Here is a 114316-nt window from a genome sequence, read left to right on the forward strand (position 1 = left end):
TGTTCGGGATTGGCGGTGTGCTGGTCGGCACCGGCACCGGCCCGGACGACTTCGGCCTCAAAGGCATCGCGCTGTGCGCGGTGGTGGCGATTGCGCTGAACCTGTTGCTGCCGGGAAATGACGGCTGGAAGCACAAGAAGGCGGATGAGCCGCTGTTGTAAGCCATAGATCTTTATCGCGGCTTATGGCGCTATCGCCGGCAAGCCGGCTCCTACACAGGTCGCGTGATCACCTGTAGGAGCCGGCTTGCCGGCGATGCTTTCAGAGCGCCAACGGCGCCCGTTCGCACAAGGTGGCCAACGCTCTGGCCCACTGCGGATCATCGTTGAGGCACGGCACCAGCACCAACTCCTCGCCCCCCGCTTCGCGGAACTGCTCTTTCCCGCGATCACCGATCTCTTCCAGCGTCTCGATGCAATCGGCAACGAACGCCGGGCACATCACCAACACCTTGCGCACACCCATCCCCGCCAGCTCGTCGAGACGCGCTTCGGTGTAGGGTTCGATCCATTTCGCCCGTCCCAGGCGCGACTGGAACGACACTGACCACTTGCCGTCCTCCAGCCCCATGCGTTTGGCAAACTCCGATGCAGTGCGAAGGCACTGTGCTCGATAGCAGGTGGCCAACACCTCCGGCGAAGCCTTCTTGCAGCAATCTTCATTTTTGAAGCAGTGCTGGCCGGTCGGATCGAGCTTCGTCAGGTGCCGCTCCGGCAAGCCATGGAAGCTCAACAACAGGTGGTCGTAATCCTGCTCCAGATGCGGCTTGGCGCTGGCCACCAAGGCATCGAGGTATTCCGGTTGATCGTAGAACGGTTCGAGAATCGAGAACTGCACATCGAGTTTGTGCTCGCGCACCACCCGCTTGGCTTCCTCGATCACCGTGGTCACGGTGCTGTCGGCGAACTGTGGATAAAGCGGCGCGAGGGTGATGCGCTTGTGGCCCTGGGCAACCAGTTGCAGCAATTTCGTTTCAATCGATGGCTCGCCATAACGCATCGCCAGCTCCACCGGCCCGTGCGGCCATTGTGTGGTCATCGCTTGCTGCAAACGACGGCTGAGCACCACCAATGGCGAGCCCTCCTCCCACCAGATAGAAGCGTAGGCATGGGCCGACTGCTCCGGACGCTTGATCAGAATCAGCGAGACCAGCAAACGCCGCACCGGCCATGGCAGGTCGATCACGTACGGGTCCATCAGAAATTGATTGAGGTAGCTGCGCACATCCGCCACCGAAGTGGAGGCCGGAGAGCCCAGGTTGACCAGAAGCAACGCGTGATCGGTCATGCAACGTCCTATTTCAAAGGCGGCTGGACAAGTCGTCCAGGGCCGCGCGCAGATCAGTGAACTGGAAGGTGAACCCCGCTTCCAGCAAGCGGGCCGGCAAGGCCTTCTGGCCACCCAGCAACAGCAACGACAACTCGCCCAGGCCCACTTTCAAGGCCAGAGCCGGCATGGGCATGAACGCCGGGCGGTGCAGCACGCTGCCCAGCGTCTTGGCAAACTCGCGATTGCGCACCGGTTTGGGCGCGCAAGCATTATAAGGACCGCTGGCGTTTTTCTGATGCAGAAGAAAATCAATCAGGGCAATTTGATCCTTGATATGGATCCACGGCATCCACTGCCGACCACTGCCCAGAGGCCCGCCCAGCCCCAGTTTGAACGGCAGCAACAGCCGCGACAAAAAGCCGCCCTCGGCGGACAGCACCAGCCCGGTGCGCACGAAGATCACGCGAATGCCCATGGCCTCGGCGCGCTGCGCGGTTTCTTCCCAGGCAATGCACAACTGACTGGCGAAATCGTCGATGACGGGCGGGGATTGCTCAGTCAGCTCCCGCTCACCGCCATCGCCGTACCAGCCCACCGCAGAACCCGAAATCAACACCTGCGGTTTCTGCTCGCGAGTTTCCAGCCACGCCAGCATCGTTTCGGTCAGGGTGATACGGCTGCTCCAGAGCAAGGCTTTGCGCCGGGACGTCCAGGGCCGGTCGGCAATCGGTGCACCGGCAAGGTTGATGATCGCATCCAGCGGTTCCTGCCCGAGATCTGCAAACAACGCGATGCCACGCACGTCGGCACCGCAGATTTTCGCGACTTTTTCAGGCGTGCGGCTTACGACCGTCAGACGATGTCCCTGGCTTAGCCAGTGTCGGCAGAGTTGACGTCCTATCAAACCAGTACCGCCGGTCAGCAATATGTGCATGACTTCTTCCTCGCGTGGCGTTTTACCCTGATCACTAGTCTATTTTTATAAGCAGGGATCTTTGGTATCGGGCAGGCTCTGTGATTAACAATAGGCCAAGCTGTCAGAACGAGAACGCTGAAAGTTATACCAAAAAACAATATTGTACAGGTTTCAACCCCAGCGTAGTCTGTACAGAAAGGTAAACGAGGCCCCTATGACTGTACCTATCGCAATCATCGGCACCGGCATCGCCGGACTCTCAGCCGCCCAGGCCCTTACGGACGCCGGGCACGTGGTGCAACTTTTCGATAAAAGCCGCGGCAGTGGCGGACGCATGTCGAGCAAGCGCAGCGACGCGGGTGCTCTGGACATGGGCGCGCAATATTTCACCGCCCGAGATCGCCGCTTCGTCACGGAAGTCCAGCGCTGGCAAGCCAACGGCTGGGTCGCCGAGTGGACGCCGCAGCTTTACACCTTCCACGGCGGCCAGCTGAACCTGTCGCCGGACGAACAGACGCGCTGGGTCGGCACGCCGCGCATGAGCGCGATCACCCGTGGCCTGATCGGCGACCTCGAAGTGCATTTCGCTTGCCGCATCACCGAGGTCTATCGCGGTGAGCAGCACTGGCATCTGCAGGATGCGGAAGGCTTCACCCATGGTCCTTTCAGTCACGTGGTGATCGCCACGCCGGCGCCTCAGGCGACCGCCCTGCTGGCCTCCGCGCCGAAGCTCGCCGGTGCCGCTGCAGGGGTGAAAATGGACCCGACCTGGGCCGTCGCACTGGCCTTCGATACGCCGCTGGATACTCCCATGGAAGGCTGCTTCGTGCAGGACAGCCCGCTCGACTGGCTGGCCCGCAACCGCAGCAAACCCGGGCGTGACAACACGCTGGACACCTGGGTGCTGCACGCCACGAGCGCCTGGAGCCGGCAACACATCGACCTGCCCAAGGAAGCCGTGATCGAGCAACTGCACGGCGCCTTCGCCGAACTGCTGCACAGCGCCATGCCCGCGCCGACCTTCAGCCTCGCCCACCGCTGGCTCTACGCCCGCCCGGCCAGCAGTCACGAATGGGGCACGCTGGCCGACGCCGACCTGGGGCTTTACGCGTGTGGCGACTGGTGCTTGTCCGGCCGCGTCGAAGGGGCATGGCTCAGCGGCCAGGAAGCCGCCCGCCGCCTGCACGAACACCTGCAGTGAACCGCATCAACCCGAGCAAATTGCTGCTGTCGAAATGGACAGCAGCCCATCCGCAAAACCGCGAAAAGCATTTTCTGGTGACCGAGCTGTTCCGCGATGAGGAAGGCACGGTGCTGGATGTCGAATTACAGGCGGTGCTGACCAAACGCAGCGAACGCCTGACCTGGCAAACCCTTAAAGACAGCGACACTTGGCAAGCAGGCTGGAAATAAATTCTTGTAGGAGCCAGCTTGCTGGCGATAAACCCGAGACCGCCGCGGGGTGCCAGGTTCCCAGCGTTATCGTTGACGCCCATCGCGAGCAAGCTCGCTCCTACAGGCCCCTAAAACTTATACAAACAATTTGACTTGTACACCTTTGAATCTATGATGAAGTTATGTTGTACAGACCCTCACGTCTGTACACCTTCCGATTCGAGGTGCTCCGATGCCCCACGCCAGCGTGAAACCGAAAATCGCCATCAGCGCCTGCCTGATGGGCGCCGAGGTGCGTTTCAACGGCGGGCACAAGGAGTCGCGACTGTGCAGTCGCACCCTCACTGAGTATTTCGATTTCGTCCCGGTGTGCCCGGAAGTCGCGATCGGGCTCGGCATTCCCCGGCAACCGATCCGGCTGGTCGGCGATGCCGAACATCCCCAGGCCGTGGGCACCGTCCACTCCGAGCTGAATGTCACCGCGCCGTTGACTGAGTACGGTGAAAAAATGGCCACCGAGTTGAGCGACATCTGTGGCTACATCTTCATGCAGAAATCGCCGTCCTGCGGCCTTGATCGGGTGAAGGTCTACCACGCCAACGGTGCACCGGTGGACGGCGGTGGCCGTGGCATCTATGCCCAGGCCTTTTGCGCGCGACACCCGGACTTGCCGGTGGAAGAAGACGGCCGGCTCAACGACCCGGTGCTGCGGGAAAACTTCCTCACCCGCGTGTTTGCCTACAGCGCCTGGCAACAGTTGCTGGAGCAAGGCCTGACACGTCGCGGGCTCACTGAATTCCACTCGCGCTACAAATACCTGCTGATGGCGCACAACCCGGTGCAGTACAAAACCCTGGGCAATCTGTTGGGCAACATGGGCCAGACCGATCCCGCCGAACTCGGCCCGCGCTATTTCAGCGAGCTGATGGCCGCGTTGAAAAAATGCGCCACCCGCCGCACCCACACCAATGTCCTGCAACACCTCAGTGGTTACCTGAAACAGGTCATCAGCGCTGAGGACAAACAGGAGGTGCAGCACGTCATCGGCCAGTATCGCCACGGCATCGTGCCGCTGGTGGTGCCGCTGACGCTGCTCAAACACTACTTTCGCCAACACCCCGATCCGTACATCGCGCAACAGGTTTACCTGCAACCGCACCCGGAAAACCTCAGCCTGCGAAACGCAATCTAATGAAAACCCCGATTGATACCAGCGCCGGCGAAGACCTCGGCGCCGACTTCAAGAAAGCCCTCGACGAAGGCTGGCTGCCGATTCGTGAGGTGGCCCGGCAAACCGGCGTCAACGCCGTGACCCTGCGTGCCTGGGAACGGCGTTACGGTTTGATCGTGCCGCAGCGTACGCCCAAGGGCCATCGGCTGTTCAGCGCCGAACACGTGCAACGCATCCTGACGATCCTCACCTGGCTCAATCGCGGCGTGGCCGTCAGCCAGGTCAAGCAGTTGCTGGACACGCCGCAGGCCTTCAGCGAAGCCGTCGAGAACGATTGGCAGATTCTGCGCAAGACGTTGCTGCTGGCGGTCACCCAACTCAGCGAACGCACCCTCGATGACACCGTCAATCAAGCCATCGCGCTCTACCCGCCGCGCACCTTGTGCGAACAACTGCTGATGCCGTTGCTGGCCGAGCTTGAGCAGCGCTGGCAGGGCCAGTTTGGCGCACAGATGGAGCGGGTGTTTTTCTACTCATGGCTGCGCAGCAAATTCGGCGCGCGCATCTACCATAACAACCGTCAGTTGCGCACCGCGCCGCTGCTGTTAATCAACCATTCGGACCTGCCGCTGGAGCCTCATCTGTGGCTGACCGCGTGGCTGATCAGTAGCGCCGATTGCCCGGTGGAAGTGTTCGACTGGCCGTTGCCGGCGGGGGAACTCGCGCTGGCGGTCGATCACCTGCAAGCCCGCGGCGTACTGCTGTATTCCAGCAAAGCCATGAACCTCTCGCAGCTGCCGAAACTTTTGAATGGCGTCAGTTGCCCAAAAATGATTGCCGGACCAACGGTATGCATCCACCACGCCGAGCTGTCCGTAAAAACCACAGAGATCGCTGATTTGTTCCTGGCCGAAGACCCGTTACTGGCTCATCAGGACCTGGCTCAGCGCGGGCTAATTTAATGAATCGTTCGGACACCACCATGCAATTGATCTGGCTGCGCAGCGACTTGCGCCTACACGACAACACCGCCCTCTCGGCCGCCACCGCGCGAGGACCGAGCGTGGCGGTGTATCTGCTGAGCCCGGAGCAATGGCGCGAGCACGACGACGCGCCGTGCAAAGTGGATTTCTGGCTACGCAACCTGACCGAATTGAGCCAGGCCCTGAATGAACTGAACATCCCGCTGCTGATCCGCAATGCCCCGCGCTGGGATGACGCACCGAAGGTTCTGCTCGACCTTTGCCAGCAACTGAACATCGACGCAGTTCACGTCAACGAGGAGTACGGCATTCATGAAAGCCGTCGTGACGAAGCGGTGGCCGAGGCGCTGAAGGCCAAGGGCATCGACTTCCACAGCTACCTCGATCAGTTGCTGTTCAAGCCCGGTAGCGTACTGACCAAGACCGGCACCTATTTCCAGGTCTTCAGCCAGTTCCGCAAGGTCTGCTACGAGCGCCTGCACCGTTCTTTGCCGAGTTTGGTCAGCACGCCGATGGCGCAAGCGAAGCTGAACATCGACAGCGACAAAATTCCCGCAGACGTTGAGGGCTTCGACACACCCGGCGAAACCTTGCGCGCCCTCTGGCCTGCCGGTGAAGCCGAAGCCCGCCGTCGACTCGACACCTTTGCCGATGCGCAGATCGACTACTACAAAAGCGAGCGTGACTTCCCGGCCAAGCCCGGCACCAGCCAGCTGTCGGCCTACCTCGCGGCCGGTGTCATTTCCCCGCGCCAGTGCCTGCACGCCGCCCTGCAAAGCAATCAAGGCGAATTCGAAAGCGGCAAGGTCGGCGCGGTGACCTGGATCAACGAGCTGCTGTGGCGCGAATTCTACAAACACATTCTGGTGGGCTATCCACGGGTCTCGCGTCATCGCGCCTTTCGCCCGGAAACCGAAGCCCTGGCCTGGCGCGACGCCCCGGAAGAACTGGCGGCCTGGCAGGAAGCGCGCACCGGACTGCCGATCATCGACGCCGCCATGCGGCAACTGCTCGAAACCGGCTGGATGCACAACCGCTTGCGTATGGTTGTGGCGATGTTCCTGACCAAGAACCTGTTGATCGACTGGCGCGAAGGCGAGCGGTTTTTCATGCGCCACCTGATCGATGGCGACCTCGCTGCAAACAACGGTGGCTGGCAGTGGAGTTCGTCCACCGGCACCGACTCGGCGCCCTACTTCCGGATTTTCAACCCGCTCAGCCAGTCGGAAAAATTCGACAGCGAAGGCCTGTTCATCAAGCACTGGCTGCCGGAACTGGCCGGGCTGAACAAGAAAGACGTGCACAACCCGGCGAACCTCGGGGGCTTGTTCGGGGTGGCCGATTACCCGTCGCCCATCGTCAATCTGAGCACATCACGGGCACGCGCCCTGGCCGCGTTCAAGAACCTGCCTTCGCGGCAAAACGCCGGAGCCGGGTATGAGTGATTTCCTGCGGCGCTTTGCCCAGCAGTTCTCGGCGCTGAACAAAGACAACCTTCAGCGCCTGAATGAGCTGTACACCGCCGACGTGCACTTCACCGATCCGCTGCACGACGTGCAAGGCATCGGTCATTTGCAAACGTATTTCGGCGAGCTGTACGCCAACGTCAGCGAGCTGCGGTTCGATTTTCACGGCTTCGACCAGATCGCTGAAGGCGAAGGTTATCTGCGCTGGGTCATGAGCTACCGCCATCCGCGCCTGGCCAGTGGCCGGTTGATTCGGGTCGACGGCTGCTCGCACCTGCGCTGGAACGACAAGGTTTATCGCCATCGGGATTACTTCGATGCCGGAGCGCTGCTTTACGAACATTTACCCGTATTGGGTCGGGCGATTGCCTGGTTGAAAAGGAGAATGGGATGAGCCTTACACCTCCACGACGATATTGGCTGACCGGTGCCAGCAGTGGCATCGGTGCCGCGCTGGCCGAAGAAATCCTGAAAACCGGCGCTCACCTGGCCGTCAGCGCACGCTCGCTGGCGCCCCTGAAAGTCTTGTCGCAACGTTATCCAGGGCAAGTGCTGGTGGTGGCCGGCGACCTGACCAACAGTCAGACCGTGCGCGAAATCGGCGAGCAGATCGCTGAAGACTGGGGCTCGCTGGACACGGTGATCCTCAACGCTGGCACCTGCGAATACGTCGACGCGCAGCAGTTCGATTCATCGATCGTCGAGCACGTCGTGCGCACCAATCTGCTGGCCAGCAGTTATTGCATCGAGGCCGCGCTGCCGCTGTTGCGCAAGGGCACGGCACCGCATCTGGTGGGTGTCGCCAGTTCGGTGACTTACCTGCCGTTGCCCCGGGCCGAAGCCTATGGCGCGTCCAAGGCCGGGCTGCGTTACCTGTTCGAATCGTTGCGCATTGACCTTGCTCCCGAAGGGATCGAAATCACCGTGGTCAGCCCGGGTTTTGTCGACACGCCGCTGACCGCCAAAAACGATTTCCCGATGCCGCTCAGCTGGCCGGTGGGCAAAGCCGCACGGCACATCTTCGCCAAACTGAAAAACCGTCCACTGGAAATCGCCTTCCCGGCGCTGTTCATGGCGGCGCTCTGGCCACTGTCGAAAATGCCCAACCGGGTCAAGCTGGCCATCGGCAAACGCATGGTGCGCAGCAGTCCGCCCATCAGGGACGTGCCGTGAACATCGCCATCATTGGCAGCGGCATCTCGGGACTGACCAGCGCTTACCTGCTGAATCGCAACCACGAGATCACGCTGTTCGAGGCCGGCGACCGGGTCGGCGGCCATACCCACACGGTGGACGTGAATGTCGATGGCCGGCGTTATGCCGTGGACACCGGTTTCATCGTGTTCAACGACTGGACGTACCCGAACTTCATTCGTCTGCTGGGCCAGATTGGCGTGGGTTTCAAACCCACTGAAATGAGTTTCTCGGTCACCGATCCGGACAGCGGTCTCGAGTACAACGGCAACAACCTCAACAGCCTGTTCGCCCAGCGCCGCAACCTGCTGTCGCCGGGGTTCTGGGGCATGCTGCGGGACATCCTGCATTTCAACAAACACGCGCAGCTGGACCTGGCCGAGGGCCGCATCGCCGCCGACACCACGCTGGATCATTACTTGACCGCGGGCGGCTACGGCGAACGGTTCATCCTGCATTACATCGTGCCCATGGGTGCAGCGATCTGGTCGATGTCCATGGCGCAGATGCTCAGTTTCCCGCTGCAGTTCTTCGTGCGGTTCTTCAAGAACCACGGATTGCTCTCGGTCAACAATCGTCCGCAATGGTGCGTCATCGAGGGTGGTTCCAGCGCTTATATCGCGCCGCTGACCGCGACCTTCAAAGACAAGATCCGCCTCAATTGCCCCGTGACGCGGGTCGAGCGCGATGCCGACGGCGTGGTTGTCCACAGCACCGCCGGCAGCGAACGCTTCGACAAAGTGGTGTTCGCCTGCCACAGCGACCAGGCCCTGAAACTGCTGGCCAGGCCGAGTGCCGCCGAGCAGTCGATCCTCGGTGACCTGCCCTATGCCGACAACGACGTGGTGCTGCACACCGACACGCGCCTGCTGCCGTCGCGACCACTGGCCTGGGCCAGCTGGAATTATCGCCTCGGTGCCGCCGGCCATTCGCTGGCGGCGGTCACCTACGACATGAACATCCTGCAAGGCATCCAGAGCGACACCACCTTCTGCGTCAGCCTCAATCAAAGCGCCGGCATCAGCCCCGCGCACGTGCTCGGTCGATTCACCTACGCCCACCCGCAATACAGCCTGGCGGCGGTGGCCGCGCAAGAGCGCTGGGAAGAATTGAACGGCGCGCAACATACCTATTATTGCGGCGCCTACTGGGCCAGCGGTTTCCATGAAGATGGTGTGGTCAGCGCGTTGCGCGTGGCCCGCTCGTTCGGAGAACTCCTGTGAACAGCGCCCTCTACAGCGGCTGGATCGCCCATCGGCGACTGGCGCCAAGGCGTCATGAGTTTCGCTATCGGATCGGTCTGATGTACCTCGATCTCGACGAACAGGAAGCGGTATTCGGGCTATCGCCCCTGGCGGGCGTCAGCCGGTTTTCGCCCTTTTCGTTTCGCGAAAGCGACTACCTCAAGACATTCACCGGCAACGGCATGCGCCTGATCGACGCGGTGCGCGAACAGGTTCGCCTGGCGACGGGTCATGCGCCGCAAGGTTCGATCTGCCTGCTGACCCAGCCGCGCAGTTGGGGGCTGGCCTTCAACCCGGTGAGTTTTTTCTACTGCTACGAAGCCGACGGGCAGCTCGCGGCGATTCTCGCCGAAGTCACCAACACCCCGTGGCGCGAGCGTTATCACTATGTGCTGCCAGCCCGGACACCGGAAAACCTGCGCGATTTCCACCAGCATTTCGCCGTGGCCAAGGCCTTCCATGTCTCGCCATTCCTACCACGGGATCTCGAACATCGAATGAGCTTCAGCCCCGTCGCGAAAAGGCTCGGCGTGCACATGGCCGACTGGCAGGGCGAACTGAAGCTGTTCGACGCGACGCTCAACCTGAAACGCGAAGCCCTGAATCGCACCAGCCTGCACCGTTATTTGCGGCGTTTCCCATGGATGACCGCGAAAACCGGCCTGGCGATTTATTGGCAAGCCCTGCGCCTGCTGCTCAAGCGCGTACCGATATTTGCTCATCAGGCTGCCGATGGCAGCTTTCAAACCGCCACCGTTCCACCCAAGGATCGCCGCCATGAAATCCTCTAGTGTCACGGCAAAAGCCAACCGACTCAGCACCAACGGTCTGACCGGATCGCTGTTGCGCCGCGGCGTGCTGCGGCAATTGGCGCACCTCAAGCACGGGCAACTGGTGATTGTCGAAGACGGCGAGCGACACGTCTTCGGCAGCACCGGCGACCATTTGCGGGGGGAAATTCACATTGTCGACGAGGCGGCCTGGGGCATGGTGGCGAGCAATGGCTCGATCGGCGCAGGCGAGGCGTTCATCCAGGGTTACTGGAGTTCGCCGGACCTGACCGCGGTGGTCCGGGTGTTCGTCAGCAATCTAGAGGTGCTGGACGCGCTGGAAGGTGGCCTGGCAAAACTCGGCCGGCCGTTCGTGCAAGCGCTGCATTGGCTCAACCGCAACACGCGCAAGGGCTCGCAGAAAAACATCGCGGCTCACTACGACCTGGGCAATGACCTGTTCGAGCAGTTTCTCGACCCGACGATGATGTATTCGGCGGCGCAATTTCTCAGCCCCGACGACACACTGGAACAGGCACAGTTGAACAAACTGGCGCGGATCTGTCAGAAGCTCGACCTGAAACCGAGCGATCACCTGCTGGAAATCGGCACCGGCTGGGGGAGCATGGCGCTGTACGCGGCGCAAAATTATGGCTGCAAAGTCACCACCACCACACTCTCCAGGGAACAGTACGCGTTTACCGCGCAACGGATCGAAGCCCTCGGCCTGCAAGACCAGGTCACGCTGCTGCTCAAGGATTACCGCGACCTCACCGGGCAGTATGACAAACTGGTGTCGATCGAGATGATCGAAGCGGTGGGTCACCGTTTTCTGCCGACCTACTTCAAGCAGTGCGCGCATTTGCTCAAGAGCAACGGTCTGATGCTGTTGCAGGCGATCACCATCCGCGAGCAACGCTACGAGCAAGCCAAGGGCAGTGTTGATTTCATCCAGCGTTACATTTTCCCCGGTGGCGCCCTGCCCTGTGTGCAAAAGATGTTGGAGATCGTCAGCCGCGACACCGACATGAATCTGCTGCACATGGAAGATTTCGGCCTGCACTACGCGCGAACCTTGCGTCTGTGGCATGAGAATTTTCGCCGTGCTCACGGGCGTTTGAGTGAATTGGGCTACGACGATTATTTCCTGCGGCTGTGGGAGTTTTACCTGTGCTACTGCGAAGGCGGCTTCCTCGAGCGCACCATCGGCACGGCGCAATTGCTGTTGGCCAAACCGTCGGCGATGACCGCCCCCCTACTCGGCCGTTTCGATGCTTGAGCGTCTGGCCAACGCCGCATTGTTTCAGCTCGGCTGGTTTGCCTGTGTGCTGGGCGGAAACAGTTTGTGGTTGCTGGTGGCGTTGGCGGCGCTGGTAATTCATCTGCTGTGGATAAGTCGATGGGCAGATGAAGGCCGGCTGATCCTCAGCGTTGTATTGCTGGGCACGACGGTCGACAGTTCGTTGCGCTGGCTGGGGGTGTTCGACTTCAACGATGTCGCGCCGCTGATTCCGTTGTGGTTGATGTTGTTGTGGGCGCTGTTGGCAACGACGTTGCGGCATTGTCTGCAATGGACCGCCCATCCCTGGTGGCTCGGTAGCGCATTGGGCGCGGTGTGTGGGCCTTTGTCGTACTACGCGGGCGGGCAACTGGCCGGGGTGCAGTTTCCCTACGGGCAATTACCGACGCTGATTGGCATCGGATTACTCTGGGCCCTGCTGTTTCCCATGCTGCATTTCATGGCCCAGCGTCTGGCGACGTCGGACGCTCACGGTTGAGCGTCCGTCCGGCCTTTCACACAGCACCGATCGACTGACTTACACTGCGCGCCATGAAAACCATCCCCCACACGCAAATCGCCGAACCGGCGGTCACCTGCTCGACCTGCGCGGCCTGCTGCTGCCAACTCGAAGTCATGCTGATCACCGATACGGGCGTGCCCGAGCGTTTTATCGACACCGATGATTGGGGCGGAGAAGTCATGCTGCGTCTGGACGACGGCTGGTGCGCCGCGCTGGATCGCAACAGCATGATGTGCACGATCTACGAAAAGCGCCCGCTGATCTGCCGGGAGTTCGAGATGGGCGCGCCGGAGTGCATCGATGAGCGCCAGGGGATAACCACGGCGTATCGGTGACTTCGAAGACACCTCGTTCCCTGTAGGAGCTGGCTTGCCGGCGATGGAGTGTCAGTCAACATCACCGTAGCTGACACACCATCGCCGGCAAGCCAGCTCCTACAAGGGATCGCGTTTTGTCTTACAACGGCATCGTGTAATGCAACGCGTAACTTTCTACGCCGTTGTTCGGGCTGCTGAGCCCGGCATTGGAATAGTGCGTCGCACGGATTCCGACTTCATGCCCGCCCGCAAACCGCAGACCAAACCCGAGGCGGTCTTCGAACTGAAAGGCGCTGCCCAGTTTGTTGCCTTCGTATTCAGTGTTGGAAAACAACGCGACCCCAACACCCAACTCGACATACGGTTTGACGTTCTGCCCGGCGAATTCGTAAACCAGTACCGGCGAGAACGAGACGCTATTGTTGCTGGAAGACTCGTCACCTTCCCAATAGGTGTAGGCGCCGCTCCAGTAACCGGTCAAACGACCAACGTCACTTTGCAACCAGCTCTTGTCCCAATCGAATTGCATGCCCAATCGGTAGGTCATGGTCGAATCACTGGTCTGGCCGACCGCGAACTCCACACCTGCCGCCTGTGCGGTAAAACTTTGCCCCATCAAAGCGGCCGCAATCGCGGCCAAGCAGAATAGTCGCTTCATTAGAAACATCCTTTCCCGAACGATTTCGTATGGTTTTTTTGTTGCTCAGCAGAACTAAAACTATAGAAGTCGACGCTTAATCAGAAGTTCACCCCAATTACCCGTTTTCCCCAACAATTCCCTTACCTGTCGAAGCTTCTCACAACACCCGAGGTATTCCACAGGACCGGCAAGATATTTCTGAAATGTTCCGGATCGGCACTCGACCAGAATTGCGTGGCGCGAGCAGGTCCGTCAGCGAGTAATTCGCGCTCGGCCAACAGGCGTTGAAGCTGGCGGGCCACGGCGGCACCGGTGTCGATCAGGCTGATGTCACCAGGGATCATCTGCTTGAGCAACGGCTTGAGGAAGGGATAGTGCGTGCAGCCGAGGATGATCGTGTCGCAGCCTGCAGCGAGCAGCGGCCCGACATACCGCGCCAGCAGCTCGCGCAGTGTGGCGCTGTGCAAGTCGCCGTTTTCAATCAGCTCGACGAGGCCCGGACACGGTTGCGTGATTACTTGCACATCGGTGGCGAAGCGGTCGAGCAGCGCGGCGAACTTGGCACTCTGCAGGGTGCCGGTGGTAGCGAGCACGCCGACCACGCCGCTGCGGGTCGCGGCGGCCGCCGGTTTGACCGCAGGTTCCATGCCGACAATGGGCCATTCGGGATAGTCGCGACGCAAGTCGGCAACACCGGCGACCGTCGCCGTATTGCAGGCCAGCACCAAAGCCTTGGCGCCCTGCTCCTGGAAAAACTCAGCCATCACGCTGCAACGATGACGAATGAATTCCGGGGTTTTCTCGCCGTAGGGGATATTCCCGCAGTCGGCGACGTACAGCAGCGTTTCGTTGGGCAGCGCTCGCTGGATTTCAGCCAGCACCGACAGCCCACCGACGCCGGAGTCGAACACGCCTATCGGCGCTTCACGCATGTTTCGACCCACAGACGCTGCAACCCGGATCGCGCTTGACCCGCAACTCGCGGAAACGCGAGCCCAGGGCATCGATCAACAAAAGGCGTCCCACCAGCGGCTCGCCGAACCCCACCAGCACCTTCATCGCTTCCAGCGCCTGGAGGCTGCCGACCAGCCCGACCAATGGCCCGACAACACCGGCTTCACTGCACGTCAGTTCGGCTTCGCTGCCGTGCCCATATAAACAGTGGTAACACGGACTTTCCGGACGACGCGGGTCGAACACCGACAATTGCCCTTCGAGACGAATCGCCGCGCCGCTGACCAGCGGCTTAGCGGCGGCCACACAGGCGGCGTTGACCGCTTCGCGGGTGGAAAAATTGTCGGAGCAGTCGAGGATCAGGTCCACCGCCGCCACCGCAGCGGCCAGGGAATCTTCATCCAGCGCCGCGCGATGGGCGATCAACTGGATCTCGGGATTGATCGCGCTCAGCCGGCGAATCGCCGAGTCGACCTTGGTCAGGCCAACGCTGTCGGTGTCGTGAACGATCTGGCGTTGCAGGTTGGTCAGGTCGACGGTGTCGAAGTCCGCCAGGTGCAGTTCGCCGACACCGGCGGCGGCGAGGTACAGCGCAACCGGCGAACCGAGACCGCCGAGACCGACGATCAACACGCGGCTTTGTTTCAGTCGCAACTGACCGTCGATGTCGACGTGCTGCAACAGAATCTGCCGGCTGTAGCGCAACAATTCCTGATCATTCAGCACGGCAGGCGCCCCAGGCTGATCCGTTGGTGACCGCCCAGATCGGTGCGGCTGTGGACTTCTTCAAAGCCGCGGGCCTGCAACAAATCGCGCACGGCTTCGGCTTGATCATAGCCGTGTTCGAGCATCAGCCAACCGCCCGCTTCCAGATGATCCGGCGCCTGGGCGACGATCAGACGCAAGTCGTCGAGCCCGTCGGCACCAGCCACCAGCGCGCTGGCCGGCTCAAAACGCACATCGCCTTCGACCAGATGTGGATCGGTCGCTGCGATGTAAGGCGGATTGCTGATGATCAACTGAAAACGCTGACCTTCCAAAGCGCTGAACCAGTGGCTGCTCAACACGGTGGCATTGTTCAGGTGCAGACGCTGGCGGTTGCGCTCGGCCAAGGCCACGGCTTCGATCACGCGATCCACAGCGGTCACTTTCCAGACCGGGCGTTCGCTGGCCAGCGCCAGGGCGATTGCGCCACTGCCGGTGCCAAGATCGAGCACTTTCGCAGGCGTGGCCGGCAACAATTCCAGCGCGGCTTCCACCAGCAGTTCGGTGTCCGGGCGCGGGATCAGGGTGTGCGGCGCGACTTCCAGATCAAGTTTCCAGAAACCCTGCTGGCCGAGAATGTAGGCCACCGGCTCGCCGCCGCGACGGCGTTGCAGGTACTCGGCAAACTTCAGTGCCGCGTCGCTCGGCACGATGCGCTCCGGCCAGGTGTGCAGAAAACTGCGGGACTTGCCCAACGCTGCGGCCAGCAGCAATTCGGCATCCAGGCGCGCCGTCGGCGAGTCGGGCAGATCAGCGGCGCGCAACAGGCTGGCAATGATCGTCATTCGATGGCCGCCAACTGGTCCGCTTGATACTCGGCCAGCAACGGCTCGATCACCGCATCGACGCCACCCGCGAGGATTTCGTCGAGAGAGTACAGCGTCAGGTTGACCCGGTGATCGGTGACCCGGCCCTGAGCAAAGTTGTAGGTGCGGATCCGCTCCGAGCGATCACCCGAACCCACCAGCAACTTACGCTCGCTGGCGATGGCATTCGCTGCGGCGCTGGTCTGCTGGTCGTTGAGCTTGGCCGACAGCCAGGACATCGCCCGGGCGCGGTTCTTGTGCTGGGAACGTTCTTCCTGGCACTCGACGACGATACCGGACGGCAAGTGCGTGATGCGGATCGCCGAGTCGGTCTTGTTGACGTGCTGACCGCCGGCACCGGAGGAGCGGTAGGTATCGATCCGCAGGTCCGCCGGGTTGATCTCGATCGCTTCCTGCTCGTCCGGCTCGGGCAATACCGCCACGGTGCAGGCCGAGGTGTGGATGCGGCCCTGGGATTCAGTGGCCGGAACCCGTTGCACGCGGTGCGCGCCGGATTCGAATTTCAGCTTGCCGTAGACGTTGTCGCCTTCGACGCGGGCAATGACTTCTTTATAACCGCCATGTTCGCCCTCGTTTTCCGAGAGGATCTCCACCCGCCAGCCGCGACGCTCGGCGTAACGCGAATACATGCGGAACAGGTCGCCGGAGAAAATCGCCGCCTCGTCACCGCCGGTGCCGGCGCGGATTTCGAGGAACACGTTGCGTCCGTCGTTCGGGTCCTTGGGCAGCAGCAGGCGTTGCAGTCGGGCTTCGATCTCGATCAGTTGTTCCTTGGCTTCGCGGACTTCTTCCACGGCCATTTCGCGCATGTCCGGGTCGTTGTCCTTGAGCAGGGCCTGGGCACCTTCGAGGTCGCTTTGCACCTTGAGCAACTGTTTATAGGTGTCGACGATCGGCTCGACTTCCGCGTATTCCTTGGAATAGGCGCGGAACTTGGTCTGATCGGAAATGACCTCGCCGTCGCCAAGCAAGGCGGTCAATTCCTCGAAACGGTCCTGGAGGATGTCCAGCTTATTGAGCAGTGACGCTTTCATTGCGGTTTTTTATCCGAAAAGCTATCCGATGAGCCCTCACCGAGGGCAAAGAGTTCCTGGGCCATGGCCAGTGCGTCGAGGCGACCTTCGGCAGAGAGCTTTTTCAACTGCACGCTCGGGGCGTGCAGGAGTTTGTTGGTCAAGCCACGCGCCAGCTGCACCAGCACGTCTTCGGCGCTGCTGCCGTTGGCCAGCATCCGCTGGGCTTTCTGCAATTCTTCGTCGCGCAGGCGTTCGCTTTGCTGACGATAGGCCTTGAGCACGTCCACCGCCGCCAGTTCGCGCAGGCGGATCATGAAATCCTCGGCGCCCACCGAGACCATTTCCTCTGCCGCTTGCGCAGCGCCTTGACGGCTCTTGAGGTTTTCGGCGACCACTTCGTGGAGATCGTCGACGCTATACAGGTAAACGTCGTCCAACTCGCCGACTTCAGGCTCGATATCGCGCGGTACGGCGATGTCCACCATGAAGATCGGTTTGTGCTTGCGCAGTTTCAAGGCACTTTCCACCGCGCCTTTACCGAGGATCGGCAACTGGCTGGCGGTGGAACTGATGACGATGTCGCTGCGCACCAGTTCAGCCGGGATGTCCGAAAGCAATACGGCATGGGCGCCAAACTGCTCAGCCAGGATGCTCGCACGTTCGAGGGTGCGGTTGGCGACGACGATACGTTTTACGCCGAGCTCATGCAGATGGCGGGCGACCAGGGTGATGGTCTCGCCGGCGCCGATCAACAAGGCCTGGCTGCGTTGCAGGTCGCTGAAAATCTGTTTCGCCAGGCTGACCGCGGCAAACGCCACGGACACCGGGTTTTCACCGATGGCGGTGTCGGTGCGCACTTGCTTGGCGGCGTTGAACGTCGCCTGGAACAGGCGACCGAGCAGCGGGCCGATGGTGCCGGCCTCGCGGGCCACGGCGTAGCAGGATTTCATCTGGCCGAGAATCTGCGGCTCGCCCAGCACCAGCGAATCGAGCCCGGAAGCGACCCGCATCATGTGACGAACTGCCGCATCCTCTTCGTGCACATAACTGCTCGCGCGCAGCTCTTCGAGGCTCAAATGGTGATAATCGGCCAGCCAGCGCAGGATGATGTCAGCCGAAAGGTGATCCTGTTCTATATAGAGTTCACTGCGATTGCAGGTGGAGAGGATCGCAGCTTCGCGGCTGTCGGTGAGTCGGCAGAGCTGCTGCAAGGCCTCAACCAGCTGCTCAGGGGTAAAGGCCACGCGCTCGCGGACGTCTACTGAAGCAGTCTTGTGGTTAATACCGAGTGCAAGGAAGGCCATTCAAGGTCGCTGATGGTGACGTGAAGCCGGCAATTGTCCTACTTCGCCACAACGAGGACAACTACTCGATCTCTATTGGTCCGGTAGGTGGTGTCCGGGTTTGCGAGCGGTTCTCGTTTACACCATCCCCCTGTAGGAGCGAGCTCGCTCGCGATGGACGTTAACGATGACGCGGGCTGCCTGAATGTACGCCGCGCCTATAGGTTTTTCGCGAGCAAGCTCGCTCCTACAAGGGATAGTGCAAATCGAAGTGGTCGGCCGGTTATGTTTGGCCGAAGGCTTGTGTCATGATGATCCGACCGCAGGTTAGTCGTCCTCTTCCTATATGAATAGATCTTCCGCGTTGCTCCTCGCTTTTGTCTTCCTCAGCGGCTGCCAGTCCATGGCACCCGTTTCGTCGGACGGTACGCCGCCGGTCGAAGACAGCACTCCGGCCCCTGAAAAGCCCAAGGTCTACAGCTCATTCAGTGAAGAAACCGTCTTCAGTCTGTTGAGCGCCGAACTGGCTGGCCAGCGCAATCGTTTCGACATTGCGCTGGACAACTACGTGACCCAGGCCATCAACACCCAGGATCCGGGCATCTCCGAGCGGGCGTTCCGCATCGCCGAGTACCTGGGCGCCGATCAGGCCGCCCTGGACACCGCGCTGATCTGGGCGAAAAACGCCCCGGACGACCTCGAGGCGCAACGGGCCGCCGCCGTGCAACTGGCGCGAGCCGGGCGTTACGACGACTCCATGGCCTATATGGAGAAAGTCCTGCAAGGCAAGGGCGACACGCATTTCGACTTCCTTGCGCTGTCCGCCGCGGACACCGACCAGGAAACCCGCAACGGTCTGATGAAAAGTTTTGACCGTTTATTGCAGCGTCATCCGAACAACAGCCAGCTGATTTTCGGCAAGGCCCTGCTGATGCAGCAGGACGGCGACAGCAAAGGCGCCTTGACCCTGCTGGAAGACAATCCGCCGGACGACGGCGAAATCGCCCCGATTCTGCTGCGCGCGCGTCTGCTGCAAACCCTCGATCGCGGCGATGAAGCCTTGCCGCTGCTGCAGAAAAGCATCAAGAAGTACCCGGACGACAAGCGTCTGCGCCTGACTTACGCGCGCATGCTAGTCGAGCAGGACCGCATGGACGACGCCAAGGCCGAGTTCTCGAGCCTGGTTCAGCAGTATCCGGAAGACGACGAACTGCGTTATTCCCTGGCACTGGTCTGCCTGGAAGCCAAGGCCTGGGACGAGGCCAAGGGTTACCTGGAAGACCTGATCGCACGGGAAAGCCATGTCGATTCAGCGCATTTGAACCTCGGACGTATCGCTGAAGAGCGCAACGATCCCCAGGGCGCCCTGATCGAATACGCCCAGGTCGGCCCCGGCAACGATTACCTGCCGGCGCAATTGCGTCAGGCCGATATCCTCATGAACAACGGCAAGACCGCCGAAGCGCAAAGCCGTCTGGCGGCAGAACGCGATGAGCAACCCGATTACGCGATCCAGCTGTATCTGATCGAAGCCGAAACCCTGTCCGCCAACAATCAGGGGGACAAGGCCTGGAGTGTCCTGCACAAAGCCTTGCAGCAATACCCGGACGATTTGAATCTGCTGTACACCCGCGCCATGCAGGCGGAAAAACGCAATGACCTGGCGCAGATGGAAAAAGACCTGCGCCTGATCATCAAGCGCGACCCGGACAACGCGATGGCCCTCAACGCCCTCGGCTACACCCTGTCCGATCGCACGACGCGTTACGCCGAAGCCAAGGCGTTGATCGAACAGGCGCACAAGATCAATCCGGAAGACCCGGCGGTCCTCGACAGCCTCGGCTGGGTGAATTTCCGCATGGGCAACCTCGACGAAGCCGAACAATTGTTGCGCAAGGCGCTGGATCGTTTCCCCGATCAGGAAGTGGCCGCTCACCTCGGCGAAGTCCTGTGGGCCAACGGCAAGCAAAAAGAAGCCAGGCAAATCTGGGGCAAATTCCTCAAGGAACAACCCGACAGCCCCGTCCTGCGCGGCACCATCAAACGCCTGACCGGATCAGAGACTCTTTAAGATTATGTTTTTGCGCCACTTCATCGTGTTCAGTTTCATCGCCCTGCTCGCCGGTTGCGCGGGCTTCGGTGCCCGCGAATCCGTTCAGGGCCAGGGCGACCCGACCCAATGGCGCGAGCACAAACAGCAACTGACCAGCCTTGATGGCTGGCAGATCAACGGCAAGATCGGCATTCGCGCACCGAAAGACTCCGGTAGCGGCACGCTGTTCTGGCTGCAGCGACAGGATTACTACGACATTCGCCTCTCCGGCCCGCTGGGTCGCGGTGCAGCGCGGTTGACCGGGCGCCCGGGCAAGGTCTCGCTGGAAGTGGCCAATCAGGGACGCTATGACGCGCCGAATCCGGAGGTGCTGCTCGAAGAACAGCTCGGCTGGAAACTGCCGGTGTCGCATCTGGCCTGGTGGGTTCGCGGACTCCCGGCGCCGGACAGCAAGAGTCGTCTGACCCTCGACGGCAACAGCCGCCTGGCCAATCTGGATCAGGATGGCTGGCAAGTCGAATACCTGAGCTATGCCGAGCAAAACGGCTTCTGGCTGCCCGAGCGGATCAAACTGCACGGTGCCGACCTTGACGTCACGCTGGTGATCAAGGAATGGCAACCACGCAAGCTGGGGCAATGAACATGAGCGCCCCACGCCTGACCTTGCCCTCCCCGGCCAAACTCAACCTGATGCTGCACATCCTCGGCCGCCGTGAAGACGGTTACCACGAGTTGCAGACAATTTTTCAGTTCCTCGACTACGGCGATGAGATCACCTTCGCCGTGCGCGACGACGGGGTGATTCAACTGCACACCGAATTCGAAGGTGTGCCCCACGACAGCAATCTGATTGTCCGCGCCGCGAAAAAACTTCAGGAGCAATCCGGTTGTTCGCTCGGCATCGACATCTGGATCGAAAAAATTCTGCCCATGGGCGGCGGAATCGGTGGCGGCAGTTCGAATGCCGCGACGACTTTGCTCGGTCTGAATCACCTCTGGCAACTGGGTTGGGATGAGGATCGACTCGCCGCGCTGGGCTTGACGCTGGGCGCCGATGTCCCGGTTTTCGTGCGTGGCCACGCGGCTTTCGCGGAGGGCGTTGGCGAGAAACTTACCCCTGTAGACCCCGAAGAACCGTGGTATCTCGTGCTTGTGCCGCAAGTCTCTGTAAGTACAGCAGAAATTTTTTCAGATCCGTTGTTGACACGTAACTCTTCTCCCATTAAAGTGCGCCCCGTTCCCAAGGGAAACAGTCGAAATGACTGCTTACCGGTGGTAGCAAGGCGTTATCCAGATGTTCGTAACGCATTGAATTTGTTAGGTAATTTTACCGAAGCAAAACTCACCGGAACTGGAAGTTGTGTGTTTGGGGGCTTCCCAAGCAAAGCTGAAGCTGATAAAGTCTCGGCCCTTCTTACAGAGACCCTTACAGGGTTTGTAGCAAAAGGAAGCAACGTTTCGATGTTGCATCGCAAGCTGCAAAGTCTGCTCTAAAGGAACCGAGTACTGGGTACTCGTTGCAACAGATACAGGGGCGTCGCCAAGCGGTAAGGCAGCAGGTTTTGATCCTGCCATGCGTTGGTTCGAATCCAGCCGCCCCTGCCATTTTCTATACTCATCCAGGTTACCCTCAGCCTCTAGGTACTGCGCGTGTCCAAGATGATGGTCTTTACGGGGAATGCTAACCCCGATCTGGCTCGGCGTGTCGTACGTCAGCTGCATATCCCTCTCGGTGACATCTCTGTCGGTAAGTTTTCCGACGGCGAAATCACAGCCGAGATCAATGAAAACGTCCGCGGTAAAGATGTCTTCATTATTCAGCCGACTTGCGCTCCGACCAACGATAACCTGATGGAACTGGTAGTGATGGCTGATGCCTTCCGCCGCTCCTCGGCTACTCGTATCACTGCTGTTATTCCTTACTTTGGTTATGCCCGTCAGGATCGCCGTCCGCGTTCCGCACGTGTGGCTATCAGCGCGAAAGTCGTCGCTGACATGCTTACCGTAGTCGGCATCGATCGTGTTCTCACGGTTGATCTGCATGCTGACCAGATTCAGGGCTTCTTCGATATTCCGGTAGATAACATCTACGGCTCCCCGGTTCTGGTGGATGACATTGAAGATCAGCGCTTCGAAAACCTGATGATCGTGTCCCCGGACATTGGTGGCGTCGTGCGTGCACGGGCCGTTGCCAAATCCCTGGGCGTTGATCTCGGGATCATCGACAAACGCCGTGAGAAAGCCAATCACTCTGAAGTGATGCATATCATCGGTGATGTCGAAGGGCGTACCTGTATTCTGGTCGATGACATGGTCGATACCGCCGGCACTCTGTGCCACGCGGCAAAGGCCTTGAAAGAGCATGGCGCTGCCAAGGTTTTCGCCTACTGCACACACCCTGTGCTGTCCGGTCGGGCGATCGAAAACATTGAAAATTCCATGCTGGACGAACTGGTGGTGACTAACACCATCCCGTTGTCCGCTGCTGCTCAAGCCTGCTCGCGTATCCGTCAACTGGATATCGCGCCGGTTGTTGCCGAAGCGGTCCGCCGCATCAGCAATGAAGAATCGATCAGCGCGATGTTCCGTTAAGGGCCCTGCCCTTCTCGATCATCCCGTTGACGAAAAGCGCCCCGCCCCGGCATTCCTGTCGGGGCGGGGCTTTTTTGCCCATATCGCCTTTAGCGCTGGTCGCAAACGCTGGGGCGAATGTGGTTATTTTGGAGATACAACATGAACGATTTTACTCTGAATGCTGAAGTGCGTTCCGACCTGGGGAAAGGTGCGAGCCGCCGCCTGCGTCGTCTCGCAAGCCTGGTACCAGCTGTAGTTTACGGTGGCGACAAAGCCCCTGAATCCATCAGCATGCTGGCTAAAGAAGTTGCCAAACTGCTCGAAAACGAAGCGGCTTACAGCCACATCATCGAGCTGAACGTTGGCGGCACCAAGCAAAACGTCGTGATCAAAGCTCTGCAACGTCACCCGTCCAAAGGCCACGTACTGCACGCTGACTTCGTACGCGTAGTAGCTGGTCAGAAACTGACCGCTATCGTTCCAGTGCACTTCATCAACGAAGAAGCACCGATCAAGAAAGGCGGCGAAATCTCGCACGTGACTTCGGAAATCGAAGTTTCCTGCCTGCCGAAAGACCTGCCTGAGTTCATCGAAGTCGACCTGGCTAACGCCGAAATCGGTTCGATCATTCACCTGTCCGACCTCAAAGCCCCTAAAGGCGTTGAGTTTGTTGCTCTGGCACACGGCGATGACAAGGCTGTTGCCAACGTCCACGCTCCACGTGTTGCTCCAGAAGCTACTGAAGGCGCTGCAGAGTAATTCACTCTGTGATGCCGGAGTGACCAGGTAACATCGCGGACTGGAACGTAGCGAGAAAGCGGGCGAGAACGCGGAGTTTACATAATGGTAAATGAGCACTTGTCGTCCACTTTCGCCGCACACCCAGATTGCGGCGATGTTATCCACCACTCCAAGGAAGGGCCCCTATCGTGACTGCCATCAAACTGATCGTTGGCCTGGGAAATCCAGGCGCTGAATACGAACAGACCCGGCATAACGCAGGGGCCCTTTTTGTTGAGCGCATCGCGAACGCGCAAGGTGTGAACCTTGTGGCGGATCGCAAATATTTCGGCCTGACCGGGCGCTATTCGCATCAGGGTCAGGATGTTCGTCTGCTGATACCCACCACGTACATGAACCGCAGCGGCCAGGCCGTCGCGGCACTCGCAGGATTCTTCCGCATCAAGCCTGAAGAAATCCTGGTGGCGCATGACGAACTCGACCTGCCTCCGGGCGTTGCCAAGCTCAAACAGGGCGGCGGCCATGGCGGTCACAACGGGTTGCGCGACATCATCGCGCAACTGGGCAATCAGAATACCTTCTACCGCTTGCGGCTTGGCATCGGCCATCCGGGCGTAGCCAGTATGGTTTCAAATTTCGTCCTGGGTCGTGCGCCACGCGCCGAACAGGAAAAACTCGATGCCAGCATCGACTTTGCCCTCGGCGTGCTGCCGGATATCCTCGCCGGGGAATGGAACCGCGCGATGAAAAACCTGCACAGCCAGAAGGCCTGACTCTTATCCGAGGGGAAACACCATGGGATTCAATTGCGGCATCGTCGGCCTGCCTAACGTCGGCAAGTCCACCCTGTTCAACGCCCTGACCAAATCCGGGATCGCGGCCGAGAACTTCCCCTTCTGCACCATCGAGCCGAACAGCGGTATCGTGCCGATGCCGGATCCGCGTCTGGAAGCCCTGGCTGCCATCGTCAATCCAAAGCGCATCTTGCCGACCACCATGGAATTCGTCGACATCGCAGGCCTTGTTGCCGGCGCGTCGAAAGGTGAAGGCCTGGGCAACAAGTTCCTGGCCAACATCCGTGAAACCGATGCCATCGCCCACGTGGTCCGCTGCTTCGAAGACGAGAACGTGATCCACGTCTCCAACAGCGTCGACCCGAAACGCGACATCGAAATCATCGACCTGGAACTGATCTTCGCCGACCTCGACAGCTGCGAGAAGCAACTGCAGAAAGTCGCGCGTAACGCCAAGGGCGGTGACAAGGACGCAGTGGTCCAGAAAGGCCTGCTGGAGCAACTGATCGCTCACTTCACCGAAGGCAAGCCGGCGCGCAGCCTGATGAAGAGCATGGGCACTGACGAAAAAGCGGTGATCAAGGGCTTCCACCTGCTGACCACCAAACCGGTCATGTACATCGCCAACGTCGCTGAAGACGGTTTCGAGAACAACCCGCACCTGGACGTGGTCCGGGCCATCGCCGAAGATGAAGGCGCCGTGGTTGTTCCGGTTTGCAACAAGATCGAAGCGGAAATCGCCGAGCTGGATGACGGCGAAGAGAAAGACATGTTCCTCGAAGCCCTGGGCCTCGAAGAGCCTGGCCTGAACCGCGTGATCCGCGCCGGCTACGAAATGCTGCACCTGCAGACCTACTTCACCGCCGGTGTCGAAGAAGTCCGCGCCTGGACCGTCCGCGTCGGTGCCACCGCACCGCAAGCCGCTGGCGTGATCCACACCGACTTCGAAAAAGGCTTCATCCGCGCCGAAGTCATCGCCTACGACGACTTCATCCAGTACAAGGGCGAAGCTGGTACCAAGGAAGCCGGTAAATGGCGTCTGGAAGGCAAGGACTACATCGTGAAAGACGGTGACGTGATGCACTTCCGTTTCAACGTCTAAGTTTCAGGAAGCAGCAGCCGCCCAAGAAAAAGCCGCGTTTGATACGCGGCTTTTTTGTGCCTGAAATCCGGGCAACACCCCGTCTTGCAGGGGCGGTGTTCAGGCCTTTCTGGTTCTCGGCAGGAAGATCGCCAACACCCCGAACAACGGCAGGAACGAGCACAGGTAGTACACGTATTCGATGCCGTGAATGTCCGCCAGATGCCCCAGCAACGCCGCGCCAATCCCGCCGAAACCGAACATCAGCCCGAAGAATACGCCGGCAATCATTCCTACATTGCCCGGCACCAGTTCCTGCGCATACACCACGATGGCCGAGAACGCCGAGGCCAGGATGAAGCCGATCACCACGCTCAGGATGCTGGTCCAGAACAGATCAACGTGCGGCAGGATCAGGGTGAACGGCGCAACGCCGAGGATCGAAAACCAGATCACCGCCTTACGCCCAATCTTGTCGCCAATCGGTCCGCCGAAGAACGTCCCCGCCGCCACCGCCCCGAGAAACAGGAACAGGTGCAGCTGCGAACTGGCCACCGAGAGGTCGAATTTCTCGATCAGGTAGAAGGTGAAGTAACTGGTCAGACTGGCCATGTAGAAATACTTGGAGAACACCAGCAGCCCAAGCACCACCAGCGCACTGATGACCCGGCCCTTCGACAAGCCATGGGTGGCGGCCTGACCTTGCTTGAGCTTGAACAGGTTCAGGTGATGGGCGTACCAGCGGCTGATCCGGTAGAGCACGAATAGCGCAAACACCGCGAACAGCCCGAACCACGCGACATGGCCCTGGCCGAACGGAATGACGATTGCCGCCGCCAGCAACGGACCGAAGGCCGAGCCCGCGTTACCGCCGACCTGGAAGGTCGATTGCGCCAGACCGAAGCGCCCGCCCGAAGCCAGTCGGGCGATGCGCGAAGCTTCCGGGTGAAAGGTCGACGAGCCAATGCCGATCAACCCCGCCGCCAGCAGAATCAACGGGAAGGTGCCGACCACCGACATCATCATGATGCCGATCAAGGTGCACACCGTCCCGGCCGGCAGCAGCCACGGCTTGGGATGACGGTCTGTGTGGTAACCGACCCACGGCTGCAACAGCGAAGCGGTCAATTGGAAGGTCAACGTGATCAGGCCGACCTGGGTGAAGGTCAGGCCATAGTTGGCCTTGAGCATCGGGTAAATCGACGGCAGCACCGACTGAATCAGGTCGTTGATCAAATGCGCCAGCGCAACGGCGCCGATGATGCGCATGACCAGCGGGCTGCTTTGTGAAGTCGCGGACGCCGGCGTTGTGCCGGTCTGGGCATTGCTGATAGCCATGGGAATTTCCGTACAGCAGATGGGTGCACACGGGCAGGTGCGTCAATGTGCCATTTTTCAGTGCAACAGCGCCATCCCCTTAGCCAGCTAACGAACTAATTCCCTCTTCCTCCCCCTGTAGGAGCGAGCCTGCTCGCGATGGTCGTTAACGGTGACGTGTATTTTCTGAATTAACGCAGTGCCTGTACGCGCATCGCGAGCAGGCTCGCTCCTACAGGTATACGCCGGTAATAGCCCATCGCCATGGTCTGAATCTTGCCTTGTTTATCACCTTCAACGCGGCGCCCTTACAAAGGGCACCGAGAATGGGAAGTTTCGCTACAGAGTCGGCCTACAGAGCTGGCGAGGGTGAACTTTCGAGGCCTTTAAAAAGGGCACGAGTCGCGGTCGCAACGACTTCGACGCACGCCATTGGTGCGTGGTGTCCACAGGAGTCATGGGGCATGCAGGCTTTTTTATCTCCGGGGATCGGGCTGCTGGGGCGTTTCGGCTTCGCACGCAAATTTCAGCTGTTGTTTCTACTGTTTATCCTGCCGCTCGCGGGCAGCCTGCTGATGATCGGCCAGGACTATCGCGCCAAACTCAACCTGATCTCCGGCGAGCGTGCCGGGGTCCGGCAACTGCTCGCACTGGATGCGCTCGATAACCTGCTTGCCGCCCAGCGTGACCGCGCCGCGCGCTGGCGCGCCACCGAAACCACTCGCCAACCGACACCGGCCACTCTCGCCGCGATGGCCGCGTTCGATGCCGTGCAGCCGGCCGTTGCCCAGGCCACCACGGACCTTGGCAACGCCTTGCAGACCGAAGGTGCCGAGGGCGAAACCCTCACGCGCTATCAGGCGCTGCAAACCGCGTTGAATGGCCTCGACTCGAAAAGCCTGAGCGGCGTCGGCTGGTGGCCGGATGGTTACGACCGTTTCACCAACGCCTTGAGCGCCCTGCAAGCCCTGCGTGAACAGATCGCCATGGACAATCGCCTGACGCTCGCGCCGTGGCTGGAAACCTACCTGCTGACGCAGATCTCGACGCAGCACGCGCCGGACCTGATCGAGCGCGTCGGCCGTCTGGCCAGCGTTGGCCAGGCGTCGGTGGTGTCGGGGCAATTCACCCTGCAAAGCCGCCTGCAACTGCGCGACCTGCGCAGCCGCATTGGCGATGCCCGCGAACAGCTGGTCAAAACCGCGACCCTGCTGGAAGCCCGCCTGCCGAGCGCCTTGCAGGCCTGGGCCGGGCAATACCACGACAGCCTCAAGCACCTCGACGCCGAGCTGAAAGTGCTCGATGACGGCGTGTTTGGCGGCAGCATCAAGCTCAAGCCCGAGGAGTTCGAACACAACCTGGACGCCCTGCTCACCGATCTCGCTTCGTTGCGCCAGCAGTCGCTGGTCTCGCTGGATCTGCGTCTGGATTACTACCACGGTTCGGCAATTCGTCAGTTCATTCTGGTGGCCGTGATTTTTGGTTGCCTGTTGCTGGCCGCGTTGTACCTGTTCATCTGCTTGCAGGCTTCGATCCGTCGTAGTGCCAGCGGCATCACCTTGTTGGCCGAAGCCTTGCGCGATGGAAACCTGAGCCTGCAAGTGCCGGTCGAGGGTCGTGACGAACTGGCGGCGATCAGCACCGCACTCAACGTGGCCGTGGTGCAACTGCGCAACAGCCTGTTGGGGGTCGATCACGAAACCTTGCAGCTGAGTAACGCGGTGCGCACGCTCAACCATCATTCCAGCGGTGCGTTGGGTGAGGTCGAAGCGCAGCAATTGCAGATCAGTCAGATCGCGGCGGCGGCCACGCAGTTGGCCGCCACGTCCCAAGGCGTCGCCCAAAGTTGCGAACAGGCCTCCGGCAGCGCCCAGCACACCCACCGCATCGCGGCCGACAGCAGCCGCGACAGCCAGCGCACCACCGCGAGCATTCAGCAGCTCAATCAGCGCTTGAATGACACGGCGGCGGCACTCGGGCGAGTCAGTGAACAAGGGCAGCAGATTCAGTTGGTGGTCGACACCATTCGCGGTGTCGCCGAGCAGACCAACCTGCTGGCGCTCAACGCCGCCATCGAGGCCGCGCGTGCCGGTGAACAGGGCCGTGGCTTTGCGGTGGTGGCCGATGAGGTGCGCAGCCTGTCGCAACGCACCCAATCGTCCACCGCGCAGATCGCCGGCACTGTCGATAGTTTGCGCAACACGGTGAATGAAGCCGTGAGCCTGATGGAAGCTGCCTGCGGCCAGGCGCAATCCGATGCGGAGGCGGTCACTGGTCTTGGCGAGCGCCTGGGGGAAATTGCCAGCGCTGTGCAGAGTGTCACCGATACGCTGGCGCAGATCGCCACGGCGGTCGACGAGCAAGCGACGACGGCGGACGAAGTCAGCGGCAACATCCAGCAGGTTGATCAGGCGGCGGTCCGTTTGCTGGAAGGGGCGCGGGCGGTGAATCAGGCGGCGGATACGTTGAGTCAGGGTAGCAAGGCGTTGAGTGATAACACGGGGCGGTTTCGGTTGGGCTGAGGGCTTTGGGGGCATATCCGTTTCTTCGGTAACGGCCGCTATTGGTTTCGCCCTTACGGCGAGTTACTTGGAGAAACGGAACGCCGCCCGGCGCCAAGTAACCAAGCGCTTTTGCCCCTTTCGTTCGGTGCCTCGCCTAGGCTCGGCATGCCCTCGCTCCGGTCCTGCTCCGTGGGCCCGCCGCCATCGGCCATCCATGGCCGGGGGCGTGTACCGCAAGATCAAAAGCCAAGGCGAGCTAACGCTCGGCCTGATGAGTGGTGAAAGTCAAAAGCGCATGCGATCCCCTGTAGGAGCCAGCTTGCTGGCGAAAAACGCCCAAACAACGCGTTCATTCAGACAGCCCGCGTCATCGTTGACGTCCATCGCCAGCAAGCTGGCTCCTACAATTTCGACGGTGTGAACCCCATCATCTGTAGGAGCGAGCCTGCTGGCGAAAAACGCCCAAACAACGCGTTCATTCAGACAGCCCGCGTCACCGTTAACGTCCATCGCCAGCAAGCTGGCTCCTACAGTTTTGACCGTGTGAACCCAATCCCGTGTAGGAGCCGGCTTGCCGGCGAAAAACGCCCAGACGCTGCATTCACCCAGACAGCCCGCGTCATCGTTGACGTCCATCGCCAGCAAGCCGGCTCCTACAGGGGAATGGTGTACATATCCGGAATGAGGTCGCAGCCAAAAGAACAACGCGGTCGACCAAAGAGCCAGGTCGGCTTTAAGGCCGCCTCGGCGGCTGTGGCGGTGGTCGCCCCCTCGAGAGGCCGAGCGCAGGTTCTGCGCAGTGGGCAACCCGGCATGGATGCCGGGTTAGCCGCCCCCGGCCATGGATGGCCGATGGCGGCGGGCCCACGGAGCAGGACCGGAGCGAGGGAATGCCGAGCCTAGGCGAGGCACCGAACGAAAGGGGCAAAAGCGCTTGGTTACTTGGCGCCGGGCGGCGTTCCGTTTCTCCAAGTGACTCGCCGTAAGGGCGAAACCAATAGCCGCCATCACCGCAGCAACGGATATGTACTCCACCCAAAGCAAAAAGCAAAAAGCTGAAAATTTCATCGCCAGCAACTAGACAGGCAAAATCACCGCCTCCGGAAAGTCCCGCTCCAGCTCAATCTTCAACCACTGAATAAACCACGAAACATCCGCCGAAAGCTCAGCAGACGGCGTCAACACCCGATAACTCTCCAGCTTGACCTCCGCATCCAGCGCCCGCACCAGCGCGCCGCTTTTGAGCTCCTCCCGAACCAGCACTTCATTGGCCAGCGCAATACCCTGCCCGCTCTCGGCCACCGACAGCGCATGGTCATTGTTGACGTAGAGCATGTCCGAAGTGAGGTGCACATCCAGCTCATGGGCGGCAAACCACAGGTTCCACCATTCACCGTCATCCACATGAATCAGGTTGTGCTTCACCAGATCAGCGGGACTCTCGATCGGCGCTACGCTGGCGAGATAATCGGGAGTACAGATCGGAAACACCCGCGGGCGAATCAGGCTCTCGCGGGAATGCGCATATTGCCCGTCCACGCCGTAGACAATTCCCAGGTCAGCACTCTTGCCATCGACATCGGTGAAGGTGGAGTTGGGCTCGATGGCGAATTTCAAGCCCGGGCGCAAATGCCGCATGGTTTCAATACGCGGCATCAGCCAGCGCTTGGCAAAGCCCGGCACCACCATGATCCGCAGCCAGCGCTCGGCGTCCCTGGGGCGCGCCTCCTTCCCGGCCTCGATCATCAGCTGCAGGGCGGCCGCGATCTTGCGGTGATATTTCTCGCCCGCCAGCGTCAAGGTCACCCCGCGCGAGGTGCGCTCGAACAGTTGGATGCCCAACCATTCCTCCAGCAACTTCACATGCCGACCAATCGCAGGCTGGGTCACGTGCAGCGCCTTCGAGGCCTCGACGTAACTGCCCAGACGGGCCGCCGCATCGAAGGCACGCACCGCATTCAGTGGCGGTAAACGGTGGTCAGGCATGGTTCCGGACACCTTTTGCTATTAAATTATTTAACAGGTCGTATGTTAAAATTGAAGTTTCGCCCCTGCAACCCCTCACTGATAATCGAAGCACAGCAAAACAAAAAACAGCTGGCTCACAACACCCGAACACATCTCGATCCTGCCCAAAAAAATAATATCCATGGCCCGACGGCGCAGCTGACATCAGCGCATCCGCAGGCGATGGGGGAATCGGAGGTAACGCATGAATGCTGTGCATTCGCTGCAAACACTGGCGGTGTCCATCCGCTCGGTACGCAAAGTCTACGGAGATCCACAGTCCGGTCCGGTGGCGCTGAAAAGCATCGACCTGGACATTCGCGACAACGAATTCTTCACCCTCCTCGGCCCTTCCGGCTGCGGCAAAACCACACTCTTGCGGATGATCGCCGGGTTCGAGTTTCCCACCGAGGGCGAGATTCTGCTCTACGGCGAAAACATCGCCGACCGCCCGCCGTTCGAGCGTCCGGTCAACACGGTGTTTCAGCATTACGCGCTGTTCCCGCACATGACCATCGCCGAGAACCTGGCCTTCGGCCTCGAATCGCACCCGATGGGCAAGGTGATGAGCAAGACCCAGGTCGCCGAGCGCGTGCGGGAAATGCTCGCGCTGGTGCAGATGGAACGCTTCGCCGCACGCAGGCCGGCGCAACTGTCCGGCGGCCAGCAACAACGCGTCGCCCTCGCCCGGGCACTGGCACCGCATCCCAAAGTGTTGTTGCTCGACGAGCCGCTGTCGGCCCTCGACCTCAAGCTGCGTCAGGCCATGCGTGAAGAGCTGAAAACCATCCAGGCCAAGACCGGCATCACCTTCATCTTCGTCACCCACGACCAGGAAGAAGCGCTGACCATGTCCGACCGCATCGCCGTGCTGTCCGAAGGCGAAGTGCAACAGGTCGGACGCCCGGAGGACATCTACGAACGCCCGCGCAATCGCTTCGTTGCGGACTTCATCGGCGAAACCAACTTCATCGAAGGCACGGTCACTCGTGTGGAAAACGGCCAGGCCTGGTTCGCCGGACCCGCCGGGCATCCGCTGCCGGCACAGCCTTGCAGCGATGTTCAGGTCGGCGCCAACGTCGCACTCTCCGTGCGCCCCGAGCGTCTGCACCTGGTGCCAAGCAACACCAACGGCGCATTGCCGTGCCGGATCGAGGCACAGATCTACCTCGGCACCGACCTGCAATATCAAGTCAGCCTCAGCGACGGTTCGCGCCTCACCGTGCGCACGCCAAACAGCGTCGACCGCAGCCTGCGTTTCGCTGTCGGCACACAGGCCGGCCTGTTGTTCGACAGCGGCAGCGCCAGCGTCCTGCACGATTGAGCCCGAGGATTTGCCATGCACGCCTTACCGATCGCCAACACCCTGGAGCGCCGCAAGGCCTTCCAGAGCTTTCTCGGGGTCAGCCCGGCGCTGATCGCCATCGGCCTGTTTCTGATCGTGCCGATCCTGATTGTCATCGGCTATTCGCTGATGGAAGCCAACCCCTACGGCGGGGTCAATAAAGTCTTCAGCAGCGACGCCTACACCTCGTTGCTGTTCGAACGGCAACTGGACGACAGTCTGGCGTTCGCCGACTCCTACCTGATGATCGCCTTGCGCTCCATCGGCATCGCCGGACTGACGACGATCATCACGCTGCTGATCGGTTTTCCGGTGGCGGTGTGGCTGGCGATGCAGCCGGCCAACCGCCGCGGCTTGCTGATTTTCCTGATTACCGTGCCGTTCTGGGCCAACCTGCTGATCCGCACCTACGCCTGGATTCTGCTGCTGCGCAACACCGGGGTGATCAACAACAGCCTGATGGGCCTCGGGGTCATCGACCAGCCGTTGCAACTGCTCTACACCGACGGCGCGGTGCTGCTGGGGCTGGTTTACACCTACGCGCCCTTCGTGGTGCTGCCGATCTACGCGACGCTGGAGAAGATGGATATCCGCCTGCTGGAGGCCGCTCAGGACCTCTACGCCGGACGTCTACGCACCTTGCGCAAAGTGGTGCTGCCGATCGCCAAGCCGGGGATTCTTGCCGGCGCCATCCTCACGTTCGTACCTTGCCTGGGCGCGATGATCGCTCCGGAATTGCTGGGCGGCGGTACACGGATGATGCTCGGCAACCTGATCTTCCGTCAGTTCAGCGATGCGCGTAACTGGCCCTTCGGTGCCGCGCTGTCCCTGGTGTTGATGGCGGCAGTGATGCTGGTGCTGACGGTGTATGCCTTGCGCGCCGAGCGCCAGCGCATCGCGAAAGGAGGTGCATGATGTTGCGTCTATTCAAGCGAAACGGCCTGGGTGTGCAGGATTTCCCTGGCTTCGGCGGCTTCAGTTTCCTGTTCTACCTGTACCTCTACGCGCCGATCGTGGTGCTGGTGGTCTTCTCGTTCAACGCCAACCAGTCCGCAACGGTGTGGACCGGCTTCAGCCTCGACTGGTACCGCGCGGCATTCGCCAACCAGGCTCTGCGCCAGGCGGCCGGCAACAGCCTGCTGATCGCCGTGTGCGCCAGCATGATCGCCACGGCGATTGCCACCCTCGCCGCCCTCGGCACGTCGCGGGGCGCCAAGTTCAAGGGCCTGCAGCTGTCGATGGGCGCGATCATGTTGCCCCTGGTGCTGCCGGAAATCGTGGTCGGCGTCGCCACGCTGGCGCTGTTCTCCACCCTCGGCGTGTCCCTGGGCTACGGCAACCTGATCATCGCGCACACGGTGTTCTGCATTCCGTTTGCCTACCTGCCGATCCGCGCGCGCCTCAATGACATGGACCTGTCCCTGGAACAGGCGTCGGCCGACCTCTACGCCGGGCCGTGGCGGACGTTTCGCAAAGTCACCCTGCCGCTGCTGATGCCGGGGATTTTCTCCGGGCTGATGCTGGCCTTCATCGTCTCGCTGGATAACTTCGTGATCTCGATGATGGTCTCCCAGGCCGGCACCACGACCCTACCGATCTTCATTTTCGGCCTGTTGCGCATGGGCGTGACACCCGACGTCAACGCCGTCTCGACCCTGATCCTGGGCGTCTCGGTGCTGTTCGTCAGCCTCTCCTACCTGCTGGGCAAAAAGAACACCTGAACCTTCTACGTACTGTGGGGAAATAGCATGAGCAAGTTGATTGCAAGCATCGGGACCTCGTTGTTACTGACTTTGGCCGGCAGTGTTCAGGCCGCGGAAAAACTCAACGTGGTCAGCTGGAGTGGCTACTTTTCGCCGGAGATCCTCGCCAAGTTCCAAAAGCAGACCGGCATTGAAGTCACCGTGGATTCCTACGATTCCAACGAAACCTTGCTGGCCAAACTTAAACAGGGCGGCGCGGGTTACGACGTAGCGATTCCGTCGCACCAGTTCATTCCGATCCTGATCAAGGAAAACCTGCTGGAACGCTTCGACCCGGTCAACGAGCCCTACTACGCCGGTGTTGTGGATAACTTGAAAAAACCGACCTGGGATCCGGAAGGGGCGTATTCCGTTCCGTTCATTTGGGGCACTACCAGCGTGGTGCTGGACACCGCACGCTACAAAGGCCCGGCCGACAGCTACAAAGTGCTGTACGAGCCGCCGGCGGAATTGCAGGGGCGGATCAACATGTTCGACTCGGCCAGCGAAGTGATCGATGTCGCCAGCCTGTACCTGAATATCCCGCTGTGCAGTGAAGACCCCAAGCAGATGCAGCAGGTGCTGACACTGCTCAAGGCACAGAAGCCGTTCGTCAAAACCTACAGCTCCAAGGCCGGCTCGATTCGCGAGAACCTGGCCGCGGGTGAAGTCGACATGTCGATGTTCTGGGGCGGTTCGTCGATGCGCGCCCGGGAAATGAAACCGAGCCTGAAATACCTCTACCCGAAAGAAGGCGTGCTGGCGTGGGTCGACAACATGGTGATCCCGACCGGCAGCAAGAACCCGGCGAACGCCAAGGCGTTTATCGCGTTCCTCAGCCAGCCTGAAAACGCCGCGATGACCCAGAACTTCCTCAAGCACCAAAGCCCGATCAAAGGGGTGGAACCGTTCCTCGACGCCAGCCTCAAGGACGCCCCGGAGCTGCACATTCCCGAAGGCACCCAGGTGGTGTTCAGCAAGACCTGCGGCGAAGGCGCGATCCGCCTGGCCGACCGTCTCTGGACCAGCCTGATGCGTTGATTTCTGCCGCCCCGTCGCGGTGACGGGGCGTTTCTCCAGCCGTCCGAAAGGCAGCGTTGCAATGACTTCTAATAACATCAGCGAACTGGTCCTGCTGCAGGCCCATGAACTCGCCGAACGCATCCGCCTGCGCCAGGTTTCCTGCCGGGAAGTGATGCAGACTTACCTTGCCCACATCGATCGCTTCAACCCGAAGGTCAACGCACTGATCAGCCTGCAGTCACCGGAAGACCTGCTGGCCCAGGCCGATGCTCGCGACGCGGAATTGGCTCGGGGCGAATACCGTGGCTGGATGCACGGCCTGCCCCATGCGGTCAAAGACCTGTCGCTGACCCGTGGCATCCGCACGACGCTGGGTTCGCCGCTGTACAAGGATTTCATTCCCGACCGCGACGGCATCATGGTGGAGCGGCTCAAGGCCGCCGGCGCGATCATCATCGGCAAGAGCAACACCCCGGAATTCGGCCTCGGCTCGCAAAGCTACAATCCGCTGTTCGGCGCCACCGGTTGCGCTTACGACCCGAGCAAAACGGCGGGCGGCAGCAGCGGCGGCGCAGCGGCGGCACTGGCGATGCATCTGGTGCCGGTGGCCGATGGCAGCGACATGATGGGTTCGCTGCGCAACCCGGCGGCGTTCAACAACATCTTCGGTTTCCGTCCGTCCCAGGGCCGCGTGCCCTTCGATGACAGCGCCGACCTGTTCATCGATCAGCTGGGCTACGAAGGGCCGATGGCCCGCAGCGTGCGCGATGCCGCGTTGCTGCTGTCGGTGCAGGCGGGTGCCGATGCTCGGGCGCCCTTGTCCATCGCCGAATCCGGCAACACCTTCGCCGCGCCGCTGGAGCGCGACTTCAAGGGCACTCGCCTGGGCTGGCTCGGGGATTTCAACGGCTATCTGCCGATGGAAAAAGGCATTCTCGAGCTCTGCGAAAAAACCTTCGCCGACTTCGAAAGTATCGGTTGTCACGTTGAAGCGGTGCAGCCGGAATTCGCCCCGCAACAGCTGTGGAGCAGCTGGCGAACCTTGCGTCACTGGATGGTCGCCGGCTCGCTCGGCGCGACCTACGCCGACCCGCAGAAACGCGCACTGTTGAAACCGGAAGCCTGCTGGGAAATCGAACACGGTCTCAAGCTGTCCGCCAGCGACGTGTTCAAGGCCTCGGTGGATCGCAGCAACTGGTACCGGGCGATCTCACGGTTGTTCGAGAAGTTCGATTACTTGCTGCTGCCCAGCGCCCAGGTGTTCCCGTTCGATAAAACCCAGCCATGGCCGACATCGATTGAAGGCGTGAGCATGGACACTTATCACCGCTGGATGGAGGTGGTGATCCCGGGCACCTTGTCCGGTTGCCCGGTGGCGAACGTGCAAGCGGGGTTCAATTCGAACGGTTTGCCGATGGGCCTGCAAATCATCGGCAGGCACCAGGCCGACTTCGCCGTCCTGCAACTGGCCCACGCTTACGAACAGGCCACTCGCTGGTTCCAGCGCTGCCCTTCACCGCTGTTGACGGAGGGATTTTGATAAACGGTTGATAGCGTAGATAAATTTTTTAAAAAAGCGCTTGACGCATATTCGTTTCCCGCGAATAATGCGCGCCACTTGGCTACATAGCTCAGTTGGTTAGAGCATAGCATTCATAATGCTGGGGTCCGGGGTTCAAGTCCCTGTGTAGCCACCAAGTACTAAAAACGGCTTACCGAAAGGTAGGCCGTTTTTTTATGCCCACAGAAAAGTACACGGCTGCTTTGCCCAACGCAGAACCTGTAGGAGCCGGCTTGCCGGCGATGAGGACCTCAAGCCTTGCATCGAATGAAAGACCGTCATCGCTGGCAAGCCAGCTCCCACAAAGTCATGTGTCGTACGTAAATTCTTCGGCAAACACAAAACCTGTAGGAGCCGGCTTGCTGGCGATAGCGGCCTGACAAACACCGCAAAATCCCCACCCGGCCACGCCCCCCGTCAGAAACGCATCGACGCCAACGCCGACAATCCCCGCTCCCAGATCTGCCACGTGCGCAACCAGACCATCGCCTGCCAGTCACTGTCGGCAGGATAGAACTGCTCCAGCAGATTCAGTTTGATCTCGCGCCCCACCGCATCACTTGGATTGCCATGCAAATGCAGCCAATGGTCGTCACGCAGATGGCGATGCACCTCGGCGCCCGGATAAGTCCCGCATTCGATCACGAAAGGCATCAGTCGCACCCGCGGCAGCGCATCGATCAGCGCTTGCGAGGTATAGCCAGTGGCAGTCGCTGCCACGCCGGTTTCACTCAGCGTATCGGCACCGGTCAGCAGCGTGTAGAGCCACGGCCCGTAGATGGCCTGCGCCTCCGGCAGCGCCGGATAGGCCGACTCGGTGATGGTCAGTAACATCGGATGACCGTATTCCCCGGCACCGGTGTGCAAGTCGAAACACATCGCCGCCTCGGCATGGGCAACGTGCTTCTGCAGGATCTGGTGCAACGTTCGGTTCGACCAGCTCGGTGCCCGCCCGCCGTAGAACAGGCCGTCGGGATGACGGTGCTGACCGCCCTCGACAATCGACATCACCGCCGGCCAGCCGTGTTCGCGGATCTGCGCGTCGAGCAGCGCATCGGCGCGATCCCGCCCGGGGCCTCGCAATTCGGTACAGGCATAGATTTCATGCAGCCCGTCGTAGGCACGGTTGTCCGGCAACGCACGGTCGAAATTCAGGTGATTGCGGTTCAGATCGATGTTGTCTTCGTTGACCCGACGCAGCCACGCCGTGCCCCAGGGATTGATCAGGTGGACGAACACCACCGCGACATCGGCCGGCAGCGAGCGCTTGCCCAACTCCTGCATCCATTTGACCTGGCATCCCGAGCCATAGAAGCCCTCGACCCCGTGAGTGCCGCTCAGCGCGATCAGCAGGCGTTTGGCGCGTGGATCACCGAGCACCGCCACATCGGTGCTCAATGCTTCGCCAAACGGCCCTTTGAGCGGGTGCGGGTACTCGGTCAATGTGGCGCCGACGGCATTCGCGGCGGCCAGAAACTGTTCGCGCAGGGAGCCATAGCCGGGCTGCGCGGGAAAGTCGGTCTGCATGTCTGCCTCTTGTTGATGTTCAGGCCTGTCTGTTCCTCACGACCCTACAGAAAATCCCTCACTGGATGAAGGACAAAAACGCCCGACGGTTTGCGTCACTTGCTGTCCGCCGATAAAGTCCCTTGATCCTTTCCCACGGACGGAGTGCCCCGCGTGTTCTCAGCCCTTCGCTTGAATCGCTATCGCCTGTCAGCTCTTTCGCTGATTGCCGGCGCCTTGACCCTCGCGGCGTGTAACGCTCCGCCCACGTCCAAATTGCCGTTCGCGCCGGAAGCCGCCTCGGGTTATCGCACCGACCTGCAAACCCGGCACGCCGCAAAACATATGGCCGCCGCCGCGAATCCACTCGCGGCCGAAGCCGGACGGGCAATGTTGCGTCAGGGCGGTTCGGCGATCGATGCCGCCATTGCCATGCAAGCGGTGCTGACGCTGGTCGAGCCGCAATCATCGGGCATCGGTGGTGGTGCGCTGATCGTGTTGTGGGACGGCAAGGCCGTGCGCACTTACGACGGTCGCGAAACGGCGCCGGCCGGCGCCACCGAGAAACTGTTCCTGCAAGCCGACGGCACGCCAATGGGGTTTACCCAGGCGCAGATCGGCGGTCGTTCGGTGGGCACGCCCGGCGTGTTGCGGGCACTGGAACTGGCTCATCAGCAACACGGCCGGTTGCCATGGGCGCAGCTGTTTGAACCGGCGATCAGCCTCGCGGAAGAAGGTTTCCCCATCTCGCCACGCCTGCACAAGTTGATCGCTGCGGATTCGTCCATACGACGTTCGCCAGACATGATGGCGTACTTCATGAACGCCGACGGCAGCCCGAAAGCCGCAGGTACTCTGCTGAAAAATCCGGCACTGGCCGCGGTGTTCAAACGCATCGCCAAGGAAGGTCCCGACGCGCTGTACACCGGCGCCATCGCCCAGGAAATCGTCGCCAAGGTTCAGGGCCACGCCAACCCCGGCAGCCTGTCGCTGAGCGACCTCAACGGCTACACCGCCAAAGAGCGCGCGCCGCTGTGCACCGATTACAAACGCTGGCAGGTATGCGGCATGCCGCCGCCGTCATCGGGCGGCATCGCGGTGGCGCAGATCCTCGGCACTTTGCAGGCGCTGGAAACCCGCGACCCGCGTTACGCCCTGGCGCCACTGAAACCGGTCAAGAGTGCAAAACCCGCCGGCATTGAGCCGCTCCCGCAGGCCGTGCACCTGATCAGCGAAGCCGAGCGCCTCGCCTACGCCGACCGCGCGCAATACGTCGCCGACAGCGACTTCGTGCCCGTGCCGGTCAAAGGCCTCGTCGACCCGACCTACCTGGCCAGTCGCGCCGCCCTGATCGGCGATCGCAGCATGGGCACGGCGAAACCCGGTACACCGCCGGGCATCCAGGTTGCCTATGCGCCGGACCGCTCGCCGCTGCGCATTTCCACCTCGCAAGTGGTGGCGGTCGATGACCTCGGCGGCGCGGTATCGATGACCACCACGGTCGAGTCGGCCTTCGGCTCGCACTTGATGGTCCAGGGCTTTCTGCTCAACAACCAGCTGACCGACTTCTCATTCATCCCGGAAGAAAACGGACAGAAAGTCGCCAACCGCGTCGAACCGGGCAAACGCCCGCGCTCATCCATGGCGCCCACCCTGATCTTCGATCGCGAGAGCGGCGATTTCCTCGCCACCGTCGGTTCTCCCGGCGGCTCGCAAATCATCGAATACGTGGCCAAAGCCACCATCGGCCTGCTCGACTGGAACCTCGACCCGCAAACCGCCATCAACCTCCCCAACTTCGGCAGCCGCAACGGCCCGACCGAGCTGGAACAGGGGCAGTTCAGCGCCGAATTGATCCAGGCGTTGAAGGACAAAGGGCACAGCGTGAACGAGATCGACATGACCAGCGGGACCCAGGCGATTGTTCGAGTCAAGGATGCGCAGGGAAAGGCTTCGCTGGCGGGAGGGGCGGATCCGCGGCGTGAGGGGGAAGCGCTGGGGGATTGAGTCCTACAAGACACGGAAAAGGCTTACCGAGAGGTGAGCCTTTTTTATTGAAAAGCCGCCTAGATCTTTCAGCATCCATAGCTTTTTCCTACCCGCAAAAAACTGCTTTTTGGATAGAGTTTGAAGCCCGGCTTTCCCGACATCTGTCAGGCTTGCTCCACCAAAAACGCTGTCAGCGAGAGCTGATTGAAGAAATTGAACTCGCGCCCCCACAATCTCCTCAGACTTGCATAAGTCCCAACACGGGACTAGGATCGTGCTATGAGAATCATCGCTATTAGCCAGCTAAAAAGGTTTTGGGAGAAACACCCGGGCTCGGAACAAGCGTTCCTGGCCTGGATTGACGAGGCAAGAATCGCAGAATGGAAAACGTCAGCAGACATAAAGGCTCACTTTGCGACCGCCAGCATTCTCAAAAGCCGCAGAGTCGTTTTCAACATCAAGGGCAATGACTTTCGGCTGGTAGTTGCTGTGGCTTATCGCTTCGGGGCTGTGTACATAAAATTTGTCGGCACCCACAAACAGTACGACGTAATCGACGCAGATACGGTCGAAATGGAGTAACCCATGGATATTCGTCCAATTCACACCGACGAGGACTATCGTGCAGCCCTGAAGAGCGTTTCAGCGCTGTTCGACAACGAACCCGAGCCTGGTACCCCGGAGGGCGATTACTTCGATATCATGATTACGCTGATTGAAGCGTACGAATCGAAGCAGTTTCCTGTCGACCTACCCAACCCCATCGATGCAATAAAATTTCGCATGGAGCAATCTGGTCTATCCGCCGCAGACCTTGCGCCTGCTATAGGCCGGACAAACCGAGTCTATGAAGTACTCAATGGCAAGCGTGCATTGACGCTTCCCATGATCTGGAAACTTCATGATCTATTCGGCATCCCTGCCGAAAGCCTGATCAAACCTGTGAAGCAGAGTTGATCGTCAACTAGTGTTGCGCAACTACACGCTCACATGCACCCACGCTTCAATCCCGGATTTCAGCACCACTCTGAAGCATTTGTAGTTCGCCACCTCATAGCGGTCGTCAATTGAAACCTAACGAGAAATCTTCAGCGCCTGCCGCGCTTGGTGCTTCTCCAGCGCCAGTTCGATCAGTCGGCTGACCAGCTCGCTGTAGGTCATGCCGGCTGCCTGCCATAACTTGGGGTACATGCTGATGCGGGTGAAACCGGGCAGCGAGTTGATCTCGTTGATCAACACTTCGCCGCTCTCGGTCAGGAACACGTCGACCCGCGCCAGCCCGGAGCAACCCAGTACCTGAAACGCCTCGACGGCCAGGGCACGAATGCGCTCGCTGGCTTCAGTGCTGATATCCGCCGGCACCACCACCTCAGCGGCCTGTGCGTCGATGTACTTGCTGTCGTAGGAATAGAACCCGCTGCGTACCACGATTTCGCCACAACCACTGGCGATGGCGTCTTCGTTGCCGAGCACCGCGCATTCGATTTCACGGCCGCTGACGGCGGACTCGACCAGCACCTTTTCATCGAAACCCAGGGCCAGCTCAACAGCTGCCCGGTATTCAGCCTCGTCGCTGGCCTTGCTCACGCCCACTGAGGAGCCCTGGTTCGCCGGTTTGACGAACAATGGCAGGCCAAGCTTGCCCTGTACTTCGGCGAACCCGGTACGCGCCGCCGTGGCGCGGGTCAGGGTCACGAACGGCGTCACCGCAATCCCGGCATCACGCAGCAAGCGCTTGCTGATGTCCTTGTCCATGCACACGGCGGAGCCGAGCACATCGGAGCCGACAAACGGCAGATCGGCCATGCGCAACAACCCTTGCAGGCACCCGTCTTCACCGAGGGTGCCGTGGACGATCGGGAAGATCACATCGACGTGGCCGAGCAGTTCCTGCCCCGATGTTTCCACCAGTTGCTGACTGGCCTTGCCCGGCACCACCGCCAGCTCGCGGTTGGACTGGTTGAGGGCGATCAACGCCGGGTTTTCCTGATTCAACAGAAAATTCGACGGATCGTTGAGGTGCCAGTGACCTTGCTTGTCGATACCGACCAGCACCGGGTCGAAGCGCGACCGATCCAGCGCATCGACGATGTTTTTCGCCGATTGCAGCGACACTTCGTGTTCAGCCGAACGGCCGCCAAAAATAATGCCTACCCGCAGTTTGCTCATTCAGAATTCCTCAACGATTGGCCACCAGATGCGCACCGAACAGCAGGTAGCAACTGCCGGCAAAGCGATCCAGCCATTTACGCGAACGCTCGTAAGCCCGTGCCATTCGACGACTGGAAAACAGCAGCGCGACGCCGCTATACCAACTGAAGGACAGGCTGGCCATGGTCAACACGGCCAGCGCCAGCAACGTCGGTGGCACCGACGCGGGCATCGCCGTGGCGAAGATGGTGGCGACGAACAGTGCGGATTTCGGGTTGGTCATGTTGCCGAGAAAGCCCTGGCCGTACACCGACAACAGCGTGCGCCCTGCCCCGTCAACCGGGCCGCTCTCGCCTGCCACAACCGGCGTTTTTCGCTTGAACTGTTTCAAGCCCAGATAGATCAGGTAGCAGCCACCGGCAATCTTGAAACTCAGGTAAAGCGTCGGCGCCGCGCTGAACAGCGACTTGATGCCCAACCCGCCCGCCAGCCCCCACAGGATCGTACCGGTCGCCACGCCCAACGCGGCCACTACGCCATGGCGTTTGGACTGACTGGCGGCCAACTGCGCAATGTTGAAAAAATTCGGGCCCGGCGTCACCACCGCGACCGTCCACAACAACGCCAGCGACAGCAAGGGTGCGGCGTAGCTCAGGTGGTAGGTTTCCATGATCAGGGTCGCCTTCTTGGCTACAGAGAATGTGCAACACAGTGCAACATTTGCCCTCGATTTTCTACTCGCCCGAGGCCTTTCATCGGCTTGCAGACAGACGATCAAGCACTGGGTTAACGTGTCCGGCATCGAGATCAAGACGACAATCACCATGACCCGGTATCCGCCTCGCAACGACTGGTTCCATCGCGCACCCGATGTCGGCGGGCTGCAGCGCTTCGAGGCGTTTTTTGCCGGTCATGGCTACGACCTGCACCGTCACGACACCTATGCCATCGGGCATACCCTGGCCGGCGTGCAGAGCTTCCAGTACCGCGGCACTCAGCGCCACAGTCTGCCCGGCGGAACGATCGTGCTGCACCCGGACGAGGTCCACGATGGCGAGGCCGGCACAGAGAGCGGTTTCCAGTACCGGATGATGTACATCGAGCCGGCGCTGATTCAGCAGATGCTCGGCGGCCAGCCGCTGCCGTTCATCAGGAACGGGTTGTCGACCGACCCACGCCTGTTCGCCGCCACCGAAGTGCTGCTGCGCAGTCTTGATTGCCCGCTCGAACTGCTGGAGGAACAGGACGCTCTGTTCGATCTGGCGCACGCCCTGAACAGCGTGAGCGGAGCGACCGCCAAACGTCACGCCTTTGACTACGTGGCCGCCGAGCGCGCGCGGGAATATATGCACAGCGCCCTGGATCGCACCGTGACCCTGGAAGAACTGGCGCACCACAGTGGTCGGGATCGCTGGAGCCTGTCGCGGGATTTTCGACTGTTGTTCGGCACCAGCCCTTATCGCTACCTGACCATGCGACGCCTGGACCTGGTCCGCTCGCTGCTGATTCAGGGCCAGTCGCTGGTCAGCGCCGCACTGATCGCCGGCTTCACCGACCAGAGCCACATGACCCGCCAGTTCAGCAAAACCTACGGCCTGTCGCCAGCGCGCTGGATGAAAATGCACCGCCGCTGAGCCACGCACAATCGTACAAGAAGCACACCGCAGTGCTGGTTATCGTGGTTTCACGATCAACCATGAGAGCTGCTTCATGAACGCTTACGAAAGCCTGAACTTCGCCGAAAAAATAGCCCGCATCGACCCGCACTGGTCACCTCGGGTCATCGCTGAAATGAACGACTACCAGTTCAAGGTGGTGAAGTTGCTGGGGGATTTCATCTGGCACGACCACCTCGATACCGACGAAGCCTTCATCGTCCTGGAAGGCCAGTTGCGCATCGATTTTCGCGACGGTCACGTGCTGGTGAACGCCGGCGAAATGTATGTGGTGCCCAAGGGCATCGAGCACAAACCGTTCGCCGCGCAGGAGGTGAAACTCCTGCTGATCGAACCCCGGGGCGTGTTGAACACCGGGGACAAGGGCGGCGAGCGTACGGCCGAGAATGACATTTGGGTGTGAGCCTTACGGCTGCAAGGTTTTGCCGTCCACCGGATCACCGATGGTCAGGAAATGCCCACCCGCCACGTGGTGCAAGGTGCGCAATGCATCGTGCCCCTCGAAGTGCCAGCGACCGTCGCTGAACACGCGTTCGTCCGCCTGGGCCGCAATCACTTCGGCCAGGAACAGGTCGTACTGTTGATGGTTGTTCGGCTCCGGCAGCAACCGGCATTCCAGCCAGGCCACGCAACCTTCGAGCATCGGCGCGTCGATCAGCTCGCCGCTGAAGGTCTGCAAGTCATAGGTCTGGAACTTGTCCCGGCCCTGGCTTTGGGTCAGTTCCAGGCCCGAGGTCGAACCAACGGTTTGTGCGATATCGGCCTGGGCGGCGCAGGGTACGTTCAACACGAACGTGCCCGACGCTTCCAGCAGTTGCCGGGTCCAGGTGGACTTGTCGAGCACCACGGCGATTTTCGGCGGTTCGAAATCCAGCGGCATGGCCCAGGCCGCCGCCATGATGTTGCGCTGCCCGTCATGGGCGGCGCTGACCAGCACGGTCGGCCCATGATTGAGCAGGCGATAGGCCTTGGACAAAGGAACCGGGCGGCGATGGGAAGCGCTCATGGGCATCTGCTCCAGGGAAAAGAGGCCGATTGTAGCGATATCCGCCCGGTCGTCAGTGATCAAGTCGACAATTGATTGGCGAACTGTCCGACCGCATTCACCACCTTCTGCGCGCCATCTTGAATCTCGACGATCACCGTGCCCGCCTCGGCCGCCAGCGCCAGCCCTTGTTCGGCCTGGAGTTTGCCGTCCGTCATCAGGGACACCGCGTTACGCGCCATGTCCTGGTTCTGCCGCACCACCAGGACAATTTCATCGGTGGCCTGGCTGGTTCGTGACGCCAGCTGCCGGACCTCGTCCGCCACTACCGCAAAACCGCGCCCCTGCTCCCCGGCTCGAGCCGCTTCGATGGCCGCGTTGAGCGCCAGCAGGTTGGTCTGTTCGGCGATGCCGCTGATGGTTTTGACGATGGTGCCGATCACCAGCGATTGTTCGTTCAACGCCTCGATGCCGTCGCCCGCGGTTTGCATGTGCTTGGCCAGGTCGCGCATCACGTTCACCGCCTGAGTCACCACAGCCGTACCGCGCTGGGCGCTCTGATCGGTCTGCTGCGAGGTGCCATAGGCGATGTTCGCCGCTTCGGCAACGGCCTGCTCCTGATTGACCTGATCGGTGATCACCGTGGCGAATTTCACCACTTTGTAGAGCTTGTTGTTGGCATCGACCACCGGGTTGTAGGACGCCTCCAGCCAGACGGTACGGCCGTGGCTGTCGACGCGCTTGAAGCGCCCGGCCACGAACTCACCGGCATTCAGGCGGCGCCAGAAATCCTGATACTCGGAGCTGGTGTGTTCCTGCGCTTCACAGAACTGACGGTGATGCTTGCCCTTGATCTGCGCGAGGCTGTAACCCATGCCGTTGAGAAAGCGGTCGTTGGCTGACAACACGTTGCCATTGAGGTCGAACTCGATCACCGCCGTCGAGCGCACCAGTGCACCGATCAGGTTCTCGTGCTCACGGGACGCTTCGATGGTGCGTGTCAGATCGCTGGAGTAAATCGAAAAATGCCTGATCCGCCCGTCCGCGGAGCGCACCGGCTGCACAATCGAACGCAACCAAGCTTCCTGGCCATCACCACGCAGCAGGCGCACCGCACCGGCAAAGTGCTCGCCACGGGAAAGCGAGTTCTTGAAACGCTGATGGAATTCATCGGACTTCACGTGCGGCGGCACGAGGTCTTCGATAGGACGATCGATCAGGTCGTGGCTCTTGTAGAGCATCTCGCTGATGAAGTTCTGATTGGCCGATTGAATCCGCCCATCGGGAAAAAGGGTCAGGACCAGCATCTCGCTTTCCAGACTTTCCTTCACTTGCTGAAGGCTGGAGAGTTCTTCGCGAAGAGCCGACAACTCTTGCTTCAAGCGTTTGTTGAACATGGGAAAGCACCGATGAGCAGAGATAGAAAGCGGCATACAGCCTAGCCATCGGCCTTCGGGGTGTTTTCTGAAGAGCATTTCAAAGTTGTCCTACAAAAATAGTTGGCCGACTTGAACGACCCCTCTGCCAGTGAGCTCCTGCACCCTATTCATACATTGCGTTTTTCCGTCGAGCCCAGTCGCTGCACATCAGCAAATATCTCGGTTATAGGCCGTCGTGGCTGACGTTTATGCAAGGCACGAACCTGTGCACTCATGCGCACCAGCTGTTCGCTCGGTTTGGCCCAGTGTTCTTTCGGCAACGGCTCGGACCATTCGCGCATGACGGAGGGCATGGCTTGCGGGCCGGTTTTCTGCAGGCGGCGGATTTCCCATTCGACCAGATGGTTGGGAATCGTCCACAAGGTCATGACGTGGAACAGGTACCAGAAAAACCCCGAAAGCCAATTGCGCTGGCCGTCGCGGATTTCCCGGTGCAGCCGCGCGCGAGCGTTGCGGAAGGTGTGCAAGCCTTCGTGGGGCGGGTCGTCGGGGCCTTGCAGGTCTTGCAGGTCCTGGATGGATTTGAGGTCGTGGATTTCATACTCCATGTAGCCGCGGATCGCTTCCCAGTGGCTGATGGCAATGGACAGGCCGAAGCAGGGGAATTCGAGGCTGGTCAGGGTTTCGCCGTGCTGGAAACCGATGCCCATGCCGTACTGGCGGTGGATGCCGTATTGGGTGGCGCCCTGGGCTTCGATGACCCAGGCGGAGAGGGATTCCCAGGGGACGAAGACGGGTTCGGTGGCGTTCTCGGGCATGAAGCAGACTTCGCGACGTTGGCGGTTGAAGCGGGTGGGGATGATGCTGAGGCGTTTTTTGTGGTTGTGGTGCCAGACGGCTAGGCCGATGAGCAACATTAAAACGCCCCCTTGAGCGGCAGGTCCATAAGCCACATTGAAAACCCCGTGTATTGCATGAGCAACATCGTCCCAGCTCATCCCGAAAACGAAGAACATAAAACCGATAAATAGGGGGGTTAAGAATGCAACCGAAAAGGCAACACTGAATGGTCCACCTAGAATGGCTTGCCATGAAAATACTTCCGGTGACCCCAATCCGAAGTCCATGTACACATCATTCATCTCCCCGATCTGAGGACCATGCGGCGGCATGGCGGTCGGCAAGGGCAACGGCGCGAGATAAGTAATCTTGCCGCTCGGGAACGGCTCGATATCACCGGCATTGCGGGATTGCACTGGAGCCATGTCAGTCATTGGGGCATCACTCTTGGTGGGCATGGTCGGCCATCTCCAGGAAATGGGTTTCAACCAGAAAAAGCGGCGGATACTCGCTGACGGATTGAGGCGGCAGTACCGGGAAACGCCCTGTACTGCGAGGGTTGATCCGAATGACTTGAGTCCGTGGCTCCCAGATCCCCTTTGCGGTCAGGGTCTCAATGCAGACTGCCAGCTCCAGCGTTTCAGATGCAGGGGTAAACTCGGCGTCCGGATTCAGTGGGTAGCGCAGGCACAGCACCAGCCGATCCGGGGCTGCTTGCACGAGACGCAGACTCGCCACTACCTCATCGCTGATCACTTCCTTGCGTTCTTGTGGCACACCTCGGCTGTGAAGGGGCACGGAAAGGCGCCGGGCACCGACACCCAATCGGTGAGAGGGTTTACCGCCGAGAGGCGGTTGGAAGTCACTGAGATTGAACTTGGGCAGGACCAGATGAATGTCGCTGGGCTTGGCTTTCAGCAGCAGATTTTTCAGCCATGAGTCATGTTCGTTCGGGCCCAGTTGCGCATACGGCGCGTTGATCAGGTAGTCCAGATAACGCCGATATTCATCCAGGGTGTGGTTACCGCGATGATCGTCATCCAGGCTCCAGGGTGTGGTGTTCAACCATTTGTCGTGGGCACTGAGGTTGTAGCGGTTATAGAGCCAGGTCCCCCCTAACTCCAGTACGGTGAATAAGGCGCCGGCCAGATTAAAGCGGAAGAACACGGTGGATAGTCTTGTTCCCGCTGCGGCCCAGGCAGCCGTTCTGGCGGTGGCACCTCGTGCCGTCAATACTTTGAAGGTGGCGTGAGCCGTATGCTTTAAACCATAGGCATTAACGGCCGTCATACCACCCGCGCCCAGTGTCGCCAACGTGGCGCTACTCTGTTCGGCGCGATCTCCGGTCCGCGTCGCCTGCTGCCATTTCTGCTGTTGGGAGTTGAGGCTGGACATTGAAGCAACCAGACCAAAACCGTAAGTAAAAAGACCTAGGCCAACATGTATCTTCCCTATCCCCACGTGCACATTCTGCAACGCACGGTGTTGAAGTCCGGCCACGAGTTCCGCGCTACGCGCCTTTAAAGCCGTATCCGCCAGACTTTGCGCAGCAGTAAATCCTGCGGCCCCAGTAGCCATCGCTGCATTGAAAACTGGCATCCAGATTCGTTTGTTTTTAGATTGCCCGGTGAGCTCTTTGATAACCGCCACCAAATTCACCCCCTGCACCAAAAACACCAACAACCCCATCCCCTCGCTCCTGATCAACTGCCCATTCGGCACCGAACTCACACCAATCCGGATGTCCTTCAGCAAACTCCGCACCTCCAGCTGCTGCGCTGGCGGAAACACCGCCGTCACGCCCGCCCGGGCCGGCGTGGCGCCGTACAGCCGCACCGACTGATCCGGCAGTTCGGCAATCGGGCTCAGCGCCCCGGCCAGGCGTCCTTCAAGCTGGGTCAATTGCCCGCGCACCCGCACGATCTCGCCCTGCAACTCCACCGCCCGCGGCGTCTTGTGGCCCTGGCGGTTTTTGTTGTGGGTCAGCTGGTTGCGTTCGCGGGTCAGGGTGTTCAGGTAGTCGCGTTCGCGCAGCAGTTCCTTGAGGGTGGTTTGCAGCGCCGCGTGTTCCGCCGGGCTGGCGACGGTGAAGGTCACGCCGGTGGTTTTTGCGGCGTCGAGGAGGCGTCCCGACAGCGCCTTGGGCAGTTGCCGGAACAGTTCGTCGAGGTCGGGGATTTTCTCGCCGGTCAGGTCGAAGCCTTCCAGCGCCCGGCTCAGGCCGAGGTTCAGCGCGGGGCTCAGGCTGTGCTGGACGGCGTCGGCCACGGCGCGGGTGGGGTCGGGCAAGTCATCCAGCGCCGGCAGCCCCGGCTGTTCGATATTCTTCAGCTCGGCCAGCCAGTGCGGCAGGTTGTTGAACACGCCCAGGCCGGCGTTGAACAGCGTGGCGTATTGCGCGGTTTTCTCCGGTTGCAGGCGCAGGGGCAAGGTGTAGAACAGCGGCCGGGTCAGTTCCGGGTGTTTTTCCAGATAGCCGAGCAGAATCTCGCTGGCGTGGTCGCTGCGACAGATGTCCTTGAGGCAGGCGTATTCCGCGGCGAAGGCCTGGTGCAGTTGCTGTTGATCCTGCGCGTCGTAATACCAGGCCGAGCGGTGGAAGCGACCGGTCGCCACCAGCATCGTGCGGTCGGCGGTGAGGTGATCGAGCATGCGGTTCCAGCGGCTGAGGTCGTCACGATGCCGATCCAGCGCCGCGTCCATGGCCGGGCGGTCGATCAGGTCATTGACCCCGCGCTTGCCACTGAAACTGGAGCCTTCGAGCACCGCGATGATGCGTTGGTTGTGCTCGTGGCCGAGTTTGATCACGGTCTCCAGGTGACGTTCGACGAACGCGTCAGGCGTCCCCTCAAAATGCTCGCGAGTGTAATAACGCCGGTCCGCCTCATCACTGGCGCGGCGGTGCGCGGTGAAGTCGGGGGTGGCGCCTTGGTAGCGGGCGAATTCGAACGCTTCGGCATGGGCGGCCTTGCGCAGTTGCTCGAGCTCTGGAGGCGCCGGCACGCCCGAAGGCTCGACCTTGCCGCCCTTGTTCAGGTAATCCAGCAAGGCCTGGCGGGTGTATTCGCGATCCGGCTCGGGCAGTTGCTCCAGATCGGCGAACAACGCCTGCACCGCCGGCGTGTGGTCCGCCTTGGCCAACTGGCCGATGTCTGCGGCGCTGAGCCGGCTCAGGGACTCGATGTAACAGGCCAGCAGGTAGTCCCGTTCGTGGGTGCCGGTGTTGATCCATTCATCGACCCAGCCGACCACGGTGTCCTGATATTCGGCCAGATCACGCAGCACGCCGAGGTCATCCTGTACCACCAGAAACAGCGTGTCGTCCTGATAAGGCCCGCGCACCCGCCCCAGCAACTCGCCGATGTGCGCCTCGCGAAAGCGCCGCGGTTGTTCCCACACATAGGGTTCACGTTCATGCTCGGGGGCGTCGCTGACCTGCACGGTCGGCAACGAAACGGCATCAGGCTGAGACTGTCCCGCCGCACCGCTGGCCACCTCCGCCAGCCACTGCTGGCCCTGCGCGACCGTGAGCAAATGCGCGCCCCCGTTTTCACAATCCACCGGTCCCAGCTCGACGACCTGCATGAAGTGCTCGCGCTCCTCGCGACGGTCAAGCACTTGGGCGCATTTGGCCGCCGTCCATTGCACTTCCGCGAAATTCACATACAGCGTGCTGCGCCGTGAAAACACCAGCGCCGGCCGCTCCTCGATGGGCGTGCGCTGATCGGTGTCGACGGTTTTGCCCTTGTGCAGCAGGGCACTGACCAGGCCGTCGCGTACCTGGTACTCATGCAGTTCGCCGCTGGCGCTGTCGATGACGTACAACCAGCCCTCGCGCAGCAAACGGATGCCCAGCGGGCGGGCAGTCAGGGCGTAGGGCAGTGTCAGGGAGGCGCTCGGGTCGAGAGGTTTTTCCACCAGGCCGTAGCGCAACGGCAATAACTGCACGTGGGATTTGCGTAAGGGACAGGCACCCGGGGAGCCGATGGCGGTTTTGGAAGCGGCGGCGGCCGCGAGGTTGGCGGGATGGGTCATGGGCGACCCGCCGAAATGACTGACGTGAAAGGGCTGAACATCCACATATCCTTGTGTCTATTTCAAGACAGGGGACATTGCGTGGATCGAAGCAACAGCGAAGTCAGTCGAATCGACTTTTAGCGTAGGACGCTTCCGTTAAGCAGGCTTAAAGCCTAGTGCAATATGCGCAAGGTCGGATCATTCAGGCTTGAGCAACGCCTCATAGTCCGGACTGATTTCCGCCAGAATCATCAACGCAGCGGCACCCAGCGCCACCGCATCCTGGCCCGCCGTGCCCATCTGAATACGCGGGTATTGGCGATCGGCGCGGCTGCTGATGGAGCGGCTCAGTGGTTCGAGGCGGGCGATCAGGCGCGCGAGAATCGGCTCCGGCAAAAAGCCGCTGATGAGGATGGTCTGCGGATCGAGCACCGACTCCAGGATGTTGATCGCCTGACGCAACGCCGGGACCGCTTCTTCAAGCCATGCGTCCACAGCGTCGAGCAGCGATGGGTCGTTCAGATCCCAGCTCGTCAGGTCCTGGTCGTCGGGTTGCCCCAGGTGTTCGAGCAACGCGGCGATGGAAATGTAACGCTCCAGGCAGCCTTCGTTTCCGCAGTAACACGGCTTGCCGCCAGGAATCACTGTCATGTGACCGATTTCCCCGGCGTTGTGCCAATGCCCGGAATACAGCCGGTTACCCAGGTACAGCCCTGCGCCGAGTCCGCTGCCGATGAACAGGTGCACGAAGTTGTGCAGGTCGCTGGCAATGCCATACAAGCGCTCGCCCATGCTCGCGGCGGTGGCATCGTTTTCGATCAGCACCGGCAAGCCCAACGCCTGTTGCAAGCGCTCAGGGATGCTCGGTTCCTCCCAGCCGGACATCGCAGTCGGCCCGACGGCGGTCATGCCTTCGACGCTGAACGGCCCCGGCAACGCAATGCCCACCCCGAGAAAACGCCCCGTCGGCCGCTGCTGCCGAAAGGTGTCGACGGTCTGCAGAATCAGCGGCAAGGCCTGCTCGAAGGTCGGGTAACTGACCGTCAGCGTGACCTGCGCCTGGGTCACGCCCAGCAAGTCGAGCAACACGCCGATGACCCGGTGTTGCTCGACGTGGAAGCCAATCGAATAACCGCCCTCCGGGTTGATCGACAACGGCACCGGCGGCTGGCCACGTCCGCCCTTCTCCGCCGCATGCACCAGCAACACACCTTCGTCCGACAGCTCGCCGACGATGTTCGACACCGTCTGCGCTGTCAGTGAGGTCAGCCGCGTGAGGTCGGCACGCGTCAGGCGACCGGCCTGGCGAATGGCTTCCAGAATGACCCGGCGATTGTGCAGGCGGGCGTGTTCGGCGTTGGTGCCGGTGGTGACCGTGCGTTGGTTCTGAGGATTTTTCATGCCTGGATGATCGGTGCTGACGATTAATTAAATCAAGTTGAATTAATACAAAGCTTATGGTTTTCTACGCACCTGGACGCCGCTCGACAGCCGTCCTGTTACGCACCCCATAACAACAAAAACCGAATCGATAGAAGCCGTTCGCTGGCATCTTTGCCATCTGCCCTCTCTCTTCTGTGATTCGAACAAGAGGTCGTTCTCCATGAGTAAATCGCTACCCACCGGGCAGGGCACGTCCGGCATCCGCCGCAAAATCGGTCTGTTTCCCGCCACCACCCTGAACATGAGTCAGATGTGCGGCGTCGGTCCGTTCATCACCATTCCCACCATGATCGTCATCATGGGCGGCCCGCAGGCTTACCTCGGCTGGATTCTCGGCGCGTTGCTGGCGTTGTGCGACGGCCTGGTCTGGGCCGAGCTCGGTGCTTCGCTGCCGGGCGCTGGCGGGACCTACGTTTACCTGCGTGAAGCGTTCGGCAAACGCACCGGCAAGCTGTTGCCGTTTCTGTTCGTATGGACGGCGATGCTGTTTATCCCGCTGATCATGTCCACCGGCATCATCGGTTTCGTGCAGTACCTGACCTGGTTCTGGCCGGACATGAGCCAGACCACCGGCAACCTGATCGGCGTGGCGTTGATCTGGATGATCGTCGGCCTGCTGTGGCGCAAGATCGAGTCCATCGCCAAATTGAGCATTGTGTTGTGGGTGATCATGCTGGTGAGCATCGGTGCGTTGATCGCAGCCGCCTTCAGCCACTTCCACGCCGACCTCGCGTTCACCTTCCCCGAAGGCGCGTTCGACCTCGGCAGCAGCGGTTTCTGGTTCGGCCTGGCCGGCGGTTTGACCATCGGCATCTACGACTACCTGGGCTACAACACCTCGGCGTACCTGGCCGGCGAAGTCGAGCAACCGGGCAAGGTGATTCCGAAATCGATCATCCTGTCGATCGTCGGCATCCTCGCCATCTACCTGTTGATGCAGGTGGGCGTGCTGGGCGTGGTCGACTGGCATCGCATGCTCGACCCGAATTCCGCGGCCTACAAGTCCGTGGCTTCGGTGGTCCTCAGCGAAACCTGGGGCAACACCGCGGCGGGCATCGTCACCGTGCTGATCCTGATCACCGCTGTGGCCTCGGTGTTCGCCGGCCTGCTGGGCGGTTCGCGAGTGCCGTTCGAAGCGGCGAACGACAAGGTGTTCTTCAGCGCCTTCAGCAAGACTCACCCCAAGCATCAGTTCCCGACCTACGGCATCTTGAGCATGGGCGTGCTGACCTCGGTGGGTTTCATGATCGGCCGTTTGACCGACCTGACCACGCTGATTCAACTGCTGACCACGGTGATGATCCTCGTGCAGTCGGTGGCGCAGATCATCTCGCTGTTCGTGCTGCGCAAAACCAAACCGCACATCGCGCGGCCTTACAAAATGTGGCTCTACCCGGTGCCGGCGGTGATCGCCCTGCTCGGCTGGATCTACATTTACATGGCCTCCAACCACAACGCGCCGGGCGCCTATCCGATTCAGTGGTCGCTGGTCTGGGTCGCAGCCGGTGGTGTTGCGTTCCTGATCTGGGCCCGCGTCCAGAAGCTCTGGCCTTTTAATAAGTGATCGATGCGATGCACACGTTGTTCGAATCAAACCTTCCCCGTCACGGCTTGTTGCTGGCGATCGATGTCGGCGGTACCAAGACGCAGATCGCTTGCTACGACACCGCCAGCGCTCGGCTGACCACGCAGAAGCTGGCCACCCACGCGCCGGGGTTGCTTGGCGTGTCGGCGCTGGAGCGGATCATGGCGGCGGCCGGGGAATTGATGGCCACCTCCAGCGATCTGCCGTTGTTGGCCGTGGCGGCGGTGTTTCCCGGCGTGGTGCGCGGCTCGACACTGTTGATGGCGCCCAATACGCCGGGGTTCGAGGGCCTCGATCTGCGCGGTTTGCTGGCCGAGGGGCTGGGCACCGAGGCGGTGATGCTCGACAACGATGTCAAGGCCGGCGCCCTGGCCGAGGCGCGTTGGGGGTCGCTGGTCGGGATCGATAACGCGATCTACCTGAACCTCGGCACGGGCCTGGCCGCCGCTGCGATTGCCAACGGCAAATTGATGCGCGGGCATAACGGCGCCGCGATGGAAATCGGGTACCTGCTGTCACCGTTTCTCGACCCGACGCGACCGGAACAATGGCGCACTTACGCGGACGGTGGGGCACCGCTGGAGGAGTTGTTTTCCGGCAACGCCTTGAGCCAGCTGGCGGTGGAAATGCTTGGCGTGGGGCATCAGGCGCTGGATCTGTTTTCCAGCGCCGACTGCGCGGTGCGCGAGGCCCTGGAATTGCGGATTGCCGCCTGCGCCGTGCAAGTCGCCAACCTGGCGGTGGCGCTGGACGTCGGACGCATCGCCATCGGCGGCGGGATGTTTCGTCAGGCCTCGACCCTCGCGCCCGTCATCGAACACCTGATTAAACGGGTGGTGCCGTTCCCGCCTCCGATCATCGCCGCCCGCTTCACCCACGACGCGCCGTTGTGGGGGGCACTGAGCATGGCCATGGAAGCCGCCGGGCTGAGTGTCATTGCCGAACAACTGATCGCCGCTGGCGATGCTCTTTCTGCTTCCGACAGCCCTCGCGGCTGACGACTTTCAGGTGCTTCGTATGTCCTTGATGTTGAGTGAAACCCTGTCCATCCCCAGCATCGTGCAGCGCATGCTCGACGACGATTCGGCGATCCGCGCGCTGGTGCGCACGCTCGCCGAGGAGGTGCCCGAATTGATAATGACCGTGGCTCGCGGCAGTTCAGATCATGCGGCGGCGTATTTCAGCTACGCCATGATGAGCCGGATTGGTGTGCCGAGCCTGTCGATTCCCTTGTCCCTGGTCAGCCTGCAACAACCGCCGCTGCGCCTGAAAAACTGCTGGGTGACGGCGTTTTCGCAATCGGGCAAAAGCCCGGACCTGATCGACAGCGTGCGCTACCTCAAACAGCGCGGCGCCCGCAGCGTCGCGCTGGTCAACACGGCCGATTCGCCGCTGGCAGACGTGACTGATGCGCAAATCCTGCTGCCCGCTGGCCTCGAACAAAGTGTCGCCGCCACCAAAAGCTATGTGGCGATGTTGATGGCCAGTGCGCAAATCGTGGCGCGGCTCTCGGAGGCGATGGGGCTGGGCAACGATCTGGCGGCGGCGCTTCAGCAGTTGCCGGGGCAGATGGAAGCGGCCGTGCATGAAGACTGGTCGGCGGCCCTGAAGGTGCTGGTCGATGCCGACAAGATGATCGTCATCGGTCGCGGCGCTGCCCTGCCGATCGCGCAGGAAGCGGCACTCAAACTCAAGGAGACCTCCGGCATTCAGGCCGAAGCGTTTTCCAGCGCCGAAGTGCGCCATGGTCCGATGGAGATCATCGAAAAGGACTACCCGGTGCTGGTCTTCGCGCCGTCGGGGCCGGAACAGGCGGGCTCATTGGCATTTGCAGCGGACATGCGCGCACGGGGCGCCAAGGTATTGGTGGTCGCGCCGCGCGGCACACCTTGCGCAGACCTGCTGCCCAGCGTGCCGACGGCCGACGCGCTGCTGGAGCCGTTGACCATGATCCAGGGGTTCTACCTGATCGCCGCGCAACTGGCGGTGCTGCGCGGGCGCAATCCCGATCAACCGCGCTTCCTGAAAAAAGTCACCGAGACTCGCTGACTGTCACTGCGCACAGGGCGCCACCCGGTGGCTGCCGACGTGGGGCATGCGCGCGCCGAAATACAGCGCGCTGCTCACCCCCACCGCGCCCATCACCGCGCAGAAAATCACACAGATCCAAGGGCTCCACGGCATCAGGCCGATCAGCAACAGCGGTGTGATACTCGCCCACGCGGCGTAGGCAATGTTGTACGTGAAGGAAATCCCCGAGACCCGAATCCGCGCCGGAAACAGACTGACCATCACCGACGGCACAGCACCCACCACGCCACAACTCAGGCCGGCAAGCGCGTACGCCACACCGATCCATTGACCGCCGTTGATCAGGCTGGTGTAGAGCACGCCGATGCCCAGCGGCAGCAGCAGGCTGTACAACATCACCGTGCGCCAGGCACCAATGCGGTCGACCAGCAAACCGGCCAGCACGCAGCCGATGTTCAGGAACACGATGCCCAACGCGCTCAGGGCGAAGGTGTGGCTGGCGGTCATGCCGAAGGTTTTCTGCATCATGGTCGGGGTGATGACCACGAACACCACCACGGCGGAAGTCAGCACGCAGGTGAGGATCATCGCCGGCAGTATGGCCAGGCGATGTTCACGCAGGACCGTGCGCAGCGGCAGTTCGACGGCGGCATCACGCTTGGCTTGCATGGCCATGAACACCGGGGTTTCGCTGAGCCAGCGGCGCAACCAGACGCCAATCACGCCAAACACACCGCCCAGCAGGAACGGGTAACGCCAGGCGAAATCGAGGATTTCCGAAGGGGTGAACGCCTGCGCCAGGAAGGTCGCGGTCAACGCGCCGATCAGATAGCCGAACGTCAGTCCCGCCTGCAGGAAACCCAGTGCGTAACCGCGATGCCCGATTGGTGCGTGCTCGGCGACGAACACCCAGGCGCTCGGCACTTCACCGCCCACCGCCGCGCCTTGCAGGATCCGCAGGGCCAACAACAGCAGCGGTGCGAAATAACCGATCTGGGCATAGGTCGGCATGATGCCGATCAACAGACACGGCAGCGCCATCATCAGAATGCTCAGGCTGAAGACTTTCTTGCGCCCCAGCCGGTCGGCGAAATGCGCCATCAGGATCCCGCCCAGCGGCCGCGCCAGATAACCGGTGACGAAAATCCCGAAGCTTTGCAGCAGGCGCAGCCATTCAGGCATTTCCGGCGGAAAGAACAGCTGGCTGAGGGTCAGGGCGAAAAACACGAAGATGATGAAATCGTAGATTTCCAGCGCGCCACCGAGAGCCGCGAGGCCGAGGGTCTTGTAGTCCGAACGGCTGAACGGTGCCGGGCGCGAATCGTTTTGGGCAGTCATCAAAAGAACTCTGGCATGGGCAAAAAGCCAAGGCGCACATGGTCTACGCAAATGCGCCAGCGGACAACCCGTTAGACCATAGTCCCGTATGGGTAAAACTTCGTCACAAAACGTGACCGATTGATTTACTGTTGGCGCCTGTCCAGACGGGCCTCCTTGGCCGATGCCAATTGAAAAACTGTAGGAGCGAGCCTGCTCGCGATGAACTCGAGAACGCCGCGTTTAACCAGTAAACACGCGTCACCGTTTACGACCATCGCGAGCAGGCCCGCTCCTACAATAAAAACGGCGTCAGGCCTGTGCAGCCCTGAAGACCACAACAATCATAAAAATTCGAGGTACTCCCGTGGCCGCTGATATCGAAGATACCCGCTCCGCCCGCTTTGCCCTGCGTTGCTCAAGCTTTGCCGAACGCTGGTTTCCCGATTCCTGGGTGTTTGCTGCACTGGCGGTGATTATCGTCGCCGTGGCCACCCTGTTCATGGGCGCCAAACCCACCGATGCCGCGATGGCCTTTGGTGACGGGTTCTGGAGCCTGATTCCGTTCACCATGCAGATGGCGTTCGTGGTGATCGGCGGTTATGTGGTGGCCAGTTCGCCGCCCGCCGTGAAGCTGATCGACCGCCTGGCGCGAATCCCCAAGAACGGCCGTTCCGCCGTGGCGTGGGTGGCGCTGATTTCCATGGTCGCGTCGTTGTTGAACTGGGGCCTGTCGCTGGTGTTTGGCGGCTTGCTGGTGCGCGCTCTCGCCCGCCGTACCGACCTGAAAATGGATTACCGCGCCGCCGGTGCCGCCGCCTACCTGGGTCTTGGCGCCGTGTGGGCCCTGGGCCTGTCGTCGTCCGCCGCGCAATTGCAGGCCAACCCGGCCAGCCTGCCGCCGTCGATTCTGTCGATCACCGGGGTGATTCCGTTCACCCAAACCATCTTTCTCTGGCAGTCCGGCGTGATGCTGCTGGCGCTGATCGTCATCTCGCTGATCATTGCCTACGCCACCGCACCCGGCCCGAATTCGGCCCGTGATGCCAAAGCCTGCGGCATCGATCCGAGCTTCAACCTGCCGCCGCTGCAACCGCGCACTCGCCCCGGCGAATGGCTGGAACACAGTCCGCTGCTGATCATTTTGCTGGTCTTGCTGGCCGCCGGCTGGCTGTTCCACGAGTTCTCGACCAAACCGGCGATCAGTGCGATTTCCGGGCTGAACACCTACAACTTCCTGTTCATCATGCTCGGAGCCCTGCTGCACTGGCGTCCGCGCAGTTTCCTCGATGCGGTGTCCCGCGCGGTGCCGACCACCACCGGCGTGCTGATCCAGTTCCCGCTGTACGGCTCGATCGCCGCGCTGATGACCACGGTCAAAGGCACTGACGCGCAGACCCTGGCCCACCACATCTCGACCTTTTTCGTACAGATCGCGTCCCACGACACCTACGCGCTGCTCATGGGCGTGTACTCGGCGATCCTCGGGTTCTTCATCCCGTCGGGCGGCGGCAAGTGGATCATCGAAGCGCCATACGTGATGCAAGTGGCCACCGACCTCAACTACCACCTGGGCTGGGCGGTACAGATCTACAACGCCGCCGAAGCCCTGCCGAACCTGATCAACCCGTTCTATATGCTGCCGCTGCTGGGCGTGCTGGGGTTGAAGGCACGGGACTTGATCGGCTTCTCGTTCGTGCAACTGCTGGTGCACACGCCGCTGGTGCTGTTCCTGCTGTGGGCGTTGGGGACGACGCTGACGTATACGGCGCCGGTGATGCCTTAAGCGGAGTTGATTGCGCCTGCTGTGAAGCAGGTGCAATCCACTCATACCAGACAAAATCGAAGACTTGCCATTTAAGCTGATCGTCACTCCGCCCCTGATTTGTCCTACGAACAGGCTCGACTACGCCTGACATGAATCCCCGTTGGTTCCTATCTCCACTCCCTGACTCACTGCGTAGACTCTAAAAGCGCACACACTTTTAAAGCCAAAACAGCACTGACCAAGGATGAATACGCCAATGTCTTTAATTTCGAAAACGCTGGAAAACATGATTAACGAAACCTACCAGGACGGAAGGGTTTCAGTCGTTGAATATACAAATCTGCGTGATGAGGCAGACCGTCGCATGGATGCTGTCATTCGTGAGTTTGGCCCACACAACAATATGACCGCCCTTCAAAAAGCGGTGGATGTCGTGATGCAACTGACCCAGACGTCCATCATCGATGCAAAAAAAGCCAAGTTGACCGATACAGGAGAAGCCATCGTGAAGGACGCGATCAGTGCGCAAATAGAGTACGTGCGCGCTGGCGCCCATCTGGCGCTGAAGCTTTTGTAATCCGCAGTACCAGTCCGGCTCGCAGACAAACAGTCGAGGGCCGGCATTATTTCCAGAAACTCGTGAAAAGCTACAAACAGGGTCTATGAAAAAAGTGCGGGCATCCACTTTCCTGTGTATCGCCTCTGATCCACTATGACGTGTACTCCCCTTGATCGGGACCACGCTGAAAAGGATCTGAGCATGTTCAAACTCGCAACACTCACCCTTGCCGCCCTGACCCTGAGCACCGCTGTCCATGCGGATGCCGATCTGAAGCTGGGCAGCACGGAGCGCGTCACCCGACTGTTCGCCTACCCCAACAACTGCAACGTGATCTGTTTTCGCAACTGGACACTCGAACAGACCGTCGAGCATTACCTGACGCAAAGCGTGCAGCGCGATGGTTACGCCGACGCGAAGGTGCAGGTCAAAACCGATAACGGTCAGCTTTATGCCGCGTTCACAGGGGTGCCCAGAGGCTATGACAAGCCGTTGGCCGCGCTGCTCGATGCTGGTGACCTGGCGTACAACGGCGCCAGCAAGCTGAATGCGGATGGGAAGTGGGCGTACAGCTGGTATCTGTTCCTGCCACTGGGCATGGCACTGGAGAACCGCCGAAGCGTCGAGTTGCTGCACTTCCCGCCGGATTACTCGCTGACCCAGGCCCAGGACTACCTGAAGTCGGCCACCACCGATCGTTGGGCCACGCTGCTGACGCTCAACGGGATCACAGCCGAGCAGACCCCGGCGTTCCAGACCATCATCGACATCGCGCCGATTGCCGCGCCGTCCAACGCGGGCAAGGATCTGGAAGGCGTCTACGACTACTTCAAGGAATATCAGACCACCATGGTCAAGGACGTCAGCCAGAACGCCAGTGGTGACGCGCTGCCAATGGTCGCATTCGGTTCGCCAGTGCGTAACTGGATAAAGCAGCAATACGGACCGACCGTAAACGTGCTGGGCCTGGCGACCATCAGTCCGAAAGAGGGAGTGAAAGTACCGGTGCTGGGTGCCAACCATCCGAGCTACATCTGGTACGCCGCCGACCCGGCCAGCTACACCGGCAAAGATGCCCAGGCCCAGGCTGATGCGGCGGGCCTGAAAGTCATGGGGCAGGATTTGAGCGCCGCGTGCTGGCAGGCCGCCATGGGCCGCGACCTGGACAGCAATGCAGACATTGAACTGAGAAGCTGCACCCAGACCTGGCAAGTGGCCCAGGCCGACAAAACCTGCGCGCTGTTCTACACCTCGATCCGCAACCTGACGCCCGGGGCAGCCTCGGCCAAATGCGCGACGACGCCGATCAAGGCGCAACTCAAACTGCTCAAGGTCCCGTCGCCGGCGACGGCGGTGCCCGCACCGCATCTGTAAAAGACCGGAGAACGTTCCTGCGTGAGCCTTGGCTGACGCGGGAATAGGCGCTTTTCCCCTGTCAGTTATGACAGTAGACCGACGATTTCTTTTGCGAGAGGCTTGAAACGTACTCATGTGTTGCAGGGCTGACAGGATGTCAGCTGACGGAGGTCGCAGCACACTGCCCGACAAGGAAGATCATGACAGCCCACGTCGATCAAAGAATCACACCGCCATTATCCGATGGCATCTATCCCTTTGCGGAGTTACCCCTGCGCCTTGGATTTCCCTCCAAAGCCGACTTCGAAATCATCTGCAACGCCCGGCAATCGGCAATCGCTGTCGAGGCCCTGCGCGAATTTCCGCGCCTCACCCGGATCTGCCGGGTTTCGGGGCATTTGTTGCCCTATCGCAGTCGACATACCCGACAACTGGCACCGGGTATCCATGTCTACGATCCGCTTTTCTGCGCCCTGCTCAACCACAGCTGCGACCCCAATGTTTTTCTCGACATGAGTGAACTGTGGTTATGGGCGCTGAAGGACATCAGAAAAGGCGATCGACTGACCATGGATTTCGCCGCCACGGAAGACAAGCTGCAGCGGCAGTTTGCCTGCCGCTGTAATTGCGCTTGCTGTCGCGGCTGGATCACTGGCTACGACGAAAGGCCGAATGCCAATGGCCAGCTGTTTTTCCAGAATTGGCGTCGATGAAGCCTGCCGGAATTTCTTACAGCGGCTCGAACGGACGCAGGCGATACTGCGGCGGCAACTGCTCGAAACCACTGATGGTGGCGTTCAGGCTCTTCCAGCGACCGTCCTTGATGCCGTAGATGCAACCGTGAATCGACAGTTTCTGCCCACGGTGCCAGGCGTTTTGCACAATGCTGGTGTGCCCGACGTTGGCCACTTGCTGGATCACGTTAAGTTCGCAGAGGCGATCCACCTGTTCCTCTTCTGTAGGCAGCTTGGAAAGCTCTTCGCGCTTTTCGTAGTACAGGTCGCGAATCGACCGCAGCCAGCCGTCGATCAAGCCAAACTGGCGGTCCTGCATCGAGGCTCGCACGCCACCGCAGCCATAATGGCCGGTGACCAGGATGTGTTTGACCTTGAGCACGTCAACCGCGTACTGGATGACCGACAGGCAATTGAGGTCAGTGTGCAGCACCACGTTGGCCACGTTGCGGTGTACGAACAGGTCGCCGGGCAGCATGCCAACAATCTCGTTCGCCGGAACGCGGGCGTCGGAGCAGCCGATCCAGAGGAATTCCGGCGTTTGCTGACGGGCCAGTTTGGCGAAGAAATCAGGATCTTCCTTGGTGATCGCGTCAGCCCAGCGCTCGTTGTTATCAATCAGATCTTGTAATTCGTTCATGCAATGAAGCCTCGAGAATGATGCGCAGGTTTGACTGACAACCGTCCGTCGGGGTCACGCGCACAATGCAGATTGCCGATGATGCAGTTTACCGGTGTTCAATGCCGTTGGAATTCCGGGCAGCCCAATGGGTCCACCCTAGTAAGGCCCACAGTATGAGGAATTGCCATGACTGATTCACGACGTCCGTTCGACGCGGTGCAGCCCGAGCCCATCGACGACAACGAAGACCGCATGGGTTCGATGCACGAGCTGGATTTTGACGAGGACGAACCCAGTGCAAAAATCGGCGACGAACTGTCGGAAAACGAACGCGAACAGCTGATGCCCGAAGAACGTGTGCGTGAAGCGGGCATGACGGGGGCGTCTACCGCCGATCATGAACCTACCGACGACGATATGAGCCCGGAAACATTGATCCACGAAGACGGCGCGAGGGATGCCCATGAGGCGGGCGAAGATCGCCGGGCTGATTGGGATTTGAGCATTGTCGATGAAGATGACATCGGCGGGGGCAATGGGCTGGATGAAGAGGAGCTGGCGCGGCGGGATCCGATGGATGGTAATCGGTGATATTCGGTCACCGGGGAATCGCCATCGCGAGCAGGCTCGCTCCTACAGTGGATATATGTCGTACACACAACCTGTAGGAGCGAGCCTGCTCGCGAAGCTTTAAGGTTCAGTCAACAAGGGTGCAGGCCATGACCACGGCATCTTCGCGCCCGCCCACCGCCGGATAGTAATCCCGACGCCGGCCAATCTCGTTGAAGCCGTACCGCTCATACAACCGAAACGCCGACCGGTTGCTGTCGCGCACTTCCAGAAAGCACTCCCGCGCCTCGGCCTTGTAGGCGATAGACATCAGGTGTTCAAGCAACGTCAAACCCAGGCCACGGCCCTGATTTTCCGGTTTGACGGTGATGTTCAGCAGATGCGCTTCATCCAGAATGATCTGCACCACGCCGTGCCCGACTTGCTGCGAACCTTCGAACATCAGCCAGATCTGGTACTTGCCCAGCCCATCGAGAAAAATCCCGCGGGTCCAGGGATGGCTGTAGGCCGCGAATTCAATTTTCAGTACAGCGTCCAGATCCGCCTCGGTCATCGGGCGAAACGATACAGCGTCACTCATTCGATTCTTTCCAGCGCGCCATCAGCCGGCGCATGGCTTGCCAGACATCAGCCTTACGCTGTGGCTCTTCCATTAACAATTCCAGACCCGGCAGGGCCCAGACCGAGCCCAGGCCTTCGACCTGGAGTTCACGGTTGAAGGATTCGGCGTTGGCCTCACCGGCAAAACGCACCGCCGGCAGGCCGATGAGCCACACGCAGACGCATGGCGCATCTTCGAGTCGGGCCGACAGAAAGCCTTGCACGAAGTCGCGGGCGGCTTCCGGCCCCTGATCCATCGTGCCCCGAGTCAACAGCGGCCAGCGTACCGGCTCGCCGATGATCTGCGGGCTGTCCGGCAGACCGGCGGCGCGCAGCATGTCCTTGAGCAACAGATACGCAGGATCGCGGGTCTGGAAGCTTTCGCCTGTGGGTAACTCCACCAGCAGCAGGCAGCGACCGGCACGCAGCAATTGCAGGGCGAATCGAGGTGGCGGCACGACCGGCGCCTTGACCGCGACGGGTGCCTCTTCTTCTTCAACCTTGGCATTCGTGCGCGTACTGGCCAACGAAGGCCGCGGCACCTCGATCTTCATCCGCTCCGCTGGCTTGACCACGGGCTCCACGGGCGTTTCAGCCACAGACGCCCGCACAACCGGCTCGACGACCAATGGCTCGGGCATCTCCAGCAGCTCGGGCCGCGAGGGCGCGGCGAAGGGCAATTCGGTGCGCGGCAGCCAGTTGACCACCTGCATGGCAGTCAAATAAGCGCGACGACGGGACTCGATAAGCAAAGGTCGGCCACTTGTGGATAACTAAAGTGCGCTGATTCTACCGCCCTTCGCTCAAGATCGCCCGCGCTTGATCGATACTCTTTCCCTTAGAAACAGCTACTGCCCGTCCCGAGAGTGAATCGCATCGGTCCCGATGCAGTACAATCGCGGCTTTTAATCGCCAACCAGCCGGCCATTCCGATGATCGAACCCAAGCGCGTCTTGCGCGCCCTCGCTGAACACTGGGCACTTCTGGAGCCACTGTGCGAGCACTTCGACCAAGGCACACTGAGCCTCAACGAACTGCGCACGCAACTGGCCGCCCAGCAACTCGACAGTACGCCGCAGGACATCACCAGCCTGCTGGACGTGTGGATCCGCCTCGACATTCTGGTACCCGTGGCGAAAAGCCCGAACCGTTTCGAGCTCAACGCGCAGATCCACGACTTCCTCGCTTACCTGCGCCGTGAGCACCGTCTGGGCCTGTGCCTGGAAATCGAAGCGTACCTGCGCCACCTCGAACGCCTGGCCGGTTACATCCAGGACGCCTTCGACATTCGCGACGGCAACGACCTTGCCCGCCAGTTGCGCCTGCTCGACATGCGCGTACGCGACGTACTGAAGAAGCTCGCCAACGACGAACAGGCGCTGGTGGCCGTCGCCGAACGAGCGAAAACCAGTGACCGGCAGATTCCGCTGCGTCAGCGTTACGCCGAAGTGCTGGCAACCTGGGACGAATACGTCGAGCCGATGATTCAGTTGGTGAACGCCGACGGCGCCTTCGAACAAGGCGTACGCAAGGTCGAAAACGTCCTGCTGAAAATGCTCACCGAGCAGCAACGCCTTGGCCATCTGGTCGATGACGACATGCTGTTGCGCACCCACGCGCGCATCCTCGAAATGCAGACCAGCGCCCAACTGACGCTGCGTCATGCCCGGGAACTGCTGTTGCCGCTGCGTGAAGAAGCGCGCCGGCACAACGCCGTGACCCGGGGCGCCGCGCTGGCATTGGCCGCGATTCGTCGCAAAGGTCTCGACGCGGTGCCGCAAGCGGCGATGCCGATGTTCACCCGACCGCAAAGCACCTTCCTCGGCAGCGCCAGTCAGGTCGAAGCCTACGTCTACGCCCTGGCGAGATTCGAACCGAAACCGGCGCGTTTCCCCAAGGCGCACAAGGCCCAGAAAGGCGAAGCCCCACGCGCGCCACGCACCGTTCGCGAAATGCTCGAACGCTGCGAAGACGCCCTGCCGATGCCGGACTTGATGACCTGGTTGCTTGAACAGGAACCGAACGGCGCCACCGACGAATTGCTCTATTGGTTCTCACGCCTGTCCCGTGAGAAGCGCTTCAAACGCGAGCGCCTGGAACGCCGCGATTACCACACTCATGAGCACCAGGTCAGCCTGCGCTCCTTCGCCCTGCTCTCGGCCGGCCCAGAGGCCATCGAGAATTCTGCGAGCACTCCACATGCATCTTGATCTATCCGAACTGTCCCAACTCGCGCCGATCTTTCGCGAGCTGTTCAAGGGTTACCACGTCAGCCGCCGCGATCCGGAGCTGTACGCGCAACTGTCGAACTTTCAGGACCAGTACCGCACGCTGTTCAAGGCGCTGGGCTTTGAACTGGTCTGCGACACCCGGGGTTTCTACTACTTCGTGCCGGACCTCGCCGCTGCGGCGGTGAACAAGACCGCGCAACGTCTGGCGCTGTTCACCTTCATCCTCGTCGAGCACCTGGCGGATCAGGGCCGTGACCCGATTGCCGTGCTCGACGGCGGCAGCCTCGGCCGCGACGAACTGCCGTCGCTGCTGGAAAAGTACCGCGACCTGTTCATCCAGGCCGAAGTGCAGACCCAGGAAGAACTCGAAGAAAAAATCATGCGCCGCATGACCCAGCTCGGTTTCGCCAGCGAAGAGACCGGCATCTACCGCTTCCTGCCGCCGATGCACCGTTTCCTCGATGTCTGCCTGTCGGTTCAGCAGGACCGCGATCTGGCCGCCAGCCTGCACAGCGTGCTGCCGCTGCCGGTTCCGGTGCTGATCGATGAAGACAGCGACGAAAAACTGCTGCAAACCGATGACCCGCTGGACCTCAGTGATTTCGCTGAAGAAAGCGAAGAAGACGCCCTGGCCCGCGCCATAGCCGAAGAACAGGAGACCGACGCATGAGCAAGGAACGCTACGGCATCCGCCGCTTTGCCCTTTTGAACACGGCCGGCTATAGCCTCGGCCTGTTTCCGCTGGAAGAACCGTTATCGGTCTACGGCGCGAACAACCTCGGTAAATCCGCCTCGATCAACGCCTTGCAGTTCCCGATCCTGGCACGCATGTCGGACATGAGTTTCGGCAAGTACAGCCTCGAACAATCCCGGCGTTTCTACTTCGCCTCGGACACCAGCTACATCCTGGTCGAAGTCTCGCTACCACACGGCCCGCACGTGATCGGCGTGGTCGGTCGCGGCCCGGGTGGCGGTTTCGGTCACCAGTTCTTTGCCTACGCCGGCAAGCTCGACCTGGCCCATTACCAGAAAAACGACACCTGTCTGCGCCAGAAAGAACTGTTCACCAACCTTGAGCGCGAGGGCCTGAAAGCCTACGAACTCAAGCCAGATGAACTGCGTCGCTTGCTGGTCGGTGGTCACACGTCCATCCCGCTGGACCTGACCCTGATTCCGCTGCGCTCCACCAGCGAGCAGAGCCTGAAGACCTTCCGTGCGCTGTTCATCAACCTGCTGCACATGCGCGAAATCACCGCGGCCAAGCTCAAGCAGCTGTTCCTCGATGCCTTCGAACACAGCCTGCGTTCCGGCAGCGTCGATTACATCGCCGCGTGCGAAGAAGCCTTCCGCGATGTACGACGCATGGAGCAGGACTACAACTCGCTGGTCACCGCCGGCCCGTTGGTTGAAGCCCTCGCGGCAGGCGTGACCCAGCGCAATATTCTGCGCGGCAAACTGCACCGGATCTCGCCGCTGCTCGATTCCTTGCTCGGCACCTGGTCGGACTACGCCAGTGCACGCAAGGAAGAGCTGACGATTCAGGCCGAGCATTACCGCAACGAACAAGACGCGCTGCAAAACGATCAGCGTGGCGGCACTCAGGAACTGATGCGCCTGGAGCGGGAAATCACTGGCATCCAGCGCTGGCTCGGCGAACTGTCGGCATTGAAGAATCGCTTCGCACTGGTCGATGACGTCAAGGTACTTGAGCAGCAACTGCTCGCGGCCAAGGACGCGCACGATGAACTGGCCGGCGCGCTGGCACAGTCGCGGCAGTTCTCTGCCGAAGACCTCGAAGAACGTCTACGGGACCTGGAAAAACGCCTGAAGTCGGTCAAGCAACAACTCGATCACGCCGACAACAACAGCTACGCCCGTCTGCGCGAAGAGTTTTCGCAGCAGGACGTCGAGCGCCTGATGCGCCTGTTCAACAGCGCGCTGTTCAGCCTGCCGCTCGGCGAACATGGCATCACGCTGGACGAGGACGGCCAGTGGGTCAAATCCATGGAGCTGATCCTCGATGGCTTCAAAGGCGAGCGCTTCGAAGTGCCGGGCCTGTCCATCGACATCTCGCACATCGAGCCTCCGGCGCTGCAAGCCCTGGCTGACCGCGCCGCGTTGCGCGATCAGAAAGAGCGGCTGGAAAAAGAACTCAAGCAGCTGAAAACCCAGCAAGCCGTGGCGGCTGACCGCGCGGCGAGCAAGACCCAGACCGAAGCGCTGTACCAGCAAGTGCTGGATGCGCAGAAAGCCCTGGAAGACTTCCGTCGCTCGCAAACCCTGAGTGCCGAGGAAGGCGACAAACTTGAACAGCTGGCGCAGATGGAAGCGGCACAGGACGAGTTGAAGCGTTCCAGCGACGCCTTTACCGAACGCGTCCAGCAACTGTCGGCCAAGCTGCAACTGGTCGGCCGGCAGATCGGCGACATGGAAGCCAAGCAGCGCACCCTCGACGACGCCCTGCGCCGTCGTCAGCTGTTGCCGGCAGACCTGCCGTTTGGCACGCCGTTCATGGACCCCATCGACGATTCCATGGACAACCTGCTGCCGCTGCTCAACGACTATCAGGACAGCTGGCAGGGTTTGCTGCGCAGCGACGGTCAGATCGACGCGCTGTACGCTCAGGTGCGCCTCAAGGGCGTGGCCAAGTTCGACAGCGAAGACGATATGGAGCGTCGCCTGCAACTGCTGATCAATGCCTACGCACACCGTACCGATGAAGCACTGACGCTCGGCAAGGCGCGTCGTGCGGCGGTCACCGACATCGCCCGGACCCTGCGCAACATTCGCAGCGACTACGACAGCCTCGAGCACCAACTGGCGCTGTTCAACCGCGAGATCAACAAACGTCAGGTCTCCAACCTGCAGAGCTTCCGCATCGTGCTCGCGCCGAACAAGGAAGCGCTCAAGCACATCGACCAGATCATCCACAGCGCCGGCCAGTACGAAGAAGGCGAAACCCTCTCCGTGTTCGACCTGAGCCAAAGCGCCGATCAGGACAACAAGAACGAAGAAGCCAAGGAGTACCTGGCACGGCTGGTGGCGGCTAACCACAACCAGCTCGGTCTCAAGGACTTGTTCGAGCTGGCGTTCGAGATCACCAAGGTCAACGGTCAGCCGGTGATCCACACCGACATCGACGGCGCTGCGTCCAACGGCACGACGATGACCATCAAGGCGCTGACCAACATGTACTTGTTGCTGCACTTGATGGACCGCGACCAGGCCGGCCGCGTGCGCCTGCCGTACTACCTCGACGAGGCAGCGGACATCGACGAGAAGAACCAGGCCGCGTTGCTGGAAACCAGCCTGCAACTGGGCTTCGTGCCGATTCTGGCGAGTGTGAAACCGCAAGTTTGCGCCAGTGTGGCGATTGACCTGGAAGGCGGCAGCGGGCCGAACGGGATCTACATCGATGAGGCGGACTGGAAGTACATCCGCCGTCATTATGAGGTGAAGGCTGTGGTGAATGCTGAAGCCGATGAGCCGGAGCTGGATGCGGTCTGATCCGGGTTAAATCCGAGGCAATAAAAAAGGCCGCGATCCAATGGATCGCGGCCTTTTTTGTGGGCTTTCGTCAGTAGCTTCGGTGGTCTTGAGGGCCCCACCGCGAGCAGGCTCACTCCTACAGTGGAGTTGTGTCAAACACAAAACCTGTAGGAGCGAGCCTGCTCGCGATAGCGGCAGCGCGGCCGCTAATTCACTACTTACCGAGCGATATCTTCGGCGCCCAGGTCAGCCATTCATCTTCGAACTTGTCGAACAGCGGGAACGTCTGCTCCGGTCGCGCCGGATTACCCATGCGATCCCCGTCAGGCGTGGCGAACGCGATGCCGCCCTGAATCAGCGTCTCCAGCGATTCAGTGCGCACTGTCGCCCCCTTGAACAAGCCGTAGTCGAAACCAAAACCACTGGTGTTCCAGAACCGGGTACCACTGCGCACCAGTGGCGCGTACTTCGGCTCGATCAGGATGTGCACCAACACACGGTCAGCGGTCTGCCCCAGTTCATAACCCGTCACTTTGCCTACAGTGACTTCGCGGTACGTCACCGGCACACCGGTTTTCAACGAACCGCGGCGAGCGGCGCTGAGAACCAGACTTAACCCGGCTTCCTGTTTGGCGGTTTCAGGAGGATTGGCCAGGGCCACGAAGTCTTTCTGCGGCCCAAGGTTTTTCGCTGCCGGCTGCACTTCGATGTATTGACCGGTTACCAGGGTTTCCAGGTTCGAGGTCTTGATCAGCCCCAACTCGGGCTTGACCACCCAGAACTGACTGCCAACCCGGGCAATGCGCTCCGGCACTTCGGTAATCCGCGCGGTGAGCAACACCGATTGCAGATCATCGCTGAGGTCGACGTCTTCGATCTTGCCGACATCCAGACCTTTGAATCGCACCGGGGTGCCACTGCGCAAGCCATCGGCCCGATCAACCTTGATCGTGACTACGGCGCCTTTCTGGTTCGCCTCATCATGACTGGCAAACAGGCGGAAACGCGGGATCTTCTTTTGCAGCGGTGCTTTGGCAAGCGGTGTTTCGAAGGCGATACCACCGGCCATCAAACTTTGCAGCGATTCGCTTTTGACCTGGATCCCTCCGGTCAGCCCACCCGTGAGCGTAATGCCACTGGCGTTCCAGAAACGGGTCGAGGCGTTCACCAGTCCCTCGTATTCCTTCTCAATGTGCACGCCGATCACCAACTGTTTCTTGGTCCGCGAGAACTGATAGCTCTGCACCGAACCAACCTTGACCTGCTTGTAGAGAATCGGGCTGCCGACTTCCAGCGAACCGAGGTTCTCGGTGAACAACACCAGGTGCAAGCCAGGCGAACGGAGGTCCAGCGGCGGAGCCTTGGGCCGGGCGACAAATTCGCGCTGCGGCGCTGCGCCTTTGTCGCCAGGACGTACAGCTATGTAGTTGCCTTTGACCAGGGCTTCCAGGCCGGTAATGCCCGCAAGGGAAATCGACGGTTTGACCACCCAGAACTGAGTGCCGTCGACCAGGTAGTCTTCGGCCAATGGGTCGAGAGTCAATTCGGCAGTGGCACCGGACAGATCAGGATCGATCTTCAGCGCCTTCAGATTGCCGACCTGGATGCCTTTGTACATCACCGGTGTACGACCGGCCTGCAGCCCTTCGAAGTCGCTGAGTTTGACCTTGACCCGAATACCGGCCGCTGCCGCATCAAAGTCTTCGTAAAGACGGAACGGCAGGCTCGGATCAGTGGGCGGGCTGTCCTTACGGTTTTCCGGCGTGGCGAACGCAATACCACCGGCGACGATGCTGGCCAGGGATTCACTGCGCACTTTCACACCGGACAGGTTGGCGTCGATGCTGATGCCGCTGGCGTTCCAGAAACGCGTGTGTTTGCGCACCAGTTTGGCGTAGGTCGGCTCGATGAAGACCTTCAGCTCAACCGTGCTCTGGTCTTCTGACAACACGTAACTTTTGATCTGGCCGACGCGAATCTGCTTGTAGAACACCGGGCTGCCGCGGTTCAGCGAACCGAGTCGATCAGCCTTGATGGTCAGGTGCAGACCGGGCTGGGCGTCGGACAGCGGTGGTTCTTCAGCCAGCGCCTTGAATTTGCGCGTGGGTTCGCCTTCGCCCGGGCTGATCGCGACATAGTTACCGGAAACCAGGGTTTCCAGACCGGTGATACCGGCCAGCGTTACGCTCGGCTTCACCAGCCAGAAGCGCGTGCTGGTTCGCAGGTATTGCTCCACGTCCTTGTTCATCTCGACGGTGGCGATCACCCCTTTCGAAGCGCCTTCATCGTCGAGGGTGAGGGTTTTGACCTTGCCGACCGACATGCCTTTGTAGACGACTTCAGTCTTGTTGGCCTGAATGCCTTCGCCGCTTTCAAAACGCACCTGAACCTCGATGCCGGTTTCGGTATAAGCACGCCAGCCGAGCCAGCCGCCAATGATCAAGGCGATCAGGGGCAACACCCAAATGGCGGACCAGTTTGAGGCCGGTCGGGTTTTCGCTGTAGGCAAATCAGTCATGGTCGTCGTCCGACTCCGTGTTATCCCAAATCAGTCGGGGATCAAAAGTTACTGCGGCGAGCATCGTCAAAATCACCACACTGGCGAAAGCGATGGCGCCAAGATCGGCTTCGACGCTGGCAAGCCGTCCAAAATTAACGACCGCCACCAGGATGGCGATCACAAAGATGTCGAGCATCGACCAACGACCAATGAACTCGATAAAGCGGTACATCCAGATGCGCTGACGAGCCGAAAGCGGCTGGCGGCGCTGCACCGAAAACAGCAGCAAGGCGATGCCCACCAGTTTGAACGTCGGTACCAGAATACTGGCGATGAAAACCACGGCGGCGATAGGAATCATGCCGTGCTGAACCAGCTGGATCACACCGGACATGATGGTGCTGGGATCGCCCTGCCCGAGGGAACTGACCGTCATGATCGGCAGTACGTTGGCCGGGATGTAGAGAATCGCTGCCGTGATCAGCAGCGCCCAGGTACGCGCGAGGCTGTTCGGACGCCGAGCATGAACCAGGGCACCGCAACGGGTGCAGACCTGCTCGTCGGTGTCAGCCTCCTGCTTGTTCAATTCATGGCATTCGGTGCAAATCAGAATGCCTGCATCAATCGCCCGCATGGGCATCCTCTCCTGATAAAGCCTGCCAGATCTGATGAGGTGACATCACAACTTCCAACCAGACCTGGACCAACAACAAACCGATAAAGCAGGCCAGACCGAAGCCGACGGTGATCGCTGCCATATCTGCCAGCTTGACGATCGCCACCAATACGCCCATGAGGTAGACCTCAAGCATCCCCCAATCACGTAAATGGTGATAAATCCGATAGAGCAGCAAGCCGTAACTACGGCCGACATCAAAACGAATACTCAGCAGCACGGCCAGCTGGCAGAGCAGCTTGAGTAGCGGGATACCCATGCTGCACAGAAAAACGATGACTGAAACACCTTGCATCCCGGTATCGAACAGCCCAACAACGCCGGTCCAGACCGTGTCTTGCGACGACTGCCCGAGTAGATTGAGCTGCATGATGGGTAAAAAGTTCGCCGGGATGTACAACAACAGTGCGGCGATCACCAAGGCGAGACTGCGGTGCACAACATTGTGCCGATGAGCATAGAGCTCGTAGCCGCAGCGTGGACACAGGGCTTTCTCGCCATGGGCAAGCTTGGGCTTGCGCATCAGCAAGTCGCACTCATGACACGCCACCAAGTCGTCCAGCGGTAATTCTGACAGCCCGGAGGCGTCAACCGGATCTGGCATAAAGGCTCTGGCTCCGAAAAAGTTGGACCTATTCTAGTGTCATGAGTCGAAAATAACTGTGCAAATTTGTGCGGTGCCGAATCCGGCTTTTATTCCGGGCAAAACAAAACCCCAACTGCTTTCGCAATTGGGGTTTCGGAATTTAATCTTGACGATGACCTACTCTCACATGGGGAAACCCCACACTACCATCGGCGATGCATCGTTTCACTGCTGAGTTCGGGATGGGATCAGGTGGTTCCAATGCTCTATGGTCGTCAAGAAATTCTTGAGCTGACGCGTCTTTCGACGTTCCAGCGAATTGGGTATGCGATAGTTTGTGTGTTTGTTCTCGAACTTTCGGTTCGTTTCGTCTTCACACACCGCAATCTGATGCTCTCTCGAGTAGTCAAATTGCTTGGGTGTTATATGGTCAAGCCTCACGGGCAATTAGTATTGGTTAGCTCAACGCCTCACAGCGCTTACACACCCAACCTATCAACGTCGTAGTCTTCGACGGCCCTTCAGGGGACTCAAGGTCCCAGTGAGATCTCATCTTGAGGCTAGTTTCCCGCTTAGATGCTTTCAGCGGTTATCTATTCCGAACATAGCTACCCGGCAATGCCACTGGCGTGACAACCGGAACACCAGAGGTTCGTCCACTCCGGTCCTCTCGTACTAGGAGCAGCCCCTCTCAAATCTCAAACGTCCACGGCAGATAGGGACCGAACTGTCTCACGACGTTCTAAACCCAGCTCGCGTACCACTTTAAATGGCGAACAGCCATACCCTTGGGACCGGCTTCAGCCCCAGGATGTGATGAGCCGACATCGAGGTGCCAAACACCGCCGTCGATATGAACTCTTGGGCGGTATCAGCCTGTTATCCCCGGAGTACCTTTTATCCGTTGAGCGATGGCCCTTCCATACAGAACCACCGGATCACTAAGACCTACTTTCGTACCTGCTCGACGTGTCTGTCTCGCAGTCAAGCGCGCTTTTGCCTTTATACTCTACGACCGATTTCCGACCGGTCTGAGCGCACCTTCGTACTCCTCCGTTACTCTTTAGGAGGAGACCGCCCCAGTCAAACTACCCACCATACACTGTCCTCGATCCGGATAACGGACCTGAGTTAGAACCTCAAAGTTGCCAGGGTGGTATTTCAAGGATGGCTCCACGCGAACTGGCGTCCACGCTTCAAAGCCTCCCACCTATCCTACACAAGCAAATTCAAAGTCCAGTGCAAAGCTATAGTAAAGGTTCACGGGGTCTTTCCGTCTAGCCGCGGATACACTGCATCTTCACAGCGATTTCAATTTCACTGAGTCTCGGGTGGAGACAGCGCCGCCATCGTTACGCCATTCGTGCAGGTCGGAACTTACCCGACAAGGAATTTCGCTACCTTAGGACCGTTATAGTTACGGCCGCCGTTTACCGGGGCTTCGATCAAGAGCTTCGCGTTAGCTAACCCCATCAATTAACCTTCCGGCACCGGGCAGGCGTCACACCCTATACGTCCACTTTCGTGTTTGCAGAGTGCTGTGTTTTTAATAAACAGTCGCAGCGGCCTGGTATCTTCGACCGGCATGAGCTTACGGAGCAAGTCCTTCACCCTCACCGGCGCACCTTCTCCCGAAGTTACGGTGCCATTTTGCCTAGTTCCTTCACCCGAGTTCTCTCAAGCGCCTTGGTATTCTCTACCCAACCACCTGTGTCGGTTTGGGGTACGGTTCCTGGTTACCTGAAGCTTAGAAGCTTTTCTTGGAAGCATGGCATCAACCACTTCGTGTTCTAAAAGAACACTCGTCATCAGCTCTCGGCCTTAGAATCCCGGATTTACCTAAGATTCCAGCCTACCACCTTAAACTTGGACAACCAACGCCAAGCTGGCCTAGCCTTCTCCGTCCCTCCATCGCAATAACCAGAAGTACAGGAATATTAACCTGTTTTCCATCGACTACGCTTTTCAGCCTCGCCTTAGGGACCGACTAACCCTGCGTCGATTAACGTTGCGCAGGAAACCTTGGTCTTTCGGCGTGGGTGTTTTTCACACCCATTGTCGTTACTCATGTCAGCATTCGCACTTCTGATACCTCCAGCAAGCTTCTCAACTCACCTTCACAGGCTTACAGAACGCTCCTCTACCGCATCACCTAAGTGATACCCGTAGCTTCGGTGTATGGTTTGAGCCCCGTTACATCTTCCGCGCAGGCCGACTCGACTAGTGAGCTATTACGCTTTCTTTAAAGGGTGGCTGCTTCTAAGCCAACCTCCTAGCTGTCTAAGCCTTCCCACATCGTTTCCCACTTAACCATAACTTTGGGACCTTAGCTGACGGTCTGGGTTGTTTCCCTTTTCACGACGGACGTTAGCACCCGCCGTGTGTCTCCCATGCTCGGCACTTGTAGGTATTCGGAGTTTGCATCGGTTTGGTAAGTCGGGATGACCCCCTAGCCGAAACAGTGCTCTACCCCCTACAGTGATACATGAGGCGCTACCTAAATAGCTTTCGAGGAGAACCAGCTATCTCCGAGCTTGATTAGCCTTTCACTCCGATCCACAGGTCATCCGCTAACTTTTCAACGGTAGTCGGTTCGGTCCTCCAGTTAGTGTTACCCAACCTTCAACCTGCCCATGGATAGATCGCCCGGTTTCGGGTCTATTCCCAGCGACTAGACGCCCTATTAAGACTCGCTTTCGCTACGCCTCCCCTATTCGGTTAAGCTCGCCACTGAAAATAAGTCGCTGACCCATTATACAAAAGGTACGCAGTCACCCAACAAAGTGGGCTCCCACTGCTTGTACGCATACGGTTTCAGGATCTATTTCACTCCCCTCTCCGGGGTTCTTTTCGCCTTTCCCTCACGGTACTAGTTCACTATCGGTCAGTCAGTAGTATTTAGCCTTGGAGGATGGTCCCCCCATATTCAGACAAAGTTTCTCGTGCTCCGTCCTACTCGATTTCATGACTAAGAGATTTTCGCGTACAGGGCTATCACCCACTATGGCCGCACTTTCCAGAGCGTTCCGCTAATCTCAAAGCCACTTAAGGGCTAGTCCCCGTTCGCTCGCCACTACTAAGGGAATCTCGGTTGATTTCTTTTCCTCAGGGTACTTAGATGTTTCAGTTCCCCTGGTTCGCTTCTTAAGCCTATGTATTCAGCTTAAGATACCTAACTTATGTTAGGTGGGTTCCCCCATTCAGACATCTCCGGATCAAAGTCTGTTTGCCGACTCCCCGAAGCTTTTCGCAGGCTACCACGTCTTTCATCGCCTCTGACTGCCAAGGCATCCACCGTATGCGCTTCTTCACTTGACCATATAACCCCAAGCAATCTGGTTATACTGTGAAGACGACATTCGCCGAAAATTCGCGATTAAACTCACAAATTTTACCTTAGCCTGATCCGTTACCAGTGAAAGTAACGTTCAGTCTATCTTTCTATCACATACCCAAATTTTTAAAGAACGATCTAGCCAAAGACTAGAAATCAACATTCACCATGTCACCATGGAATGCTCATTTCTAAGCTTTCAACAAACAGAAGCAGTAGTGGTGGAGCCAAACGGGATCGAACCGTTGACCTCCTGCGTGCAAGGCAGGCGCTCTCCCAGCTGAGCTATGGCCCCGTATTGCTACAGGATCCCACACAAAAATTGGTGGGTCTGGGCAGATTCGAACTGCCGACCTCACCCTTATCAGGGGTGCGCTCTAACCAACTGAGCTACAGACCCAATTTCGGGCTGCTTCTTATCGTCTTCTTCAATGAATCAAGCAATTCGTGTGGGAACTTATGGAGCAGCTGATGTCGTCGATTAAGGAGGTGATCCAGCCGCAGGTTCCCCTACGGCTACCTTGTTACGACTTCACCCCAGTCATGAATCACACCGTGGTAACCGTCCTCCCGAAGGTTAGACTAGCTACTTCTGGTGCAACCCACTCCCATGGTGTGACGGGCGGTGTGTACAAGGCCCGGGAACGTATTCACCGCGACATTCTGATTCGCGATTACTAGCGATTCCGACTTCACGCAGTCGAGTTGCAGACTGCGATCCGGACTACGATCGGTTTTATGGGATTAGCTCCACCTCGCGGCTTGGCAACCCTCTGTACCGACCATTGTAGCACGTGTGTAGCCCAGGCCGTAAGGGCCATGATGACTTGACGTCATCCCCACCTTCCTCCGGTTTGTCACCGGCAGTCTCCTTAGAGTGCCCACCATTACGTGCTGGTAACTAAGGACAAGGGTTGCGCTCGTTACGGGACTTAACCCAACATCTCACGACACGAGCTGACGACAGCCATGCAGCACCTGTCTCAATGTTCCCGAAGGCACCAATCCATCTCTGGAAAGTTCATTGGATGTCAAGGCCTGGTAAGGTTCTTCGCGTTGCTTCGAATTAAACCACATGCTCCACCGCTTGTGCGGGCCCCCGTCAATTCATTTGAGTTTTAACCTTGCGGCCGTACTCCCCAGGCGGTCAACTTAATGCGTTAGCTGCGCCACTAAGAGCTCAAGGCTCCCAACGGCTAGTTGACATCGTTTACGGCGTGGACTACCAGGGTATCTAATCCTGTTTGCTCCCCACGCTTTCGCACCTCAGTGTCAGTATCAGTCCAGGTGGTCGCCTTCGCCACTGGTGTTCCTTCCTATATCTACGCATTTCACCGCTACACAGGAAATTCCACCACCCTCTACCATACTCTAGCTTGTCAGTTTTGAATGCAGTTCCCAGGTTGAGCCCGGGGCTTTCACATCCAACTTAACAAACCACCTACGCGCGCTTTACGCCCAGTAATTCCGATTAACGCTTGCACCCTCTGTATTACCGCGGCTGCTGGCACAGAGTTAGCCGGTGCTTATTCTGTCGGTAACGTCAAAACAGCAAAGTATTAATTTACTGCCCTTCCTCCCAACTTAAAGTGCTTTACAATCCGAAGACCTTCTTCACACACGCGGCATGGCTGGATCAGGCTTTCGCCCATTGTCCAATATTCCCCACTGCTGCCTCCCGTAGGAGTCTGGACCGTGTCTCAGTTCCAGTGTGACTGATCATCCTCTCAGACCAGTTACGGATCGTCGCCTTGGTGAGCCATTACCTCACCAACTAGCTAATCCGACCTAGGCTCATCTGATAGCGCAAGGCCCGAAGGTCCCCTGCTTTCTCCCGTAGGACGTATGCGGTATTAGCGTCCGTTTCCGAACGTTATCCCCCACTACCAGGCAGATTCCTAGGCATTACTCACCCGTCCGCCGCTCTCAAGAGAAGCAAGCTTCTCTCTACCGCTCGACTTGCATGTGTTAGGCCTGCCGCCAGCGTTCAATCTGAGCCATGATCAAACTCTTCAGTTCAAACATCTTTGGGTTTTTAAGAAACCCTAAACTTGGCTCAGCAATCGTTGGTTACATCTTTGATTTCTCGCGGAGTAACTTGTGATGCTGATAATCTTGTTGACTATCAGTCTGACTCCACAAGCACCCACACGAATTGCTTGATTCAGTTGTTAAAGAGCGGTTGGTTAAGATCTTTCGTCTCAACCGAGGCGCGCATTCTACAGCAGCCTCTGTTGCTGTCAAGCGGTTATTTTCAGAAGTTTTCAAAGTTTCCTTTGCAACTTCAACCACTTGCGCTTCCGATCTCTCGTTAGCGGGAGGCGAATTCTACAGCGTTACTCGCTGCTGTCAACACCTCTTTTTCTCCGCTTTCGACCGAGAAGATCGAACCGTCCATCAAGCCTTACAACACCGCTTGACCGACTCCTTCTGGGCTTCGATGACCTGAAGCAACTCGCTGCCGAAAACTGCGTAACTCGTTGTTTACCAAGGAGTTTTCCGTTTCGACTGCGCCGGAAGTGGGGCGAATTATAGACTTCCAGAATCTGCCGTCAACCCTTAATTATGCTTTTCTCGAAGAAGATGATTTTTTGCCGGTTAAACGTGGAATTCGGCGGGTTACAGGTGGCAAGCGCAGCACTAATAGAAAGACTCCTATAAAGGCATAGATCGCCCACTCCTTCAGATCAGCCCGCACAATCCACAACATATGCAGCAATCCAAGACCGAGGACCACGTAGGCCAGTCGATGCAACTTCTTCCAGCGAGATCCCAAGCGCCGCTGACTGTAGCGATTGGACGTCAACGCCAACGCCAGCAAACAAAGGAATCCCAACGCTCCGACAATAATGTACGGCCGCTTGCGTAACTCAACGCCCAGCTGCGACCAATCAAAACCCAGAATGAACGCGGTGTAACCGCTCATATGCAGCACCACGTAAGCGAAGCACCACAACCCCAGTTGCCGCCGGACAGCAATCCACCCTGCCCAACCGGTGAGTTTCTGCAACGGCGTCATACTCAACGTAACAAGCAGCAGCACCAGCGTACCCAGCCCCAACCGATCAACCAGTACCTTGCCCGGGTCCGGCCCCAGCACATCCGCCCACGCCTGATACAGCCAGAGCAACGGCCACACCGCTGCAGCAATAAAGACACCGACTCGCCACAACGGATATCGCATCAGTAATTTTTCCGCAGATCGAGCCCTGCATATAAGGAGGCGACTTCATCCGAGTAGCCGTTGAACATTTGCGTGTCACGCACATTGGGCTTGAACAGACCACTCGGCAAACGTCGCTCCCGAGCCTGGGTCCAGCGCGGATGATCGACCGTTGGATTCACGTTGGCATAGAAACCGTACTCGTCTGCAGCAATGCTTTGCCAGGTCGTTTTCGGCTGCTCGCTGACCAGGCTGATCCGCACGATGGATTTGATGCTCTTGAAGCCGTACTTCCAAGGCACCACCAAACGCAGAGGCGCGCCGTTCTGGTTCGGCAACTCGCGCCCATACATGCCCACGGCAAGAATCGCCAAAGGGTTCATTGCCTCATCCAGTCGCAGCCCTTCGACATAGGGCCAGTCGATCAGGGCAAAACCGGAACGCTGCCCCGGCATGGTCTTGGGATCCTGCAAGGTTTCGAAACGGATGAACTTGGCTTTGGAAGTTGGCTCGACTTGCTTGAGCAGCGCCGAAATAGGGAAACCGATCCACGGAATCACCATCGACCAGGCCTCCACACAGCGAAGGCGATAAATACGCTCCTCCAACTGGTAAGGCCTCATGAAGTCTTCCAGTGCGTATCGCCCCGGCTTGCCCACCTCCCCGTCCACCACCACACTCCAGGGCTCAGTCTTCAGCGCGCCCGCATTGGCCGCCGGGTCACCTTTGTCGGTGCCGAACTCATAGAAGTTGTTGTAGTGGGTCGCGTCCTTGAACGGCGTGATGGCCTCATCCTTGACGTTGACCGCCCCCCACTGGGTAGAAGGAAGCTTTTCAGCAAACCAGGAAGGCGCCTTGCCAGGTTCAACATCCGGATAACGCGCGGCATCGTCAGCACTCACCCAACGCGGCAAGCTACCAACAGCCAAACCGGCAACAGCCGCACCCAGCACATTGCGACGAGAAAGATAGAGGGATTCTGGCGTGACATCCGACTCATGGCAGTCAGACGCTTTGGGGATTTTGATCAGCATGGCAACTCCGCAGCATTGGAGAACAGATGCACCAATAGACTGCGGAGTATGAGGGAAATTACGTGTTTTTGTTCCGGCGAAGACGTAACAGGTATTGAACCGGACCAGATGCCGCGTAGGCGAGGAAAACCAGCAACAGGATGCGCGGCGGATCGCTAAACACCACGGCAAACACCAGCACCACAGCCAGGATCGCCACGAAAGGAACGCGTCCCTTCAGGTCCAGCTCCTTGAAGCTGTTGTACTTGATGTTGCTGACCATCAGCATGCCGGCAGCCGCCACCATCAGCGCGACCAGGAAAGACATCTTGGAACCCTGGATACCGTAATCGCTGAATGCCCAGACAATCCCCGCCACCACACCCGCGGCAGCCGGACTGGCCAGGCCGATGAAGTAGCGTTTATCCGCGGTGCCAACCTGAGTATTGAAGCGCGCCAGACGCAGGGCCGCGCCCGCGACATAAATGAAGGCAACCATCCAGCCAACCTTGCCCATGTCGCCCAAAGCCCAACCGAATGCCAGCAATGCCGGCGCGACACCGAAGGCGACCATGTCCGACAGCGAGTCGTACTCGGCACCGAAGGCGCTTTGGGTGTTGGTCATCCGGGCAACGCGACCGTCAAGGCCGTCGAGCACCATGGCGACGAAAATCGCTATCGCGGCGAAAGCGAAATACTTGCTCGCGCCAATGGCATCACCGGCACTCAATGCGCTCTGGGCACTCATCGAGTTGATGATGGAGTAGAACCCTGCGAACAGGTTCGCAGTGGTGAAAAGATTCGGCAGAAGATAGATACCACGATGCCGGACTTTACGACCTTCAGCGTCATGCCCTTCCTCGACGTGTTCATCGATGGGCAGCAGGCTTTCGGCGTCAGAAGCCTGGTTTGGCTCTTCGGGACGTTCGCTCATGGACATTACCTTGCAACGGGGTGGAAAGTTTCGACAGGTGTCTGGGACGACGGTTCGGCCGCAAACGATGCAGCTTTATACCAGAACCGGCCTTCCAAACGAAAAAACGCGGCCTAGGCCGCGTTTTCCATACAAGTGCGCGACTTAGTTTTTGGCTTTGTCGACGATCTTGTTGGCACCGATCCACGGCATCATGGAGCGCAGTTGCTCGCCGATGATTTCGATACCGTGAGCGGCGTTGTTACGACGCTTGGCGGTCATCGAAGGATAGCCGGTTGCGCCTTCGCTGATGAACATCTTGGCGTATTCGCCGTCCTGAATACGTTTCAGGGCGTTGCGCATGGCCTGACGGGATTCGGCGTTGATAACTTCAGGGCCGGTCACGTACTCGCCGTATTCGGCGTTGTTGGAGATCGAGTAGTTCATGTTGGCGATACCGCCTTCGTACATGAGGTCAACGATCAGTTTCAGTTCATGCAGGCATTCGAAGTAGGCCATTTCCGGAGCGTAGCCAGCTTCAACCAGGGTTTCGAAACCGGCTTTGACCAGTTCAACGGTACCGCCGCACAGAACGGCTTGTTCGCCGAACAGGTCGGTTTCAGTCTCGTCCTTGAAGGTGGTTTCGATGATACCGGTACGACCACCGCCAACGCCGGCAGCGTAGGACAGTGCAACGTTTTTGGCGTTGCCGGAAGCATCCTGATAGATAGCGATCAGGTCAGGAATACCGCCGCCCTTGACGAACTCGGAACGCACGGTGTGGCCCGGTGCTTTCGGCGCGATCATGATCACGTCGAGGTCAGCGCGCGGAACAACCTGGTTGTAGTGGATCGCGAAACCGTGGGAGAAGGCCAGGGTGGCGCCTTTCTTGATGTTCGGCTCGATTTCGTTCTTGTACAGGGCAGACTGGAACTCGTCCGGGGTCAGGATCATGACCAGGTCCGCAGCAGCAACAGCAGAAGCAACGTCAGTCACTTTCAGGCCGTGAGCTTCAGCCTTGGCAACAGTCGCCGAACCTTTACGCAGGCCAACAGTGACATCAACGCCGGAGTCTTTCAGGTTGCACGCTTGAGCGTGGCCCTGGGAACCGTAACCGATGATGGCAACTTTCTTGCCCTGGATGATCGACAGGTCGCAGTCTTTATCGTAGAAAACTTTCATGAATTTCCCCTATATATCCAGGCCGTTCAGGCCATTCGCTAATTTGGTTTAGATGCTGAGTACTTTGTCGCCGCGGGCGATACCGGTTACGCCGCTACGGACGGTCTCCAGGATCGAGGCGGTGCCAATGGACTGAATGAAGCTGTCGAGCTTGTCGCTGGTACCGGTCAGTTGAACGGTATACACGCTAGCGCTGACATCGACGATCTGCCCACGGTAAATATCGGTAGTGCGCTTGATCTCGGCGCGCTGTGCGCCGGTGGCCTTGACCTTGACCAGCATCAGTTCGCGCTCGATGTGAGCACTTTCCGACAGGTCGACCAGCTTGACCACTTCGATCAGCTTGTTCAGGTTCTTGGTGATCTGCTCGATGATCTCATCGTGACCCACCGTGGTCAGCGTCAGACGCGACAGGGTCGGGTCTTCCGTTGGCGCCACGGTCAGGCTTTCAATGTTGTAGTTGCGCTGCGAGAACAGGCCGACTACACGAGACAGAGCGCCAGGTTCGTTTTCCAGAAGCAAGGAAATAATGTGCCGCATGATTAAGTACGCTCCGTCTTGCTCAGCCACATATCGCGCATGGAGCCGTCTTTGATCTGCATCGGGTAGACGTGCTCGCTGGTGTCGACCGAAATATCGATAACCACCAGGCGATCCTTCATGGCGAACGCTTCTTCCATCTTCGACTTCAAGTCTTTCGAGTCGGTGATGCGCACGCCGACGTGACCATAGGCCTCCGCCAGCTTGACGAAGTCAGGCAACGATTCCATGTAGGAGTGCGAGTGACGGCTGCCGTAGCTCATGTCCTGCCACTGGCGAACCATACCCAGAACACCGTTGTTCAGGATGACGATTTTTACCGGCAGGCCATATTGCAGACAGGTGGACAGCTCCTGAATGTTCATCTGGATACTGCCCTCGCCCGTCACGCAGGCAACGTCGGCATCCGGGAAGCTCAACTTGATCCCCATGGCCGCCGGGAAACCGAAGCCCATGGTGCCCAGACCTCCGGAGTTGATCCAGCGGTTCGGCTTGTTGAACTTGTAGTACTGCGCCGCGAACATTTGGTGCTGACCCACGTCGGAGGCAACAAAGGCATCGCCCTTGGTCACTTCGCACAGGGTTTCGATCACGGTCTGCGGCTTGATGACGCTGCCGTCGCCCTTGTCATAAGGGAACAGGCCGCGATCACCGCGCCACTCATCAACCTGCTTCCACCAGCTGGCAACGGACTCCTTGTTCGGGGTCTCGCCGATTTCCTTGAGGATCGCGACCATTTCGGTCAGGACGCTTTCGACCGGGCCAACAATAGGAACGTCTGCCTTGATGGTCTTGGAAATCGAAGCCGGGTCGATGTCGATGTGGATGATCTTGGCGTTCGGGCAAAACTTCGAAGCGCCATTGATCACGCGATCGTCGAAACGCGCACCCACAGCAAGGATCACATCGGCATGGTGCATCGCCAGGTTGGCGGTGTAGCTGCCGTGCATGCCGAGCATGCCGATGAACTGACGGTCGGTGCCAGGGTAGGCACCCAGACCCATCAGGGTATTGGTCACTGGCAGGTTGAGCATCTTCGCCAATTCGGTCAACGGCGCGGAGCCACCACCGAGGATCACGCCGCCGCCTGCGTACATCACAGGACGCTTAGCCGCCAGGAGCATTTCGGCTGCCTTGCGGATTTGCCCGGAGTGACCGCGAACGGCCGGGCTGTAGGAACGCAGCTTGGCTTTCTTCGGGAAGACGTATTCGAACTTCTCGGCCGGGTTGGTCATGTCTTTCGGGATATCGACAACGACTGGACCAGGACGACCGGATTGCGCCAGGTAGAACGCTTTCTTCATGACTTCCGGGATTTCCGAAGCGTGCTTGATCATGAAGCTGTGCTTCACGATCGGCCGGGAGATACCGATCATGTCGGTTTCCTGGAACGCATCGGTGCCAACCATGGTGCTAGGCACCTGGCCGGAGATGACCACCATCGGAATGGAGTCCATGTAGGCAGTGGCAATACCGGTGATGGCGTTGGTCGCGCCCGGGCCGGAAGTGACCAGCACCACGCCGGCTTTACCGGTGGCACGGGCATAACCGTCAGCCATATGGGTAGCAGCCTGCTCGTGACGAACCAGGATGTGGGTCACTTCCGGTTCTTTGAACAGGGCATCGTAGACATGAAGAAGAGCACCACCCGGGTACCCGTAGATATATTTGACGCCTTCGTCACGCAAAAAGCGGACGAGCATCTCACCGCCAGATAAAAGCTCCACGTTGTTCACCTCTAAAACGCCAGAATACCGCCCACATACAAGAGGACGGGTCTTAATAGGTTTACTTCTCAGCAGAGCATGAGCGACGGTGGTCGCCGACTACGTCAGCACTGACTGAGCAAGTATTGGGATCGTCCCAAGTGTTGCGGGCCTTTCCCACCCAGCGCGAGGTAACGCGTTGCGGGTGTAACAGGTCGGCGCGGATGTGCGCCTCATGATCTGCCGAGTGGGTCTGCTTCTGGCAGTCCCTCTACAGCGGACTTTGGATTCTTCTGTTTCGTCCCCTGCAAGTCAAGTCGTCAATGTGCTTTATTGAAGTAAGCACATGAGAAAGCAAGAAAAAACCGCGAAACAGCAACTGTGTTAGCTTCAATTGCGCAACCCAATACAAGGAAATGGCATGCGAACGTTTTTCCTGGCCGCCAGCCTGCTGATCGGCATCAGCCCTTTGTGCATGGCCGCGCAGATTTACACTTGGGTCGATGAACAGGGCGTTACCCACTTTGATGCACAGCCGCCTCAAGGTCGGGAAGCAGCAACTGTGGTCACCCCTTCCCGCCCTGCGGACAAGCCGTCGGCACTGCCACGCAGCAACACGATCGGCGATCAAAAGGCCATCGATCAATCGGTGAAGAAACAGGTCGCCGAGCAGCAAGCCCAGCTAAAGGCATTCTGCGAGCAGGCCCGGACGAACCTGGCTCAACTGCAGAACAATCCGCGGTTACGCGAAGAGGTTGATGGCGAGATGCGTCGCCTGACTGACGAGCAACGTCAGGAGCGGACTGCTGAAGCGCAGCGACAGATCACAGAGAACTGCCTGTAGGAGCGAGCTTGCTCGCGATGGACGTGAACGATTTCGCGTTCAAACCCATAACACGCGTCGCCTTTACGCTTTTCGCGAGCAAGCTCGCTCCTACAGTTGATCAGGGTTAGCGGGAAGCGGTGATCAGCAGGTCGAACTCTTTGAGTAACACCTGCAACTGCCGATCCTTGCCCTGGAGATTACGGGAGGCGAAGACCATTTCCGCCATCTCTTGAATACCCGAGGCATTGGGCAACGGCAAATCCTGCTCCAGGATCACTTTCATGCGCGGCAGGAAGATCCATTGCAGCCACTGTTCGAAGTCCAGCGTATCGACCGAGAACGGCTCGACGCTGGAAAGCGCTTCAACCGATGGCGAGACATCGTCCCACCACCCCTGAACACGCAATTCACGCTCGATCAGCAACAACTGCTCGGCAATCTTCGGAAATCGAACATCCATCACGACGAGACCTTGGCCTTCTGACGGGCCAGTGCAGCACCTGCGGAATCACCCTGCTTCTCACGGGCTTGAGCGATCAATTCCCACAAGCTGGCCTGAAGCGCCGGACGCCCATTGGCCATCGTCAGACCACGACGGGCAAATTGCTCGGCCTGGGCCGCATCACCTTGCGCCATACGCACTTGGGCCAGACGATAAAGCACTTGCGGCTCACGAGGCGCAACACGCTGGGCGCGCTCGAGACTCGAAGAGGCTCCGTTGAGGTCTCCGCCAGCCTGTTGTTGCTGAGCGGTGGTCAGCAATGCCAACACCGGACCGTCCAGCTGTTCATCGGCGGACAGACCACCCGCGCTCGACGACGGAATCCCGCTCGGTGTCGACGGCATGCTGTAGCTGCCCTGATTGATCGGTGCCGACTGCACCGGCGACGTGTCGATCGGTCCCGGAGTGATAGGGCCAGGCGTGATCGGCGAAGTACTGATCGGCGCCGAGGCCACTGCACCGCCACCCGGCACCATTACCACGACACCGGTATCACCCTGTGGAATTTCCTGGGCCTGGGCTTGCACTGGACGCTTGACCGTCGTCTGACGGTAACCGCCATTCGCCGACACCCGTTCGCTGTTGGACACGGCACTGCCAGAATCCACAACCGGAATCGAACCACGTTGTACGGTGGAGCAACCGCTGAGCAAAGCTACGGCGGCAACCGCTGGAATCAACCACTTGTTCACTTGAAACCCTCTTTGCTTAGTTCATCCAGCCCTTGACCCAATCCATCACCGTCTCGCCGGAAGCAGGGCTTTCGCCACCGCAAGCGGCGCCGGGAGGCGGTTCGCTGCCGCGAATATACGGCATCTGCACGGCGCCCGGGCAGTTGGCATCGGAGCCTTGACCGGTACGGGAATCGACCCAGGCCTGAACCACATTATCCGGCTGTGGCATGTCCAGCGGCAACGGATCGGCCTTGCGCATGAAACTGGTCCAGACCTGCAACGCGCCAGTGGCACCGGTGAACGGTGTCTTGCCGTTATCGTCGCGGCCCAGCCAGACCACGGCCAGCAAGTCCTGGCTGAAACCGGCGAACCAGCTGTCTCGCGAATCGTTACTGGTACCGGTCTTGCCCGCCAGCGTCAGGGTTTTCGGCAACACGTTGTAAACCGAGCTGCCGGTACCTTCACGCATCACCCGCTGCATCGCACTCTGGATCAGGTAAATGGAAGCCGGATCGAAACGTTGCTGAATCTGGAACGGATAGCGTTTGAGCGGCTCGCCTTCGGCAGTCAACACGCTACGAATCCCGCGCATCGGCGTATTGAAACCACCGTTGGCGAGTGTCTGATACATGGTTGCCACTTCGATCGGGGTCATGCCACCGGCGCCCAGCAACATCGACGGAAATGCCGGGAACTCGCGACTCACACCGAGGCGAGCCAGGGTTTTCAAGACATTCGGCACGCCCACCGCCAACCCGAGACGCGCGGTCGACAGGTTGTAGGAATGCGCCAGGCCCTGATAAAGGAAAACCGTGCCATGGGAGCGACGATCATAGTTCTGCGGCTTCCAGACCTGACCGTCAGCGCCTTTCACCGAGAAGGATTCGTCCGACAGCCAACTGGTCAAGGTGTACTGGCTCGGTTTCTCAAGGGCTGTCAGATAAACCGCCGGCTTGATCAACGAGCCGATCGGCCGCACCGCATCCAGCGCCCGGTTGAAACCGGCAAAGCTCGCCTGGCGACTGCCGATCATGGCCTGGACTTCACCGGTTTCCGGGTTGGTCACGACCATTGCCGCTTCGACGTCATCGGAACCCTTGCGCCCGGACAGGCGTTTGAAGGTGTCGTTGACCGAGGCTTCGGCTTTCATCTGCAGGATCGGATCGAAACTGGTGAAGATGCGCAGGCCTTCTTCGGTCAAGTCTTCGTCACGATAGTCTTCGCGCAGTTGACGCTTAACCAGGTCGATAAAGCCAGGGAACGAGCTGTCGGCCAGCTTGCCGCGCGTGGTCACGCCCAACGGCATTTTCTTCGCGGCAGCGACTTGTTCGGCAGTGGCGACACCTTGCTGCTCAAGCACATCGAGCACCAGGTTGCGGCGCTCAAGCGCCCGCTCCGGATTACGACGCGGGTTGTAATAGGAAGGCCCCTTGACCATGCCCACCAGCATCGCGACTTGATGCAGTTTCAGTTCGGACAACGGCTGGCCGAAGAAGAACTGGCTGGCCAGGCCGAAACCGTGCACCGCGCGCTGACCATCCTGACCGACGAACACTTCATTGAGGTAGGCCTCAAGAATTTCTCGCTTGTCGTAATGCAGCTCCAACAGCATCGCCATCATGGCTTCGGTGAGTTTGCGCGTCAGGCTGCGTTCGCTGGTCAGGTAGAAGTTCTTCACCAACTGCTGCGTCAGCGTACTGCCGCCCTGAGTCATCTTGCCGCCCGAGGTATTGACATAGATCGCGCGGGCAATCGACTTGGGCGACACGCCCCAGTGGCTATAGAAGTCGCGGTCTTCCACGGCCACCAGGGTTTCGAGCAGATACGGCGGCACCTGATCGATCTTGATCAGAATGCGGTCTTCGAGATTCTTCGGGTAAATACCGCCGATCAACAGCGGCTCCAGACGCACCACCGACAACTTCGAACCGTTGGTCGCCGAGAGCTCGGCCACGTAGTCGCCGGAGAACCGCACGCGCACGGGCTGAGCTTTCTCCAGGCCTTCATAGAACTGGAAACCACGGGTATTCAAATCGACGGTGTTGCCATTGACCGCCGCCGCGCCGGGACCGTTGCTCACGCTTTCGCGGCGATAGCCCAGGGCATCGAGCTCGGTGAGGAAATCCTCCTTGCTCAGTTTCTGCCCGGTGAACAGTTCGAGCGGGCGCGCATACACCTTGGCCGGGATGGTCCAGCGCTTGCCGGAAAACTTCTCCTGGACGATGGCATCGAGGTAAACCGCGAATCCGGCGAGCACCACGAGGCCGACCAGACTGAGTTTAAGGGCCCAGCCCAGCCAAGGGTTCAAGCCCCGGGAAGGTGGTTTTTTGGGGGTGCGGGGGGATCGAGTACGAGTCATGGCGCCGGATTATACGCACTTTATTCATACTCAACAGGAGCCCGCCGAGGTTTGCGTCGGGCGGACTTGCGGCCATAATGGCGACCGTTAATTTTCCCAGACTCTGAAGGAACGCCTGTGAGCCAGTCCCTGATCGCCGCCCTGCAAAACCCGGCCCTTTACCCGCATCCGGTAGACGGGTTCCAGGTCATCGAAACCCACATCTCCTGGGTCATTCTCACTGGTCCCTTCGCTTATAAAGTGAAGAAGCCGGTCAATTTCGGCTTCCTCGACTTCACCAGCCTGGATGCCCGCGGACATTTCTGTGGCGAAGAACTGCGCCTGAACCAGCGTTTGACCGATGATTTGTATCTCGAAGTGTTGCCAATCACCGGCAGTGCCGAAGCCCCGCAACTCGGCGGCGATGGTCCGGTCGTCGATTACGCACTGAAAATGCGTCAATTCCCACAAAGCCAGTTGCTCAGCACCCTGCAGGCCAATGGCGAATTGACCACCGCGCACATCGACGAGATGGCCGCACAAATTGCTCAATTCCACCTCAGCGCACCGAAAGTGCCCGCAGAACACGACGCAGGTACGCCGGACAGCGTGATGGCTCCGGTGCGGCAGAACTTCGATCAGATCCGCCCGTTCCTGAGCGACAAGGCTGATCTGTTGCAACTCGACGCGCTGCAAGCCTGGGCCGAAAGCAGCTTCGAACGTCTCAAGCCACTGCTTGCCCAACGTAAGGCCGAGGGCTTCACCCGTGAGTGTCACGGCGACATCCACTTGGGCAACGCGACCCTGATCGACGGCAAGGTCGTGATCTTCGACTGCATCGAATTCAACGAACCGTTCCGCTTCACCGACGTCTATGCCGATACCGGCTTCCTGGCGATGGACCTTGAAGACCGCGGACTGAAGAGCCTGGCCCGTCGCTTCATCAGCCAATACCTGGAGCTGACCGGTGATTACCAGGGTCTGGAAGTGCTGAACTTCTATAAAGCCTACCGTGCGTTGGTTCGCGCCAAGGTCAGCCTGTTCAGCATGCCGGCCGAGGCCGACCCGGTGCAGCGCGCCACGACCCTGCGTCAATACCGCAACTACGCCAACCTGGCGGAGAGCTACAGCACCATCCCTTCGCGCTTCATGGCCATCACCCACGGTGTTTCTGCCGTCGGCAAAAGTCATGTGGCCATGCGTCTGGTGGAAGCGCTGGGCGCCATTCGCCTGCGTTCCGATGTCGAACGCAAGCGTCTGTTCGGCGAACAAACCGTTGAGAACGACCCACAGGCCGGCATTTATAGCGCCGACGCCAGCGCCGCGACCTACGCCCGCCTGCATGAAATCGCCAGCGTGATTCTGCGTGCGGGTTTCCCGGTGGTGGTCGATGCCACTTACCTCAAGCACGACCAGCGTGACGGTGCGGCGAAAATCGCCGAGGCCACCGGTGCGCCTTTCCTGATTATCGATTGCAACGCCCCGCAAGCGGTGATCGAAAGCTGGCTGGCACTGCGTCAGGCAGACAAAAAGGATCCGTCCGACGCCAACCTGGACGTTATCGCCGCTCAGCAAGCCAGTCGTGAGGCCCTGACGCCTGCCGAGATTCTGTGCAGCAAGCGTGTTCAAACCAATGAAAGCGGGACCCTCGATACCGTCGTTGCGCAAATTCGCCAACGCCTGCCCGGCCTCTGAGAAAGTATTTCAGCCGTGAAGCCTTTGCCGGCTTCACGGCTGTCAAATAGTGGCACTATACTGGCGCCATAAAACCATCAGGTGATGTGACATGAGCCAGCCCAAACTTCTCGACACCCCGCTATATGCCTTGCTGCACAAAGACGACATCACAGGTTTCAACAACGAACGTCCAAAAGACGGACCTATCGACATGGTCGGTGGTGATTTCCGGGGCCTGGACCTGCGTGAGCTGAATGCTGATGGCGTCGACTTCAAGGATGCCTATTTCCGTTCCGCCGACTTGCGCGGCATCGACTTCAGCCACTCCAACCTGGAAGGGGCCAGCCTGGCCCATGCGCAGATCTCCGGCGCCTACTTTCCGCCAGAGCTGAGTGCCGACGAAATCCTGATGTCGATGAATTTCGGTACGCGCCTGCGTTATCGCACCCGTTAAAAACGACTGATTGCTGAAAAAGTCCGGCGCCCCCGCCTTGCGCTGGACTACGGGCAGTTTTCGCCCGAAAACCTGATACCCTCCCGCCTGCTCTTACCGCCCTCGCGTACTTTTACGCGGCTCATCGGTACTTTCTCTTAGAAGCATTTGCTCCGAAACCGACCAAACAATCACGCTTTTCCTACTGATGGCTACACTCCTCAGAAGCTTGCCCACGCACCGTTCGGCCGTCGCAAGGAGGCTTGATGAATGATGAACTGCAGCACCTGAAGAATCTTGGCAAGACGTCGGCGCAATGGCTGCATGCCGTGGGCATCCACAGCGCCTCGGACTTGCGTCGCCTGGGGGCGGTAGATGCTTACCGGGCCGTTCGCACACGCGGGTTTCGCGCATCCAAGGTGTTGTTGTATGCGATCGAAGGCGCCCTGATGGATGTGCACTGGAATGACATTCCCGCCGAGCGCAAGGAAGCCTTGAATAAACAGCTGGAAGCTATTTCGTCCCGCCACAAGAACTGAACGGGCTTTGTTGCCATGTATTTGCTTGGGGAACAACCGGCTTACGCCGACGCACTGATCAACCGACTGCAAAACATTCCCGCCCGCCTGCTCCAGGGTTTGACGCCCAGTGGGCCGGCGCTGGAGTTCGCAGCCGTCGACGACCTGGCCGCCGTATTGCCAGGCAATCAATTGTTTGTGCTGGACAATGGCCTGCTGCATGGGTGCATCGACGAGCGCCCACTGTTTTATTTGCATGAAGGCGACCTGGTCGGCTTACGCCAGGATGCCGACTTGCCGCGCTGCCGCCTGTGCACGGACAGCCCGCTGGCACTGACGCCTTATTTGCGATCGGAAGTGTTCAAGCACATCTACGCCGACCCTGAGCGCTCGGAGCTGTTCCTGCAATACATGGCCGGTCAGACCGCACTGCTCTCGGACGCCGTCGCACGCCTTAAACAACCCGAGTTCCGCAGCACCAACGGCTTTCAACGTGTGGCGCGCGGCGAAGTGCTGATCCATCAGGGCGATGAGGCGGACCATGTGTTCGTCATTATTGAAGGTCATGCCGAAGCCTTCGTCGACGGACATAAAGTCGGCGATGTGCCGAGGGACGAGATTTTCGGCGCCATGGCGGTGTTCACTGGCGAAAAGCGCAACGCCAGTGTGATTACCAGCGAACCGAGTACCGTCATGCTGATTCCGAAAGACCAGTTTCTCAACCTGACCCAGAGCAACCCAAAGATCGCCCGCAGCCTAATCGAGAGCATGGCCCGGCGAATTGGCCTGCTGAATACCCAGATCACGCAGCTGAGCGCGTTCAAGAACACACCCTGAACCCAATGATTACGGGGCTTTCCGGCGATCGAGCGAGGTTTCTCGATTAAATGCAGAATCAGCGGTTGACTTGGTAATGAGAATCGCTATGATTATCACAACTGGTCGCGAGACTGGTCGATATTTGAAAAGCCCTTGGTTCGGACTCTCAGATATCTCCTCATCAGGCTAATCACGGTTATTTGACCCGGCTCTTGCCGGGTCTTTTTTTGCCCGTAAAAAACTCCTGGCATCACACCGACCTGTAGGAGCCAGCTTGCTGGCGATAGCGGTGTGTCAGTCAACATATTCATCGACTGACACACCGCTATCGCCAGCAAGCCGGCTCCTACAAGGGATCGGTGTTACGGTTTTGACTGGCTCTTGCGCATCTGCGCACAGTAATCCGGTGCCGGCATAGCAGGTGTGTACCAGACATAGTCGGCCATCGCAGCTGTCACCTCACTCCCCCGCTGAGCCAGCAACAACACGGTTGGTGATTCCGGTACTCCCAGATCAAGCGCATGGATCGGCACCCCCACGTCCTTGCGCGCGTGATACGCGCCAGCAAACAGCATCGCCGGTGCAGGCGCCGTCAGCAGCCGTTCGGCCATGCGTCGGTCACGCTGTTGTTGCACGGCGAGCATCGCCGGCATTTGCGAAGCAGGCAGCAGACCGCAATGGGACTCACTGATCTGCTCCAGCAACTCCGCCTTGACCGGCTCGGCATTGGAGCGGGTGCCGCTCAGCGTCGGCGGCTGGGTATAGAAAGCACGCACCTCGACGGTGTCGAGGTTGGCGGACAACACTGGATAAGGTTGAGTCAGGGCGAAACGAATGATCGGACCGTACAGACTCCAGTCCCAACCCGGTTGCCAGGCCAGTGCGGCGGGCAAATCGGCGGGTCGTGTCGAGGCAAGGCGCACGTCATCGACCCGCAGCTGTTGATCTGGCGTGAGCATTTCCAGCAGCAGACTGCCTTGCGGGCGTCGCTCTCCGAGCGCCTGCAGCAACCAGCGCTGCAGTTGATGATGATCGCGATTGTCATGCTGCTCACCCACGATCACCCGTGAAGGCCGGGCCAGGCGCATGACCAACTCTTGCGCTGTCAGCACCTGACCGCTGCGCAGGTCGCGAATCTCGCCGACAACCGGCGGCGGTACTGAAACATGCTGGCAGGCACTCAGCATCAACACCGCCAGAATCACCATCACACGCATGCGCTCACCCCTATCGAAGACTCAGCGGGCGATGATCAGCGGATGCCCGCGCTCCGGGTGCTTCTGCACCAATACGTCCAACCCGAATACCGCCTTGAGCGGTTCTGGGCGCAACACCTGTTCAGGTGTATCGAGCGCAACCGGGCGCCCGCCTTCGAGTAGTAACAGGCGATCACAATAGCGCGCCGCCAAATTCAGATCATGCAGGATCACCAGGACCGACGCACCGCGATCGGCGAACTCGCGCACTGCTTGCAAGGTGGTGTGTTGATGCAGCGGGTCCAGCATCGAAGTCGGCTCGTCGAGCAACAGCGTTTGCCCCGCCTCGCCCGGCCAGAGTTGCGCCAGCACTCGCGCCAGGTGCACACGCTGACGTTCACCACCGGACAACGCCAGATAGCTGCGACCACTCAAATGCCCGGCATCGGCAGCCTGCAACGCGGCGGCGACAATTTCGTCATCACGGGTACGGCCTGTCTGATGGGGCAAACGTCCCATACCGACGACTTCCTCGACGCGAAAGGCGAAGTTCAGCGTCGAAACCTGCGGCAATACCGCCAGTCGTTGCGCTCGCTGTGCGCCGGTCCAGTCACGCAACTCACGCTCGTCGAGCCACACGCTGGCGTGGTCCGCCTGTAACTCGCCGCACAACGCACCAAGCAGTGTGCTTTTGCCCGCACCGTTCGGCCCCAGCACGCCAAGGACCTCACCCGGCTTGAGTTCCAGCGTGATATCCATCAGGACGATCTTGCGGCCTCGGCGGATGTGCAGATTTTGCGTTCGCAACATCAGGCACGCCCTCGCAGCAGTAGATAAAGGAAGACCGGCGCACCGATCATCGCGGTGACAATACCTATCGGCAACTCAGCCGGAGCCAAGGCCAGTCGCGCCACCAGATCAGCGAACAACAGGAGGCTCGCCCCCGCCAACACCGACGCCGGCAACAGGACCCGATGGTCGGGACCGGCCAGCAAGCGCACCAGATGCGGCACCACCAGCCCGACAAAGCCGATCATCCCCGCCGCCGCCACGGCGGCACCGACACCCAGCGCGGTGCAAAACACCAATTCACGCTTGAGCTTTTCGACGTCGATTCCCAGGTGACCGGCCTCCGACTCCCCCAGCAACAACGCATTCAAGGCCTTGGCCCGACGCGGTAACCACAGCGCCACGCCGGCACTGATCAACAGCAACGGCCAGAGTCGCGCATAGCTGGCGCCATTCAGACTGCCCAGGTTCCAGAAGGTCAGCGTGCGCAGGGTCGCGTCGTCTGCCAGGTAGGTGAACAACCCGACGACCGCGCCAGCCAGTGCCGTCAAAGCGAGGCCCGCCAGCAGCATGGTCGCGACATCGGTTTGCCCGTTACGTCGGCCCAATCGATACACCAGCGCGGTCACGCCCAGCCCGCCGAGAAAGGCGAACAGGGATAACAGATATGGCCCAAGGAACTCGGGCAAACCACCGAACGCCGAGCCGCCGACAATGGCAACGGCCGCGCCCAATGCTGCCCCACCGGAAACGCCCACCAGCCCCGGATCAGCCAACGGGTTACGGAACAGCCCCTGCATTGCCACGCCCGACAATGCCAGCACGCCCCCCACCGCCAATCCCAACAGGGTGCGTGGCAAGCGAATCTGCCCGAGGATCAGTTCCGCCTGCTCCAGCCCATCGGGCGCAATCGGCAAACCGATCATGCGCAACGCCGCGCGCAAGGTATCCAGCAACGGCAGGCTCACCGGCCCCAGCGCCAGTGACAGCCAGATCGCCAACAGGCACAGAAAGCCAAGCCCGATGAAGAGCGTGCGGGGTTTTACCAGGACAGTCATTGGGCGACAGGGCCGGGATAAAAGCCGTCACTGATTTTTTTCAACGCGTCGGGCAACCGTGGGCCGAGTCCGCCCACCAGCAGCGTCGGATCAAGCTCAAGGACGCGCCCGTTCTTGGCGGCGCGGGTCGAGGACAGGATCGGGTTTTCCTTGAACAACGCGGCACGCGCCGCCTCGCCGGTCAGCGCTCGGTCGGCGAACACCAGCACTTCGGGGTCCAGGCTGATCAGGGATTCGTTGGAAAACGGTTTGTAACCGGTATGCGTCGCCAGGTTGTGCCCACCGGCTTTCTGGATCAGCCAATCGGCGGCGGTGTCCTTGCCGGCGATCAGCGGCTTGCCGCCCGCATGACCGAGCAACACCAGCACGCCGGGTGATTTCTGCGTCAGCTGCGCCTTGGTTACGCGGACTTTTTGCTGATCGAGCTGCTGCTGATAGGCCTGGAACAGTTGCGCAGCCTTGTCCTCGGCACCGAGCAACTTGCCCAGATGCTGCAAGTTGGCCTGCAACGTCGGCAAATCCGGTTGGGCCGAGAACAGTTCGACCTGCACACCCGCCGTGCGAATCTGCGAAAGCACCGGCGGCGGGCCCATTTCTTCGGTGCCCACCAGTATTTGCGGACGCAGGCTCAGGATGCCTTCTGCCGACAATTGCCGTTGATAGCCGATCGTCGGCAACGCCTTGAGGGTTTCCGGGTGCTGACTGGTGGTGTCGACACCGACCAGCTTCGATTCACCGCCCAGCGCGCTGACCCATTCCGACAGCGCGCCACCGGCGCTGACCCAGCGTTGTGGCAACTCGGCCGCCGCGGCGTGGTGGCTGACGAAGAGTCCGACACACAGCGCAGCAACGCGGGTACTCAGGCGCATAAACAGCTTCCTTTTAGGTTTTTCCCAGGCATTGAAGTGACAGGCCAAGTATCCTCGGCATCCGGCACCTGCACCCGACGGGCAAGGCGGCCATTTGATAATTGTTTGCATTTGAACGTCAAGCTCGGACATATCCAGTCACGAGCTGGCGGAGTTGAGGATAGACATGAAGTTTCTTTGCGCGGGCGTCGAGCTGGCCGAATCCAGCAGCCGCGGTTTCGACCTCGACGGTCAGAAGCTCTTCGCCGTGCGCCGCAACGGTCAGGCCTACGTCTACCTCAACCGTTGCCCGCACCGGGGAGTCGGGCTGGAATGGACACCCGACCAGTTTCTCGACCCCAGCAACAGCCTGATCCAGTGCGCGACCCACGGCGCACTGTTCCTGATCGAAGACGGCGAATGCGTCGCGGGTCCGTGCGCCGGGCAATCGCTGACCTTCATTAAAAGTCGCGAAGACGCCCAAGGCATCTGGGTCAGCGTTTAACCGTTGAGCAGCACGTCCAGACGCCGGTCAACCACCATCTCTTCATGGCTCAGGCGCACACCGTAGGCCAACACCTCGACCCCGCTCGCCACCGCTTCGCGCAAGGCCGATGCGTAGGCCGAATCGATTTCCTCTGCGGGACGCACGGCATCGATGCCGCTTAGATTCACGCAGTACAACTGCACCGCGCGAATACCGTCCCGGGCCAAGTGAGCCAATTCCCGTAAGTGCTTGGCGCCGCGCTGGGTCACCGCATCCGGAAACGCCGCGACCGCAGAGCCGTCAAAGCCCAGGGTCACGCTTTTGACTTCCACATACGCCGGCCCGCTCGGGTAATCGAGGCGGAAATCGATGCGGCTGCTTTCCTGACCGTAGGCTACTTCGCGCTTCAGCTCGGTGAAACCGTTGAGCTCGGTGATGACGCCCGCCTTCAGCGCCTCCTCGATCAGCGCGTTGGCCCGTCCGGTGTTCACGCAAAACAACCGCCCCTGCGGGGTTTCTCCGATTTCCCACGTGCCCGGCAGTTTGCGCTTCGGATCGTTGGAGCGACTGAACCAGACCTGCCCGCCTTCAACCTGGCAATTGAGCATCGACCCGGTATTTGGACAGTGAATGGTCATCAACTCGCCGGTAACGGTTTCGATATCGGCGAGAAAACGCTTGTAACGGCGGATCAGGCGACCTTCTTCAAGGGGAGGAGAAAACCGCATCAGCCTTGCCAGCTCTTCAGGCCGCGAGCGATGCGCTCAACCGCTTCCTGCAGGCGCGGCAGGCTTTGGGTGTAGGCGAACCGGACATGATGGCCGGCCTGGTAACGCCCGAAATCGAGACCTGGTGTGATCGCAACGTGCTCGGTTTCAAGGAAGTGTCGGCAGAACGCGAAGGCATCACCGCCGAACTGGCTGATATCGGCGTACAAATAGAACGCGCCTTCGGGCTCCACGGCGATATTGAAACCCAATTCGCGCAAGGCCGGCAGGAGGAAGTCGCGACGACGACCGAACTCGGCGCGGCGCTCTTCCAGAATGGCGATTGTTGCGGGTTCGAAACAGGCCAACGCGGCATGCTGGGCCATGCTCGGGGCGCTGATGTAGAGGTTCTGCGCGAGTTTTTCCAACTCGCCGACCGCCGCTTCCGGTGCTACCAGCCAGCCGAGTCGCCATCCGGTCATGCCGAAATACTTTGAAAAACTATTGAGAACAAACGCGCTGTCGTCGACTTCCAGCACGCTGGCGGCATCGGTGCCATACGTCAGGCCGTGATAGATCTCGTCCACCACCAGATGACCATGGCGCGCCTTGATCGCGGTCGACAGCCCGGCCAGCTCGTCGCGGGTCAGGATCGTCCCGGTCGGGTTGGCCGGCGAGGCCACCAGCGCGCCGACGCTGTCATGATCCCAATGGCGGTCGACCAGGTCCGGCGTCAGCTGATAGCGCACCTCCGGACCGACCGGAACCAGTTGCGCCGCCCCTTCCACCAGCCGCAGGAAATGCCGGTTGCAGGGGTATCCCGGGTCCGCCAGCAGCCAGTGCTTGCCCGGGTCCACCAGCAAGGCGCTGGCCAACAGCAACGCGCCGGAACCGCCGGGGGTGATGAGAATGCGCTGCGGATCGATGCTCAAACCGTAACGCTGTTGATAGAAGCTGGAAATGGCTTCGCGCAGTTCGGGAATGCCGCGGGCGGCGGTGTAGCGGGTTTTCCCTGCCGTCAGCGCGGCCTGGCCGGCCTGGATGATCGGCTCGGCGGTGGTGAAGTCCGGCTCGCCGATTTCCAGGTGGATCACATCGTGGCCGGCGGCCTGCAGTTCATTGGCCCGCGCCAGCAGCGCCATGACATGGAACGGTTCGATCGCGCGACTGCGGGCACTGTAGGACTGAGCCATTAGCCTTCCTTCAACAGGGTAAAAAAAACCGATTCTACCCAAGCGCAGGAACGAGCGAGAACCTAAAGCGGTCAGACCCGTTAAGACCCTGGCCACGAACGACTCATGCGAGTGCGCAAGGTTTGACTAAAATCATTAATTGATCAGGTCTCCAGCACCACCAGACTAGGCTTTGCAATCATTTGCAAGCCCCGCGGGCCACTACCTCGACATCCGGGAGTAGCGCGGTCCGATTTGATCTGGTAAGTTCGCCCGCTTGCAGCCGCAGGGCCGGCAGGTGTCGGTGATGGAGCAATCCTGCGCAGATGGATTACAAGAGTAGAGGCGGTCCATTTCATGCCCACCCAAGCAAAGCAGCAAAACACGTCGATCAGCGGCTTCGAACCCTACAAAGAAGTAAAGGGCGAGGAGTACATGGGCAAACCCATGCGCGCTCACTTCACCAAGATCCTGAACAAGTGGAAACAGGACTTGATGCAGGAAGTCGACCGCACGGTTGATCACATGAAAGACGAGGCGGCCAACTTCCCTGACCCGGCAGACCGTGCCAGCCAGGAAGAAGAATTCAGTCTCGAATTGCGCGCCCGCGACCGCGAGCGCAAGTTGATCAAGAAGATCGACAAGACGCTGCAACTGATCGAAGACGAAGAATACGGCTGGTGCGAGTCCTGTGGCGTCGAAATCGGCGTCAAGCGACTGGAAGCCCGCCCTACCGCCGACATGTGCGTTGACTGCAAGACCCTGGCGGAAATCAAGGAAAAGCAAGTCGGCAAATAATTGCGGCTTGAACGAAGAACGGAGCGTGCGAACGCTCCGTTTTTGTTTCTGAAATTCGCCCGGATACAAAACCTGTAGGAGTGAGCCTGCTCGCGAAAGCGGTGTATCAGGCAACATTCATGTTGAAGCTGATGCCCTCTTCGCGAGCAGGCTCGCTCCTACAGGGACTTGCGTACGACCGGACAACATAGACTGCCTTTATGACCGCCCCTGCCTACACCGGACGCTTCGCCCCCACGCCCAGCGGCCATCTGCATTTCGGTTCGCTGGTCGCAGCACTGGCCTCGTACCTCGACGCGCGTGCGGTGGGTGGTCGCTGGCTGATGCGCATGGAAGACCTCGATCCGCCACGGGAAGAACCCGGCGCGCAGGCGGCCATTCTCAAGGCGCTGGAAAGCTACGGTTTTGAGTGGGACGGGGAAATGGTCCGACAGAGCGACCGGCACGAGGCTTACGCCGAAGTGCTCAATCGTCTGTTCAATCACGGCCTGGCTTACGCCTGCACCTGCTCGCGCAAGCAATTGGAACCGTATCACGGCATTTATCCAGGGCTGTGCCGGAATGCGGGCCATGGCACCGACGACGCGGCAATTCGCCTGCGCGTGCCAGAGCTCGAGTACCACTTCATTGACCGGGTACAGGGCGAATACCGCCAGCACCTCGGGCGTGAAGTGGGCGACTTCGTGATCCGTCGCCGCGATGGTCTCTACGCCTATCAACTGGCCGTGGTGCTCGATGACGCCTGGCAAGGCATCACCGACATCGTCCGCGGCGCCGACCTGCTGGACTCGACGTCGCGCCAGCTCTACCTGCAAGAACTGCTCGGCCTGTCGCAGCCGCGTTACCTGCATATCCCGCTGATTACCCAGCCCGATGGCAACAAACTCGGCAAGTCCTACCGTTCGCCGCCGCTGACCGCCGATCAGGCCACGCCTTTGTTACTGCGTGCATTGCGCGCGCTCGGGCAGAATCCGGGGCCGGAAATGACGTACGCGACGCCACGGGAAGTGCTGGACTGGGGCATCGCCCACTGGGATGCAACGAAGATCCCGCGCACACTCAACCTCCCCGAAGCGCAACTACAGTGATCAGACTTGCAGTGGCGCCCCCATCCGTTACCATCGCCGCACGTTTTCGGGCACGCGTATAAAAAAGAGAGGCCGGGATGTACATCTATCGCTTGGTCCTGCTCCTGGTAGTGGGGATTTACCTGTTTTCCCCGGCCATCATGGATTGGTGGATCGACGCCACTGGCGCCTGGTATCGCCCCTATCTGCTCTGGCTGATTCTGATCGTCGTGACCTTCATCCTGCAGAGCCAAAAAGATGCCGATGAGCTTTAGCCTGACCCAGATGATCCTGATCAGCGCCGCGTACCTGGCGGTGCTGTTCGGCGTCGCGTGGATCAGCGAACGGGGCATGATCCCCCGGGCGATCATTCGCCACCCACTGACGTACACCCTGTCGCTGGGCGTCTACGCCAGTGCCTGGGCGTTTTACGGCACCGTGGGCCTGGCCTATCAGTACGGCTACGGTTTTCTCTCCAGCTACCTCGGGGTTTCCGGCGCATTTTTGCTGGCGCCGGTGTTGCTGTATCCGATCCTGAAAATCACCCGCACCTATCAATTGTCGTCACTGGCCGACCTGTTCGCGTTCCGCTTCCGCAGCACCTGGGCCGGCGCGCTGACCACGATCTTCATGCTGATTGGCGTGCTGCCGTTGCTGGCGTTGCAGATTCAGGCCGTGGCCGACTCCATCGGCATCCTCACTCGCGAACCGGTGCAGCACCGCGTAGCCCTGAGCTTTTGCGCGCTGATCACGCTGTTCACGATTTTCTTCGGCTCGCGCCACATCGCCACCCGCGAGAAACATGAAGGCCTGGTGTTTGCCATTGCCTTCGAGTCGGTGATCAAGCTGATCGCCATTGGCGGCGTGGGCCTGTACGCCCTTTACGGCGTGTTCGACGGCCCGCAACAGCTGGAATTGTGGCTGCTGCAAAACCAGACCGCCCTCGCCGCACTGCACACACCGCTGCAAGAAGGCCCGTGGCGTACGCTGTTGCTGGTGTTCTTCGCTTCGGCGATCGTGATGCCGCACATGTACCACATGACCTTCACCGAAAACCTCAACCCGCGTTCGCTGGTCAGCGCTAGCTGGGGCTTGCCGTTGTTCCTGCTGCTGATGAGCCTGGCCGTGCCACTGATTCTCTGGGCCGGTCTGAAACTCGGTGCCACGACCAACCCCGAGTACTTCACGTTGGGCATCGGTATCGCCGCCAACAGCAAGGCACTGGCGCTGCTGGCTTATGTCGGCGGATTGTCGGCAGCCAGCGGCCTGATCATCGTCACTACCCTCGCCTTGTCCGGCATGGCGCTGAACCACCTGGTGCTGCCGCTCTATCAGCCGCCAGCCGAAGGCAACATCTACCGCTGGCTGAAGTGGACCCGTCGGGCTCTGATCGTCGCGATCATCATGGCCGGTTACGGTTTCTATCTGCTGCTGGGCGCCGAGCAGGACCTGGCCAACCTCGGCATCGTCGCCTTCGTGGCCACGCTGCAATTCCTGCCGGGCGTGCTGTCTGTCCTGTATTGGCCGACCGCCAACCGTCGCGGCTTCATCGCCGGCTTGCTGGCGGGGATTCTGGTGTGGCTGGTGACCATGCTGTTGCCGCTGGTGGGCAACCTGCAGGGTTTCTATATTCCGCTGCTGAACATGATCTACGTGCTGGACGACACCAGTTGGCACATGGCCGCGATTGCTTCGCTGGCCGCCAACGTGCTGATGTTCACCCTGATCTCGCTGTTTACCAATGCCAGCCCCGAAGAAGCCAGCGCCGCCGAAGCCTGCGCCGTGGACAACGTGCGACGCCCGCAACGCCGCGAACTGCATGCGGCCTCGCCCCAGGAATTTGCCACGCAACTGGCCAAACCCCTGGGCGCCAAGGCTGCGCAGAAGGAAGTCGAACAGGCGCTGCGCGACCTCTATCTGCCATTCGACGAGCGCCGGCCTTACGCCCTGCGTCGTTTGCGTGACCGGATCGAAGCCAACCTTTCCGGCCTGATGGGCCCGAGCGTGGCGCAGGACATGGTCGAGACCTTCCTGCCGTACAAGGCGGGCGGCGAAAACTACGTCACCGAAGACATTCACTTCATCGAAAGCCGTCTCGAGGATTACCACTCGCGCCTGACCGGCCTGGCCGCCGAACTCGATGCCCTGCGCCGCTATCACCGCCAGACCTTGCAGGAACTGCCGATGGGTGTGTGCTCGCTGGCCAAGGACCAGGAAATCCTCATGTGGAACCGAGCCATGGAGGAGCTGACCGGGATTGCCGCGCAGCGCGTGGTCGGTTCACGCCTGAGCACCATCGTCGATCCGTGGAAAGCGTTGCTGCAAGGCTTCATCAATCTGCCGGACGAGCATTTGCACAAACAGCATCTGGCCCTCGATGGCCAGACCCGCTGGCTGAACCTGCACAAAGCGGCGATCGATGAACCGCTCGCGCCCGGCAACAGCGGCCTGGTATTGCTGGTGGAAGACCTGACCGAAACCCAGATGCTCGAAGACAAGCTGGTGCACTCCGAGCGCTTGGCCAGCATCGGCCGTCTTGCTGCGGGCGTGGCCCATGAAATCGGTAACCCGATCACCGGCATCGCCTGCCTGGCGCAGAACCTGCGCGAAGAACGGGAAGACGATGGCGAGCTGAAGGAAATCAGCGGACAGATCCTTGAGCAGACCAAGCGCGTATCGCGCATCGTCCAGTCGCTGATGAGTTTCGCCCATGCCGGCAGTCATCAGCACAGCGACGAGCCCGTCTGTCTGGCCGAAGTGGCCCAGGATGCCATCGGTTTGCTGGCCCTGAACCGACGCAATTTCGAGGTGCAGTTCTACAACCTGTGCGACCCCGAGCACTGGGTCGAAGGCGACCCGCAGCGTCTCGCCCAGGTACTCATCAATCTGCTCTCAAACGCCCGTGACGCCTCGCCTCCCGGCAGCGCGGTGCGAGTGAAAAGCGAAGCCGGCGAACACACGGTCGACCTGATCGTGGAAGACGAAGGCAGCGGTATTCCGAAGAACATCATGGACCGATTGTTCGAACCTTTCTTCACCACCAAGGATCCTGGCGAAGGCACCGGTCTGGGCCTTGCACTGGTCTATTCCATCGTTGAAGAGCATTATGGACAAATCACCATCGACAGCCCGGCTGATGTACAAAGCCAACGCGGCACCCGTATCCGGGTGACCTTGCCGCGTCATGTCGAAGCGACGTCCGCTGTGAACTGAGACCGTCGAGAGTATCGAATCAATGCCGCACATTTTGATCGTCGAAGACGAAACAATTATCCGCTCCGCCTTGCGCCGCCTGCTGGAACGTAACCAGTACCAGGTCAGCGAAGCCGGTTCAGTGCAGGAAGCACAAGAACGCTTCACCATTCCCACGTTCGACCTGATCGTCAGTGACCTGCGCCTGCCAGGCGCTCCGGGCACGGAGTTGATCAAACTCGGCCAGGGCACGCCGGTGCTGATCATGACCAGCTACGCCAGCCTGCGCTCGGCGGTCGACTCCATGAAAATGGGCGCGGTGGACTACATCGCCAAACCTTTCGACCACGATGAAATGCTCCAGGCCGTCGCGCGCATCCTGCGTGACCGCCAATCGGTGCAGGCCAGCGGCGAACCTGCCGTCGGCAAGGCCGCCAACGGTGCGGCAAAACCGGGTGTCGACAACAGCAACGGCGAAATCGGCATCATCGGCTCCTGCCCACCGATGCAGGATCTGTACGGCAAAATCCGCAAAGTGGCGCCGACCGACTCCAACGTTTTGATCCAGGGCGAGTCCGGCACCGGTAAAGAGCTGGTGGCGCGCGCCCTGCACAACCTGTCCCGACGCGCCAAGGCACCGATGATTTCGGTGAACTGTGCGGCGATTCCGGAAAGCCTGATCGAGTCCGAACTGTTCGGCCACGAAAAAGGCGCGTTCACCGGCGCCAGCGCCGGGCGTGCCGGCTTGGTGGAAGCGGCGGATGGCGGCACCTTGTTCCTCGACGAAATCGGCGAACTGCCACTGGAAGCCCAGGCTCGTTTGCTGCGCGTGTTGCAGGAAGGCGAAATTCGCCGGGTGGGCTCTGTCCAGTCTCAGAAAGTCGATGTGCGCCTGATTGCCGCGACTCACCGCGACCTCAAGAGCCTGGCGAAAATCGGCCAGTTCCGTGAAGACTTGTATTACCGCCTCCACGTAATCGCCCTGAAACTGCCGGCCTTGCGCGAGCGCGGCGCCGACGTCAACGAAATCGCCAACGCCTTCCTGGCTCGTCAGAGCGCGCGGGTCAACCGCACCGACCTGAAGTTTGCCCCGGACGCCGAGCAGGCGATTCGTCATTACTCCTGGCCGGGTAACGTGCGCGAACTGGAAAACGCGGTGGAGCGCGCCGTCATCCTGTGCGAGAGCCCGGAGATTTCCGCCGAGCTGCTGGGCATCGACATCGAGCTGAGCGATCTGGAAGACGACGAGTTCATCGGCCTGCCGCCACAGCAGGGTAACGGTGCCGGCAACAACAATCATGAGCCGACCGAGGACCTGTCCCTGGAAGACTACTTCCAGCACTTCGTCCTCGAGCACCAGGACCACATGACCGAAACCGAGCTGGCCCGCAAACTCGGGGTCAGCCGCAAATGCCTGTGGGAACGCCGTCAGCGCCTGGGGATTCCGCGACGCAAGACCGGGGTGGCCAGCGAGAGCTGATGCGCGGGTAACACACAGGAATGTGAAAAAACTGTTACCCCGTTTTTTTCACGTAACAGAAGCCGGGGCTTACGGTAACGAAGCCCCGGTTTTTTTGGGCCTCGAAAAAGGTACCCAACCAACGTAACCCCTTGTTTTGCTGGGGTTCACAAAAGTTGGCACGCACCCTGCTATATGTTTGGTACAAGAACAATAACAAGCAATGTACAAGACAATAAAAATAAGACGAATCGACTCACGCACAATAAAAACAAGACGGCATGAGGCGTAGCTAACTGATTCTTTTGGAGAGGCGTTGTATTTGGGGCTTGCCCCACGACCAGGCCGAGAACAACAAAAAACTGTCTTAAGACAGAAGCCTGAACTGGTTGGATCGCAAGATCACTGCAGCACAGCGACCAAAGCAATCCGTTTGCTCTTGGCTCCCGATTGGGAGGGTCATGAAGGAAAACTTCATGACGCGGGCACTCAACAAAAACAAGAAGCCCGAAACCAATAACAAAAATAGAACATGCAACTACTTCTTGGGGAGCTTCGGCTCCCCTTGTAGTTTCTGCGATCTGGAGCATTTGCTCACTGTAGGAGCGAGCTTGCTCGCGATGGTGGTGAACGATAACGCGTTAATTCAGAGTCCCCGCGGCGCCCTTCAGTTTTTCGCGAGCTAGCTCGCTCCTACAGCTTGAAGTCTGCGGCTTACAGCTCATATCTGCTGCGTCCTACACCATCCCCCGACTAAATGCTAGAATCCCCGCCCATCATGCGGTCATTCTTCGTTATGGCCGAACATTCCTTCAAACAGTGCATCCCATGCTGAAGAAGCTGTTCCAGTCATTCCGTTCTCCCAAGCGTCATACGCAACACATCCGCAGCACGCCTGAAGTGCTCAACAGCGGTCAACATTCGCTGCAGAAGGCGCAATTCAGCCGTTATGCGGTGAATATCGTCGAACGCCTGCAGAACGCCGGTTACCAGGCTTACCTGGTCGGCGGTTGTGTGCGTGACATGATGCTCGGCATCACGCCAAAGGACTTCGACGTCGCCACCAGCGCCACCCCTGAACAGGTCCGTGCCGAATTCCGCAATGCGCGGATCATCGGTCGTCGATTCAAACTGGTGCACATCCACTTTGGCCGCGAAATCATTGAAGTCGCGACCTTCCGCGCCAATCACCCGCAAAACGATGAAGAGGAAGACAGCAACCAGTCTTCCCGCAACGAGAGCGGGCGCATCCTGCGCGATAACGTCTACGGCACCCTGGAAGAAGACGCGCAACGCCGCGACTTCACCATCAACGCCCTTTACTACGATCCGGTCAGCGAGCGCATCCTCGATTACGCCAACGGCGTGCACGACATTCGCAATCACCTGATCCGCCTGATCGGCGATCCGAAGCAGCGCTACCAGGAAGACCCGGTGCGGATGCTGCGGGCCGTGCGTTTCGCCGCCAAGCTGAATTTCGGCATCGAAAAACACAGCGCCCTGCCGATCCGCGACCTGGCACCGATGCTGCGCGAGATCCCGTCGGCCCGCCTGTTCGAGGAAGTGCTCAAGCTGTTCCTCTCCGGCCATGCCGCGGACACCTTCGAGATGCTGGTCGACCTGCAGCTGTTCGATCCGCTGTTCCCGGCCAGTGCCGAGGCGCTCGAATACAACCCGACGTACACCCACACCCTGATCAGCGAAGCGCTGATCAACACCGACCTGCGCATCAAGCAGAACAAACCGGTCACCCCGGCGTTCCTGTTTGCAGCCCTGTTGTGGCCTGCCCTGCCGGCGCGCGTATTGCGCCTGCAAGAGCGTGGCATGCCGCCGATTCCGGCGATGCAGGAAGCGGCGCACGAGCTGATTGCCGAACAGTGCCAGCGGATCGCGATTCCAAAGCGCTTCACCATGCCGATCCGCGAAATCTGGGACATGCAGGAACGCCTGCCACGCCGCAGCGGCAAACGCGCCGACCTGTTGCTGGACAACCCGCGGTTCCGTGCCGGTTACGACTTCCTGCTGCTGCGCGAAAGCGCTGGCGAGCAGACCGATGGCCTGGGCGAATGGTGGACGGACTATCAGGACGCCAACGACAGCGAACGTCGGGACATGATCCGCGACCTCAGCGGTAAGGATGACGGCACCAGCGGTGCGCCGCGCAAACGTCGTCGCAGCGGTGGCGCCAAGCGCAAACGCGCGGCCGGTGCTTCGAGCACGACGGACGAGTAAGCATGGAACGCATCTACATCGGCATGGGCAGCAACCTCGCTGACCCCGCCGAACAATTGCGCAGCGCCGTCGAGGCGCTGGCGCAGTTGCCGCAGACCAGACTGGTCGGGGTTTCCGCGTTTTACCAAAGCGATTCGTTGCTGCCTGGTCAACCGCGCTACACCAACGCCGTGGCAGCGCTCGACAGCACGCTCGCGCCATTGGAGCTGCTCGATGCGCTGCAAGCCATCGAAAACGGCCAGGGCCGCGAACGCCTGGAACGTTGGGGTCCGCGTACGCTGGATCTCGACATTCTGTTGTTCGGTGATCGGCTGATCGACGAACCCCGCCTCAAAGTCCCCCACTACCATATGCAGGAACGCGCGTTCGTCCTGTACCCGCTGGCCGAGCTGGCGCCGGTGGATTTGCGATTGGCGGATGGTCGCAGCCTGAAAGAACTGCTCGCAGCCTGCCCGTTCGTCGGCCTGGAACGCCTCCCCCCGAATTAACACACCACCCCTGTGGGAGCGAGCCTGCTCGCGATGGCGTACTGACATTCAACACCACTGGTGAATGTTAAACCGCTATCGCGAGCAGGCTCGCTCCCACAGGGTTTTGTGTTGTGCACAGGTTCTACGGCTGCTGAATCGCATCAGTTACGCCGGTAACACCCCACGCGTAACAACGCGGTAACACACGCAATTGACTTCCCGAGTTCTCCTCACGACTATAGGCGTCCCGCTGCCGCCAACACGGCGCTTAAGGGCGCAATCCAGGCCTTAAAAGCACGACAACAGAGCGTGCGCCTGTATTTAACGAAGAATCACGCGCGTTACTCGCAGTAGTTTCCACAGCGCCTGAATGAGGAACTTTTCATGCCAGCCATCACCCTGACCACGCTGCAAGGTCTCAAGCAAAAAGGTGAAAAAATCACCATGCTGACCTGCTATGACGCAACCTTCGCCCACGCCTGCAACCAGGCTGGCGTCGAAGTGCTGCTGGTGGGCGACTCCCTCGGCATGGTGTTGCAGGGTCACGACAGCACCCTGCCGGTGACCACGGCCGAGATGGCTTACCACGTCGCAGCCGTCAAACGCGGTAACACCGACGCGTTGATCCTCGCCGACCTGCCCTTCATGGCCTACGCCACCCTTGAGCAAACCATGGCCAACAGCGCCCTGCTGATGCAGGCCGGTGCGCACATGGTCAAGGTCGAAGGCGCCTTGTGGCTGGCGGACTCGATCCGGCTGCTGGCCGAACGGGGTATCCCGGTGTGCGCGCACCTGGGCCTGACGCCGCAGTCGGTGAATATTCTGGGCGGCTACAAAGTGCAGGGCCGTAACGAAAACCAGGCGCGTCAGATGCGTGCCGACGCGATCTCCCTCGAACAGGCCGGCGCGGCGATGCTGCTGCTGGAATGCGTACCGAGCGAGCTGGCCGAAGAAATCACCCAGGCCGTGAAGATTCCCGTGATCGGCATCGGCGCCGGCAGCGGCACTGACGGCCAGGTATTGGTGCTGCACGACATGCTCGGCCTGTCGATCACCGGTCGCGTGCCTAAGTTCGTGAAAAACTTCATGAACGGCCAGACCAGCATCCACGCCGCACTGAGCACTTACGTCTCTGAAGTCAAAGCGGCGACTTTCCCAGGTATCGAACACGGATTCTCTGCATGAACACCGTAAAAACCGTACGCGAACTGCGGGCCGCCGTGGCCCGTGCCCGCAGCGAAGGCAAGCGCATTGCCTTCGTGCCGACCATGGGCAACCTGCACAGCGGGCATATCGCGCTGATCACCAAGGCCTCACAACGGGCGGACTTCGTGGTCGCGAGCATCTTCGTCAACCCGCTGCAATTCGGCGCAGGCGAAGACCTCGACAAATACCCGCGCACCCTCGCGGCCGACCAGGAACAACTGCTCGAGGCCGGTTGCCACCTGTTGTTCGCGCCCACCGTTGAAGAAATGTACCCCGATGGCATGACCGGTCAGACCCGCGTCAGTGTTCCGCAACTGTCCGAAGGCCTGTGCGGTGCCAGCCGTCCGGGGCATTTCGAAGGTGTGGCGACGGTGGTCAGCAAGCTGTTCAACATGGTCCAGCCGGACCTGGCGATTTTCGGCCAGAAAGACTTCCAGCAACTGGCGGTGATTCGCGCGCTGGTGCATGACCTGAACATGCCGATCCAGATCATCGGCGAGCCGACGGTCCGTGCCGCGGATGGCCTGGCGCTGTCGTCGCGCAACGGCTTTCTCAGCGAAGAACAACGGTCCGTGGCGCCGGTGGTGTATCGCACGCTGTCGTCGATCGCCGACGCCATCAAGCAAGGCGAGCGCGATTTCCCGGCGCTGATCGACGCGCAGATCAAGCAGCTTGAAGCGGCGGGCTTGCGCACCGACTACCTGGAAATCCGCCATGCGCTGACGTTGCGTCCGGCGACGTCGGACGATCGGGACCTGGTGATCCTGGTGGCGGCGTTTCTCGGGACCACGCGGTTGATCGACAACCTGCACCTGAACCTCGATACCCCCGCCTGAACACCACAACCCAAAATGTAGGAGCCAGTTTGCTGGCGATGGCGATAGTGAAGACGCCATCGCCAGCAAGCTGGCTCCTACAGGGTGTGCATTACCCGCGCCCGCTGTATTGCTGCCCACATTGGCTTCGGGCAAACTGCCCGGCGTTCGATTCCGACCTGGGAAACACTCATGCACGCCATCATGCTCAAGGCCAAGCTGCATCGCGCCGAAGTCACCCACGCTGTTCTCGATTACGAAGGTTCCTGCGCCATCGACGGCGATTGGCTGGACCTGTCCGGCATCCGTGAATACGAACAGATCCAGATCTACAACGTCGACAACGGCGAGCGCTTCACCACTTACGCGATTCGCGGCGAAGCCGGCTCGCGGATGATCTCGGTCAACGGTGCCGCCGCGCACAAGGCCAAGGTCGGTGACCGCGTGATCATCTGCGCTTACGCCCACTATAGCGAAGCCGAGCTGCTCAACTTCAAGCCGCGCATGCTCTACATGGCGCCGGGTAACGAGTTGAGCCATACCAGCAATGCCATTCCGGTTCAGGTCGCCTGATCAAGCGGTTCTTCCGTTTGTCGGACCGTTCCCTGCTTTATGTATAAAAAAGTACCGGGAACGGGTCAGACAAAGTCAAGACAGATCGCAGCGCGAGGTTTACTGTATTCGCCCTGTGCCATGAAATCGTGTCGACGCAGTTGACCGGACGCCCACCCGCAGCGCTCCGGGATTTTTAGTGTTCAAAAGGCCGTTCAAGTAAAAAGGAAACCCGCAGCGATGGCGTACTACCGCACTCCTCACGACGTGACAGCCCTGCTCGCCTGGCAAGCGCTGAATGACCACCGCCAAGCCATGCAGGATTTCAGCATGCGCGAAGCGTTCAATGCCGACCCGCAGCGTTTTACCCAGTTCACCCTCAGCAGTTGCGGCCTGTTTCTCGACTACTCGAAGAACCTGATCAACGCCGAGACCCGCGACCTGCTGGTCGGCCTGGCCAAGGAAGTGGATCTGCAGGGCGCCATCAAGGCGCTGTTCGACGGCGAGATCGTCAACTCTTCCGAAGGTCGTCCGGCCCTGCACACCGCGCTGCGCCGCCCGGTGGGTGAGAAGCTCTCGGTCAATGGCGTCAACGTGATGCCGGAAGTGCACAAGGTGCTGAACCAGATCACCGACCTCGTGGGCCGTATCCACGACGGTCTGTGGCGCGGTTACACCGAGAAGCCGATCACCGACGTGGTGAACATCGGCATCGGCGGTTCGTTCCTCGGCCCGGAACTGGTGTCCGAAGCCCTGCTGTCCTACGCCCAGAAAGGCGTGCGTTGCCATTACCTGGCGAACATCGACGGCAGCGAGTTCCACGAGCTGACCATGAAATTGCGCGCCGAGACCACGCTGTTCATCGTCTCGTCGAAATCCTTCAACACCCTCGAAACCCTGAAGAACGCCCAGGCCGCACGCGCCTGGTACCTGGCCCAGGGCGGCTCCGAAGCCGAGCTCTATCGCCACTTCATCGCCGTTTCCAGCAACAATGCGGCAGCGGTGGCCTTCGGGATTCGCGAAGAAAACATCTTCCCTATGTGGGACTGGGTGGGCGGCCGTTACTCGCTGTGGTCGGCTATCGGCCTGCCGATTGCCCTGGCCATCGGCATGTCCAACTTCAAGGAACTGCTGTCCGGTGCCTACACCATGGACCAGCATTTCCAGAGCGCGCCGTTCGAACAGAACATGCCGGTGCTGCTGGCCTTGCTCGGCGTGTGGTACGGCAACTTCTGGGGCGCGCAAAGCCACGCGATCCTGCCGTACGACCACTACCTGCGTAACATCACCAAGCACTTGCAACAGCTGGACATGGAATCCAACGGCAAGAGCGTGCGCCAGGACGGTACGCCAGTGTCCACCGATACCGGCCCGGTGATCTGGGGTGGCGTCGGTTGCAACGGTCAGCACGCGTATCACCAGCTGCTGCACCAGGGCACCCAACTGATCCCGGCCGACTTCATCGTGCCGATCGTCAGCTTCAACCCGGTCTCCGACCACCACCAGTGGCTGTACGCCAACTGCCTGTCGCAGAGCCAGGCGCTGATGCTCGGCAAGACCCGCGCCGAGGCTGAAGCCGAGCTGCGTGAGAAGGGCATGGCCGAAGCGGATGTGCAGAAACTCGCGCCGCACAAGGTGATCCCGGGCAACCGCCCGAGCAACACCCTGGTGGTCGAGCGCATCAGCCCGCGTCGTCTAGGCGCACTGGTGGCGATGTACGAACACAAGGTCTTCGTGCAAAGCGTGGTCTGGGGCATCAACGCCTTCGACCAGTGGGGCGTGGAACTGGGCAAGGAGCTGGGCAAAGGCGTCTACAACCGCCTGGTCGGCAGCGAAGAAACCCCGGCGGACGATGCGTCCACCCAAGGGTTGATCAACTACTTCCGCGGTCGTCACCGCGGTTGATCTGACGCCATTCCTGCGGGAGTACTACCCTTGTAGGAGCCGGCTTGCTGCGGGCGGCGTTCCGACGATGGCGGTGTGTCAGTTGACGAATTTGTTGACTGATACGCCGCCATCGCCAGCAAGCCGGCTCCTACGAGGGTCGCGTTGCTCCCCTCTTGTCGCCAAAACAAGAATAAGGAACCGTCATGTTCGATATCAGCACGTTCCCCAAAGCCGATGCCGTCCGCCGGGCCGCACACCTCAGTCAAGACGATTACAAACGCCTGTACCGGGAATCCGTCGAGCACCCCAGCACGTTCTGGGCCGAGCAGGCCAAGCGCTTTCTCGACTGGAGCACGCCCTGGGATACGGTCCAGCGCTACGACCTGAAAACCGGTGAAGCCAGCTGGTTCGCCGGCGGCAAGTTGAACGTCAGTTACAACTGCATTGACCGGCACCTGGAAAAACGCGGCGATCAGATCGCCATTATCTGGGAAGGCGACGACCCCGCCGAATCCGCCCAGATCACCTACAAAAAACTGCACCACAACGTCTGCCGCCTGGCCAACGTGCTGAAAAGCCGTGGCGTGAAGAAAGGCGACCGCGTGTGCATCTACATGCCGATGATTCCTGAAGCCGCCTACGCCATGCTCGCCTGCACGCGCATCGGCGCCGTGCATTCCGTGGTGTTTGGCGGTTTCTCCCCGGACTCGGTGCGCGACCGGATTCTCGACGCCGACTGCCGCACCGTGATCACCGCCGATGAAGGCGTGCGCGGCGGCAAGTTCGTGCCGCTCAAGGACAAGGTCGACAAGGCGCTGCAAAGCTGCCCGAATGTCAGCACCGTGATCGTGGTCGAGCGCACTCAGGGTGACGTGAACTGGGTCGAAGGCCGCGACCTCTGGTATCACCAGGCCCTGCGCGACGTCAGCGACGATTGCCCGCCCGAGCCGATGGACGCCGAAGACCCGCTGTTCATCCTCTACACCTCCGGCAGCACCGGCAAACCCAAGGGCGTATTGCACACCACCGGCGGTTACCTGCTGCAAGCGGCGATGACCTTCAAATACGTGCTCGACTACCGCGACGACGAAGTCTTCTGGTGCACCGCCGATGTCGGCTGGGTCACCGGCCACAGCTATATCGTCTATGGCCCGCTGGCCAACGGCGCGACCACGCTGATCTTCGAAGGCGTGCCGAGCTACCCGACCAGCTCGCGCTTCTGGCAGGTCATCGACAAACACCACGTGAACATTTTCTACACCGCCCCCACCGCCCTGCGTTCGCTGATGCGCGAAGGCCCGGAGCCGTTGAAGGAAACCTCCCGCGCCAGCCTCAGACTGCTCGGCAGTGTTGGTGAGCCGATCAACCCGGAAGCGTGG

The 114316-nt window shown here is 60.0% G+C and carries 101 protein-coding genes, 4 tRNA genes, 3 rRNA genes and 1 pseudogene (2 of these 109 only partly in view); 62 read left to right on the forward strand and 47 right to left on the reverse strand.

Annotated elements, in window-relative coordinates:
* Window positions 1–161: the end of a uracil-xanthine permease family protein gene (locus tag ACF6ZU_RS07620; RefSeq protein ID WP_392891254.1), read on the forward strand. The gene continues 1114 nt to the left of window position 1, outside the view; 161 of the gene's 1275 nt are visible here — the last part of the coding sequence; its start codon lies beyond the left edge, outside the window; its stop codon occupies window positions 159–161.
* Between the two features lie 100 nt (window positions 162–261).
* On the opposite strand, the gene hemH is transcribed toward ACF6ZU_RS07620, so the two are convergent.
* Together hemH and ACF6ZU_RS07630 are read right to left on the reverse strand one after the other, a co-directional pair.
* On the reverse strand, window positions 262–1287 hold the full coding sequence (gene hemH / locus ACF6ZU_RS07625) for a ferrochelatase (protein ID WP_392891256.1): 1026 nt from the start codon (window positions 1285–1287) through the stop codon (window positions 262–264).
* A 13-nt stretch (window positions 1288–1300) separates the two neighbouring features.
* A complete protein-coding gene (locus ACF6ZU_RS07630) occupies window positions 1301–2203 on the reverse strand; it encodes a TIGR01777 family oxidoreductase (RefSeq protein ID WP_392891258.1) in 903 nt (300 codons plus the stop codon).
* 196 nt (window positions 2204–2399) lie between these two features.
* Here ACF6ZU_RS07630 and ACF6ZU_RS07635 point away from each other — a divergent pair, with 196 nt between their 5' ends.
* From ACF6ZU_RS07635 to ACF6ZU_RS07690, 12 genes are all read left to right on the forward strand, one after another.
* A complete protein-coding gene (locus tag ACF6ZU_RS07635; protein WP_392891260.1) occupies window positions 2400–3386 on the forward strand; it encodes an NAD(P)/FAD-dependent oxidoreductase in 987 nt (328 codons plus the stop codon).
* Window positions 3383–3598, forward strand: coding sequence for a TIGR02450 family Trp-rich protein (locus tag ACF6ZU_RS07640; RefSeq protein WP_392891262.1), 216 nt, complete (start codon window positions 3383–3385; stop codon window positions 3596–3598). Before ACF6ZU_RS07635 ends, ACF6ZU_RS07640 begins: the two co-directional genes overlap by 4 nt.
* Window positions 3599–3812: 214 nt before the next feature.
* Complete coding sequence (locus ACF6ZU_RS07645) at window positions 3813–4772, forward strand: YbgA family protein (RefSeq protein WP_392891263.1); 960 nt, start codon at window positions 3813–3815, stop codon at window positions 4770–4772.
* Window positions 4772–5713: a MerR family transcriptional regulator gene (locus ACF6ZU_RS07650; RefSeq protein ID WP_392891265.1), complete on the forward strand. Its 942-nt coding sequence runs from the start codon at window positions 4772–4774 to the stop codon at window positions 5711–5713. Before ACF6ZU_RS07645 ends, ACF6ZU_RS07650 begins: the two co-directional genes overlap by 1 nt.
* Before the next feature lie 20 nt (window positions 5714–5733).
* Window positions 5734–7179: a deoxyribodipyrimidine photo-lyase gene (gene phrB / locus ACF6ZU_RS07655; protein ID WP_392893737.1), complete on the forward strand. Its 1446-nt coding sequence runs from the start codon at window positions 5734–5736 to the stop codon at window positions 7177–7179.
* Window positions 7172–7594 carry a nuclear transport factor 2 family protein gene (locus tag ACF6ZU_RS07660; RefSeq protein WP_392891267.1) on the forward strand — a complete coding sequence of 141 codons (423 nt, stop codon included), beginning with the start codon at window positions 7172–7174 and terminating at the stop codon, window positions 7592–7594. The genes phrB and ACF6ZU_RS07660 overlap by 8 nt, the downstream gene beginning before the upstream one ends.
* Window positions 7591–8373, forward strand: a complete 783-nt coding sequence (locus ACF6ZU_RS07665) for an SDR family NAD(P)-dependent oxidoreductase (RefSeq protein ID WP_392891269.1) — start codon at window positions 7591–7593, stop codon at window positions 8371–8373. The genes ACF6ZU_RS07660 and ACF6ZU_RS07665 overlap by 4 nt, the downstream gene beginning before the upstream one ends.
* Complete coding sequence (locus ACF6ZU_RS07670) at window positions 8370–9617, forward strand: NAD(P)/FAD-dependent oxidoreductase (RefSeq protein ID WP_392891271.1); 1248 nt, start codon at window positions 8370–8372, stop codon at window positions 9615–9617. Before ACF6ZU_RS07665 ends, ACF6ZU_RS07670 begins: the two co-directional genes overlap by 4 nt.
* A complete protein-coding gene (locus ACF6ZU_RS07675; protein WP_392891273.1) occupies window positions 9614–10429 on the forward strand; it encodes a DUF1365 domain-containing protein in 816 nt (271 codons plus the stop codon). The genes ACF6ZU_RS07670 and ACF6ZU_RS07675 overlap by 4 nt, the downstream gene beginning before the upstream one ends.
* Entirely contained in the window at window positions 10416–11687 is a 1272-nt protein-coding gene (locus ACF6ZU_RS07680; RefSeq protein WP_392891275.1) for a class I SAM-dependent methyltransferase, read from the forward strand. The genes ACF6ZU_RS07675 and ACF6ZU_RS07680 overlap by 14 nt, the downstream gene beginning before the upstream one ends.
* Window positions 11680–12186, forward strand: coding sequence for a DUF2878 domain-containing protein (locus ACF6ZU_RS07685; protein WP_392891277.1), 507 nt, complete (start codon window positions 11680–11682; stop codon window positions 12184–12186). Before ACF6ZU_RS07680 ends, ACF6ZU_RS07685 begins: the two co-directional genes overlap by 8 nt.
* A gap of 53 nt (window positions 12187–12239) precedes the next feature.
* Window positions 12240–12545, forward strand: coding sequence for a YkgJ family cysteine cluster protein (locus ACF6ZU_RS07690; RefSeq protein ID WP_084320418.1), 306 nt, complete (start codon window positions 12240–12242; stop codon window positions 12543–12545).
* A 121-nt stretch (window positions 12546–12666) separates the two neighbouring features.
* On the opposite strand, the gene ACF6ZU_RS07695 is transcribed toward ACF6ZU_RS07690, so the two are convergent.
* From ACF6ZU_RS07695 to hemA, 6 genes are all read right to left on the reverse strand, one after another.
* A complete protein-coding gene (locus ACF6ZU_RS07695) occupies window positions 12667–13185 on the reverse strand; it encodes an acyloxyacyl hydrolase (protein WP_392891278.1) in 519 nt (172 codons plus the stop codon).
* Between the two features lie 122 nt (window positions 13186–13307).
* Window positions 13308–14099, reverse strand: a complete 792-nt coding sequence (gene murI / locus ACF6ZU_RS07700) for a glutamate racemase (RefSeq protein WP_392891280.1) — start codon at window positions 14097–14099, stop codon at window positions 13308–13310.
* A complete protein-coding gene (locus tag ACF6ZU_RS07705; RefSeq protein ID WP_392891282.1) occupies window positions 14092–14847 on the reverse strand; it encodes a molybdopterin-synthase adenylyltransferase MoeB in 756 nt (251 codons plus the stop codon). The genes murI and ACF6ZU_RS07705 overlap by 8 nt, the downstream gene beginning before the upstream one ends.
* Entirely contained in the window at window positions 14841–15671 is an 831-nt protein-coding gene (prmC, locus tag ACF6ZU_RS07710; protein ID WP_392891284.1) for a peptide chain release factor N(5)-glutamine methyltransferase, read from the reverse strand. Before prmC ends, ACF6ZU_RS07705 begins: the two co-directional genes overlap by 7 nt.
* Entirely contained in the window at window positions 15668–16747 is a 1080-nt protein-coding gene (gene prfA / locus ACF6ZU_RS07715) for a peptide chain release factor 1 (RefSeq protein ID WP_392891286.1), read from the reverse strand. Before prfA ends, prmC begins: the two co-directional genes overlap by 4 nt.
* The gene (gene hemA / locus ACF6ZU_RS07720) at window positions 16744–18033 is read right to left on the reverse strand and encodes a glutamyl-tRNA reductase (protein ID WP_392891288.1); all 1290 of its coding nucleotides are present in this window, start codon (window positions 18031–18033) and stop codon (window positions 16744–16746) included. The genes prfA and hemA overlap by 4 nt, the downstream gene beginning before the upstream one ends.
* Window positions 18034–18358: 325 nt before the next feature.
* On the opposite strand from hemA, the gene ACF6ZU_RS07725 reads away from it, so the two are divergent.
* The 8 genes from ACF6ZU_RS07725 (at window position 18359) to ychF (ending at window position 25276) form a co-directional block, all read left to right on the forward strand.
* Entirely contained in the window at window positions 18359–20083 is a 1725-nt protein-coding gene (locus ACF6ZU_RS07725) for a tetratricopeptide repeat protein (protein ID WP_392891289.1), read from the forward strand.
* A 4-nt stretch (window positions 20084–20087) separates the two neighbouring features.
* Window positions 20088–20705 carry a lipoprotein insertase outer membrane protein LolB gene (gene lolB / locus ACF6ZU_RS07730; protein ID WP_392891291.1) on the forward strand — a complete coding sequence of 206 codons (618 nt, stop codon included), beginning with the start codon at window positions 20088–20090 and terminating at the stop codon, window positions 20703–20705.
* A gap of 2 nt (window positions 20706–20707) precedes the next feature.
* Window positions 20708–21559, forward strand: a complete 852-nt coding sequence (gene ispE, locus ACF6ZU_RS07735; RefSeq protein ID WP_392893739.1) for a 4-(cytidine 5'-diphospho)-2-C-methyl-D-erythritol kinase — start codon at window positions 20708–20710, stop codon at window positions 21557–21559.
* Between the two features lie 36 nt (window positions 21560–21595).
* Window positions 21596–21670 (forward strand) — tRNA-Gln (locus ACF6ZU_RS07740).
* A 45-nt stretch (window positions 21671–21715) separates the two neighbouring features.
* Window positions 21716–22657, forward strand: coding sequence for a ribose-phosphate pyrophosphokinase (locus ACF6ZU_RS07745; RefSeq protein WP_003208392.1), 942 nt, complete (start codon window positions 21716–21718; stop codon window positions 22655–22657).
* Between the two features lie 141 nt (window positions 22658–22798).
* The gene (locus tag ACF6ZU_RS07750; protein ID WP_392891294.1) at window positions 22799–23398 is read left to right on the forward strand and encodes a 50S ribosomal protein L25/general stress protein Ctc; all 600 of its coding nucleotides are present in this window, start codon (window positions 22799–22801) and stop codon (window positions 23396–23398) included.
* Between the two features lie 170 nt (window positions 23399–23568).
* Entirely contained in the window at window positions 23569–24153 is a 585-nt protein-coding gene (pth, locus tag ACF6ZU_RS07755) for an aminoacyl-tRNA hydrolase (RefSeq protein WP_008037207.1), read from the forward strand.
* Between the two features lie 22 nt (window positions 24154–24175).
* Window positions 24176–25276: a redox-regulated ATPase YchF gene (ychF, locus tag ACF6ZU_RS07760; protein WP_392891297.1), complete on the forward strand. Its 1101-nt coding sequence runs from the start codon at window positions 24176–24178 to the stop codon at window positions 25274–25276.
* Window positions 25277–25375: 99 nt separating this feature from the next.
* Here ychF and ACF6ZU_RS07765 read toward each other — a convergent pair whose 3' ends face one another.
* Window positions 25376–26593, reverse strand: a complete 1218-nt coding sequence (locus tag ACF6ZU_RS07765) for an MFS transporter (RefSeq protein ID WP_392891299.1) — start codon at window positions 26591–26593, stop codon at window positions 25376–25378.
* A 965-nt stretch (window positions 26594–27558) separates the two neighbouring features.
* Here ACF6ZU_RS07765 and ACF6ZU_RS07770 point away from each other — a divergent pair.
* Complete coding sequence (locus ACF6ZU_RS07770) at window positions 27559–29094, forward strand: methyl-accepting chemotaxis protein (RefSeq protein WP_392893741.1); 1536 nt, start codon at window positions 27559–27561, stop codon at window positions 29092–29094.
* Window positions 29095–29361: 267 nt separating this feature from the next.
* Here ACF6ZU_RS07770 and ACF6ZU_RS07775 read toward each other — a convergent pair whose 3' ends face one another.
* Both ACF6ZU_RS07775 and ACF6ZU_RS07780 read right to left on the reverse strand, forming a co-directional pair.
* Window positions 29362–29712: a hypothetical protein gene (locus ACF6ZU_RS07775; protein WP_392891301.1), complete on the reverse strand. Its 351-nt coding sequence runs from the start codon at window positions 29710–29712 to the stop codon at window positions 29362–29364.
* 441 nt (window positions 29713–30153) lie between these two features.
* On the reverse strand, window positions 30154–31062 hold the full coding sequence (locus ACF6ZU_RS07780; protein ID WP_392891303.1) for a LysR substrate-binding domain-containing protein: 909 nt from the start codon (window positions 31060–31062) through the stop codon (window positions 30154–30156).
* Between the two features lie 226 nt (window positions 31063–31288).
* Between ACF6ZU_RS07780 and ACF6ZU_RS07785 the strand changes: the two genes are divergently transcribed.
* The 6 genes from ACF6ZU_RS07785 (at window position 31289) to ACF6ZU_RS07810 (ending at window position 36890) form a co-directional block, all read left to right on the forward strand.
* Window positions 31289–32407: an ABC transporter ATP-binding protein gene (locus ACF6ZU_RS07785; protein WP_392891305.1), complete on the forward strand. Its 1119-nt coding sequence runs from the start codon at window positions 31289–31291 to the stop codon at window positions 32405–32407.
* 15 nt (window positions 32408–32422) lie between these two features.
* Window positions 32423–33343, forward strand: a complete 921-nt coding sequence (locus tag ACF6ZU_RS07790; RefSeq protein WP_392891306.1) for an ABC transporter permease — start codon at window positions 32423–32425, stop codon at window positions 33341–33343.
* Window positions 33340–34149: an ABC transporter permease gene (locus ACF6ZU_RS07795; RefSeq protein ID WP_392891308.1), complete on the forward strand. Its 810-nt coding sequence runs from the start codon at window positions 33340–33342 to the stop codon at window positions 34147–34149. Before ACF6ZU_RS07790 ends, ACF6ZU_RS07795 begins: the two co-directional genes overlap by 4 nt.
* 27 nt (window positions 34150–34176) lie before the next feature.
* Entirely contained in the window at window positions 34177–35211 is a 1035-nt protein-coding gene (locus ACF6ZU_RS07800) for an extracellular solute-binding protein (protein WP_392891309.1), read from the forward strand.
* 61 nt (window positions 35212–35272) lie between these two features.
* On the forward strand, window positions 35273–36733 hold the full coding sequence (locus ACF6ZU_RS07805) for an amidase (protein ID WP_392891310.1): 1461 nt from the start codon (window positions 35273–35275) through the stop codon (window positions 36731–36733).
* Window positions 36734–36813: 80 nt separating this feature from the next.
* Window positions 36814–36890, forward strand: a tRNA-Met gene (locus tag ACF6ZU_RS07810).
* 281 nt (window positions 36891–37171) lie between these two features.
* On the opposite strand, the gene ACF6ZU_RS07815 is transcribed toward ACF6ZU_RS07810, so the two are convergent.
* The gene (locus ACF6ZU_RS07815) at window positions 37172–38281 is read right to left on the reverse strand and encodes a DUF2817 domain-containing protein (protein WP_392891312.1); all 1110 of its coding nucleotides are present in this window, start codon (window positions 38279–38281) and stop codon (window positions 37172–37174) included.
* Window positions 38282–38434: 153 nt separating this feature from the next.
* On the opposite strand from ACF6ZU_RS07815, the gene ggt reads away from it, so the two are divergent.
* The 3 genes from ggt to ACF6ZU_RS07830 all read left to right on the forward strand — a co-directional run bounded on the left by ggt (window position 38435) and on the right by ACF6ZU_RS07830 (window position 41206).
* Complete coding sequence (ggt, locus tag ACF6ZU_RS07820) at window positions 38435–40267, forward strand: gamma-glutamyltransferase (RefSeq protein ID WP_392891314.1); 1833 nt, start codon at window positions 38435–38437, stop codon at window positions 40265–40267.
* A gap of 261 nt (window positions 40268–40528) precedes the next feature.
* Window positions 40529–40831: a type II toxin-antitoxin system HigB family toxin gene (locus tag ACF6ZU_RS07825; protein ID WP_392891315.1), complete on the forward strand. Its 303-nt coding sequence runs from the start codon at window positions 40529–40531 to the stop codon at window positions 40829–40831.
* A gap of 3 nt (window positions 40832–40834) precedes the next feature.
* Window positions 40835–41206 (forward strand): type II toxin-antitoxin system HigA family antitoxin, encoded by a 372-nt coding sequence (locus tag ACF6ZU_RS07830; protein WP_392891317.1) that lies wholly within the window; start codon window positions 40835–40837, stop codon window positions 41204–41206.
* A gap of 117 nt (window positions 41207–41323) precedes the next feature.
* On the opposite strand, the gene ddlA is transcribed toward ACF6ZU_RS07830, so the two are convergent.
* Window positions 41324–42418 carry a D-alanine--D-alanine ligase gene (gene ddlA / locus ACF6ZU_RS07835; RefSeq protein WP_392891319.1) on the reverse strand — a complete coding sequence of 365 codons (1095 nt, stop codon included), beginning with the start codon at window positions 42416–42418 and terminating at the stop codon, window positions 41324–41326.
* Window positions 42419–42428: 10 nt separating this feature from the next.
* Complete coding sequence (locus tag ACF6ZU_RS07840) at window positions 42429–43070, reverse strand: LysE family translocator (RefSeq protein ID WP_392891321.1); 642 nt, start codon at window positions 43068–43070, stop codon at window positions 42429–42431.
* A gap of 154 nt (window positions 43071–43224) precedes the next feature.
* Between ACF6ZU_RS07840 and ACF6ZU_RS07845 the strand changes: the two genes are divergently transcribed.
* Window positions 43225–44034 (forward strand): AraC family transcriptional regulator, encoded by an 810-nt coding sequence (locus ACF6ZU_RS07845; protein WP_392891323.1) that lies wholly within the window; start codon window positions 43225–43227, stop codon window positions 44032–44034.
* A 76-nt stretch (window positions 44035–44110) separates the two neighbouring features.
* Window positions 44111–44479: a cupin domain-containing protein gene (locus ACF6ZU_RS07850; RefSeq protein WP_392891325.1), complete on the forward strand. Its 369-nt coding sequence runs from the start codon at window positions 44111–44113 to the stop codon at window positions 44477–44479.
* Between the two features lie 3 nt (window positions 44480–44482).
* Here the strand turns inward: ACF6ZU_RS07850 and ACF6ZU_RS07855 are convergent, their stop codons facing one another.
* From ACF6ZU_RS07855 to ACF6ZU_RS07880, 6 genes and pseudogenes are all read right to left on the reverse strand, one after another.
* Window positions 44483–45082 (reverse strand): flavin reductase family protein, encoded by a 600-nt coding sequence (locus ACF6ZU_RS07855; RefSeq protein ID WP_392891327.1) that lies wholly within the window; start codon window positions 45080–45082, stop codon window positions 44483–44485.
* A gap of 59 nt (window positions 45083–45141) precedes the next feature.
* The gene (locus tag ACF6ZU_RS07860) at window positions 45142–45750 is read right to left on the reverse strand and encodes a methyl-accepting chemotaxis protein (protein WP_392893743.1); all 609 of its coding nucleotides are present in this window, start codon (window positions 45748–45750) and stop codon (window positions 45142–45144) included.
* A pseudogene (locus tag ACF6ZU_RS07865) lies at window positions 45730–46536 on the reverse strand (PAS domain-containing protein); the annotation flags it as partial. The pseudogene ACF6ZU_RS07865 and the gene ACF6ZU_RS07860, both read right to left, overlap by 21 nt.
* A 71-nt stretch (window positions 46537–46607) precedes the next feature.
* Window positions 46608–47357: a hypothetical protein gene (locus ACF6ZU_RS07870; RefSeq protein WP_392891329.1), complete on the reverse strand. Its 750-nt coding sequence runs from the start codon at window positions 47355–47357 to the stop codon at window positions 46608–46610.
* Window positions 47358–47721: 364 nt separating this feature from the next.
* Entirely contained in the window at window positions 47722–51315 is a 3594-nt protein-coding gene (locus tag ACF6ZU_RS07875; protein WP_392891330.1) for a toxin VasX, read from the reverse strand.
* A 180-nt stretch (window positions 51316–51495) separates the two neighbouring features.
* Entirely contained in the window at window positions 51496–52698 is a 1203-nt protein-coding gene (locus ACF6ZU_RS07880; protein ID WP_392891332.1) for an ROK family protein, read from the reverse strand.
* A 202-nt stretch (window positions 52699–52900) separates the two neighbouring features.
* Between ACF6ZU_RS07880 and ACF6ZU_RS07885 the strand changes: the two genes are divergently transcribed.
* Genes ACF6ZU_RS07885 through ACF6ZU_RS07895 form a run of 3 tightly spaced genes read left to right on the forward strand, consistent with a single transcriptional unit; the run spans window position 52901 to window position 56374 of the window.
* Complete coding sequence (locus ACF6ZU_RS07885; RefSeq protein ID WP_392891334.1) at window positions 52901–54304, forward strand: APC family permease; 1404 nt, start codon at window positions 52901–52903, stop codon at window positions 54302–54304.
* A gap of 8 nt (window positions 54305–54312) precedes the next feature.
* Window positions 54313–55323: an ROK family protein gene (locus tag ACF6ZU_RS07890; protein ID WP_392891336.1), complete on the forward strand. Its 1011-nt coding sequence runs from the start codon at window positions 54313–54315 to the stop codon at window positions 55321–55323.
* A 19-nt stretch (window positions 55324–55342) separates the two neighbouring features.
* The gene (locus ACF6ZU_RS07895; RefSeq protein WP_392891338.1) at window positions 55343–56374 is read left to right on the forward strand and encodes an SIS domain-containing protein; all 1032 of its coding nucleotides are present in this window, start codon (window positions 55343–55345) and stop codon (window positions 56372–56374) included.
* Window positions 56375–56377: 3 nt separating this feature from the next.
* On the opposite strand, the gene ACF6ZU_RS07900 is transcribed toward ACF6ZU_RS07895, so the two are convergent.
* Complete coding sequence (locus tag ACF6ZU_RS07900; RefSeq protein ID WP_392891340.1) at window positions 56378–57694, reverse strand: MFS transporter; 1317 nt, start codon at window positions 57692–57694, stop codon at window positions 56378–56380.
* Between the two features lie 346 nt (window positions 57695–58040).
* On the opposite strand from ACF6ZU_RS07900, the gene ACF6ZU_RS07905 reads away from it, so the two are divergent.
* The 4 genes from ACF6ZU_RS07905 to ACF6ZU_RS07920 all read left to right on the forward strand — a co-directional run bounded on the left by ACF6ZU_RS07905 (window position 58041) and on the right by ACF6ZU_RS07920 (window position 62069).
* Complete coding sequence (locus ACF6ZU_RS07905) at window positions 58041–59459, forward strand: short-chain fatty acid transporter (protein WP_392891341.1); 1419 nt, start codon at window positions 58041–58043, stop codon at window positions 59457–59459.
* Between the two features lie 238 nt (window positions 59460–59697).
* Window positions 59698–60018 carry a hypothetical protein gene (locus ACF6ZU_RS07910; protein WP_392891342.1) on the forward strand — a complete coding sequence of 107 codons (321 nt, stop codon included), beginning with the start codon at window positions 59698–59700 and terminating at the stop codon, window positions 60016–60018.
* Between the two features lie 183 nt (window positions 60019–60201).
* Entirely contained in the window at window positions 60202–61374 is a 1173-nt protein-coding gene (locus ACF6ZU_RS07915; protein ID WP_392891344.1) for a hypothetical protein, read from the forward strand.
* Window positions 61375–61556: 182 nt separating this feature from the next.
* Entirely contained in the window at window positions 61557–62069 is a 513-nt protein-coding gene (locus ACF6ZU_RS07920; RefSeq protein ID WP_392891346.1) for an SET domain-containing protein-lysine N-methyltransferase, read from the forward strand.
* A 16-nt stretch (window positions 62070–62085) separates the two neighbouring features.
* Here ACF6ZU_RS07920 and can read toward each other — a convergent pair whose 3' ends face one another.
* Complete coding sequence (can, locus tag ACF6ZU_RS07925) at window positions 62086–62730, reverse strand: carbonate dehydratase (protein WP_017340775.1); 645 nt, start codon at window positions 62728–62730, stop codon at window positions 62086–62088.
* A 168-nt stretch (window positions 62731–62898) separates the two neighbouring features.
* Here can and ACF6ZU_RS07930 point away from each other — a divergent pair, with 168 nt between their 5' ends.
* Window positions 62899–63303 carry a serine kinase/phosphatase gene (locus tag ACF6ZU_RS07930; RefSeq protein WP_392891348.1) on the forward strand — a complete coding sequence of 135 codons (405 nt, stop codon included), beginning with the start codon at window positions 62899–62901 and terminating at the stop codon, window positions 63301–63303.
* Window positions 63304–63409: 106 nt separating this feature from the next.
* Here the strand turns inward: ACF6ZU_RS07930 and rimI are convergent, their stop codons facing one another.
* Both rimI and ACF6ZU_RS07940 read right to left on the reverse strand, forming a co-directional pair.
* Window positions 63410–63862 carry a ribosomal protein S18-alanine N-acetyltransferase gene (rimI, locus tag ACF6ZU_RS07935; RefSeq protein ID WP_008025817.1) on the reverse strand — a complete coding sequence of 151 codons (453 nt, stop codon included), beginning with the start codon at window positions 63860–63862 and terminating at the stop codon, window positions 63410–63412.
* Window positions 63855–64595, reverse strand: a complete 741-nt coding sequence (locus ACF6ZU_RS07940; protein ID WP_392893745.1) for an energy transducer TonB — start codon at window positions 64593–64595, stop codon at window positions 63855–63857. The genes rimI and ACF6ZU_RS07940 overlap by 8 nt, the downstream gene beginning before the upstream one ends.
* Window positions 64596–64814: 219 nt before the next feature.
* On the opposite strand from ACF6ZU_RS07940, the gene mksB reads away from it, so the two are divergent.
* From mksB to mksF, 3 genes are read left to right on the forward strand one after another with little or no spacing between them, the layout of a single operon-like run.
* The gene (mksB, locus tag ACF6ZU_RS07945; protein ID WP_392891351.1) at window positions 64815–66092 is read left to right on the forward strand and encodes an Mks condensin complex protein MksB; all 1278 of its coding nucleotides are present in this window, start codon (window positions 64815–64817) and stop codon (window positions 66090–66092) included.
* Window positions 66082–66783: an Mks condensin complex protein MksE gene (mksE, locus tag ACF6ZU_RS07950; protein ID WP_392891352.1), complete on the forward strand. Its 702-nt coding sequence runs from the start codon at window positions 66082–66084 to the stop codon at window positions 66781–66783. The genes mksB and mksE overlap by 11 nt, the downstream gene beginning before the upstream one ends.
* Window positions 66780–69620 carry an Mks condensin complex protein MksF gene (gene mksF / locus ACF6ZU_RS07955; RefSeq protein ID WP_392891354.1) on the forward strand — a complete coding sequence of 947 codons (2841 nt, stop codon included), beginning with the start codon at window positions 66780–66782 and terminating at the stop codon, window positions 69618–69620. Before mksE ends, mksF begins: the two co-directional genes overlap by 4 nt.
* 196 nt (window positions 69621–69816) lie before the next feature.
* On the opposite strand, the gene ACF6ZU_RS07960 is transcribed toward mksF, so the two are convergent.
* The 14 genes from ACF6ZU_RS07960 to ACF6ZU_RS08025 form a co-directional block, all read right to left on the reverse strand.
* On the reverse strand, window positions 69817–72120 hold the full coding sequence (locus ACF6ZU_RS07960) for an intermembrane transport protein PqiB (protein ID WP_392891355.1): 2304 nt from the start codon (window positions 72118–72120) through the stop codon (window positions 69817–69819).
* The gene (locus ACF6ZU_RS07965; protein ID WP_392891357.1) at window positions 72113–72736 is read right to left on the reverse strand and encodes a paraquat-inducible protein A; all 624 of its coding nucleotides are present in this window, start codon (window positions 72734–72736) and stop codon (window positions 72113–72115) included. The genes ACF6ZU_RS07960 and ACF6ZU_RS07965 overlap by 8 nt, the downstream gene beginning before the upstream one ends.
* A complete protein-coding gene (locus tag ACF6ZU_RS07970) occupies window positions 72723–73382 on the reverse strand; it encodes a paraquat-inducible protein A (RefSeq protein ID WP_392891359.1) in 660 nt (219 codons plus the stop codon). The genes ACF6ZU_RS07965 and ACF6ZU_RS07970 overlap by 14 nt, the downstream gene beginning before the upstream one ends.
* A gap of 146 nt (window positions 73383–73528) precedes the next feature.
* A 5S ribosomal RNA gene (gene rrf, locus ACF6ZU_RS07975) occupies window positions 73529–73644 on the reverse strand.
* Window positions 73645–73790: 146 nt separating this feature from the next.
* Window positions 73791–76682 (reverse strand): 23S ribosomal RNA (locus ACF6ZU_RS07980).
* Window positions 76683–76917: 235 nt separating this feature from the next.
* Window positions 76918–76993: transfer RNA gene (locus ACF6ZU_RS07985), tRNA-Ala, on the reverse strand.
* A 28-nt stretch (window positions 76994–77021) separates the two neighbouring features.
* A tRNA-Ile gene (locus tag ACF6ZU_RS07990) sits at window positions 77022–77098 on the reverse strand.
* An 82-nt stretch (window positions 77099–77180) separates the two neighbouring features.
* Window positions 77181–78717: ribosomal RNA gene (locus ACF6ZU_RS07995) — 16S ribosomal RNA — on the reverse strand.
* The 16S, 23S and 5S rRNA genes sit together here with 2 tRNA genes alongside, the layout of an rRNA operon.
* A gap of 544 nt (window positions 78718–79261) precedes the next feature.
* Window positions 79262–79882 carry a protein-methionine-sulfoxide reductase heme-binding subunit MsrQ gene (gene msrQ / locus ACF6ZU_RS08000; protein WP_392891361.1) on the reverse strand — a complete coding sequence of 207 codons (621 nt, stop codon included), beginning with the start codon at window positions 79880–79882 and terminating at the stop codon, window positions 79262–79264.
* A complete protein-coding gene (gene msrP / locus ACF6ZU_RS08005; protein ID WP_392891363.1) occupies window positions 79882–80895 on the reverse strand; it encodes a protein-methionine-sulfoxide reductase catalytic subunit MsrP in 1014 nt (337 codons plus the stop codon). Before msrP ends, msrQ begins: the two co-directional genes overlap by 1 nt.
* A 58-nt stretch (window positions 80896–80953) precedes the next feature.
* Window positions 80954–81808, reverse strand: coding sequence for a CDP-diacylglycerol--serine O-phosphatidyltransferase (pssA, locus tag ACF6ZU_RS08010; protein ID WP_392891365.1), 855 nt, complete (start codon window positions 81806–81808; stop codon window positions 80954–80956).
* A 144-nt stretch (window positions 81809–81952) separates the two neighbouring features.
* Window positions 81953–82969 (reverse strand): ketol-acid reductoisomerase, encoded by a 1017-nt coding sequence (ilvC, locus tag ACF6ZU_RS08015; RefSeq protein WP_003185459.1) that lies wholly within the window; start codon window positions 82967–82969, stop codon window positions 81953–81955.
* A 48-nt stretch (window positions 82970–83017) separates the two neighbouring features.
* Window positions 83018–83509, reverse strand: a complete 492-nt coding sequence (gene ilvN / locus ACF6ZU_RS08020) for an acetolactate synthase small subunit (protein ID WP_003205610.1) — start codon at window positions 83507–83509, stop codon at window positions 83018–83020.
* A gap of 2 nt (window positions 83510–83511) precedes the next feature.
* On the reverse strand, window positions 83512–85236 hold the full coding sequence (locus ACF6ZU_RS08025; RefSeq protein ID WP_392891371.1) for an acetolactate synthase 3 large subunit: 1725 nt from the start codon (window positions 85234–85236) through the stop codon (window positions 83512–83514).
* 400 nt (window positions 85237–85636) lie between these two features.
* Between ACF6ZU_RS08025 and ACF6ZU_RS08030 the strand changes: the two genes are divergently transcribed.
* Window positions 85637–86059, forward strand: coding sequence for a DUF4124 domain-containing protein (locus ACF6ZU_RS08030; RefSeq protein ID WP_392891372.1), 423 nt, complete (start codon window positions 85637–85639; stop codon window positions 86057–86059).
* 106 nt (window positions 86060–86165) lie between these two features.
* On the opposite strand, the gene ACF6ZU_RS08035 is transcribed toward ACF6ZU_RS08030, so the two are convergent.
* From ACF6ZU_RS08035 to mrcB, 3 genes are read right to left on the reverse strand one after another with little or no spacing between them, the layout of a single operon-like run.
* A complete protein-coding gene (locus tag ACF6ZU_RS08035; RefSeq protein WP_392891374.1) occupies window positions 86166–86501 on the reverse strand; it encodes a YqcC family protein in 336 nt (111 codons plus the stop codon).
* Complete coding sequence (locus tag ACF6ZU_RS08040) at window positions 86501–87235, reverse strand: hypothetical protein (RefSeq protein WP_392891375.1); 735 nt, start codon at window positions 87233–87235, stop codon at window positions 86501–86503. Before ACF6ZU_RS08040 ends, ACF6ZU_RS08035 begins: the two co-directional genes overlap by 1 nt.
* A gap of 16 nt (window positions 87236–87251) precedes the next feature.
* Complete coding sequence (mrcB, locus tag ACF6ZU_RS08045; protein ID WP_392891377.1) at window positions 87252–89576, reverse strand: penicillin-binding protein 1B; 2325 nt, start codon at window positions 89574–89576, stop codon at window positions 87252–87254.
* Between the two features lie 117 nt (window positions 89577–89693).
* Here mrcB and ACF6ZU_RS08050 point away from each other — a divergent pair, with 117 nt between their 5' ends.
* The 4 genes from ACF6ZU_RS08050 to ACF6ZU_RS08065 all read left to right on the forward strand — a co-directional run bounded on the left by ACF6ZU_RS08050 (window position 89694) and on the right by ACF6ZU_RS08065 (window position 93020).
* On the forward strand, window positions 89694–91250 hold the full coding sequence (locus tag ACF6ZU_RS08050; protein WP_392891379.1) for an AAA family ATPase: 1557 nt from the start codon (window positions 89694–89696) through the stop codon (window positions 91248–91250).
* A 91-nt stretch (window positions 91251–91341) separates the two neighbouring features.
* Window positions 91342–91686: a pentapeptide repeat-containing protein gene (locus tag ACF6ZU_RS08055; RefSeq protein WP_392891381.1), complete on the forward strand. Its 345-nt coding sequence runs from the start codon at window positions 91342–91344 to the stop codon at window positions 91684–91686.
* Window positions 91687–91931: 245 nt separating this feature from the next.
* Window positions 91932–92204: a TfoX/Sxy family protein gene (locus ACF6ZU_RS08060; RefSeq protein WP_007971093.1), complete on the forward strand. Its 273-nt coding sequence runs from the start codon at window positions 91932–91934 to the stop codon at window positions 92202–92204.
* A 15-nt stretch (window positions 92205–92219) separates the two neighbouring features.
* Window positions 92220–93020, forward strand: coding sequence for a Crp/Fnr family transcriptional regulator (locus ACF6ZU_RS08065; RefSeq protein WP_392891384.1), 801 nt, complete (start codon window positions 92220–92222; stop codon window positions 93018–93020).
* 344 nt (window positions 93021–93364) lie between these two features.
* Here ACF6ZU_RS08065 and ACF6ZU_RS08070 read toward each other — a convergent pair whose 3' ends face one another.
* From ACF6ZU_RS08070 to ACF6ZU_RS08085, 4 genes are read right to left on the reverse strand one after another with little or no spacing between them, the layout of a single operon-like run.
* Window positions 93365–94219: a ChaN family lipoprotein gene (locus ACF6ZU_RS08070; RefSeq protein ID WP_392891386.1), complete on the reverse strand. Its 855-nt coding sequence runs from the start codon at window positions 94217–94219 to the stop codon at window positions 93365–93367.
* 21 nt (window positions 94220–94240) lie between these two features.
* Window positions 94241–95008, reverse strand: coding sequence for a heme ABC transporter ATP-binding protein (locus ACF6ZU_RS08075; protein WP_392891388.1), 768 nt, complete (start codon window positions 95006–95008; stop codon window positions 94241–94243).
* Complete coding sequence (locus ACF6ZU_RS08080) at window positions 95008–95991, reverse strand: FecCD family ABC transporter permease (RefSeq protein WP_392893746.1); 984 nt, start codon at window positions 95989–95991, stop codon at window positions 95008–95010. The genes ACF6ZU_RS08075 and ACF6ZU_RS08080 overlap by 1 nt, the downstream gene beginning before the upstream one ends.
* A 50-nt stretch (window positions 95992–96041) precedes the next feature.
* Complete coding sequence (locus ACF6ZU_RS08085; RefSeq protein ID WP_392891390.1) at window positions 96042–96914, reverse strand: hemin ABC transporter substrate-binding protein; 873 nt, start codon at window positions 96912–96914, stop codon at window positions 96042–96044.
* A 166-nt stretch (window positions 96915–97080) separates the two neighbouring features.
* On the opposite strand from ACF6ZU_RS08085, the gene ACF6ZU_RS08090 reads away from it, so the two are divergent.
* The gene (locus ACF6ZU_RS08090) at window positions 97081–97398 is read left to right on the forward strand and encodes a Rieske (2Fe-2S) protein (protein ID WP_392891391.1); all 318 of its coding nucleotides are present in this window, start codon (window positions 97081–97083) and stop codon (window positions 97396–97398) included.
* On the opposite strand, the gene sfsA is transcribed toward ACF6ZU_RS08090, so the two are convergent.
* Window positions 97395–98108, reverse strand: coding sequence for a DNA/RNA nuclease SfsA (sfsA, locus tag ACF6ZU_RS08095; protein WP_392891393.1), 714 nt, complete (start codon window positions 98106–98108; stop codon window positions 97395–97397). The genes ACF6ZU_RS08090 and sfsA overlap by 4 nt on opposite strands.
* Window positions 98108–99280 (reverse strand): pyridoxal phosphate-dependent aminotransferase, encoded by a 1173-nt coding sequence (locus ACF6ZU_RS08100; protein WP_392891395.1) that lies wholly within the window; start codon window positions 99278–99280, stop codon window positions 98108–98110. Before ACF6ZU_RS08100 ends, sfsA begins: the two co-directional genes overlap by 1 nt.
* Before the next feature lie 336 nt (window positions 99281–99616).
* Between ACF6ZU_RS08100 and dksA the strand changes: the two genes are divergently transcribed.
* From dksA to acs, 12 genes are all read left to right on the forward strand, one after another.
* Window positions 99617–100057, forward strand: coding sequence for an RNA polymerase-binding protein DksA (dksA, locus tag ACF6ZU_RS08105; RefSeq protein ID WP_109634884.1), 441 nt, complete (start codon window positions 99617–99619; stop codon window positions 100055–100057).
* A 200-nt stretch (window positions 100058–100257) separates the two neighbouring features.
* Window positions 100258–101145, forward strand: coding sequence for a tRNA glutamyl-Q(34) synthetase GluQRS (gluQRS, locus tag ACF6ZU_RS08110; RefSeq protein WP_392891397.1), 888 nt, complete (start codon window positions 100258–100260; stop codon window positions 101143–101145).
* 77 nt (window positions 101146–101222) lie between these two features.
* Window positions 101223–101399: a hypothetical protein gene (locus tag ACF6ZU_RS08115; protein WP_003176118.1), complete on the forward strand. Its 177-nt coding sequence runs from the start codon at window positions 101223–101225 to the stop codon at window positions 101397–101399.
* Window positions 101383–104337, forward strand: a complete 2955-nt coding sequence (locus ACF6ZU_RS08120; RefSeq protein WP_392891408.1) for a sensor histidine kinase — start codon at window positions 101383–101385, stop codon at window positions 104335–104337. Before ACF6ZU_RS08115 ends, ACF6ZU_RS08120 begins: the two co-directional genes overlap by 17 nt.
* A gap of 22 nt (window positions 104338–104359) precedes the next feature.
* The gene (locus tag ACF6ZU_RS08125; RefSeq protein WP_392891409.1) at window positions 104360–105796 is read left to right on the forward strand and encodes a sigma-54-dependent transcriptional regulator; all 1437 of its coding nucleotides are present in this window, start codon (window positions 104360–104362) and stop codon (window positions 105794–105796) included.
* 807 nt (window positions 105797–106603) lie between these two features.
* Complete coding sequence (locus ACF6ZU_RS08130) at window positions 106604–108007, forward strand: polynucleotide adenylyltransferase PcnB (protein WP_392891411.1); 1404 nt, start codon at window positions 106604–106606, stop codon at window positions 108005–108007.
* Between the two features lie 2 nt (window positions 108008–108009).
* Window positions 108010–108495, forward strand: a complete 486-nt coding sequence (folK, locus tag ACF6ZU_RS08135) for a 2-amino-4-hydroxy-6-hydroxymethyldihydropteridine diphosphokinase (protein WP_392891412.1) — start codon at window positions 108010–108012, stop codon at window positions 108493–108495.
* 366 nt (window positions 108496–108861) lie between these two features.
* Window positions 108862–109662 (forward strand): 3-methyl-2-oxobutanoate hydroxymethyltransferase, encoded by an 801-nt coding sequence (gene panB / locus ACF6ZU_RS08140; protein ID WP_392891414.1) that lies wholly within the window; start codon window positions 108862–108864, stop codon window positions 109660–109662.
* Window positions 109659–110519, forward strand: coding sequence for a pantoate--beta-alanine ligase (gene panC, locus ACF6ZU_RS08145; RefSeq protein ID WP_392891415.1), 861 nt, complete (start codon window positions 109659–109661; stop codon window positions 110517–110519). The genes panB and panC overlap by 4 nt, the downstream gene beginning before the upstream one ends.
* A 171-nt stretch (window positions 110520–110690) precedes the next feature.
* Window positions 110691–111071 (forward strand): aspartate 1-decarboxylase, encoded by a 381-nt coding sequence (gene panD, locus ACF6ZU_RS08150; protein WP_253432033.1) that lies wholly within the window; start codon window positions 110691–110693, stop codon window positions 111069–111071.
* A 219-nt stretch (window positions 111072–111290) separates the two neighbouring features.
* Complete coding sequence (gene pgi / locus ACF6ZU_RS08155) at window positions 111291–112955, forward strand: glucose-6-phosphate isomerase (protein ID WP_392891418.1); 1665 nt, start codon at window positions 111291–111293, stop codon at window positions 112953–112955.
* Window positions 112956–113140: 185 nt separating this feature from the next.
* Window positions 113141–114316: the 5' portion of an acetate--CoA ligase gene (gene acs, locus ACF6ZU_RS08160; RefSeq protein ID WP_392891419.1), read on the forward strand. The gene runs 762 nt beyond the window's last position; the window shows 1176 of its 1938 coding nt (coding positions 1–1176); it begins with the start codon at window positions 113141–113143; its stop codon lies beyond the right edge, outside the window.

The organism is Pseudomonas migulae (assembly GCF_043225285.1).
Lineage (GTDB): Bacteria > Pseudomonadota > Gammaproteobacteria > Pseudomonadales > Pseudomonadaceae > Aquipseudomonas > Aquipseudomonas migulae_C.

What these genes read in the sequence shown, in the direction of transcription:
- hemH (WP_392891256.1), bottom strand. Translation starts at nt 1,287, where the DNA reads ATGACCGATCACGCGTTGCTTCTGGTCAACCTGGGCTCTCCGGCCTCC.
- ACF6ZU_RS07630 (WP_392891258.1), bottom strand. Translation starts at nt 2,203, where the DNA reads ATGCACATATTGCTGACCGGCGGTACTGGTTTGATAGGACGTCAACTC.
- ACF6ZU_RS07635 (WP_392891260.1), top strand. Translation starts at nt 2,400, where the DNA reads ATGACTGTACCTATCGCAATCATCGGCACCGGCATCGCCGGACTCTCA.
- ACF6ZU_RS07645 (WP_392891263.1), top strand. Translation starts at nt 3,813, where the DNA reads ATGCCCCACGCCAGCGTGAAACCGAAAATCGCCATCAGCGCCTGCCTG.
- ACF6ZU_RS07650 (WP_392891265.1), top strand. Translation starts at nt 4,772, where the DNA reads ATGAAAACCCCGATTGATACCAGCGCCGGCGAAGACCTCGGCGCCGAC.
- phrB (WP_392893737.1), top strand. Translation starts at nt 5,734, where the DNA reads ATGCAATTGATCTGGCTGCGCAGCGACTTGCGCCTACACGACAACACC.
- ACF6ZU_RS07660 (WP_392891267.1), top strand. Translation starts at nt 7,172, where the DNA reads ATGAGTGATTTCCTGCGGCGCTTTGCCCAGCAGTTCTCGGCGCTGAAC.
- ACF6ZU_RS07665 (WP_392891269.1), top strand. Translation starts at nt 7,591, where the DNA reads ATGAGCCTTACACCTCCACGACGATATTGGCTGACCGGTGCCAGCAGT.
- ACF6ZU_RS07680 (WP_392891275.1), top strand. Translation starts at nt 10,416, where the DNA reads ATGAAATCCTCTAGTGTCACGGCAAAAGCCAACCGACTCAGCACCAAC.
- ACF6ZU_RS07685 (WP_392891277.1), top strand. Translation starts at nt 11,680, where the DNA reads ATGCTTGAGCGTCTGGCCAACGCCGCATTGTTTCAGCTCGGCTGGTTT.
- ACF6ZU_RS07690 (WP_084320418.1), top strand. Translation starts at nt 12,240, where the DNA reads ATGAAAACCATCCCCCACACGCAAATCGCCGAACCGGCGGTCACCTGC.
- ACF6ZU_RS07695 (WP_392891278.1), bottom strand. Translation starts at nt 13,185, where the DNA reads ATGAAGCGACTATTCTGCTTGGCCGCGATTGCGGCCGCTTTGATGGGG.
- murI (WP_392891280.1), bottom strand. Translation starts at nt 14,099, where the DNA reads ATGCGTGAAGCGCCGATAGGCGTGTTCGACTCCGGCGTCGGTGGGCTG.
- prmC (WP_392891284.1), bottom strand. Translation starts at nt 15,671, where the DNA reads ATGACGATCATTGCCAGCCTGTTGCGCGCCGCTGATCTGCCCGACTCG.
- prfA (WP_392891286.1), bottom strand. Translation starts at nt 16,747, where the DNA reads ATGAAAGCGTCACTGCTCAATAAGCTGGACATCCTCCAGGACCGTTTC.
- hemA (WP_392891288.1), bottom strand. Translation starts at nt 18,033, where the DNA reads ATGGCCTTCCTTGCACTCGGTATTAACCACAAGACTGCTTCAGTAGAC.
- ACF6ZU_RS07725 (WP_392891289.1), top strand. Translation starts at nt 18,359, where the DNA reads ATGAATAGATCTTCCGCGTTGCTCCTCGCTTTTGTCTTCCTCAGCGGC.
- lolB (WP_392891291.1), top strand. Translation starts at nt 20,088, where the DNA reads ATGTTTTTGCGCCACTTCATCGTGTTCAGTTTCATCGCCCTGCTCGCC.
- ispE (WP_392893739.1), top strand. Translation starts at nt 20,708, where the DNA reads ATGAGCGCCCCACGCCTGACCTTGCCCTCCCCGGCCAAACTCAACCTG.
- ACF6ZU_RS07750 (WP_392891294.1), top strand. Translation starts at nt 22,799, where the DNA reads ATGAACGATTTTACTCTGAATGCTGAAGTGCGTTCCGACCTGGGGAAA.
- ychF (WP_392891297.1), top strand. Translation starts at nt 24,176, where the DNA reads ATGGGATTCAATTGCGGCATCGTCGGCCTGCCTAACGTCGGCAAGTCC.
- ACF6ZU_RS07765 (WP_392891299.1), bottom strand. Translation starts at nt 26,593, where the DNA reads ATGGCTATCAGCAATGCCCAGACCGGCACAACGCCGGCGTCCGCGACT.
- ACF6ZU_RS07770 (WP_392893741.1), top strand. Translation starts at nt 27,559, where the DNA reads ATGGACAATCGCCTGACGCTCGCGCCGTGGCTGGAAACCTACCTGCTG.
- ACF6ZU_RS07775 (WP_392891301.1), bottom strand. Translation starts at nt 29,712, where the DNA reads ATGGACGTCAACGATGACGCGGGCTGTCTGGGTGAATGCAGCGTCTGG.
- ACF6ZU_RS07780 (WP_392891303.1), bottom strand. Translation starts at nt 31,062, where the DNA reads ATGCCTGACCACCGTTTACCGCCACTGAATGCGGTGCGTGCCTTCGAT.
- ACF6ZU_RS07785 (WP_392891305.1), top strand. Translation starts at nt 31,289, where the DNA reads ATGAATGCTGTGCATTCGCTGCAAACACTGGCGGTGTCCATCCGCTCG.
- ACF6ZU_RS07790 (WP_392891306.1), top strand. Translation starts at nt 32,423, where the DNA reads ATGCACGCCTTACCGATCGCCAACACCCTGGAGCGCCGCAAGGCCTTC.
- ACF6ZU_RS07795 (WP_392891308.1), top strand. Translation starts at nt 33,340, where the DNA reads ATGATGTTGCGTCTATTCAAGCGAAACGGCCTGGGTGTGCAGGATTTC.
- ACF6ZU_RS07800 (WP_392891309.1), top strand. Translation starts at nt 34,177, where the DNA reads ATGAGCAAGTTGATTGCAAGCATCGGGACCTCGTTGTTACTGACTTTG.
- ACF6ZU_RS07805 (WP_392891310.1), top strand. Translation starts at nt 35,273, where the DNA reads ATGACTTCTAATAACATCAGCGAACTGGTCCTGCTGCAGGCCCATGAA.
- ACF6ZU_RS07815 (WP_392891312.1), bottom strand. Translation starts at nt 38,281, where the DNA reads ATGCAGACCGACTTTCCCGCGCAGCCCGGCTATGGCTCCCTGCGCGAA.
- ACF6ZU_RS07825 (WP_392891315.1), top strand. Translation starts at nt 40,529, where the DNA reads ATGAGAATCATCGCTATTAGCCAGCTAAAAAGGTTTTGGGAGAAACAC.
- ACF6ZU_RS07830 (WP_392891317.1), top strand. Translation starts at nt 40,835, where the DNA reads ATGGATATTCGTCCAATTCACACCGACGAGGACTATCGTGCAGCCCTG.
- ddlA (WP_392891319.1), bottom strand. Translation starts at nt 42,418, where the DNA reads ATGAGCAAACTGCGGGTAGGCATTATTTTTGGCGGCCGTTCGGCTGAA.
- ACF6ZU_RS07840 (WP_392891321.1), bottom strand. Translation starts at nt 43,070, where the DNA reads ATGGAAACCTACCACCTGAGCTACGCCGCACCCTTGCTGTCGCTGGCG.
- ACF6ZU_RS07845 (WP_392891323.1), top strand. Translation starts at nt 43,225, where the DNA reads ATGACCCGGTATCCGCCTCGCAACGACTGGTTCCATCGCGCACCCGAT.
- ACF6ZU_RS07850 (WP_392891325.1), top strand. Translation starts at nt 44,111, where the DNA reads ATGAACGCTTACGAAAGCCTGAACTTCGCCGAAAAAATAGCCCGCATC.
- ACF6ZU_RS07855 (WP_392891327.1), bottom strand. Translation starts at nt 45,082, where the DNA reads ATGAGCGCTTCCCATCGCCGCCCGGTTCCTTTGTCCAAGGCCTATCGC.
- ACF6ZU_RS07870 (WP_392891329.1), bottom strand. Translation starts at nt 47,357, where the DNA reads ATGTTGCTCATCGGCCTAGCCGTCTGGCACCACAACCACAAAAAACGC.
- ACF6ZU_RS07875 (WP_392891330.1), bottom strand. Translation starts at nt 51,315, where the DNA reads ATGACCCATCCCGCCAACCTCGCGGCCGCCGCCGCTTCCAAAACCGCC.
- ACF6ZU_RS07880 (WP_392891332.1), bottom strand. Translation starts at nt 52,698, where the DNA reads ATGAAAAATCCTCAGAACCAACGCACGGTCACCACCGGCACCAACGCC.
- ACF6ZU_RS07885 (WP_392891334.1), top strand. Translation starts at nt 52,901, where the DNA reads ATGAGTAAATCGCTACCCACCGGGCAGGGCACGTCCGGCATCCGCCGC.
- ACF6ZU_RS07890 (WP_392891336.1), top strand. Translation starts at nt 54,313, where the DNA reads ATGCACACGTTGTTCGAATCAAACCTTCCCCGTCACGGCTTGTTGCTG.
- ACF6ZU_RS07895 (WP_392891338.1), top strand. Translation starts at nt 55,343, where the DNA reads ATGTCCTTGATGTTGAGTGAAACCCTGTCCATCCCCAGCATCGTGCAG.
- ACF6ZU_RS07900 (WP_392891340.1), bottom strand. Translation starts at nt 57,694, where the DNA reads ATGACTGCCCAAAACGATTCGCGCCCGGCACCGTTCAGCCGTTCGGAC.
- ACF6ZU_RS07910 (WP_392891342.1), top strand. Translation starts at nt 59,698, where the DNA reads ATGTCTTTAATTTCGAAAACGCTGGAAAACATGATTAACGAAACCTAC.
- ACF6ZU_RS07915 (WP_392891344.1), top strand. Translation starts at nt 60,202, where the DNA reads ATGTTCAAACTCGCAACACTCACCCTTGCCGCCCTGACCCTGAGCACC.
- ACF6ZU_RS07920 (WP_392891346.1), top strand. Translation starts at nt 61,557, where the DNA reads ATGACAGCCCACGTCGATCAAAGAATCACACCGCCATTATCCGATGGC.
- can (WP_017340775.1), bottom strand. Translation starts at nt 62,730, where the DNA reads ATGAACGAATTACAAGATCTGATTGATAACAACGAGCGCTGGGCTGAC.
- ACF6ZU_RS07930 (WP_392891348.1), top strand. Translation starts at nt 62,899, where the DNA reads ATGACTGATTCACGACGTCCGTTCGACGCGGTGCAGCCCGAGCCCATC.
- rimI (WP_008025817.1), bottom strand. Translation starts at nt 63,862, where the DNA reads ATGAGTGACGCTGTATCGTTTCGCCCGATGACCGAGGCGGATCTGGAC.
- ACF6ZU_RS07940 (WP_392893745.1), bottom strand. Translation starts at nt 64,595, where the DNA reads ATGCAGGTGGTCAACTGGCTGCCGCGCACCGAATTGCCCTTCGCCGCG.
- mksB (WP_392891351.1), top strand. Translation starts at nt 64,815, where the DNA reads ATGATCGAACCCAAGCGCGTCTTGCGCGCCCTCGCTGAACACTGGGCA.
- mksE (WP_392891352.1), top strand. Translation starts at nt 66,082, where the DNA reads ATGCATCTTGATCTATCCGAACTGTCCCAACTCGCGCCGATCTTTCGC.
- mksF (WP_392891354.1), top strand. Translation starts at nt 66,780, where the DNA reads ATGAGCAAGGAACGCTACGGCATCCGCCGCTTTGCCCTTTTGAACACG.
- ACF6ZU_RS07960 (WP_392891355.1), bottom strand. Translation starts at nt 72,120, where the DNA reads ATGACTGATTTGCCTACAGCGAAAACCCGACCGGCCTCAAACTGGTCC.
- ACF6ZU_RS07965 (WP_392891357.1), bottom strand. Translation starts at nt 72,736, where the DNA reads ATGCGGGCGATTGATGCAGGCATTCTGATTTGCACCGAATGCCATGAA.
- ACF6ZU_RS07970 (WP_392891359.1), bottom strand. Translation starts at nt 73,382, where the DNA reads ATGCCAGATCCGGTTGACGCCTCCGGGCTGTCAGAATTACCGCTGGAC.
- msrQ (WP_392891361.1), bottom strand. Translation starts at nt 79,882, where the DNA reads ATGCGATATCCGTTGTGGCGAGTCGGTGTCTTTATTGCTGCAGCGGTG.
- msrP (WP_392891363.1), bottom strand. Translation starts at nt 80,895, where the DNA reads ATGCTGATCAAAATCCCCAAAGCGTCTGACTGCCATGAGTCGGATGTC.
- pssA (WP_392891365.1), bottom strand. Translation starts at nt 81,808, where the DNA reads ATGAGCGAACGTCCCGAAGAGCCAAACCAGGCTTCTGACGCCGAAAGC.
- ilvC (WP_003185459.1), bottom strand. Translation starts at nt 82,969, where the DNA reads ATGAAAGTTTTCTACGATAAAGACTGCGACCTGTCGATCATCCAGGGC.
- ilvN (WP_003205610.1), bottom strand. Translation starts at nt 83,509, where the DNA reads ATGCGGCACATTATTTCCTTGCTTCTGGAAAACGAACCTGGCGCTCTG.
- ACF6ZU_RS08030 (WP_392891372.1), top strand. Translation starts at nt 85,637, where the DNA reads ATGCGAACGTTTTTCCTGGCCGCCAGCCTGCTGATCGGCATCAGCCCT.
- ACF6ZU_RS08035 (WP_392891374.1), bottom strand. Translation starts at nt 86,501, where the DNA reads ATGGATGTTCGATTTCCGAAGATTGCCGAGCAGTTGTTGCTGATCGAG.
- mrcB (WP_392891377.1), bottom strand. Translation starts at nt 89,576, where the DNA reads ATGACTCGTACTCGATCCCCCCGCACCCCCAAAAAACCACCTTCCCGG.
- ACF6ZU_RS08055 (WP_392891381.1), top strand. Translation starts at nt 91,342, where the DNA reads ATGAGCCAGCCCAAACTTCTCGACACCCCGCTATATGCCTTGCTGCAC.
- ACF6ZU_RS08060 (WP_007971093.1), top strand. Translation starts at nt 91,932, where the DNA reads ATGAATGATGAACTGCAGCACCTGAAGAATCTTGGCAAGACGTCGGCG.
- ACF6ZU_RS08065 (WP_392891384.1), top strand. Translation starts at nt 92,220, where the DNA reads ATGTATTTGCTTGGGGAACAACCGGCTTACGCCGACGCACTGATCAAC.
- ACF6ZU_RS08070 (WP_392891386.1), bottom strand. Translation starts at nt 94,219, where the DNA reads ATGCGTGTGATGGTGATTCTGGCGGTGTTGATGCTGAGTGCCTGCCAG.
- ACF6ZU_RS08075 (WP_392891388.1), bottom strand. Translation starts at nt 95,008, where the DNA reads ATGTTGCGAACGCAAAATCTGCACATCCGCCGAGGCCGCAAGATCGTC.
- ACF6ZU_RS08085 (WP_392891390.1), bottom strand. Translation starts at nt 96,914, where the DNA reads ATGCGCCTGAGTACCCGCGTTGCTGCGCTGTGTGTCGGACTCTTCGTC.
- ACF6ZU_RS08090 (WP_392891391.1), top strand. Translation starts at nt 97,081, where the DNA reads ATGAAGTTTCTTTGCGCGGGCGTCGAGCTGGCCGAATCCAGCAGCCGC.
- sfsA (WP_392891393.1), bottom strand. Translation starts at nt 98,108, where the DNA reads ATGCGGTTTTCTCCTCCCCTTGAAGAAGGTCGCCTGATCCGCCGTTAC.
- ACF6ZU_RS08100 (WP_392891395.1), bottom strand. Translation starts at nt 99,280, where the DNA reads ATGGCTCAGTCCTACAGTGCCCGCAGTCGCGCGATCGAACCGTTCCAT.
- dksA (WP_109634884.1), top strand. Translation starts at nt 99,617, where the DNA reads ATGCCCACCCAAGCAAAGCAGCAAAACACGTCGATCAGCGGCTTCGAA.
- gluQRS (WP_392891397.1), top strand. Translation starts at nt 100,258, where the DNA reads ATGACCGCCCCTGCCTACACCGGACGCTTCGCCCCCACGCCCAGCGGC.
- ACF6ZU_RS08115 (WP_003176118.1), top strand. Translation starts at nt 101,223, where the DNA reads ATGTACATCTATCGCTTGGTCCTGCTCCTGGTAGTGGGGATTTACCTG.
- ACF6ZU_RS08120 (WP_392891408.1), top strand. Translation starts at nt 101,383, where the DNA reads ATGCCGATGAGCTTTAGCCTGACCCAGATGATCCTGATCAGCGCCGCG.
- ACF6ZU_RS08125 (WP_392891409.1), top strand. Translation starts at nt 104,360, where the DNA reads ATGCCGCACATTTTGATCGTCGAAGACGAAACAATTATCCGCTCCGCC.
- ACF6ZU_RS08130 (WP_392891411.1), top strand. Translation starts at nt 106,604, where the DNA reads ATGCTGAAGAAGCTGTTCCAGTCATTCCGTTCTCCCAAGCGTCATACG.
- folK (WP_392891412.1), top strand. Translation starts at nt 108,010, where the DNA reads ATGGAACGCATCTACATCGGCATGGGCAGCAACCTCGCTGACCCCGCC.
- panB (WP_392891414.1), top strand. Translation starts at nt 108,862, where the DNA reads ATGCCAGCCATCACCCTGACCACGCTGCAAGGTCTCAAGCAAAAAGGT.
- panC (WP_392891415.1), top strand. Translation starts at nt 109,659, where the DNA reads ATGAACACCGTAAAAACCGTACGCGAACTGCGGGCCGCCGTGGCCCGT.
- panD (WP_253432033.1), top strand. Translation starts at nt 110,691, where the DNA reads ATGCACGCCATCATGCTCAAGGCCAAGCTGCATCGCGCCGAAGTCACC.
- pgi (WP_392891418.1), top strand. Translation starts at nt 111,291, where the DNA reads ATGGCGTACTACCGCACTCCTCACGACGTGACAGCCCTGCTCGCCTGG.